109 protein-coding genes and 3 tRNA genes (2 of these 112 cut by a window edge) are annotated in these 112,777 nt (G+C 64.1%); 42 read left to right on the top strand and 70 right to left on the bottom strand.

From position 1 onward, the window contains the following. On the bottom strand, window positions 1-210 hold the 5' portion of the coding sequence (locus GVL61_RS00965; RefSeq protein WP_159975929.1) for a YHYH domain-containing protein. The gene continues 6 nt to the left of window position 1, outside the view; 210 of the gene's 216 nt are visible here — the first part of the coding sequence; the start codon lies at window positions 208-210; its stop codon lies off the left edge, out of view. Window positions 211-788: 578 nt separating this feature from the next. On the opposite strand from GVL61_RS00965, the gene GVL61_RS00970 reads away from it, so the two are divergent. Next, window positions 789-953 (top strand): hypothetical protein, encoded by a 165-nt coding sequence (locus tag GVL61_RS00970; protein WP_159975931.1) that lies wholly within the window; start codon window positions 789-791, stop codon window positions 951-953. Between the two features lie 396 nt (window positions 954-1,349). Here the strand turns inward: GVL61_RS00970 and GVL61_RS00975 are convergent, their stop codons facing one another. Then, complete coding sequence (locus GVL61_RS00975; protein WP_159975933.1) at window positions 1,350-1,655, bottom strand: hypothetical protein; 306 nt, start codon at window positions 1,653-1,655, stop codon at window positions 1,350-1,352. A gap of 359 nt (window positions 1,656-2,014) precedes the next feature. Between GVL61_RS00975 and GVL61_RS00980 the strand changes: the two genes are divergently transcribed. Continuing rightward, window positions 2,015-4,471 carry an ATPase gene (locus tag GVL61_RS00980; protein WP_235037479.1) on the top strand — a complete coding sequence of 819 codons (2,457 nt, stop codon included), beginning with the start codon at window positions 2,015-2,017 and terminating at the stop codon, window positions 4,469-4,471. 384 nt (window positions 4,472-4,855) lie between these two features. Continuing rightward, on the top strand, window positions 4,856-5,368 hold the full coding sequence (locus GVL61_RS00985; RefSeq protein ID WP_159975937.1) for a TonB family protein: 513 nt from the start codon (window positions 4,856-4,858) through the stop codon (window positions 5,366-5,368). Between the two features lie 94 nt (window positions 5,369-5,462). Here the strand turns inward: GVL61_RS00985 and GVL61_RS00990 are convergent, their stop codons facing one another. Genes GVL61_RS00990 through GVL61_RS01085 form a run of 20 tightly spaced genes read right to left on the bottom strand, consistent with a single transcriptional unit; the run spans window position 5,463 to window position 23,931 of the window. Continuing rightward, window positions 5,463-5,753, bottom strand: a complete 291-nt coding sequence (locus GVL61_RS00990) for a DUF1467 family protein (RefSeq protein WP_159976606.1) — start codon at window positions 5,751-5,753, stop codon at window positions 5,463-5,465. A 12-nt stretch (window positions 5,754-5,765) separates the two neighbouring features. Beyond that, the gene (locus GVL61_RS00995; RefSeq protein ID WP_159975939.1) at window positions 5,766-7,391 is read right to left on the bottom strand and encodes a ribonuclease J; all 1,626 of its coding nucleotides are present in this window, start codon (window positions 7,389-7,391) and stop codon (window positions 5,766-5,768) included. Beyond that, complete coding sequence (locus GVL61_RS01000) at window positions 7,388-8,167, bottom strand: type III pantothenate kinase (protein WP_159975941.1); 780 nt, start codon at window positions 8,165-8,167, stop codon at window positions 7,388-7,390. The genes GVL61_RS00995 and GVL61_RS01000 overlap by 4 nt, the downstream gene beginning before the upstream one ends. Window positions 8,168-8,189: 22 nt before the next feature. After that, window positions 8,190-8,906, bottom strand: a complete 717-nt coding sequence (locus tag GVL61_RS01005; RefSeq protein WP_159975943.1) for a biotin--[acetyl-CoA-carboxylase] ligase — start codon at window positions 8,904-8,906, stop codon at window positions 8,190-8,192. After that, window positions 8,903-10,366, bottom strand: coding sequence for an NADH-quinone oxidoreductase subunit NuoN (nuoN, locus tag GVL61_RS01010; RefSeq protein WP_159975945.1), 1,464 nt, complete (start codon window positions 10,364-10,366; stop codon window positions 8,903-8,905). The genes GVL61_RS01005 and nuoN overlap by 4 nt, the downstream gene beginning before the upstream one ends. Then, window positions 10,366-11,901 carry an NADH-quinone oxidoreductase subunit M gene (locus GVL61_RS01015; protein WP_159975947.1) on the bottom strand — a complete coding sequence of 512 codons (1,536 nt, stop codon included), beginning with the start codon at window positions 11,899-11,901 and terminating at the stop codon, window positions 10,366-10,368. The genes nuoN and GVL61_RS01015 overlap by 1 nt, the downstream gene beginning before the upstream one ends. Window positions 11,902-11,905: 4 nt before the next feature. Beyond that, window positions 11,906-14,008, bottom strand: a complete 2,103-nt coding sequence (gene nuoL / locus GVL61_RS01020) for an NADH-quinone oxidoreductase subunit L (protein ID WP_159975949.1) — start codon at window positions 14,006-14,008, stop codon at window positions 11,906-11,908. Between the two features lie 4 nt (window positions 14,009-14,012). Continuing rightward, entirely contained in the window at window positions 14,013-14,318 is a 306-nt protein-coding gene (gene nuoK, locus GVL61_RS01025) for an NADH-quinone oxidoreductase subunit NuoK (RefSeq protein ID WP_043975203.1), read from the bottom strand. Next, window positions 14,315-14,932 carry an NADH-quinone oxidoreductase subunit J gene (locus tag GVL61_RS01030; protein WP_159975951.1) on the bottom strand — a complete coding sequence of 206 codons (618 nt, stop codon included), beginning with the start codon at window positions 14,930-14,932 and terminating at the stop codon, window positions 14,315-14,317. The genes nuoK and GVL61_RS01030 overlap by 4 nt, the downstream gene beginning before the upstream one ends. A 27-nt stretch (window positions 14,933-14,959) precedes the next feature. Then, entirely contained in the window at window positions 14,960-15,445 is a 486-nt protein-coding gene (nuoI, locus tag GVL61_RS01035; protein ID WP_043975206.1) for an NADH-quinone oxidoreductase subunit NuoI, read from the bottom strand. Beyond that, window positions 15,442-16,488 (bottom strand): NADH-quinone oxidoreductase subunit NuoH, encoded by a 1,047-nt coding sequence (gene nuoH / locus GVL61_RS01040; protein ID WP_159975953.1) that lies wholly within the window; start codon window positions 16,486-16,488, stop codon window positions 15,442-15,444. The genes nuoI and nuoH overlap by 4 nt, the downstream gene beginning before the upstream one ends. Next, window positions 16,485-18,503 carry an NADH-quinone oxidoreductase subunit NuoG gene (gene nuoG / locus GVL61_RS01045; RefSeq protein WP_159975955.1) on the bottom strand — a complete coding sequence of 673 codons (2,019 nt, stop codon included), beginning with the start codon at window positions 18,501-18,503 and terminating at the stop codon, window positions 16,485-16,487. Before nuoG ends, nuoH begins: the two co-directional genes overlap by 4 nt. Continuing rightward, the gene (gene nuoF / locus GVL61_RS01050) at window positions 18,503-19,813 is read right to left on the bottom strand and encodes an NADH-quinone oxidoreductase subunit NuoF (protein WP_159975957.1); all 1,311 of its coding nucleotides are present in this window, start codon (window positions 19,811-19,813) and stop codon (window positions 18,503-18,505) included. Before nuoF ends, nuoG begins: the two co-directional genes overlap by 1 nt. Beyond that, window positions 19,813-20,481: an NAD(P)H-dependent oxidoreductase subunit E gene (locus tag GVL61_RS01055; protein WP_159975959.1), complete on the bottom strand. Its 669-nt coding sequence runs from the start codon at window positions 20,479-20,481 to the stop codon at window positions 19,813-19,815. The genes nuoF and GVL61_RS01055 overlap by 1 nt, the downstream gene beginning before the upstream one ends. Further along, a complete protein-coding gene (locus GVL61_RS01060) occupies window positions 20,474-20,677 on the bottom strand; it encodes a hypothetical protein (protein WP_159975961.1) in 204 nt (67 codons plus the stop codon). Before GVL61_RS01060 ends, GVL61_RS01055 begins: the two co-directional genes overlap by 8 nt. A 13-nt stretch (window positions 20,678-20,690) precedes the next feature. Then, window positions 20,691-21,041, bottom strand: a complete 351-nt coding sequence (locus GVL61_RS01065) for a nuclear transport factor 2 family protein (RefSeq protein ID WP_159975963.1) — start codon at window positions 21,039-21,041, stop codon at window positions 20,691-20,693. Next, window positions 21,038-22,249: an NADH-quinone oxidoreductase subunit D gene (locus GVL61_RS01070; protein WP_159975965.1), complete on the bottom strand. Its 1,212-nt coding sequence runs from the start codon at window positions 22,247-22,249 to the stop codon at window positions 21,038-21,040. The genes GVL61_RS01065 and GVL61_RS01070 overlap by 4 nt, the downstream gene beginning before the upstream one ends. Beyond that, on the bottom strand, window positions 22,246-22,983 hold the full coding sequence (locus GVL61_RS01075) for an NADH-quinone oxidoreductase subunit C (RefSeq protein ID WP_159975967.1): 738 nt from the start codon (window positions 22,981-22,983) through the stop codon (window positions 22,246-22,248). The genes GVL61_RS01070 and GVL61_RS01075 overlap by 4 nt, the downstream gene beginning before the upstream one ends. Before the next feature lie 7 nt (window positions 22,984-22,990). Further along, entirely contained in the window at window positions 22,991-23,560 is a 570-nt protein-coding gene (locus GVL61_RS01080) for an NADH-quinone oxidoreductase subunit B family protein (RefSeq protein ID WP_043975218.1), read from the bottom strand. Continuing rightward, window positions 23,557-23,931 (bottom strand): NADH-quinone oxidoreductase subunit A, encoded by a 375-nt coding sequence (locus GVL61_RS01085; RefSeq protein WP_159975969.1) that lies wholly within the window; start codon window positions 23,929-23,931, stop codon window positions 23,557-23,559. The genes GVL61_RS01080 and GVL61_RS01085 overlap by 4 nt, the downstream gene beginning before the upstream one ends. Before the next feature lie 454 nt (window positions 23,932-24,385). Here GVL61_RS01085 and GVL61_RS01090 point away from each other — a divergent pair, with 454 nt between their 5' ends. Next, on the top strand, window positions 24,386-25,579 hold the full coding sequence (locus tag GVL61_RS01090; RefSeq protein WP_159975971.1) for an acetyl-CoA C-acyltransferase: 1,194 nt from the start codon (window positions 24,386-24,388) through the stop codon (window positions 25,577-25,579). 172 nt (window positions 25,580-25,751) lie between these two features. Here GVL61_RS01090 and GVL61_RS01095 read toward each other — a convergent pair whose 3' ends face one another. Continuing rightward, complete coding sequence (locus GVL61_RS01095; protein WP_159975973.1) at window positions 25,752-26,228, bottom strand: SH3 domain-containing protein; 477 nt, start codon at window positions 26,226-26,228, stop codon at window positions 25,752-25,754. Between the two features lie 82 nt (window positions 26,229-26,310). Here GVL61_RS01095 and GVL61_RS01100 point away from each other — a divergent pair, with 82 nt between their 5' ends. The 3 genes from GVL61_RS01100 (at window position 26,311) to GVL61_RS01110 (ending at window position 29,348) form a co-directional block, all read left to right on the top strand. Then, entirely contained in the window at window positions 26,311-27,336 is a 1,026-nt protein-coding gene (locus GVL61_RS01100; RefSeq protein ID WP_159975975.1) for a D-glycerate dehydrogenase, read from the top strand. 133 nt (window positions 27,337-27,469) lie between these two features. Then, window positions 27,470-28,786 carry an ammonium transporter gene (locus tag GVL61_RS01105; RefSeq protein ID WP_159975977.1) on the top strand — a complete coding sequence of 439 codons (1,317 nt, stop codon included), beginning with the start codon at window positions 27,470-27,472 and terminating at the stop codon, window positions 28,784-28,786. 31 nt (window positions 28,787-28,817) lie between these two features. Next, a complete protein-coding gene (locus tag GVL61_RS01110) occupies window positions 28,818-29,348 on the top strand; it encodes a DUF805 domain-containing protein (RefSeq protein ID WP_159975979.1) in 531 nt (176 codons plus the stop codon). 22 nt (window positions 29,349-29,370) lie between these two features. Here the strand turns inward: GVL61_RS01110 and GVL61_RS01115 are convergent, their stop codons facing one another. The 7 genes from GVL61_RS01115 to GVL61_RS01145 all read right to left on the bottom strand — a co-directional run bounded on the left by GVL61_RS01115 (window position 29,371) and on the right by GVL61_RS01145 (window position 36,846). Next, entirely contained in the window at window positions 29,371-30,777 is a 1,407-nt protein-coding gene (locus tag GVL61_RS01115) for a nitronate monooxygenase family protein (RefSeq protein ID WP_159975981.1), read from the bottom strand. A gap of 30 nt (window positions 30,778-30,807) precedes the next feature. Beyond that, window positions 30,808-31,563, bottom strand: a complete 756-nt coding sequence (locus GVL61_RS01120; RefSeq protein ID WP_159975983.1) for a class I SAM-dependent methyltransferase — start codon at window positions 31,561-31,563, stop codon at window positions 30,808-30,810. Window positions 31,564-31,668: 105 nt separating this feature from the next. Beyond that, entirely contained in the window at window positions 31,669-32,796 is a 1,128-nt protein-coding gene (gene prfB / locus GVL61_RS01125) for a peptide chain release factor 2 (RefSeq protein ID WP_059150036.1), read from the bottom strand. Between the two features lie 209 nt (window positions 32,797-33,005). After that, a complete protein-coding gene (locus tag GVL61_RS01130; RefSeq protein ID WP_159976608.1) occupies window positions 33,006-33,548 on the bottom strand; it encodes a peroxiredoxin in 543 nt (180 codons plus the stop codon). A 50-nt stretch (window positions 33,549-33,598) separates the two neighbouring features. Beyond that, on the bottom strand, window positions 33,599-33,829 hold the full coding sequence (locus GVL61_RS01135) for a biotin/lipoyl-containing protein (RefSeq protein ID WP_159975985.1): 231 nt from the start codon (window positions 33,827-33,829) through the stop codon (window positions 33,599-33,601). 234 nt (window positions 33,830-34,063) lie between these two features. Continuing rightward, entirely contained in the window at window positions 34,064-35,500 is a 1,437-nt protein-coding gene (locus tag GVL61_RS01140) for an acyl-CoA reductase (RefSeq protein WP_159975987.1), read from the bottom strand. Further along, complete coding sequence (locus GVL61_RS01145; RefSeq protein WP_159975989.1) at window positions 35,497-36,846, bottom strand: hypothetical protein; 1,350 nt, start codon at window positions 36,844-36,846, stop codon at window positions 35,497-35,499. The genes GVL61_RS01140 and GVL61_RS01145 overlap by 4 nt, the downstream gene beginning before the upstream one ends. An 80-nt stretch (window positions 36,847-36,926) precedes the next feature. Here GVL61_RS01145 and GVL61_RS01150 point away from each other — a divergent pair, with 80 nt between their 5' ends. The 3 genes from GVL61_RS01150 (at window position 36,927) to GVL61_RS01160 (ending at window position 39,766) form a co-directional block, all read left to right on the top strand. Further along, window positions 36,927-37,625 carry a TetR/AcrR family transcriptional regulator gene (locus tag GVL61_RS01150; protein ID WP_235037480.1) on the top strand — a complete coding sequence of 233 codons (699 nt, stop codon included), beginning with the start codon at window positions 36,927-36,929 and terminating at the stop codon, window positions 37,623-37,625. 65 nt (window positions 37,626-37,690) lie between these two features. Continuing rightward, a complete protein-coding gene (locus GVL61_RS01155) occupies window positions 37,691-38,578 on the top strand; it encodes an SDR family NAD(P)-dependent oxidoreductase (RefSeq protein ID WP_159975991.1) in 888 nt (295 codons plus the stop codon). A gap of 315 nt (window positions 38,579-38,893) precedes the next feature. Then, entirely contained in the window at window positions 38,894-39,766 is an 873-nt protein-coding gene (locus tag GVL61_RS01160; RefSeq protein ID WP_159975993.1) for a CoA ester lyase, read from the top strand. Between the two features lie 64 nt (window positions 39,767-39,830). Here GVL61_RS01160 and GVL61_RS01165 read toward each other — a convergent pair whose 3' ends face one another. Next, window positions 39,831-41,210, bottom strand: coding sequence for a M28 family peptidase (locus tag GVL61_RS01165; RefSeq protein WP_159975995.1), 1,380 nt, complete (start codon window positions 41,208-41,210; stop codon window positions 39,831-39,833). 123 nt (window positions 41,211-41,333) lie between these two features. On the opposite strand from GVL61_RS01165, the gene GVL61_RS01170 reads away from it, so the two are divergent. The 5 genes from GVL61_RS01170 to GVL61_RS01190 all read left to right on the top strand — a co-directional run bounded on the left by GVL61_RS01170 (window position 41,334) and on the right by GVL61_RS01190 (window position 48,026). Then, a complete protein-coding gene (locus tag GVL61_RS01170; RefSeq protein WP_159975997.1) occupies window positions 41,334-42,365 on the top strand; it encodes a hypothetical protein in 1,032 nt (343 codons plus the stop codon). Between the two features lie 106 nt (window positions 42,366-42,471). Continuing rightward, window positions 42,472-44,151, top strand: a complete 1,680-nt coding sequence (gene ettA, locus GVL61_RS01175; protein ID WP_159975999.1) for an energy-dependent translational throttle protein EttA — start codon at window positions 42,472-42,474, stop codon at window positions 44,149-44,151. 209 nt (window positions 44,152-44,360) lie between these two features. Further along, a complete protein-coding gene (locus tag GVL61_RS01180) occupies window positions 44,361-45,338 on the top strand; it encodes an RcnB family protein (RefSeq protein WP_235037481.1) in 978 nt (325 codons plus the stop codon). 151 nt (window positions 45,339-45,489) lie between these two features. Beyond that, entirely contained in the window at window positions 45,490-46,149 is a 660-nt protein-coding gene (locus tag GVL61_RS01185) for a 2OG-Fe(II) oxygenase (protein ID WP_235037482.1), read from the top strand. Next, window positions 46,149-48,026 (top strand): DUF885 family protein, encoded by a 1,878-nt coding sequence (locus tag GVL61_RS01190; RefSeq protein ID WP_235037483.1) that lies wholly within the window; start codon window positions 46,149-46,151, stop codon window positions 48,024-48,026. Before GVL61_RS01185 ends, GVL61_RS01190 begins: the two co-directional genes overlap by 1 nt. On the opposite strand, the gene GVL61_RS01195 is transcribed toward GVL61_RS01190, so the two are convergent. From GVL61_RS01195 to GVL61_RS01210, 4 genes are all read right to left on the bottom strand, one after another. Continuing rightward, a complete protein-coding gene (locus GVL61_RS01195; RefSeq protein ID WP_159976005.1) occupies window positions 47,969-48,499 on the bottom strand; it encodes a DUF1003 domain-containing protein in 531 nt (176 codons plus the stop codon). The two genes, GVL61_RS01190 and GVL61_RS01195, sit on opposite strands and share 58 nt — an antisense overlap. Before the next feature lie 29 nt (window positions 48,500-48,528). Then, a complete protein-coding gene (locus GVL61_RS01200) occupies window positions 48,529-50,139 on the bottom strand; it encodes a lysine--tRNA ligase (protein ID WP_159976007.1) in 1,611 nt (536 codons plus the stop codon). Between the two features lie 83 nt (window positions 50,140-50,222). Further along, a complete protein-coding gene (locus GVL61_RS01205; protein WP_159976009.1) occupies window positions 50,223-50,516 on the bottom strand; it encodes a DUF2218 domain-containing protein in 294 nt (97 codons plus the stop codon). Then, entirely contained in the window at window positions 50,513-51,313 is an 801-nt protein-coding gene (locus GVL61_RS01210) for a PadR family transcriptional regulator (protein ID WP_235037484.1), read from the bottom strand. The genes GVL61_RS01205 and GVL61_RS01210 overlap by 4 nt, the downstream gene beginning before the upstream one ends. Window positions 51,314-51,460: 147 nt before the next feature. Here GVL61_RS01210 and GVL61_RS01215 point away from each other — a divergent pair, with 147 nt between their 5' ends. Beyond that, window positions 51,461-54,178: an ATP-dependent DNA helicase gene (locus GVL61_RS01215; RefSeq protein WP_159976011.1), complete on the top strand. Its 2,718-nt coding sequence runs from the start codon at window positions 51,461-51,463 to the stop codon at window positions 54,176-54,178. Window positions 54,179-54,208: 30 nt separating this feature from the next. Beyond that, window positions 54,209-54,766: a histidine phosphatase family protein gene (locus GVL61_RS01220; protein WP_159976013.1), complete on the top strand. Its 558-nt coding sequence runs from the start codon at window positions 54,209-54,211 to the stop codon at window positions 54,764-54,766. Between the two features lie 11 nt (window positions 54,767-54,777). On the opposite strand, the gene GVL61_RS24715 is transcribed toward GVL61_RS01220, so the two are convergent. The 7 genes from GVL61_RS24715 to rpmF all read right to left on the bottom strand — a co-directional run bounded on the left by GVL61_RS24715 (window position 54,778) and on the right by rpmF (window position 59,265). Beyond that, window positions 54,778-54,933 (bottom strand): hypothetical protein, encoded by a 156-nt coding sequence (locus tag GVL61_RS24715; protein WP_200844728.1) that lies wholly within the window; start codon window positions 54,931-54,933, stop codon window positions 54,778-54,780. Window positions 54,934-54,936: 3 nt separating this feature from the next. After that, on the bottom strand, window positions 54,937-55,959 hold the full coding sequence (gene rsgA / locus GVL61_RS01225) for a ribosome small subunit-dependent GTPase A (RefSeq protein WP_159976015.1): 1,023 nt from the start codon (window positions 55,957-55,959) through the stop codon (window positions 54,937-54,939). Between the two features lie 194 nt (window positions 55,960-56,153). After that, window positions 56,154-56,591 (bottom strand): MerR family transcriptional regulator, encoded by a 438-nt coding sequence (locus tag GVL61_RS01230; protein ID WP_159976017.1) that lies wholly within the window; start codon window positions 56,589-56,591, stop codon window positions 56,154-56,156. Window positions 56,592-56,619: 28 nt separating this feature from the next. Beyond that, window positions 56,620-56,916 carry an integration host factor subunit alpha gene (locus tag GVL61_RS01235; protein ID WP_159976019.1) on the bottom strand — a complete coding sequence of 99 codons (297 nt, stop codon included), beginning with the start codon at window positions 56,914-56,916 and terminating at the stop codon, window positions 56,620-56,622. A 107-nt stretch (window positions 56,917-57,023) separates the two neighbouring features. After that, on the bottom strand, window positions 57,024-57,995 hold the full coding sequence (locus GVL61_RS01240; protein ID WP_200844727.1) for a beta-ketoacyl-ACP synthase III: 972 nt from the start codon (window positions 57,993-57,995) through the stop codon (window positions 57,024-57,026). Beyond that, window positions 57,995-59,056, bottom strand: a complete 1,062-nt coding sequence (plsX, locus tag GVL61_RS01245; RefSeq protein WP_159976021.1) for a phosphate acyltransferase PlsX — start codon at window positions 59,054-59,056, stop codon at window positions 57,995-57,997. Before plsX ends, GVL61_RS01240 begins: the two co-directional genes overlap by 1 nt. Window positions 59,057-59,085: 29 nt before the next feature. Continuing rightward, window positions 59,086-59,265: a 50S ribosomal protein L32 gene (gene rpmF, locus GVL61_RS01250; protein WP_082057670.1), complete on the bottom strand. Its 180-nt coding sequence runs from the start codon at window positions 59,263-59,265 to the stop codon at window positions 59,086-59,088. A 184-nt stretch (window positions 59,266-59,449) separates the two neighbouring features. Here rpmF and GVL61_RS01255 point away from each other — a divergent pair, with 184 nt between their 5' ends. Beyond that, window positions 59,450-59,842, top strand: coding sequence for an MAPEG family protein (locus GVL61_RS01255; protein ID WP_159976024.1), 393 nt, complete (start codon window positions 59,450-59,452; stop codon window positions 59,840-59,842). A 60-nt stretch (window positions 59,843-59,902) separates the two neighbouring features. On the opposite strand, the gene GVL61_RS01260 is transcribed toward GVL61_RS01255, so the two are convergent. Further along, window positions 59,903-60,625, bottom strand: coding sequence for an MBL fold metallo-hydrolase (locus GVL61_RS01260; protein ID WP_304621347.1), 723 nt, complete (start codon window positions 60,623-60,625; stop codon window positions 59,903-59,905). Between the two features lie 41 nt (window positions 60,626-60,666). Next, window positions 60,667-61,317: a S24 family peptidase gene (locus GVL61_RS01265; protein WP_159976026.1), complete on the bottom strand. Its 651-nt coding sequence runs from the start codon at window positions 61,315-61,317 to the stop codon at window positions 60,667-60,669. A 99-nt stretch (window positions 61,318-61,416) separates the two neighbouring features. Here GVL61_RS01265 and GVL61_RS01270 point away from each other — a divergent pair, with 99 nt between their 5' ends. Next, a complete protein-coding gene (locus tag GVL61_RS01270; protein WP_159976029.1) occupies window positions 61,417-61,617 on the top strand; it encodes a hypothetical protein in 201 nt (66 codons plus the stop codon). Continuing rightward, on the top strand, window positions 61,607-62,002 hold the full coding sequence (locus GVL61_RS01275; protein ID WP_235037485.1) for a hypothetical protein: 396 nt from the start codon (window positions 61,607-61,609) through the stop codon (window positions 62,000-62,002). The genes GVL61_RS01270 and GVL61_RS01275 overlap by 11 nt, the downstream gene beginning before the upstream one ends. Before the next feature lie 108 nt (window positions 62,003-62,110). Here the strand turns inward: GVL61_RS01275 and GVL61_RS01280 are convergent, their stop codons facing one another. The 6 genes from GVL61_RS01280 to GVL61_RS01305 form a co-directional block, all read right to left on the bottom strand. Next, window positions 62,111-63,784: an acetolactate synthase large subunit gene (locus GVL61_RS01280; RefSeq protein WP_159976031.1), complete on the bottom strand. Its 1,674-nt coding sequence runs from the start codon at window positions 63,782-63,784 to the stop codon at window positions 62,111-62,113. 178 nt (window positions 63,785-63,962) lie between these two features. Further along, the gene (locus tag GVL61_RS01285; RefSeq protein WP_159976034.1) at window positions 63,963-64,901 is read right to left on the bottom strand and encodes a D-2-hydroxyacid dehydrogenase; all 939 of its coding nucleotides are present in this window, start codon (window positions 64,899-64,901) and stop codon (window positions 63,963-63,965) included. A gap of 110 nt (window positions 64,902-65,011) precedes the next feature. Further along, entirely contained in the window at window positions 65,012-66,463 is a 1,452-nt protein-coding gene (cysS, locus tag GVL61_RS01290) for a cysteine--tRNA ligase (RefSeq protein ID WP_159976037.1), read from the bottom strand. 50 nt (window positions 66,464-66,513) lie between these two features. Then, the gene (cobT, locus tag GVL61_RS01295; RefSeq protein ID WP_159976040.1) at window positions 66,514-68,328 is read right to left on the bottom strand and encodes a cobaltochelatase subunit CobT; all 1,815 of its coding nucleotides are present in this window, start codon (window positions 68,326-68,328) and stop codon (window positions 66,514-66,516) included. A 169-nt stretch (window positions 68,329-68,497) separates the two neighbouring features. Continuing rightward, a complete protein-coding gene (gene fsa, locus GVL61_RS01300) occupies window positions 68,498-69,148 on the bottom strand; it encodes a fructose-6-phosphate aldolase (protein WP_043975260.1) in 651 nt (216 codons plus the stop codon). A gap of 86 nt (window positions 69,149-69,234) precedes the next feature. Next, complete coding sequence (locus GVL61_RS01305; RefSeq protein WP_235037486.1) at window positions 69,235-69,984, bottom strand: DUF4197 domain-containing protein; 750 nt, start codon at window positions 69,982-69,984, stop codon at window positions 69,235-69,237. A 48-nt stretch (window positions 69,985-70,032) separates the two neighbouring features. On the opposite strand from GVL61_RS01305, the gene GVL61_RS01310 reads away from it, so the two are divergent. Beyond that, window positions 70,033-72,198 (top strand): primosomal protein N', encoded by a 2,166-nt coding sequence (locus GVL61_RS01310; RefSeq protein WP_159976042.1) that lies wholly within the window; start codon window positions 70,033-70,035, stop codon window positions 72,196-72,198. Here the strand turns inward: GVL61_RS01310 and GVL61_RS01315 are convergent. The 3 genes from GVL61_RS01315 to GVL61_RS01325 are packed head-to-tail and all read right to left on the bottom strand — an operon-like array spanning window position 72,195 to window position 74,625. After that, the gene (locus tag GVL61_RS01315; RefSeq protein WP_159976045.1) at window positions 72,195-73,097 is read right to left on the bottom strand and encodes a CPBP family intramembrane glutamic endopeptidase; all 903 of its coding nucleotides are present in this window, start codon (window positions 73,095-73,097) and stop codon (window positions 72,195-72,197) included. The genes GVL61_RS01310 and GVL61_RS01315 overlap by 4 nt on opposite strands. Beyond that, window positions 73,094-74,149, bottom strand: a complete 1,056-nt coding sequence (locus GVL61_RS01320; protein ID WP_235037487.1) for a bifunctional transcriptional activator/DNA repair enzyme AdaA — start codon at window positions 74,147-74,149, stop codon at window positions 73,094-73,096. Before GVL61_RS01320 ends, GVL61_RS01315 begins: the two co-directional genes overlap by 4 nt. Next, window positions 74,146-74,625, bottom strand: coding sequence for a DUF1203 domain-containing protein (locus GVL61_RS01325; RefSeq protein ID WP_159976051.1), 480 nt, complete (start codon window positions 74,623-74,625; stop codon window positions 74,146-74,148). Before GVL61_RS01325 ends, GVL61_RS01320 begins: the two co-directional genes overlap by 4 nt. Before the next feature lie 230 nt (window positions 74,626-74,855). On the opposite strand from GVL61_RS01325, the gene GVL61_RS01330 reads away from it, so the two are divergent. The 9 genes from GVL61_RS01330 (at window position 74,856) to GVL61_RS01370 (ending at window position 84,803) form a co-directional block, all read left to right on the top strand. Continuing rightward, window positions 74,856-75,410, top strand: a complete 555-nt coding sequence (locus GVL61_RS01330; RefSeq protein WP_159976054.1) for a F0F1 ATP synthase subunit delta — start codon at window positions 74,856-74,858, stop codon at window positions 75,408-75,410. Between the two features lie 13 nt (window positions 75,411-75,423). Then, window positions 75,424-76,953, top strand: a complete 1,530-nt coding sequence (atpA, locus tag GVL61_RS01335) for a F0F1 ATP synthase subunit alpha (RefSeq protein ID WP_043975266.1) — start codon at window positions 75,424-75,426, stop codon at window positions 76,951-76,953. A 62-nt stretch (window positions 76,954-77,015) separates the two neighbouring features. After that, window positions 77,016-77,903: a F0F1 ATP synthase subunit gamma gene (locus tag GVL61_RS01340; RefSeq protein WP_159976057.1), complete on the top strand. Its 888-nt coding sequence runs from the start codon at window positions 77,016-77,018 to the stop codon at window positions 77,901-77,903. Between the two features lie 24 nt (window positions 77,904-77,927). Further along, window positions 77,928-79,385 carry a F0F1 ATP synthase subunit beta gene (atpD, locus tag GVL61_RS01345; RefSeq protein ID WP_159976060.1) on the top strand — a complete coding sequence of 486 codons (1,458 nt, stop codon included), beginning with the start codon at window positions 77,928-77,930 and terminating at the stop codon, window positions 79,383-79,385. A 4-nt stretch (window positions 79,386-79,389) separates the two neighbouring features. Then, the gene (locus GVL61_RS01350; RefSeq protein ID WP_159976063.1) at window positions 79,390-79,647 is read left to right on the top strand and encodes an ATP synthase F1 subunit epsilon; all 258 of its coding nucleotides are present in this window, start codon (window positions 79,390-79,392) and stop codon (window positions 79,645-79,647) included. A 116-nt stretch (window positions 79,648-79,763) separates the two neighbouring features. Then, window positions 79,764-81,287 carry a hypothetical protein gene (locus GVL61_RS01355; RefSeq protein WP_235037488.1) on the top strand — a complete coding sequence of 508 codons (1,524 nt, stop codon included), beginning with the start codon at window positions 79,764-79,766 and terminating at the stop codon, window positions 81,285-81,287. 56 nt (window positions 81,288-81,343) lie between these two features. Further along, window positions 81,344-81,661, top strand: coding sequence for an I78 family peptidase inhibitor (locus GVL61_RS01360; RefSeq protein ID WP_159976066.1), 318 nt, complete (start codon window positions 81,344-81,346; stop codon window positions 81,659-81,661). A 201-nt stretch (window positions 81,662-81,862) separates the two neighbouring features. Beyond that, a complete protein-coding gene (leuA, locus tag GVL61_RS01365) occupies window positions 81,863-83,530 on the top strand; it encodes a 2-isopropylmalate synthase (RefSeq protein ID WP_159976069.1) in 1,668 nt (555 codons plus the stop codon). Window positions 83,531-83,789: 259 nt separating this feature from the next. Then, window positions 83,790-84,803 (top strand): phosphatase PAP2 family protein, encoded by a 1,014-nt coding sequence (locus GVL61_RS01370; RefSeq protein WP_159976072.1) that lies wholly within the window; start codon window positions 83,790-83,792, stop codon window positions 84,801-84,803. A gap of 67 nt (window positions 84,804-84,870) precedes the next feature. Here the strand turns inward: GVL61_RS01370 and GVL61_RS01375 are convergent, their stop codons facing one another. Further along, a complete protein-coding gene (locus GVL61_RS01375) occupies window positions 84,871-86,046 on the bottom strand; it encodes a MaoC family dehydratase N-terminal domain-containing protein (RefSeq protein WP_200844865.1) in 1,176 nt (391 codons plus the stop codon). Window positions 86,047-86,252: 206 nt separating this feature from the next. On the opposite strand from GVL61_RS01375, the gene GVL61_RS01380 reads away from it, so the two are divergent. After that, window positions 86,253-87,215, top strand: a complete 963-nt coding sequence (locus tag GVL61_RS01380) for a nitronate monooxygenase family protein (protein WP_159976075.1) — start codon at window positions 86,253-86,255, stop codon at window positions 87,213-87,215. Here the strand turns inward: GVL61_RS01380 and GVL61_RS01385 are convergent. From GVL61_RS01385 to GVL61_RS01395, 3 genes are read right to left on the bottom strand one after another with little or no spacing between them, the layout of a single operon-like run. Further along, window positions 87,158-87,742, bottom strand: a complete 585-nt coding sequence (locus tag GVL61_RS01385) for an AHH domain-containing protein (protein ID WP_159976626.1) — start codon at window positions 87,740-87,742, stop codon at window positions 87,158-87,160. The two genes, GVL61_RS01380 and GVL61_RS01385, sit on opposite strands and share 58 nt — an antisense overlap. Window positions 87,743-87,760: 18 nt before the next feature. After that, the gene (locus GVL61_RS01390) at window positions 87,761-88,624 is read right to left on the bottom strand and encodes a hypothetical protein (protein ID WP_235037490.1); all 864 of its coding nucleotides are present in this window, start codon (window positions 88,622-88,624) and stop codon (window positions 87,761-87,763) included. Between the two features lie 13 nt (window positions 88,625-88,637). After that, window positions 88,638-89,066, bottom strand: a complete 429-nt coding sequence (locus tag GVL61_RS01395; protein ID WP_159976630.1) for an NAD(P)H-dependent oxidoreductase — start codon at window positions 89,064-89,066, stop codon at window positions 88,638-88,640. A gap of 204 nt (window positions 89,067-89,270) precedes the next feature. Here GVL61_RS01395 and recJ point away from each other — a divergent pair, with 204 nt between their 5' ends. From recJ to GVL61_RS01415, 4 genes are all read left to right on the top strand, one after another. After that, window positions 89,271-91,058, top strand: a complete 1,788-nt coding sequence (recJ, locus tag GVL61_RS01400; protein ID WP_159976078.1) for a single-stranded-DNA-specific exonuclease RecJ — start codon at window positions 89,271-89,273, stop codon at window positions 91,056-91,058. Between the two features lie 92 nt (window positions 91,059-91,150). Beyond that, window positions 91,151-91,225, top strand: a tRNA-Glu gene (locus tag GVL61_RS01405). 38 nt (window positions 91,226-91,263) lie between these two features. Next, a tRNA-Glu gene (locus GVL61_RS01410) sits at window positions 91,264-91,338 on the top strand. Between the two features lie 493 nt (window positions 91,339-91,831). Beyond that, window positions 91,832-94,384 (top strand): TonB-dependent receptor, encoded by a 2,553-nt coding sequence (locus GVL61_RS01415; protein WP_159976081.1) that lies wholly within the window; start codon window positions 91,832-91,834, stop codon window positions 94,382-94,384. 403 nt (window positions 94,385-94,787) lie between these two features. Here GVL61_RS01415 and GVL61_RS01420 read toward each other — a convergent pair whose 3' ends face one another. The 3 genes from GVL61_RS01420 to GVL61_RS01430 all read right to left on the bottom strand — a co-directional run bounded on the left by GVL61_RS01420 (window position 94,788) and on the right by GVL61_RS01430 (window position 97,460). Beyond that, window positions 94,788-95,522: an extensin family protein gene (locus GVL61_RS01420; protein ID WP_159976084.1), complete on the bottom strand. Its 735-nt coding sequence runs from the start codon at window positions 95,520-95,522 to the stop codon at window positions 94,788-94,790. 31 nt (window positions 95,523-95,553) lie between these two features. After that, the gene (locus GVL61_RS01425) at window positions 95,554-95,754 is read right to left on the bottom strand and encodes a hypothetical protein (RefSeq protein ID WP_159976087.1); all 201 of its coding nucleotides are present in this window, start codon (window positions 95,752-95,754) and stop codon (window positions 95,554-95,556) included. Between the two features lie 197 nt (window positions 95,755-95,951). Then, window positions 95,952-97,460 (bottom strand): amino acid permease, encoded by a 1,509-nt coding sequence (locus tag GVL61_RS01430; protein WP_159976090.1) that lies wholly within the window; start codon window positions 97,458-97,460, stop codon window positions 95,952-95,954. 168 nt (window positions 97,461-97,628) lie between these two features. Here GVL61_RS01430 and panB point away from each other — a divergent pair, with 168 nt between their 5' ends. Then, entirely contained in the window at window positions 97,629-98,498 is an 870-nt protein-coding gene (gene panB / locus GVL61_RS01435) for a 3-methyl-2-oxobutanoate hydroxymethyltransferase (protein WP_159976093.1), read from the top strand. Between the two features lie 44 nt (window positions 98,499-98,542). On the opposite strand, the gene GVL61_RS01440 is transcribed toward panB, so the two are convergent. The 5 genes from GVL61_RS01440 to GVL61_RS01460 form a co-directional block, all read right to left on the bottom strand. Then, window positions 98,543-100,390 carry a tetratricopeptide repeat protein gene (locus GVL61_RS01440; protein WP_159976096.1) on the bottom strand — a complete coding sequence of 616 codons (1,848 nt, stop codon included), beginning with the start codon at window positions 100,388-100,390 and terminating at the stop codon, window positions 98,543-98,545. Beyond that, complete coding sequence (gene prsR / locus GVL61_RS01445) at window positions 100,356-101,732, bottom strand: PEP-CTERM-box response regulator transcription factor (RefSeq protein WP_159976099.1); 1,377 nt, start codon at window positions 101,730-101,732, stop codon at window positions 100,356-100,358. The genes GVL61_RS01440 and prsR overlap by 35 nt, the downstream gene beginning before the upstream one ends. After that, on the bottom strand, window positions 101,732-103,873 hold the full coding sequence (gene prsK, locus GVL61_RS01450; RefSeq protein WP_159976102.1) for an XrtA/PEP-CTERM system histidine kinase PrsK: 2,142 nt from the start codon (window positions 103,871-103,873) through the stop codon (window positions 101,732-101,734). Before prsK ends, prsR begins: the two co-directional genes overlap by 1 nt. After that, window positions 103,873-105,258, bottom strand: a complete 1,386-nt coding sequence (locus GVL61_RS01455) for a TIGR03013 family XrtA/PEP-CTERM system glycosyltransferase (RefSeq protein WP_159976106.1) — start codon at window positions 105,256-105,258, stop codon at window positions 103,873-103,875. Before GVL61_RS01455 ends, prsK begins: the two co-directional genes overlap by 1 nt. 196 nt (window positions 105,259-105,454) lie before the next feature. Next, entirely contained in the window at window positions 105,455-106,771 is a 1,317-nt protein-coding gene (locus GVL61_RS01460; RefSeq protein ID WP_159976109.1) for an amidohydrolase, read from the bottom strand. 273 nt (window positions 106,772-107,044) lie between these two features. Between GVL61_RS01460 and GVL61_RS01465 the strand changes: the two genes are divergently transcribed. From GVL61_RS01465 to GVL61_RS01475, 3 genes are all read left to right on the top strand, one after another. Continuing rightward, complete coding sequence (locus GVL61_RS01465) at window positions 107,045-107,212, top strand: hypothetical protein (protein WP_159976112.1); 168 nt, start codon at window positions 107,045-107,047, stop codon at window positions 107,210-107,212. Between the two features lie 74 nt (window positions 107,213-107,286). Continuing rightward, the gene (locus GVL61_RS01470) at window positions 107,287-107,985 is read left to right on the top strand and encodes a glutamine amidotransferase (RefSeq protein WP_159976115.1); all 699 of its coding nucleotides are present in this window, start codon (window positions 107,287-107,289) and stop codon (window positions 107,983-107,985) included. 147 nt (window positions 107,986-108,132) lie between these two features. Continuing rightward, the gene (locus GVL61_RS01475; protein WP_159976118.1) at window positions 108,133-108,441 is read left to right on the top strand and encodes a hypothetical protein; all 309 of its coding nucleotides are present in this window, start codon (window positions 108,133-108,135) and stop codon (window positions 108,439-108,441) included. Between the two features lie 12 nt (window positions 108,442-108,453). Here the strand turns inward: GVL61_RS01475 and GVL61_RS01480 are convergent. The 5 genes from GVL61_RS01480 to efp form a co-directional block, all read right to left on the bottom strand. Continuing rightward, a tRNA-Leu gene (locus GVL61_RS01480) sits at window positions 108,454-108,537 on the bottom strand. A 56-nt stretch (window positions 108,538-108,593) separates the two neighbouring features. Further along, entirely contained in the window at window positions 108,594-108,929 is a 336-nt protein-coding gene (locus GVL61_RS01485; RefSeq protein ID WP_235037491.1) for a hypothetical protein, read from the bottom strand. 195 nt (window positions 108,930-109,124) lie between these two features. Beyond that, window positions 109,125-109,943 carry an inositol monophosphatase family protein gene (locus GVL61_RS01490; RefSeq protein WP_159976121.1) on the bottom strand — a complete coding sequence of 273 codons (819 nt, stop codon included), beginning with the start codon at window positions 109,941-109,943 and terminating at the stop codon, window positions 109,125-109,127. An 81-nt stretch (window positions 109,944-110,024) separates the two neighbouring features. Beyond that, window positions 110,025-110,435: a hypothetical protein gene (locus tag GVL61_RS01495; protein ID WP_159976124.1), complete on the bottom strand. Its 411-nt coding sequence runs from the start codon at window positions 110,433-110,435 to the stop codon at window positions 110,025-110,027. Further along, on the bottom strand, window positions 110,435-110,998 hold the full coding sequence (efp, locus tag GVL61_RS01500; RefSeq protein WP_159976127.1) for an elongation factor P: 564 nt from the start codon (window positions 110,996-110,998) through the stop codon (window positions 110,435-110,437). Before efp ends, GVL61_RS01495 begins: the two co-directional genes overlap by 1 nt. 140 nt (window positions 110,999-111,138) lie before the next feature. Here efp and GVL61_RS01505 point away from each other — a divergent pair, with 140 nt between their 5' ends. The 3 genes from GVL61_RS01505 to GVL61_RS01515 all read left to right on the top strand — a co-directional run. Further along, complete coding sequence (locus tag GVL61_RS01505) at window positions 111,139-111,549, top strand: hypothetical protein (protein ID WP_159976130.1); 411 nt, start codon at window positions 111,139-111,141, stop codon at window positions 111,547-111,549. A gap of 80 nt (window positions 111,550-111,629) precedes the next feature. Beyond that, window positions 111,630-112,442, top strand: a complete 813-nt coding sequence (locus tag GVL61_RS01510; RefSeq protein WP_159976132.1) for an SDR family NAD(P)-dependent oxidoreductase — start codon at window positions 111,630-111,632, stop codon at window positions 112,440-112,442. Window positions 112,443-112,464: 22 nt separating this feature from the next. Next, window positions 112,465-112,777: the 5' portion of a nuclear transport factor 2 family protein gene (locus GVL61_RS01515; RefSeq protein WP_159976135.1), read on the top strand. It continues 215 nt past the right edge of the window; the window shows 313 of its 528 coding nt (coding positions 1-313); the start codon lies at window positions 112,465-112,467; its stop codon lies beyond the right edge, outside the window.

The raw sequence follows: 112,777 nt of genomic DNA on the forward strand, positions 1-112,777 counted from the left end.
CGGCCTATGGCAATGGTATACGCCGGTCGAATGGTTGGTGTGGCAACCGTTGGCATCTGTACCACCGCTGTGCTGCGGCGTCTGGGGCTGTTGCGACTGCTGGCCCTGCGGCGCCGCCGGCTTGGGCTTAACCGCCTCGACAGATTCGTGAGCGATAGCCGGAACCGATCCGGCAAGAATAGCGACGGTCAAAATTGCAACGAACTTCATATTCACCCCCTGTTTGTGCGGTAAAACTGGCGACGATACATTAATTTATCCATAACCTTGCCAAATTCACGCACGGTCAGGAGCGCGAATATCCAAGCTTTTGGGACGGCAGAACCTAACCCAACTTGCGCAGTCAGGCTGAAACGCACTTGGCGAGAGGAAAAGCGATAGGCCTCAACTCCTGATGCCCGCCCCCAACCTCGGCAGCTAGATCCAGATGCGAAATGCAACGAGGTAGAACGCCACCATGCCAAGGAACACGTCGAACGGGCCAAAGCGCCTCACACGAAGGTGTCTGCCCAGCACTCGGCGCACCTGACACGCGGTGTGCAATCCGCGAGCCCGGCTAGACATGGCGGACTGCGGAAACGGGATGTGGCGAAATTGAGTAGCCAGGCAAAGATCATGCTCGGCACTTTGCCGCGCATGCCGGCTACCGCAAATTAACTGGGTGAAATTACCGAATCAGGCCGGGGGGGCAAGGAGGAGCGTGGCAAAGATGACGACGCTCCCCGATGCTCAGATCAGCGGCAAACTCGAATCTTGCGATGGTGGCGCCATTCGGTCCAGCAGCGGCGATGGTTACTGCGCCAGCGGCGATCATCACGGTGGCGGGGACGTTCGTAGCGGCGGTGATCCCGGTAGTCGCGGCGATGCTCGACATGATGACGGTCGCGCGGGTGCGCCTCGGCGGTAGCCGTCATGCCAACGCCAGTGAACGCCAATGCAACGGCGAGAGATAGCTTCAGTAATTTCATCAAGACCTCCATAATCTGGGTAGAAAGGCAGGTGCGGATGAATTGCTCCTGTATCTCCTGACAAAATGAAGCGAATCCACGGCGCAACGAGTTGCCGTCTACTCCCCATCCCCCTCGGCGGGAGGCAGCGGGCTCGCGGGGGTGGCTTCATATCGGCATTCGCAGTGCGAGGGGGTAAGCCCGTATTCACCGCCGACTTCACCAGTCCCGCCGCACAGTCCGCAGAGTTGGTTACGATACCGGGCGAACGACCTGACCCTGCGCAGATGATCCCTGTCGCCAGATTTGATCGCTTCGGCTTCTGCCGTAAACCCAGCCTGCTCAGCGCTCCAAGCCGCTGCGTCACGGTCGGACTGAACGATTGCCACTTCCTGCGCTAGTTCACTCGCCATCGGGCGTCTCCTTGATTTCAAGGCCAGCGGCGGCGAGGGCCTTAAGCGCCTCCAACATCGCCTTTTGTTCCTCTCGCATCGACGGGACGTGATCGCGCCCCCGGACAGCGCGGGCGTTTGTCGCCGCATAGCAGCCTCGCAGCGCCTCCCGCAGCCTCGCTATCTCAGCGGCCTGGCTCTCGATGAGGTCGGCAGCTTCACAGAATATCCGGCTTCCCATGATACGCTGCTGGCTGTTTTGATCCGCATCACGCAACCGCTCCACCAGTCCGGCCTTCGTCGGAGTTGGGGTCATCGAGCGGCCTCTCCGGCTGCGAAACGGTTTTCCGCGCTGCACCTAACGTATTGGCAACATTCGTCCCGGTTTTCCGTTCGTTTTACCGCTATGCCCCGGAAAACTGCCAATCGCGATGAAGGTGGGGTTTATTGCGGCTCGCCACGTGATATCCTGCCCCGATGGTTGGGGAAAACAGGATCTTCGCACTAGGTGCAGGCAGCGGCAAGAATTCCGGAGGCGAGAATCCGGGAGCCGATACCGACAGGCCCGTCGACGCCGCATCCGGAACTTTACCGCAGGAAAACTGGGATGACGCCTGGGTTGCAGCCGAGGAAGAGGACGTTTTGCCGCCACCTCCCACATCGCGCATACCCGTCATGCCAGCCCTGGCAGGCGCAGTCGTTGTGGCGTGGACCGTGTTGTTCTTCGCCGCGCTGCTACCGGCGTTCAGAGCCGGGCTACCCCTCGCCCAGGTTCCGGCGCTCGTAACCCAATGGTGCGCGCCGGTCCTGCTGGTCGGCCTCGTCTGGCTGCTAGTCATGCGTCATAGCACCCGCGAAGGCCGCCGCTTCGGCGACATCGCCCGCACCCTGTCGAGCGAGTCCGCGCTGCTCGAACGGCGCCTGACCACGGTCAATCGCGAGCTTAGCCTCGCGCGCGAATTTATCGCATCGCAGTCGCGCGATCTCGAATCGCTGGGTCGCGTCGCCGCCGAGCGGCTCTCTCACAATGCAGAGCGACTGCAGGAACTGGTGCGCGAAAACGGCCTGCGCGTCGATTCGATCAGCACCGTGAGCAACGCCGCGCTGGAGAACATGGAGAAGCTGCGCGGCCAGCTCCCGGTCATCGCCAGCTCCGCCAAAGACGTCACCAACAACATCGCGAATGCCGGCCGTACCGCTCACGCCCAGCTTGAGGACATGGTGTCCGGCTTCAATCGCCTAAACGAATTCGGCTCGGCCAGCACCCGGCAGGTCGCGATGCTCCGAGAGCAGGTAGGCGAAACGCTGGACGGATTCACCCGCCAGTGCGAGCAAATCGACCTCGTGGCCTCCGCCCGCTTCGCAGAACTGGCCGAGCGCAGCGAAGACTTCCGCACCCGCCTCGACGGCCATGAAGTGGAAGCGCTGGCCGCGATTCGCACCCGTGCCAAAGCACTTGCGGACGAAATCGACGCGACCGGCAACCAACTGGACCGCCACGAGGCGGAGAGCCTGACCTCACTGCGCGCCCGCCTTGTTGCTTTGCGCGACGAAAGCGATGTTGTCAGCCGCGCCCTGCGCGAGGCCGAGGACCGTGCCGGCGAAGCGCTTCGCACCGCACTGGCGGGGCTTTCCCAGGAACAGGCGGCTACCACCCAGGCCATTTCGACGGCCCAGCAGACCGCTATCGACGCCCTCGCCGCCCGCATCGCGGCGATCGCGGCAGAAGCACGCCAGGTCGACGAATCGATCGGCCTGCGGGCCGAGCGTCTGTCGATGGAGGCCGAGGACCGCCAGTCTCGCCAGATCGAGCAGGAACGCCATGCCATCGCCCGCATCGACCACATGCTGGGTGAACTCGACGGCACCATCGCCGAGCGCCTCGAACGTCACCGCATCCAGGCCTCGACGCTTGCCGAGCGCGCATCTGCCGTAACTGGCGAGCTGTCGCAGTTCGAAGCCCGGCTTGAGGCTATCGCCCACCATACCGGCGAAGCGGAAAGCCGCCTGACCGCCAGCCTGGGCACCCTGACCCAGCGCCTTACCGCCGCACGCGCCACCCTGACAGCCACTGACGGCGACGTCGAAAAGCTGACAGGCGACAGTGTGCGCCTCTTGGAACTGATCCAGTCGAGCGCCAGCCAGACGCACAGCGCCCTACCCGAAGCGCTCGCCGTGTCCGAAGACCGTCTCACACGTCTGCGGGAAGGGCTTGGCGCCGTGATCACGCAGCTCCACCTGTCCGCACAGGGCGGCGAAAACGTGGCATCCGGGATCGACGCTTCGGGCCGCAACCTCGACATGTTGATGACCGGGCTATCGCAGGCGCAGGCAGATATCTCGGCACATGCTGCCGACCATGCGATACTCTTCACCGGCCTGCGCACCACCGTTGCCGAGATCGACCAGGCCACCCAGACCGCTGCCGACAAGGCGGGCGGCGTGCTCAGTGAGGCAATCGCCGCACTCGACAACAGCCTGATCGAAGCCGTCGCCGCGATCGAAGACGACAGCACCAACCGCATCGCTCACGTCGCGCAGGCCCTGGCCACGGAAAGCGCCTCGGCCATCGACAAAGCCATGCGCAACAAGGTGGCTGAGATTTCCGGCCAGCTGGAACAGGCGGTCGCCCACTCTGCCGGGGTCACCCGTGAAGCGACGGGGCAACTGCGCGAGCAGGTCGCCAAGGTCGACGAACTCGTCGGCAATCTCGAAGGCCGCATTACCGAAGCGCGCCGCCGCGCCGAGGAACAGGTCGATAACGACTTCTCCCGCCGCGTCGCGGTCATCACAGAGTCGCTCAATTCGAACGCGATCGACATCGCCTCGGTTCTGTCCAGCGACATCGCCGACACTGCCTGGGCAGCCTACCTGCGCGGCGACCGCGGCATCTTCACCCGCCGCGCAGTCAGCCTGCTCGACGCAGGCGAGGCCAAGGCGATCCAGCAAGTCTTCGAACGCGACGAGGCTTTCCGCGCCAACGTCAGCCGCTACATTCACGACTTCGAGGCGATTCTGCGACAGGTCCTCTCCACCCGCGATGGCAATGCGCTGGGTGTGACATTGCTGTCCTCGGATATGGGCAAGCTATATGTGGCGCTGGCCCAGGGTATCGAGCGTCTGCGCAGCTGAGACGTTGAACGGAGGGTGCGAGGGCAATGCCCTCGCGCTCCCGCGCCTTTATCCGGCTACCGATAGAGCGTTTTTGCTATGCTTTAGCATTCGTCGGCCGAGCACGGGCTTCATGAATAGCTGAAAGTCAGAGCCCGCTTTGCTTGTGCAGTCCCTAGCCCTGCAAGATGTCAAAAAACATCGGCGCAGTTTCATCGCGTTGCTTAATTAACGACCCACAGTTGTTTTGAAGATGTAGACTCTTTTTGTCAGCAGGTCCAATCAGCAGCGCGGTCGCCAACGACTCCAACAACAAGAGTCGACCATACTATTGACACTAACAGTCATGGTAACTGCGCCATTCCTCGAAGTTTGCCAATGGCGCTACTTTGGGAGGTCACTGAAATGCAACGTCAAATTATTCTGGCCGTCTCGGCATTGAGTATGCTGTCATCTGGCCCCGCTTTTGCTTCCACCGAGCCAACGCACGGCAATGCCATTGTCGTCGTCTCGCCCTCACTGGAAGCGTGGTCGTCGAAAGTATTCAAGAGTTTGAACCAAAAGCTGCGATATCCGTCGAGCATCAGCGGGATGCCCGACCATACCGGAGTGGTGGCTGTGAAGTTCAACTGCGGCGAAACAGGTGCGCCGGAGGGGATCGAAATTCAGAAATCATCTGGCCATAACGACCTCGATTACGCAACGATGCGGGCGGTGAAACGCATTGCCACGCTTTATCCGCTGCCAACTGGCCTCTCGAACAATCAAAAGTTCATTGTTCGTGTGCTCTTCGCCGATTCTATTGACGAACTGCAGCGGAAGAGCGCCGAAATGCGCGCCGAAGCTGCGCGCAATAACGCATGGTTCACCAGAGGCGGGAACGTCGCCGTGCTGGAACTCGCGCCAATGGGGAGTTGAAATATTGGGTTTAGAACGTGACGACGAGGGGCCGCTGGCATCGGCCCCTCGCATTTCATAGCGGGCCACCGCCGGGGTGGCCCGCGCCGGCGGGTCAGTACCCCAGATCGTCCACCGGCGGCTTGCCGAAGAAGTTGAGGTCGTCTGTCGTGATCCACTGCTCGGCGTAATTCACGTAGTAGGCGCCGAACAGGACGAGCGCCAACACCGTAGCGCGCATCGCGATCAGCTTGGGCCGAAAGTTCACCGGCGCGCTGGTCGCATGTCCTTTCTGGACCTCGTGGCCCTCCACTTCGTCCGGCGTGCGCAGGCCAAAGGGCATGACCAGGAACGCACTGAGCACCCAGAACAGGGTGTAGATCGCGATCATCGAGGTCCAGTTCATCGCCATTTCGCGTCAATCCTCCAGCAGCAGGATCTGGACCTGCGGCTTCTTGCCCGACCAACGCGTAGCGGCGCGGCGAGCAGCTAGGCGCGCAGCTTCGACTCGTACCGCCCGATCAGCCTTCTTGGCGCGGCCCAAAGCGTCAGCGATGTCCTTTTTGGCTTCCGCTACGAACTGGTCGTAGTCTTCGTCCAGCGGCAGACCCAGTGCCGATACTTCGACATGGCCCTTGCGGTCAGCCGCCACCGACACGACGCCGTTGGAGGCAATACGCCGGCGCATGACGATGGCCTCTCCGTTGGCCGGCGAAATAATGTCACCGTCAAGCAGCAGGCGTCCTGCATGAACTTCCCCGAACTTGCCGGGACGGTTGGGCGCTAGACGCACGAGATCGCCGTTCTTCTGGAAGATCGCCTTGGGAATCCCGACGGCAATGCCGAGGCGCGCCTGCTCCTTCATGTGGCGAATTTCGCCGTGTACAGGCATCAGGATCTGCGGACGTAGCCAGGAATAGAGCGCCTCCAGTTCCGGGCGGCCCGGGTGGCCGGAAACATGGATCGGGCTCTGCCGGTCGGTGACGACGACGATGCCCAAGTCCGCGAGGCGGTTCTGGATGCGGCCGATCTGGATTTCGTTACCCGGAATCTGACGGCTGGAGAACAGCACCACGTCGCCCTTTTCGAGCTTGATCGGGTGATTACCGTCGGCAATGCGGGCCAGCGCCGCACGCGGCTCCCCCTGCCCGCCGGTGGCGACGATCAAGACTTCACCGTTGGGCAGGCCCATCGCCGTATCCACGTCGATCAGTTCCGGCAGGTCCTTGAGATACCCGCAGGACTTGCCCACCGCAATGATACGGTCCAGCGAACGGCCGGCGACGCAAAGCTGACGTCCCGTCTTCTTCGCGACGTCGCCCAGCGTTTGCAGGCGCGCGACGTTCGAGGCGAAAGTCGTCACCACTACGCGGCGCCCCTTGTGGCGCTTCACTTCGGCCAGCAGCCCGCGATAGACTTCGCCTTCGGAACCCGAAGCTTCAGGGTTGAAGACGTTGGTGGAATCGCAGACCAGCGCGAGCACGCCTTCGTCGCCGATGGCGGTCAGTTCCGCCTGCGTCGCCGGGGTCCCTACCTGAGGCTCGTCGTCGAGCTTCCAGTCGCCGGTGTGGAAAATGCGGCCATAAGGCGTCTCGATTACCAGCGCATTGCCCTCAGCGATCGAGTGCGCCAGCGGAACGTAGCGTATGCCGAACGGGCCAAGGTCGAAATTTTCGAGGTCGTCGACTACATTCAGCTCGATTTCGTCGAGGATGCCCGCCTCTTCCAGCTTGGCCGCGACCAGCTTGGCGGTGAACGGGGTCGCATAGAGCGGAACTCCCAGTTCCTGCGCAAAATAGGGGACCGCGCCGATGTGGTCCTCATGCGCGTGGGTCAGGACGATGCCGAGCAGGTTCTCGCGCTCGTTCTCGATAAATTCGAGGTCGGCGAAAACGAGGTCGACGCCGGGGTATTCGTTGCCCGAGAAGGTCATGCCGAGATCGACCATAAGCCACTTGCCCTGGCAGCCGTAGAGATTGACGTTCATGCCGATCTCGCCCGAGCCGCCGAGCGCACAGAACAGCAGTTCATTACCTGGAATCACTTAGATGCGGCCCTTTGCGCGAGGATGGCGAGGCCATCGATTGTGAGGTCGGGATCGACCGCGTCAAATATGGTGGTTGCTTCGTCAAACAGAACGGCGAGCCCGCCGGTGGCGATGACTTTGGCCGGACGACCGATTTCAGCGCGGATGCGGGCGATCAGGCCCTCCATCATCGCGACATAACCCCAGAATACCCCAATGAGCATCTGGTCTTCGGTGTTGCGGCCAACGACGCTGTCGGTCTTGGGCACCTCGATCGCGATGCGCGGCAGCTTGGCGGTATTCCCCACCAGCGCGTCGAGCGAGAGGTTGATGCCGGGGGCGATAATGCCGCCCTTGTAGGCGCCGTTGAAGTCGATCACGTCGAATGTCGTGGCGGTGCCGAAATCGACGACGATCAGGTCGCCCGCGTGCTTGGCATGGGCGGCAATCGCATTCACCGCGCGGTCAGCGCCCAGCGAACGAGGCTCGTCCACATCGATATCGATGGCGTAATCTGCCTTACCCTGCCCTGCCAGTAGCGGCTCGACATCGAAGTAGTGGCGCGCGAGAATCTCCAGATTGTGAAGCGCGCGCGGCACCACGGTAGAGATGATGATCTTGTCGATCGCCTTGGCCTCGACGCCGCGAATGGCGAGGAGCTGCATCAGCCATACCGCATATTCGTCGCCAGTGCGGCGCGGATCGGTGGCGATGCGCCAGCGTCCCCGGATGGCGCGGCCATCGAGCAGGGCGAAGACGACATTGGTATTGCCGGCGTCAATTGCGAGCAGCATGAGACGTATCGTTCCTCAACACTCAGGTCTGCGCGAGCAGGACATCGCCGGCGTGGATCGTGCGGACCGAACCATCCGCCAGGGCGAGACGGAGGTTTCCGTCATCGGCCAGCCCAGCGAAAGTGCCATGTACCGCGTCCTCTCCGGGCGGCAGCACCGTCAGCGGCGTTCCCTTGGGATGCGCGGCACTCTGCCAGCGACGCAGGAGCGGGGCAAGGCCGACCGAGCGCCAACGCTGCAGTTCGATGTTGAAAGCAGAGGCCAGCGCCCCGGCGAAATCATCGCGGGACGGCGCAGGACCGTATTCGGTAAGTTTTGCGACCTGGCGGCCCTGGATTGCCGGAGCGTTGGCCAGGTTCACGCCAATGCCGACGATGACGACCCCGCCGGTCATTTCCAGCAGGATGCCGGCAACCTTGCCGCCGCCCAGCAGGAGGTCGTTGGGCCACTTCAGCAGAAGGTCCCTGCCCTCAGGCACAAATACGGACAGCGCCTCGTGAACTGCGAGGCCTGTCAGCAGAGCCAAGCTGGCCGGCGAGGGATCGCCGGGTGCGAGACGCACCGCAGTCGACCCCATGAAATTGCCGGAGCCATCGTTCCATGCGCGACCGAGGCGGCCCTTACCTGCAGTCTGTCGATCAGCGATCAGCCAATCGCCTTCGGGCAGGTAGTCCCCGCCCGAAATCCGGGCCACCAGATCTGCGTTGGTGGACCCGGTTTCCGCGACGGTATGGATCAAGACGCGAAGAACAGTGCCGTCGCTGCGGTCGCGGCCAGCGCGCTCAGCCACTTGGTCAGAAGGTAGCCGAGCGGCGAGATGAACAGGCAGGAAACCACAAGGATCGCCTTGTGCCAAACATCGCTCTCACCCTTCACCACATCGACCGGTTCGTCGAAGTACATGACCTTGACGACCTTTAGGTAGTAGAAGGCGCCGATCACCGAAGCTGCGAAACCGATGGCGGCCAGCGGCATCATGCCAGCATCAACAGCAGCCTGGAAGACAAGGAACTTGCCCCAGAAGCCGAAGAGCGGCGGAATACCGGCAAGGCTGAACATGATGATCGCCAGGCCGAGCGCCAGCCCCGGACGGGTGCGCGACAGACCGGCGAGGCTCGCGATTTCCTCAACCGTGTTGCCGTCTTCGTCCTTGAGCATCAGGATGGCCGCGAAGCCGCCCAGCGTCATGGCGACGTAGATCGTCAGGTAGAACAGCATGGCGGCAGCGCCCTGCTGGTTCGCGGCGGCAAGCCCGACCAGCATGAAGCCGACGTTGTTGATCGACGAATAGGCCATCAGGCGCTTGATGTTCTTCTGACCGATGGCACCCACTGCGCCAACAACGATGGAAGCCAGCGCAAGGAAGACGACGATCTGCTGCCAGGCCTGCGCCTGCTCACCAAAAGCGTCGAGCAGCACCCGCATGGTCAGGCCCAGCGCCGCGACCTTGGGAGCCGAGGCGAAGAACATCGTCACCGGAGCCGGTGCACCTTCATAAACGTCGGGCGTCCACATGTGGAACGGCACGGCGCTGATCTTGAAGGCCAGACCTGCCAGCATGAAGATGATGCCAAACAGGGCGCCATGCGACAGACCGCCCGCAACTGCGGCGTTGATACCACTGAACGAGGTGGTGCCGGTAAAGCCATACGTCAGGCTCATACCGAACAGCAGAATGCCCGAGGCCAGCGCGCCCAGTACGAAGTACTTGAGGCCTGCTTCAGCCGAACGCCCATCGGTACGCAGGAATGCCGCGAGGACATAAGCTGCCAGCGAGTTCATCTCGAGGCCGATGTAGAGCGTGATCAGATCGGTGGCCGAGACCATTAGCCCCATGCCCAGCGCCGCGAAGATTACAAGCACTGGGAATTCGGCCCGCATGGCGCCGAGGCGTTCAAAGAAAGCCGGCGCGATCACCAGAGTAGCGGCCGCAGAGAGATAGATCAGGATCTTGGCGTAGCTAGAGAAAGCATCGGCGTGATACTGGCCGAAAAAGGCCGAAGTATCGGGCCCCATCGCACTGCTGCAAAGAGCAGGTGCGACGAGCGCCATGGCCCCGACCAGCACCGTGACGGCGAGAATCGAGATCAGGCGACTTGCCTTGTCACCGCCCCAGGCAGCGATCAGGAGCAGGACGAGGCCTGCAATGCTTAGCGTTTCTTCCGGCGCGATCAGGCGCAGCGACTGCGACCAGTCCATCAGTGTGACCCCCCGTGCGCAGCGGATTCTTCGTGCGCAGGCTTAGCTTTTCCAATTGTCGGCGCGCTGTCCCCTGCCGGCTTCGCACGGGCGAGGCGGGCATCGAGCGCGGCGATGTCGGCGCGCATCGGAGCGAGGAAGCTCTCAGGGTATACACCCATCCACAGGACCGCGAGGCCCAGCGGAACCACCATCAGCAGTTCACGCAGGTCGAGGTCCGGCATAGCAGCGGCATCGGCGTTTTTCTGATCACCGAAGGCGACCCGGCGATAAAGGTAGAGCATGTAGGCAGCACCCAAGATGATACCGGTGGTGCAGATCAGCGCCGCCCACGTCGATACCTGGTAGATGCCACCAAGGCTCAGGAATTCGCCGACGAAACCGCTGGTGCCCGGAAGACCTATCGAGGCCATCGTGAAAAGCATGAAGAACAGCGCGTAACGCGGCATGTTGATGGCAAGACCGCCGTAACGGCTGATCTCGCGCGTGTGGAGCCGGTCGTAGATGACGCCGACGCAGAGGAACAGCGCACCGGCAACGAGGCCGTGGCTGAGCATGACCATCATCGAGCCTTCGAGGCCCTGCTTGTTGAAGGCGAACAGGCCGATCGTCACGATCGCCATGTGAGCGACCGAGGAATAGGCGATCAGCTTCTTCATATCGCTCTGCACGAGCGCGATCAGCGAAGTGATGACCACCGCGGCCATCGACAGGCCCCAGATCAACGGCGCAAAGTACGCCGAGGCTTCAGGGAACATCGGCAGCGAAAAGCGGATGAAGCCGTAACCACCCATCTTCAGCAGGACGCCGGCCAGGATGACCGAGCCGCCCGTCGGCGCCTGAACGTGCGCCGCCGGAAGCCAAGTGTGGACCGGCCACATCGGCATCTTCACCGCGAAGCTGGCGAAGAATGCGAGCCACAACCAGGTCTGCACCTGCGGGTCGAAGTCATAGGCCATCAGTGTAGGTACGTCAGTGGTGCCGGCGGTGTGGACCATCCACAGCATGGCGACCAGCATCAGCACCGAGCCGAGCAGCGTGTAGAGGAAGAACTTGTAGCTGGCGTAGATCCTGTCGGCGCCGCCCCAGATACCAATGATCAGATACATCGGGATCAGGCCGGCTTCGAAGAACATGTAGAACAGGAAGATGTCCTGGGCCGCGAAAACGCCGATCATCAGCGTTTCGACGAGCAGGAACGCAGCCATGTATTCGCCGACCCGCTTCTCGATCGAATTCCAGCTCGCGCCGATGCAGATCGGCATGAGGAAGACCGAGAGCATGATCAGCAGCAGTGCGATGCCGTCTATGCCCAGGGCCCAGGAGAAGCCCGAGAAGATTTCGAGACGCTCCGTGAACTGCCACTGGGCACCGCCCACGTCGAAGTTCATCCAGAGGACGACGCCGAGGGCGAAGTCCACCAGGGTTGCGATCAACGCGACGCTGCGCGCCGCTTTCGCTTCGAGGAAGAGGCAGGCCAGTGCGCCGATTAGCGGCACGGCCAGCATCAGGCTGAGGATGGGAAAACCACTCATCATCTTATCCCGCGATCACCCAGCTGATGGCGCCGACAAGGCCCAGCAGCATCACAAGAGCATAGCTGTACAGATAGCCCGACTGGACCTTCTGCGCGTAAGTCGACCCCTTGGACACTACCCAAGCGGCGCCGTCAGGACCGAAGCGGTCGATGACGCCAATGTCGAGAACCTTCCAGAACACCTGTCCGAGCCAGAAGGCGGGACGGACGAAGATGGCGTTGTACAATTCGTCGAACATCCACTTGCGGTACACGAAGGTGTAGACCGGTCCGAGCTGTGCGGCGACTGCCTTGGGGAACGAGAGGTTCTTGATGTAGCCGTACCAGGCGATCACGAAACCGATGGCCATAGCCGTGAACGGCGTCCACTTCACCCAGGTTGGCACGCCGTGCATGGCGTGGATCAGGTGTTCGTGGAACACCAGAGCCCCCTTCCAGAACTCGCCCTCACCTTCGGAAACGAAGGCATGGTTGAAGACGAACCCGGCAGCAACTGCACCCACGGCGAGGATCAGCAGCGGAACCAGCATTACCAGCGGGCTTTCGTGCGGGTGGTAGCCACCCGTGCCGTCGCCGTGTGCAGCGTAGTCCGGGCCGCGCGAACCGATGTCTGCCGGTGCGTGGGCGTCGTCGTCATGCGCATGGTTATCATGAGCGTTCGCGTCGTGAGCATGATCATCATGCCCATGGCCGTGCGCGTCATGAACCGCGTGCTGGATGTGTTCTGACTGAATCCAGCGCGGCTTGCCAAAGAAGGTCAGGAAAACCAGGCGCCAGGAGTAGAAGCTGGTCATCAGCGCGGCGAAGATGCCCATCCAGAAGGCGAACGAGCCGACCGGAGTGCCCGAACCGAATGCTGCCTCGAGGATCGCATCCTTCGAGTAGAAGCCCGCGAAGCCCGCGACCCCGGCAATGCCGACGCCGGTGATGGCCAGCGTTCCCGCCGTCATCGTCCAAAAGGTAATCGGGATATGCTTACGCAGGTTGCCGTAGAAGCGCATGTCCTGTTCGTGGTGCATCGAGTGGATGACCGAACCGGCGCCGAGGAACAGCAGCGCCTTGAAGAAAGCGTGCGTGAACAGGTGGAACATAGCTGCGCCATAAGCGCCGACGCCGGCGGCGAAGAACATGTAGCCGAGCTGCGAGCAGGTCGAATAGGCGATGACGCGCTTGATGTCCCACTGCGTGCAGCCAACGGTGGCGGCAAAGAAGCAGGTGCAGGCACCGATCACGGCGATGACATGCATCGCGGTCTCGCTCTGCTCGAACATCGGCGAAAGACGGCAAACCATGAAGACGCCGGCGGTGACCATGGTCGCCGCGTGGATCAGCGCCGAAACAGGCGTCGGGCCTTCCATCGCGTCCGGCAGCCAGGTGTGCAGGCCGAGCTGGGCGGACTTGCCCATCGCGCCGATGAACAGCAGCAGGCAGATGACCGTCATCGTTTCGAAGCGCATGCCCAGGAAGCCGATCGTCGAACCCGCCATGGAAGGCGCCGCTTCGAGGATCGCCGGGATCGAAACGGTTCCGAACACCAGGAACGTCGCGAAGATACCGAGCATGAAGCCGAGGTCGCCCACGCGGTTGACCACGAAGGCCTTGATCGCGGCGGCGCCTGCCGAAGGCTTGCGGAACCAGAAACCGATCAGAAGGTACGAGGCAAGGCCCACGCCTTCCCAACCGAAGAACATCTGCACCAGGTTGTCCGCCGTCACCAGCATGAGCATGGCGAAAGTGAACAGCGACAGATACGCGAAGAAGCGCGGCTGATCCGCTTCCTCGCTCATGTAGCCCCACGAATAGAGGTGCACGAGCGCGGAAACCGAGGTGATGACGACGAGCATTACTGCCGTCAGCGTGTCCACCCGCAGCGCCCAGTCGAAGGTCATCGAGCCCGATGCCACCCACTTGAGAACGGGGACGACAGTGGCCTCGGCGTTACCGCTGAGGAAGCTGATGAAGATCGGCCAAGACAGGCCGCAGGCGATGAACAGCGCGCCGGTGGTCAGAACCTTGGGCAGGCCGAAACCGAACGACTTGTTCGCGAACCCGGCCAGGATCGACGCCAGAAGCGGCAGGAAGACGATGATGAGAATCGACTGCAAGGCCTTATCCCTTCATCCGGTTGACGTCGTCGACGGCAATGGTGCCGCGGCCACGGAAATAGATCACGAGGATAGCAAGCCCCACTGCGGCCTCGCCGGCAGCCACCGTCAGCACGAACATGGCGAAGATCTGGCCAGTAAGGTCGTGCAGGAAGGCGCTGAACGCGACGAGATTGATGTTCACCGCAAGCAGGATCAATTCGATCGACATCAGGATGACGATGACGTTCTTGCGGTTGATGAAAATGCCGAGCACGCCGAGCACGAAGAGGATCGAACTCACCACGACATAGTGTTCTACGCCGATCACAGCTGGACCCCCTTGCCCACTTCAGGCTTGACGTTGAAGGTCGCCTCTTCGGGACGGCGACGGTTCTGCTTGTCGACGTTCTGGCCGCGCGTTCCGCCGCGCTGACGGTGCGTCAGGACGATGGCGCCGATCATTGCGACGAGCAGGATGATGCCCGCTGCTTCGAAAAGGAACAGATAGCGGCTGTAGAGCAGCGCGCCGATCGCCTCGATGTTCGAAGCGCCCGCGGGCGTTGCGGCGGTGCCATTCGGCGTGCCGAGGGTCAGCGAACCGGCACGGTAAGCGCCGATGCCCAAAACCATTTCGGCCAGCAGCACGATGGCGACCAGCGCGCCGAACGGGAAATAGCGCACGAAGCCGGCCCGCAGTTCGGCGAAGTCGATGTCGAGCATCATGACGACGAACAGGAACAGCACCGCGACAGCGCCCACATAGACGATGACGAGGAGCATCGCGATGAACTCGGCACCCACGAGGATCATAAGGCCAGCGGCGTTGAAGAACGCCAGGATCAGCCAGAGAACCGAGTGCACCGGGTTACGCGACAGAATGGTGATCGCGCCGGAAGCGACGGTCATCACCGCGAAGAGATAGAAGGCGATTACGTGTATCATGGAAGCCCGTTTCCTTGCGCGTGCCGGTTAACGGTACGGCGCATCGGCTTCAAGGTTCGCGGCGATAGCCCGCTCCCACTTGTCCCCGTTCGCCAGCAGCTTGGCCTTGTCGTAGAGCAGTTCTTCGCGCGTTTCAGTCGCGTATTCGAAGTTCGGCCCCTCGACGATCGCGTCCACCGGACAGGCCTCTTGGCAGAAACCGCAGTAGATGCACTTCGTCATGTCGATGTCGTAGCGCGTGGTACGGCGCGAACCGTCGACGCGGGGAGCCGCCTCGATGGTGATGGCCTGCGCCGGACAGATCGCCTCGCAAAGCTTGCAGGCGATGCAGCGTTCCTCGCCGTTGGGATAACGGCGCAGGGCGTGCTCACCGCGGAAGCGGGGCGAAAGCGGGTTCTTCTCGAACGGATAGTTGATGGTCGCCTTGGGCCTGAAGAAATACTTCAGGGTCAGCCAGTGCGCCTTCACGAACTCCCAGAGCGTGAAGCTCTTGATGAGATGTGCGACGGTCATGCGAAGTGTCCGGTTGCCATGAGGTAGCCGCTGACGATGACAACGAACAGCAGCGATACGGGCAGGAAGACCTTCCAGCCCAGGCGCATCAGTTGGTCATAGCGGTAACGGGGAACCGTCGCCTTGACCCAGCTGAACACGAAGAAGAAGAACAGCACCTTGAGCAGGAACCAGATGAAGCCCGGCACGAGGTACAGAACGGGGATGTCGAGCGGCGGCAGCCAGCCACCCCAGAACAATGTTGCGTTAAGTGCGCACATCAGCAGCACGTTGGCATATTCGCCCAGCCAGTAGGCGGCGAAAGCCATCGACGAATACTCGGTCTGGTAACCGGCGACGAGTTCGGATTCCGCTTCGGTAAGGTCGAACGGCGCGCGCTGCGTTTCCGCAAGGCTCGAAATCAGGAACATCACCCACATCGGGAACAGCAGCGGGTTCGCGACGAAGCCGTTGATGATGCCGAAGACGTGGCCCTTCTGCGCCAGGACGATGCCGTTCATATTGAACGTACCCGACCACAGGACGACGCAGATCAGGATGAAGCCGATCGAGACTTCATAGGAGATCATCTGCGCCGAAGCACGCATCGCCGAGAAGAACGGGTACTTCGAATTCGAAGCCCAGCCCGCCATGATCGTGCCGTATACGCCCAGCGAACTGATCGCGAGAACGTAGAGCAGACCGATGTTGATGTCCGCGAGGATCGCGCCGCCGTTGAAGGGGATCACCGCCCAGGCCAGCAGCGCGAGACTGAAGGTCAGCACCGGCGCGATCAGGAACAGGCCCTTGTTCGCAGCCGAAGGAACGATGGTTTCCTGCAGGAAAACCTTGAGGCCGTCCGCGAAGGACTGCAGCAGACCAAAGGGGCCGACGACGTTGGGACCACGGCGCAGCGCCATGGCAGCCCAAATCTTCCGATCGGCGTAGATGATCATCGCAACGCTGAGCATCAGCGGCAGCGCGATCAGCAGGATACCGCAGATCGTCGAAACGAACCACGCCCAGTCATGGGTCATCCCGAGGGACTGGAAGAACGAAGTCATTCCGCCGCCTCCGCGAAGTCCACGCCGTGCAGCAGTTCAGCCGAACAGCGCTGCATCGTCTCGCTGGCGCGAGCGACGGGGTTGGTCATGTAGAAGTCCTTGATCGGATAGGCGATTGCGCCGACCGGAGAACCGCCGCCCGCAGGCAGGGCGCTTCCGTAGTCCGCGAGGCCCTCGGTGCCAAGTGCAGGAACCGCAGCGACCATTGCACCGCGCAGTGCATCGAAGCTGTCGAACCCGACCGAGACGCCGAAAGCGTCGGCCAGCGCACGCAGGATCGTCCAGTCTTCACGCGCATCGCCCGGAGCGAAGACCGCCTTGTCGGCGAACTGCACACGGCCTTCAGTGTTGACGTAAGTGCCGGCCTTTTCGGTATAGGCCGAGGCGGGCAGCACGACGTCGGCAGAGTGAGCCGCCTTGTCACCGTGGTGACCGATGTAGACGATCATCGAACCTGCAAACTTCGCATAGTCGACTTCGTCGGCGCCGAGCGAGATGAGCACCTTGGGCTTGGCGGCGACGAGGTCGGCGATGCCGCCCTTCTGCGCGTAGCCGAGCATGAGGCCGCCCATGCGCGATGCCGCCATATGCAGGACGTTGAAGCCGTTCCAGGCCGAACCGTCCTCGAGCGTGCGCACGAGGTTAAACTGGGCCGAAAGGGCCAGAGCCGCTTCGAGACCGCCGCGTCCCAGCGCCGCGCCGCCCAGGATCACCGCCGGACGCTTGGCGCCCGAGAGTGCATCCGCGACGTGCTGCGGCAAGTTGCCGAGCGCCGAAAGATCATCACCGAGGAATTCGCCGCCGAAGGTGGTTTCCCACTCCGGGCCTACCAAGAACACCTTGGCGCCGCGCTTGACCGCCTTGCGCAGGCGGACGTTGACGGTGGGTGCTTCCCAGCGGACCATCGAGCCGACGATCAGGATCGCGTCGGCGGTCTCGATGCCGTTCAGCGTGGTGTTGAAGTTGACGGCCGCGAGGCTGGACGTGTCGTAGTCCATGCCGGTCTGGCGACCTTCGAGGAGCGTCGAGCCAAGCGCACCGACGAGCGCCCTGGCGGCAAACATCGTCTCGCAATCGACCATGTCGCCGGCGATGGCAGCGATCGAATTACCCGGGTTAAGCGTGGCGATCGCGGCAAACGCCTCGTTCCATGTGGCCTGGACGAGCTTGCCGTCGCGGCGCAGGTACGGCTTGTCGAGGCGGCGCTTCGTCAGGCCGTCGACCTGATAGCGCGCCTTGTCGCTGATCCATTCCTCGTTGACGTCGTCGTTGTTGCGCGGAAGTGCGCGCAGCACTTCGCGGCCACGGCTGTCGATGCGGATGTTGGCGCCGGTCGCGTCCGAAACGTCGATGCCGAGCGTCTTCTTCAGTTCCCAGGGACGCGCCTCGAACGCGTAAGGACGGCTGGTGAGCGCGCCGACCGGGCAGAGGTCGATCACGTTGGCGCTCATCTCATGGTGAGCAGCCTTCTCCAGATACGTCGTGATCTGCATCGATTCGCCGCGATAAAGCGCGCCGATCTCGTCCACGCCGGCGACTTCTTCGGAGAAGCGCACGCAGCGGGTGCAGTGGATGCAGCGCGTCATCGTGGTCTTGATGAGCGGGCCCATGTACTTCTCGGTCACCGCGCGCTTGTGCTCGTGGTAGCGCGAGCCGCCGCGACCATAGGCCACCGACTGGTCCTGCAGGTCGCATTCGCCGCCCTGATCGCAGATCGGGCAGTCGAGCGGGTGGTTGATGAGGAGGAACTCCATCACCCCTTCCCGCGCCTTCTTAACCATCTCGGAATCGGTGCGGATTTCCTGGCCTTCGGCTGCCGGAAGCGCGCACGAAGCCTGGGGTTTGGGCGGTCCGGGCTTCACTTCGACCAGGCACATGCGGCAGTTGCCGGCGATGCTCAGCCGCTCGTGATAGCAGAAGCGCGGGATTTCCTTGCCGGCCAACTCGCAGGCCTGCAGCACGGTCGCGCCGGCAGGTACTTCGAGTTCGACGCCGTCTACTTTTACCTTCGGCATTATTCGGCAGCCTCTTGCAGCGAGCCTGAGCGCGCTTCGATGCGGCGCTCGATCTCGGGGCGGAAGTGCTTGATGAGGCCCTGGATCGGCCACGCCGCAGCGTCGCCCAGAGCGCAGATGGTGTGGCCTTCGACCTGCTTGGTCACCTGCTGGAGCATGTCGATTTCATCGACATGAGCGTCGCCGGTACGCAGGCGCTCCATCACGCGCCACATCCAGCCCGTGCCTTCACGGCACGGCGTGCACTGGCCGCAGCTCTCATGCTTGTAGAAGTACGAGATCCGGCTGATGGCGCGCACGATGTCGGTGGACTTGTCCATGACGATGACCGCAGCGGTGCCGAGGCCCGACCCGACAGCCTTAAGGCCGTCGAAGTCCATAGGGGCGTCCCATATATCGGACGCCGGAACCAGCGGGACCGACGAACCGCCGGGGATCACCGCCAGCAGGTTGTCCTTGCCGCCGCGAATACCGCCGCAGTGACGCTCGATCAGCTCGCTGAACGGGATCGACATCTCTTCCTCGACCACGCAGGGACGGTTCACGTGCCCGCTGATCTGGAAGAGCTTGGTGCCCTTGTTGTTCTCGCGCCCGAAGGACGAGAACCACGCCGCGCCGCGGCGCAGGATGGTCGGGGCGACCGCGATCGATTCCACGTTGTTCACCGTGGTCGGGCAGCCATAGAGGCCCGCGCCGGCCGGGAACGGAGGCTTGAGACGGGGCTGGCCCTTCTTGCCTTCCAGGCTCTCGATCATTGCGGTTTCTTCGCCGCAGATGTAGGCGCCCGCGCCGCGGTGGACGAAGACGTCGAAATCGTACCCTGAACCGCAGGCATTCTTGCCCAGCAGACCGGCGGCGTAAGCCTCGTCACGCGCGGCGAAGAGGGTCTCTGCCTCGCGGATGTATTCGCCGCGAATGTAGATGTAGGCCGCGCGCGCACCCATCGCGAAGCCCGCGACCAGCGCGCCTTCGAGCAGGAGGTGCGGATCGTGGCGCATGATCTCGCGATCCTTGCACGAACCAGGCTCGGATTCGTCGGCATTGATGACAAGGAAGCTGGGCTTCGGATTGCCATTCTGGTCGAGCGGAGGCTGCTTGGGCATGAAGGACCACTTCATGCCGGTTGGGAAACCCGCGCCGCCGCGCCCACGCAGGCCCGAAGCCTTCATCTCGTCGATGATGGCCGCGTTGCCGCGCTCGATCAGGGCTTTGGTGTTGTCCCAGGCGCCGCGCGCCTGCGCTTCCTTCAGATTCCACGGCTGATAGCCATAGAGGTTCGTGAAGATGCGGTCCTTATCCGCGAGAGCCATTACCACTCACTCCGGTAGTCATGGTTTGCCGTGACCATCGCCGCCAGGTTGGTCGGCTCGCCCACGGGTTCGACGGTGTGGCGCGCCGGGTCCTGCGTGCCGGCCTTGGGGCTTTCGCCGCGAGCCAGCGCATCAAGCACGGCGTCCATGCGCTCTGCCGTCAGGTCCTCGTAGTTGTCGTCGTTGATCTGGACCATCGGCGCCGATGCGCAGTTGCCCATGCACTCAACCTCGGTGAACGACCACATGCCGTCGCCGGTGATGTGGCCTTTCTTCATCCCGCGCGACTTGCACGCCGCGATGATGTCGTCCGAACCGCGCAGCATGCACGGCGTGGTGCCGCAGACCTGCACGTGGAACCGGCCGATCGGCGCGATGTTGTACATCGTGTAGAATGAGGCGACCTCGACCACGCGAATGACCGGCATCGACAGATATTCGGCGAGGAATTCCATCACCGGGATCGGCAGCCAGCCTTGCGTGTTTAGTTCTGCACCCACCTGGCGCTGGGCCAGGTCGAGGAGCGGCATCACCGCAGAGCGCTGACGCCCTTCGGGGTAACGTGCGACAACTTCCTTCGCCTTGGCCGCATTGGCCTCGGTCCAGGTGAAATTGCCCCAACGGGCCCGCAGTTCGGGCGTATCGGGTTCGATATAGCGGTCAGCCATGCTTACCTCTGCGCTTCAGCCACTGATCCTGGCCGAAAAAGAAAATTTCAAAGCCGCCGATGGCGGTGGCCAACATCGCGATCATCGGCGAGGGTTCGATCCCCGCCCACAGCACCGCGAAGTAGAGACAGACGAGAAACACGCCCGTCAGGCTCGCCCAGATGCGGATCATCTCGACTGTGTTGAACTTCACCATCGGTCCCGCTCCTTTAGCGAATGAACTCGACGCGGGCGCACTTGTCGCCCTCGAACGTGTAGACGGCGACGACGTCGAACGGCTCGACCAGTTCCGAACCATCGGTTGCAGGGCCGCGCGTCACATGTTCGCGCATCAGCACATAGCTGCCGATCTGCGAAGCCTCGACGATCTGAGCGTTGTTTTCGGGCCAGCGCACGAATGCGGCGGCAAGCCCCGAACGCGTGCCTTCCTTGCCCTCGCGAGCTACTGCCCCGCGGTAGTTCGCTTCGCAGGCGTCGTCGGTCATGAACGACACGTAGAGATCGACGTCCTGGGCATTGTAGGCGGCAATCATGGCCTTGGCGGTATCAAGATTGCTCAACGGTCGCACTCCCCGAACACGATATCCATGGCGCCCAGGATCGCGGTGGCGTCAGGCAGCATGTGCCCCTTGGACATGAAGTCCATCGCCTGAAGATGGCTGAACGCGGTCGGGCGGATCTTGCAGCGGTACGGCTTGTTGGAGCCGTCCGACACCAGATAGACGCCGAATTCGCCCTTGGGGCTTTCTGTGGCGACGTAAACTTCGCCGGCCGGAACGTGGAAGCCTTCGGTGTAGAGCTTGAAGTGATGGATCAGCGATTCCATCGAGCTTTTCATCTCGGCGCGCTTGGGCGGCGAGACCTTGCGGTCGGTGGAAGCCACCGGACCTTCAGGCATGTCGCGCAGGCACTGCTTCATGATCTTGATCGACTGACGCACTTCCTCGGCGCGGACCATGAAGCGGTCGTAGCAGTCCGAGTTGGTGCCGACCGGGATCTCGAAGTCCATACGGTCATAGACGTCGTAAGGCTGGCTCTTGCGGATGTCCCAGGGGATGCCCGCAGCGCGGATCATCGGACCGGAGAAGCCCCATGCCAGCGCGTCTTCCTTGGAAACGACCGCGATGTCGACATTGCGCTGCTTGAAAATGCGGTTGTCGACCACCAGGCTGAGCGCATCGCCAAACAGTTCGGGCAGACGCGTATCGAGCCAGTCGGCGATGTCGGTCAGCAGCTTGAGCGGCACATCCTGGTGGACGCCGCCGGGGCGGAACCAGGCCGAGTGCATGCGCGCGCCGGAAGCGCGCTCGAAGAAGTTGAGGCAATCCTCGCGCACTTCGAACAGCCACAGGTTCGGCGTCATCGCGCCGATGTCCATGATGTGCGAACCCATGTTCATCATGTGGTTGCAGATGCGGGTCAGCTCGGCGAACAGCACGCGCAGATACTGGCCGCGCAAGGGCACTTCCAGATTGAGCAGCTTCTCGATCGCGAGAACGTAGGAATGCTCCATGCCCAGCGGCGAGCAGTAATCCAGACGGTCGAAATACGGGAGCGCCTGGAGGTAGGTCTTGTGCTCGATCAGCTTTTCGGTGCCACGGTGAAGCAGGCCGACGTGCGGATCGATCCGCTCGATGATCTCGCCGTCCAGCTCCATGACCATACGCAGAACGCCGTGCGCTGCAGGGTGCTGGGGGCCGAAGTTGATCGTGTAGTTGGTGATGACCTCGTCGCCGGTGGTGGGCGACGTCTCAAGCTGCATGCTCATTTGGCGTCTCCCTTCTCGGACTTCTCGGCAGCCTTCTCGTTCGCCTTGTCCCCAGCGCCGGTATCGGCCTTGGTTTCAGTAGCCTTGGGCGTGGCAACGGGCGGCGGCGCAGGTGTTTCGGCGGCCTTCTCGTCACCCGGAAGGATGTAGTCGGCGCCTTCCCACGGGCTCATGAAGTCAAAGCTGCGCAGGTCCTGAGCCAGCTTTACCGGCTCGTAGACGACGCGCTTGTCCTCTTCCGAGTAACGCAGTTCGACATAGCCGGTCAGCGGGAAGTCCTTGCGGAACGGGTGCCCCTCAAAGCCATAGTCGGTGAGGATGCGGCGCAGGTCCGGGTTGCCGGCGAAAATCACGCCGTACATGTCGAACACTTCGCGTTCCAGCCAGCCGGCGTTGGGCCACAGCGTGGTCACGGTCGGCACCGGGGTGTTTTCGGCGGCGTTGACCTTCACCATCAGGCGATGGTTCTTCGTCACCGAGAGCAACATGTAGACGACATCGAAGCGCTCGGCGCGCGAGGGGTAGTCTACCCCTGCCATCTCCATGAGCTGCTGGTAGCCGTGCTCGTCGCGCAGCGCGCGCAGGGCGTTCTCGATCTCGGAGCGTGCGACGGTGAGTACGATCTCGCCGTACTCCTCCTTCGAGGCCACGACCATCGAGCCAAGAGCGGCGACAAGAGCGTCGAGGACGCCCTCGTTGGACGCGATCTTCGGAGCGGAATGCAGAACGGGCATCTTGTCCTTACCTCTCGACAGTGCCCACGCGGCGGATCTTACGCTGAAGCTGCATCACACCATAGAGCAGCGCTTCCGCTGTCGGCGGGCAACCCGGCACGTAGATGTCCACCGGCACGATCCGGTCGCAGCCGCGCACGACCGAGTAACTGTAGTGATAGTAGCCGCCGCCATTGGCACAGCTACCCATCGAGATGACGTACTTGGGTTCCGACATCTGGTCGTAGACCTTGCGGAGCGCCGGAGCCATCTTGTTGCACAGCGTACCGGCCACGATCATCACGTCCGACTGGCGCGGGGAAGCGCGCGGCGCGGCGCCGAAGCGCTCCATGTCGTAGCGAGGCATGTTGACGTGGATCATCTCGACCGCGCAGCACGCGAGACCGAAGGTCATCCACCACAGCGAGCCGGTGCGGGCCCACTGGAACAGTTCCTCGGTGCTGGTGACGAGGAAGCCCTTGTCGGACACTTCCTGGTTGAGGTCCTTGAAGAACGACTGGTCGGGCGCCGTGATGGCGCCGCCGACCGGCGAAGTCGGGGCCAGAGGCTGACCCGCGCTGTTTACGAGCGTGCTCATTCCCAGTCCAGAGCTCCCTTCTTCCATGCATAGGCGAGGCCGATGGCCAGTTCCGCCAGGAACACCATCATCGTCAGCCAGCCGGCCCAGCCGGTGAACTTGAGCGAGACAGCCCAGGGGAACAGGAACGCGGCTTCCAGATCGAATACGATGAACAGGATCGCGACCAGATAGAAGCGGACGTCGAACTGGCTGCGCGGATCCTCGAAGGCGGGGAAGCCACACTCGTATTCGCTGTTCTTGTCAGCGCTGGGCTGATGCGTGCCGGTCAGGCGGGCGACGCCCATCGGCAGGAACACGATAACGGATGACAGTCCCACCGCGATCACGATGAATATCAGGATCGGCAGGTATTGTGACAGATCGGTCAATGGTCTCTTGCCTCATTACCGGATGCGACGCTGACGGACTCGGCAAAAGGTCATGGGCCGAGCCATCAAGTTGGCGCGCTCTTAGGCCAGCCCTACCCCGCAGGCAAGGTGTCCGGTTGCATAAATCCGCCCATTTGCATTGCATTGCAACACGGGAAGGCCCTCACCCGCGGGATTTCGCAGATAAAGCAGCGACCCTGCCGGTTTGCGCAATCGCCTGTCGATTTACGCAATCAAGCACGTTAATTATTGCGAAACGTTCGCGATATCTCTTGGCAATACGCAGCCCGCTCCCATGTTGGTTCGATGGCGGTGCAGATAGCCGCTATAAACGCGGCGGGGCGATGAAGACTGCCGCGACGTTGTCACGAATGCGTCGCATCATTGCAATTGACGCATCGCAACATTATCCGAGCGTCAATCGCTTTCAGATTCCAGTGCGAAAGGCATATCAATGGCCCAGATTTCCGCATCCGATCCCATCGTCATCCTGAGTTACGCACGCACCCCGATGGGCGGCCTGCAAGGCGTTTTCGCCGACGTTTCGGCGACGGACCTCGGCGCCACTGCCGTCAAGGCCGCAGTTGAGCGCGCCGGAGTCGCCGGTGAGGACATCGAGCGCATTTATATGGGCTGCGTCCTGCCGGCAGGCCTGGGCCAGGCCCCTGCCCGCCAGGCTGCGATCAAGGCCGGGCTGCCCAAGTCGGTCCAGGCGACGACGGTCAACAAGGTCTGCGGCTCTGGCATGCAGACGGTCATCATGGGCGCCGAGGCTTTGGCGTCGGGCTCGCTCGATGTCGTCATCGCCGGCGGCATGGAATCGATGACCAACGCGCCGTACCTGTCGAAGAAGCACCGCTCGGGCGCCCGCGCCGGCCATGATACGATCTACGATCACATGTTCCTCGACGGTCTGGAAGATGCCTATGAAGGCGGCTCGATGGGCTCCTTCGCCCAGGTCACCGCCGACGAGTACCAGCTGACCCGCGAAGGTCAGGACGAATACTCTATCGAGTCGCTCCGCCGCGCGCAGGAAGCCGTCGCCAGCGGCGCCTTCAAGAACGAAGTCGTCCCCGTGACGGTCAAGACCCGCAAGGGCGAAGTGATCGTCGATACCGACGAGCAGCCGGGCAAGGGCAACCCCGATAAGATCAAAACGCTGCGCGCCGCCTTCGCCAAGGACGGCACCATCACCGCCGCCAGTTCCAGCTCGATCTCGGACGGCGCAGCAGCGGTCGTGCTGACCCGCAAGAGCGTGGCCGAAGCCAAGGGCCTGACCCCGCTTGCCACGGTCGTCGGCGTCTCGGCCCATGCACAGGAGCCCGCCAAGTTCACTACCGCTCCCGTCGGCGCGATCACCAAGCTGATGGACAAGGTGGGCTGGCAGCTCTCCGACGTCGACCTGTTCGAAGTGAACGAGGCTTTCGCCTGCGTCGCGATGTTCGCGATGCACGATCTCGGCATCCCGCACGATAAGGTGAACATCCACGGCGGCGCCACCGCGCTGGGTCACCCGATCGGCGCCTCGGGCACACGCATCATCGTGACGCTCATCAACGCGCTGAAGGACAAGGGCCTGAAGAAGGGCGTCGCGTCGCTCTGCATCGGCGGCGGCGAAGCGACTGCGGTGGCGGTCGAACTGGTCTGATCGGTCGTCCGAGCCGGACAATGCGAAACCCCCGCCCTTGCCGGCGGGGGTTTTCGTTTGGGCGCGGGACTTGCGCTAGACCCTCAGCCGCCTCGTTTGGAGATAGCTGTCCCAGCCTTCGCCGGGATGACGATAGGGGCAGCGGCCTGCAGAGGGCTGCCCGTGTGGCGCCTCAGGGCGCACCGGTGCCCCACACCGCTTCCTCGCGCACGAAGCCCTTGTGACCGTCGGTATCGAAGCCGCACCAACCGTCCTTGCATGCACCCAGCTTACCGACCACGCCCGGCTCGATGCGCCAGAGCATCGGCGAGGTGCTACTGCCTTCTGCGTGCATCTCGATCAGGCCGCCGTCCTTGACCAGCCCGGCGCGCTGGCGGGAGAGCAGCAGATCGCGCATCCAGCCCTTTGCGCCGTCCGGGTCCTCGATCAGGCGCCATGGCCCTTCCCGGCGCAGGACTTTCACCGGCAGGTGCGGGCGGCGGTAGACCCAGTCGATCCGGTACGAATCGCCCGGGCCCACCCGCAGGTTGGCGATATCGGTATCGACCGAAGCCCAGTATGGCACCTTGTCGTCGTCCGCAGCGCGAGCGGGAATGGCTACGGCAATGCCCAGGGCGAGCAGCGGCAGGAGGAGTTTGCAGGCGTTCATCACACCAGCTCATACCGCGCGGCGCGACGCCCCATCAAGGCTTCTTGACCCCGACCCTGTGGAAGGCATAGCCCCCTTGTCCATGACCCAGCACAGCGAAACCTTCCGTCCGATCCCGTCGCGCCCCCGGGTGATCGTCACGCGCCGGCTCCTGCCGTCCGTCGAGGCGCGGATGGCCGAGCTTTTCGACGTGGTGCTGAACGCCCAGGACATCCCGATGACCCGTGCCGAGCTGGAAGCGGCGATGCGCGATTGCGACGTGCTGGTGCCCACCGTGACCGACACCATCGATGCGGCGATGATCGCAGGCGCCACCGGGGAGCCGGGCGCCCGCCTTGGCATGATCGCCAGCTTCGGCGCCGGCACCGAGCATATCGACGTAGCCGCGGCCCGCTCCCACCGCATCATGGTGACCAATACCCCCGGCGTCTTCACCGACGATACCGCCGACCTGACGCTGGCGCTCATCATTCTCGTCTCGCGCCGCTTCAGCGAAAATGCGGAGATCCTGCGTGAGGGCAAGTGGACCGGCTGGGGGCCCGCCGTCATGCTGGGTCATGCGCTGGGCGGCAAGACGCTGGGGATCGTCGGTATGGGCCGCATCGGTCAGGCCGTGGCCCACCGCGCCCGCGCCTTCGGCATGGATATCCGCTACCACAACCGCCACCGTCTGCCCGGTGCGATCGAGAACATGTTTGCCGCCCGCCATGTGCCGGACCTCGACACCCTGATCGCCGAGGCCGACATCCTCACCTTCCACTGCCCGGCCGGACCGGAAACCGTGCACCTGATGAATGCGCGCCGGATCGCCCTCATGAAACCGGGCGCCTGCCTCGTGAACACCGGACGCGGCCAGCTGATCGACGAGGAGGCTCTGATCGCAGCCCTGGCGGAGGAAAGGATCGCAGGCGCCGGACTGGACGTCTTCGCCCGCGAGCCGCAAGTGGACCCACGCCTGTTCGAGCTGCCCGGCCTCGTTGCCCTGCCCCACCTCGGCAGCGCCACTTACGAAGGGCGCGGGGCGGCGGGCGAACGGCTTATCGCCAACATCCGCTTCTGGGTCGACGGCCACCGCCCGCATGACATGGTGCTGCCCGAATTACCATGAACGCTAACGCCCATGCGCAAATTCCGGCCGAAGCGCCGCGGCAAATGCTTGTCTCGGTTTAATTTCCCAATCTAACCGAGCGTAAAGTAATTCACAGGTATTCGCCGCAGTACCTCAGGGGGATAAAATACCGATGATCCAGCAGCGCCTGCTGCCATTCACCGCCATTACTGCCGCCCTGCTGCCCGCTTCCGCGCTGGCGCAGGATGGCAGGATCGACGTGGCCGAAGCCGGAGACACCGCATGGCTGCTGGGCGCCTGCGTGCTGGCTCTGCTGGCGCTGCCGGGCCTGGCGTTGTTTTACAGCGGGCGGGTGCGCCGCAAGAATGTCGTCTCGGTGCTGACCCAGATCGGCGCGATCTTCGCGCTGGTGTCGACCCTGTGGATCATCGTCGGCTACACCCTCGGCTTCGGCGACGTGGGCAGCGGATGGCTCGGCACGGGCAATGCCTGGATGCTGATCAACCTGGGCAATGTCCGCATCGGAACCGGTGTGCCCGAAAGCGCCTTCGCTCTGTTCCAGATGGCTTTCGCGGCGCTTGCCCCCGCTCTCATGGCAGGTGCCTGGGCCGAGCGGGCACGATTTGGCTGGGCGCTCGTTTTTGCGGGCCTGTGGAGTCTCGTCGTCTACGCACCGATCGCGCACTGGATATGGGGCGGCGGATGGCTGGCGCAGGGCGTCGGCACACTCGACTGGGCGGGAGGCATCGTCATCCACACCAGCGCGGGCGTCTCGGCGCTGGTCGTCGCGATCATGCTGGGACGGCGCAAAGGGGCGTTGACGGGAGCGTCGGCAGGCCGCGCGGCCGCACATAGCCCTGCACTGACGATCGGCGGCGCGGCATTGCTGTGGATCGCCTCGCTGGCGCTGAGCGGCGGTTCGGCGCTGACCGCCAGCGACGACGCTGCCGCCGCGATCATCACCGCGCACATCGCCGCCGCATCCGCTGCCCTCAGCTGGCTGCTGGTCGAGCGTATCGCGCTAGGCAAACCCAGCGGCACCGGCTTTGCCATCGGCGCCGTCGCCGGTATCGCCGCGGTGAGCCCGGCAGCCGGCTTCATTTCTCCCGGCGCGGCGATCCTGTTCGGGATCGTTGGTGCCGGCGCCGCGTATTTCGCGATGCAGTTCGTCCGGCGAACGCTCAAGATCGACGATTCGCTGGGCATTTTTGCGGTCCACGGCGTTTGCGGAATGCTGGGATCGCTGCTGCTTGCCGTCTTCCTGTCGCAGCGTCTCGGCGGTGTCGGCTACGGGGAGGACATGAACCCGATCGCGCAAGTGGTGGCCCAGGGCATCGGGCTTGCCGTGGTGATCGTATGGTCGGTTGTGGGCACCGTGATTCTCGCCCTCATGACATCGCTCGCCTTCCCGATGCGCGTCTCCGAAGATGCCGAGCGAGAGGGTCTCGACGCTTCCACACACGGCGAGCGGGCCTGGGATTTCGATTGACACTCAGTTACTTCACACAAGATATGGGAATATGAAGGGCTATTTCCGGCAAGCTGGCCGCACCGCACTGCGCACGCTCGATTTCCGCAGCCGCGCCTCCCGCAGCGAGTTTCTGGTTTACCTGGTGCTCTCGCAATTGCCTCTCGTGGTGGCCCACTGGAGCTCAAGCTGGTTTGCACCCCCGGCGATTGCCGATGCGATCATGTTGGCCGCAGTGTGCTTGATTTCGGCCACGCTATTCGCGCTCAGTGTGCGGCGCCTTCACGATTTCGGGCATAGCGGCTGGTGGAGCCTGCCGCTGCTGATCCTGATCGGTCGCACCCTGCTGCTCGACCTCATTGGCCTGACCGCAGGCTGGCCCCTGCGCAGCGCCATCGAAAGCGGGCTCAGCTATATCGACTGGCTGGCGACGATTCCCGCCGTCGCCGTATTCGCCGCTATGCTGGCATGGCCTGGCAACAGGGGCCCGAACCGTTTCGGCCCGGCCCCGGAGGAAGTGCCCGCCTCCGCGCCCGCACAAACAAAAACGGCCAGCACGGAAAAATCCGCGCCGGCCGCCTGAAACCTTTTCCTGATGCTGGCGATCAGTCGCCGGTCAGGATGCGGTCGACCAGTTCCTTCACCGTCGGCGTGAAACCGTTGGAATAGAAGGGGTCCTGCTTGAACTTGTAGGCCGCGTGGCCTGCGAACATCAGGTTCTCGTCAATGGCGCCATCGTGGGCGATGTCCTGCAGGGTCTTCTGAATGCAGAAGCTGCGCGGATCGGCGAGGCGGCCGGTGGTGTAGTCGTCATGGTCCTTCCACGACGAGAAACCGCAGTGCGAAAGGCAGCCCATGCAGTCTGCCTGGTCCTTGCGGATCACGTCGCGCTCTTGCGGGCTGACGAAGATAATGGTGTCGTCAGGCGTACGCAGGCCGTCCGTGTGGCCCTGCGCCGACCATGCGCGAGCGCGGTCGAGGTCCTTCGGGGCGACCCAGAAGTTCTTGCCCTTCACCCCGACGTCGAGACGTACGGTATGCACACCAGCTTCGACCTTGGAGTAGGGAATCTGGCGCTCCGAACGCGCTTCGAGATTGCGCAGGAACGGGTTGCGCACGGCCGAGGAGTAGAATCCCGTCGGCGAGAAGCGGTGCAGCAGAACGTCACCCGGCTCCAGTTCGCGCAGAGCATCCTTCCACTGCATAGGAATGGGGCTTTCGTGCGTCAGCAGCGGGCGAGTGCCGTACTGGAACGCGATCGAGCCCAATTCCGGGTTGTCGATCCAGTTCTCCCAGTCACGCAGGAACCACACACCGCCGGCCATGACGATCGGCACGCTGTCCGGCACGCCCTCGGTGCGCATGGTGTCGCGCAGCGCCTTGACGCGGGGATACGGATCTTCCGGCTTGAGCGGATCTTCAGCGTTCGACAGGCCATTATGCCCGCCGGCGAGCCAGGGGTCTTCATAGACCACCGCACCCAGCAAATGAGCGACCTTGTGATAGGCACGCTTCCACAGCGCGCGGAAGGCGCGAGCGGAACTGACGATCGGCAGATAGTTGACGTCGTAGCGTGCCGCGATCTCGGACAGCTTGTAGGGCATGCCCGCGCCGCAGGTGACGCCGGTGACCATGCCGCGGGTCTGCTCAAGCACACCTTCGAGGATCGGCTGCGCGCCGCCCATTTCCCACAGCACGTTGATGTTGATCGCACCATTGCCGCCCGAAATCTCGTAGGCGCGGCGCACCTGCTCGACCGCGCCATCGATGGCATAGTCGATCAGTTCCTTGTGGCGATCCTTGCGCGTGAGCGCATTGTAGATCTGGGGCACGATCTTGCCCTCGGCATCGTAGCTGTCCGCATTAACCGCGCTGACTGTGCCGATGCCGCCTGCCGCCGCCCAGGCGCCGGAACTCATGTGATTGCTGGCGGAAACGCCCTTGCCACCTTCGACCAGTGGCCACACTTCGCGACCGCCGTACAGAATCGGCTTTAGACCCTTGAAACCCATCTTCTCTTTCGTCTTTCCCGAGCGTGGCGCTCAGCCCTGCGATCCGTCAGTTTTCGGCGGCGCCTCGCCCGCTATGCGGCAAGGTTTGATGTTGGCCGGTTTGGGCCGTGTGCCCACGGCCTCGAACTGCGCGTAATATCCTTGCAGTTCCGGCTTACGAACAAATTCCGTCAAACGAAAGCCCACCGAGGCGAATTCACAGAACAGCAGCGACGGCGCGATGCCGTGCGTGTCGGTGGGCTTGTCGACGTCGACCACGATGATCCGTCCGCCCGGACGCAGCGCCGGGCGCATCCGCCACAGGAACGCGTAGGGCTCGGAAACCTCGTGGTACATGTGGACCAGTAATATACGATCGAAACTGCCGCGCGGCAAACTCGGATCGTCCGGTTTGCCCAGCTTGATCGATACGTTGTCGATCCCTTCGCGCATGACGCGCGCGGCCAGCCGCTCATTGGCGGCCGGGCTGATATCCTCGGCCAGCACCCGCCCGTGCCGGCCTACGCGCTGGGCCATGCGGACAGTGTAATAACCCTCACCCGCGCCGAGATCGGCCACGCTCATGCCCGGTGCGATGCCCGACAGGTCCATGACGGTGTCCGCCTCATTCACGCTGTCGCGCTGGGCTTCGGATGCGAAAGTATTGGCCCCGACCCTGGAAACCGGACGGTCGGCCACTGGAAATGCGCGCGCGCTCTCGGCCCGGCCGTCGTTGACGGCAGGCTGCTGGCAGGCGGCAAGCGCCAGGGCCAGAATAGCGGGAACGAAGGGACGGGCGCGAAACATGCGGCCCCTTAGCGACTCGAGGTCACGTTGGCAAAACCCTTGAGGCAGCATGAACCGGACGCCCCGTCTCGCGGCGGGACGCCCAAATGGTTCAGAATGGCTGGATCAGTCTACGTCCTCGACGTCGACCTTCTCACCGGTGACCCGCTGCGAGAGCGCAGCGGCCATGAACGGATCGAGTTCGCCGTCGAGCACATCGTCCGGCGCGGTCGAGACATAGCCCGTGCGCAGGTCCTTCACCTGCTGATAGGGCTGCAGCACGTAGGAGCGGATCTGGTGGCCCCAGCCGATGTCGCTCTTGCTGGCATGCTCGGCGCTAGCGGCTTCCTCGCGGCGGCGCATCTCGGCCTCGAACATGCGCGCCTTGAGCATGCCCATGGCGATTTCGCGGTTCTTGTGCTGAGAACGGTCGATCTGGCTGGCGACGATGATGCCGGACGGCTGGTGGGTGATACGCACCGCCGAATCGGTGGTGTTGACGTGCTGCCCGCCCGCTCCCGAAGCGCGGTACGTATCGATCTTCAGGTCCGACGGGTTGATGTCGATCTCGAAAGTATCGTCGATCACCGGGTAGACCCACACCGACGAGAAGCTGGTGTGGCGCCGCGCCGCGCTGTCATACGGGCTGATGCGGACCAGGCGGTGGACACCGCTTTCGGTCTTGGCATAGCCATAGGCATTCTCGCCCTTGATGAGCAGCGTGCAGCTCTTGATGCCGGCGGATTCGCCTGAATGGTAGTCGACCAGTTCGACCTTGTAGCCCCGGCGTTCCGCCCAGCGGGTGTACATGCGCTGGAGGATTTCGGCCCAGTCCTGGCTTTCCGTACCGCCCGCGCCCGCATGGACTTCGAGGTAGGTATCGTTGCTGTCCGCTTCGCCGCCGAGCAGCGCCTGAATCTTGTCGGCATCGGCGCGGTCGGCCAGCGCAGAAAGCGTGGCGAGGCCTTCCTTGATGGTGTCCTCGTCGCCTTCCATCTCGCCAAGTTCGACGAATTCGGCGGCGTCGGCCATCTCGGCGCTGATCTCGTTGACGGTCCCGATCGAGGCCTCCAACCGGCGGCGCTCCTTCATGACCGCCTCGGCCTCCTTGGGCTTGTCCCAGAGAGTCGGATCCTCGACGCGTGCGTTCAGCTCGTCGAACCGGCGCAGGGCGCGGTCCCAGTCGAGGAACTTGCGGACCAGCGCGAGGGCCTTCTCGATACGCGCTATGTGGGCCTGCCCTTCGGCACGCATGGGGAATTCTCCAACGAAACTGCTACGCCGTGCGCATAACGCGGAAGCGGCGTATGTAAAGCGCGCGGAGATATCCGCGCGCTGGAAGGCGGCGCTATTACCCGGTGATGGGGGTGATGTTCAAGCGCGCAAGTGAGCGGGAACGATTACGCCGTCCCCGACGCCCCGGTCTGCGCCATGGCAAACATATCCGGGGCGGGAGAAGCTTGTTACTTCCTGAGCTTTTGTACCGCTTCGAGTGTAAGCTTGACGTGATCGCGGTAGTCGAGTTCGGAATGGACCATGGTGATCCGCCCGTCCCGGGCGATGACGTAGCTGGTGCGGTCGGTCATCCCGGCCGGAGCACCGTCGCGCTTGAGGGCGACGTCGTAGTCCTTGATGATTTTGGGCGTCGCGATGGCAACCGCGAACTTGTCGCGGCAGGCCTCGGTCGAGAATTTCTGAAGGGTCGGCAGATCATCCGCCGACATGCCCACGACCGACGCACCGGCCTTGGCGAAATCGTCCGAAGCCTCGGCGAAGGCGTGAGCCTCCAGCGTGCAGCCCTGCGTAAATGCCTTCGGGTAGAAATAGAGCACGACCGGCCCGCGCTTGAGCGCCTGCTTCAGGTCGAAGCCCATGACCTTGCCGCCCTTCGCCCCCTTGGTGACGAATTCCGGGGCCTTCGCGCCAACCGGCAGACTGGCACTGGCGATACCGGGCGCGAGCATGAGAGTCGCAGCGGCGAGCGGGGCAAGGAAGGTCTTGAGCATTTGCGCAATCTGGCTGGACAGCGCGGCGCTGTCCAGCCGAATGAGCAGGATCACTCGATGTAACCGAGCACCGTGCCGACTTCGTAAGTTTCGCCGACCTGGCCGACGATCTTGAGCGTGCCCGTTGCAGGCGCCTCTACCTCGTTGGTCGACTTGTCTGCTTCGAGGGAGAACAGCGGCTGCCCCTCGCTCACCGAGTCGCCGTCCTTGGCGAGCCATTCGGCGACCTGGCCCTCCTGCATGGAGAAACCGATTTTCGGGAGCAGGATTTCAACGGCCATGGTACTGGTGATCCTCCGGGATATTTCTCAAACGGCCCGCACGTTCTGTTCCGCACGCGACCGGGCATTTGCACGATGGGTAGCGCACTGGCCGGGGCAGGCAAGCACCCCGCCTGCCCGTGGATCGACAATCCGTGTCGGCGATGTTGGCATGGCCGGTATGAAGCTTCGGCAGGCCCGGCCGGATCGGAGGGGCGCCCCCTCCCCCGGTCATGCTGAGGCTGCCGAAGGCCCTCACGCCTGAGCCATTGAAGTATCCCCTCGTCCGTCCTCATGCGCCATCCAGTGGACGAAGCGGTGCAGCGGGTACATCGCATCGTGGGGATTGCCGATGGTCGATGGCCCCGCCTCGCCGATATGGACGATGCGCTGGGCGCCGCCCGCTGCCAGCCGGTCGCGGTAGTCCGCCATGCGATCAAAGGGATAGAAGCCCACCGTCTGGGTCGCCACGTTGATCCACTTCACCGCATCGTCGAGGTTATCAACCCGCACCACGTTGGCGGTCTTGTTGATCGGATGGAAGTCCACCGGCTCGTCGGAGCGTACCACGAGGCCCTTGCCATCGGTCTTGCCCCAGACGCCGAATTCGTCATCCATCATGCTCATCATCTCGACCGCCTCGCGCATGTCGATGTCGAGCGGGCGGACATCGCCGCTCTCGGCCGCGCGGCGGGCGATGTGGTACTGCAGGCGCTCGCAGAAGCGGTCGACCTGGGCCTCGTCGCCTTCCACGAACTGGAAGCGACTGGCCACGCAGGCTTCCTGGTTGAGGGTCATCACGTCGGCCGAGCACAAGTCCGCCACGCGCTCGATGGTTGCCTCATCGACCAGCGCCTCGCGGCCGATCATCGAGATCGAGGTCTTGGGATCGAACGAGACCAACTGGAAACCGGGGCCTAGGTACTTGATGACGTTGTTGATCGCATCGCCGCCGCCCCATGCGACGATCTTGTCGAAATACTGCGGGCGGTAGAGCACCCGCTCGGTCGCATCATCGCCGCCGCGCCAGTAGACCGCCGACATCGAGCGCACGATCGGGTGGTTCGGGTCCATATCTGCCATGGTGCGCAGGATGGCGACCATGGTGAAGGGATCGGCGCTGCTCATCTTGAACAGATTGACTGCCTTCACCATCGCCCCTTGCGCCACGGACTTCACCGCGACGCCGGGCGAGTTACCGGGCAGGACGTGGATAAGGCGCGGCGCGAAGGCGCGCACGAAGCTGCGACGGCCGGTGAAGTCCTCCTTGGGCACCCATTCGTCGAGCGCGCGGGGATCGGGGAAGTTCTGCGCCACCTCGGCCATGAGCACGCGCTTGTCGAGATAGGCTGCCGCGTGGCGGGCGGTATTCTCGACGACGGCGCGGGGCAGGATGTGGGTGCGGCACATCCGCTCGATGCATTCCTGCATATGGTCGTTGTCAGGGGCGACCAGCCGCTGACCGGTCTCGACGAGAAAGTCGATGATCTCGGCAAGCGGCACGTTGAGCAGCGGCGGCACTTCGGTGCGCGGCGGCACCGCTCGGTCGAAGGGTATCCTCGGCGTGGCGAAGGTCACACCAAGGTCGCGCGAGGTCTGTATGATGTCGGTGCCGTGCAGCACCTCGCCGCGGAGGAAGAACGGAGCCGAGACTAGGTCATCGGCGGGCTTCGCCTGGGTGATTTCGTTCATGCCACACCTCGTACATAAGCGTCGACAGTGCCCGCACAGCCGATCTTGTCGTCGCCTTCCAGGTCCGCATAGCGGGCGATGTTATCGCGGATCGAAGGTCCATGGTTGCCGCAGGCGCAAGGACCGTAATCGAGGCTGATCCTGTCGCCGGTAATCACCCCGCCCCAGCGTCCGTCGAGCGAGAGATCGAAAAACGCAGCGCGGCCTTCCATCTCGCCGGCGGTGTGATCCAGCGCCGCATCGCCGGACTTGTCGAGCAGGATCGGCACGATCCACGGCGGCACGTGATAGCGCCCGCCCTCACGGCACTTGGGCATGCCGGAGTTCAGTTCCTGCATCGAATAGTTCTGGAAATGCCGGTCCGCCGGAATGTTGAACGTGTCGAACACGTAATCCTGATAATCGGCGGGAAGCTGGGCCCGCTTGAGCCCGCCCCCGACATAGATGGAGTTGTCGGGATCGAAATCCTCGCGCCCGTACCCGGCATCGCGCACTGCCTTGGCCACAGCCCACAAGCCGCTCCACAGGCCCGAAAGCTGGAGCTTGCGGTGACGGTTCTCGATGATGAACTGCGCGGTCGCGGGGATCGCGTCCGCGACAGCCTTACCGCGCTGCGCCGAGGTTTCCTCGAAAGCGGCGATCTCGTCCGGCCGGGCAGTACCTTCGGCGATCTTCTTGCGCATGACCACCATCGAGGTCAGCGAGCCGACCGTGATCGGCGGCACCGGGTAGTTCCAGCGCGGCCACTCGGGATTGGCGAAAGCGTCGTACTGCGCTTTTGCGATCGTCGCATTCTTGGGCACCGTGGCGACCGGCGCGCAGCCGACGATCAGACGGTCCCGCGCAGCCGCCACGCCCGAACCCCAGGAGAACACGTTGACGGTGTCGATCTTCGACCAGTCCATGTCCTTCTGCGAGGCGATCAGCATGGCGGACTTGCCCGTCGTCCCGCTGGAGCACGAGATGAAATAGCCTTTTTCAGCCAGCCGCGCGATCCAGTCGTCGATACCCTCTATCCCCTCGAGCGACACGCCCTCTATCGGATGGGGCGAGACCGTGCCCAGCCACTTGGTCAGGCGGTCCCAGCGCTCATCCATGAGGTAGCTTTCGGGGTAGGACTTGTAGGCGGTGTGCGGGAACAGGATCGACACCATGTCGGCGATCTTTGCGATTTTCTCCAGTCCGGCATCCCTGGCGCGCAGGCCAAGCAGCTTGATGCTGCCGCGGCGTTCCTGAAACCGCTCGTCCAGTGCAGCCACCTGCGTCTCGCGCAGTTCGTCGGCAGAGAACGAGAAACGTTCGGGATCGGCCACCAGGGCCATGAGTTTTTCGGCAGCAGCGCCCATCGGCTCGTATCCTCTCCAGGAGGCCGCGTTCGCCTGCCAGTCTACTGGACAGTTCGGCGCGACTCGATTAATAACACCTTATGCGTATCATTATTCACGAGAGGCTTGGCGGCGCAAGCCAAATCGTTTCCACTGGGGCGATGCTCGACGAATCTCCCATCCGTGCCGGACGGCCCACCCGCCAGCAGGCACAGGCCCGTCAGGTCGCCCTGCTCGAAACCGCACTCGAACACTTTCTGGACAAGGGATACGAAGGCGCCACCATCGAGGCCATCGCCGCCGACGTGAACATGACCAAGCGCACCGTCTACGCGCGCTTTCCCGACAAGACCGCCCTTTTCCGCGCAGCCATCCGCCACGGCACCGAAGCCCGCGCCGTAACGCCGGAAGTGATCGCGGCAACGCGCGGGGACAATCTGGAAGAAACGCTGGTCGCCATAGCGATGCTGCGCATAGGCCTTGTGGCCGAGACCTCCGGCGCGAAGCTGCAGCGGATCATCAACACCGAATCCTACCGCTTCCCAGACATCTTCCAGACTTATTACGACATCGCCGCCCTGCCGACGGTGCGTTTCCTGTCGGAAATACTTGTCGAGGAGACGCGCGCGGGACGCCTTGCCATCGACGACCCGCTACTTGCGGCCAACGTGTTCATGAGCATGGTGGTCAGCGGCCCGGTACGCTTCATCCTCTCCGGCAATTCGCTCGGACGCGAGGATATCGACCGGCGGGTGCGCTTTGCGATAGACCTGTTCCTGAAGGGCGCCGAGCCAAGATAACTCGCCATCGGGCGCGATCCGGCAAACGGACGCGCGAATACACTGACAACCGGAGGATATCTGAAATGACTGCTCCCGATTCGCATTCCCCCGTCCAGCGCTGCGTCGTCGTCACCGGCGCCAGTTCCGGCATCGGCAAGGCCAGCGCCGAGGCATTCGCCCGCATGGGTTGGCACGTCATCGGCACCGGACGCGATCCCGAACGGAGCGCGGCCGCCGAAGCCTCCCTGCGCGCCCTCGCCCCTCCCGGCGGACGCGTCGACTTCCTGCGCGGCGATTTTGCCGAGATGGCCGACGTGCGCCGCGTCGCCGCAGAGATCGCCCAACTGACGGACCGGGTTCACGTCCTCGTCAACAACGCAGGCGGCTTGCGCGATGGCCTTTATACTTCGTCCGAGGGGCTGGAGTGGACTTTTGCCGCCAACCACCTCGCACCGTTCCTGCTCACGCGCGAACTCATGCCGTTGCTGGAACGGGCGAGCGAGACTTCCGCGCCGGGCACAGTGCGCGTGATCGCCGTTTCATCCCTCGGGCACATGCAGTGTTCCGCAATGCACTGGGATGATCTGATGATGCGCGATGACTTCGCCGCCGGCCCGGCCTATTGCCAGGCCAAGCTGGCCAACCTGCTGTTCACGCGAGAACTCAACCGCAGGGTGGAAGGGCGCGGGATCGTTGCCCAGGCGATGCATCCGGGCAAAGTCGGGTCCAATTTCTCCAGCCACGGCGAAGCCTCGCTGCAGGCCTACATGGCAACGCAGAACCTCATCACGCCCGAGCAGCCCGCCCGCACGATCGTGTGGCTGGCAACCGCACCCGATGCGGGGAAACACGGTGGGCGCTATTTCTACGACCTCGCGGAAGAAGAAGCCGCCCCGCAGGCGCTGGACGACGAGGCCGCGGCACGGCTCTGGCGCGAAAGCGAACGGATGCTTGAAAGCGTCGACGCCTGAGTAAACTTCGCCCCGCGCCCGTTCCTTGACGGAGCGGGTCACGGGGCGACAGGTGCGACCCACGAAGGGCTATTGCCGCAAGTCTGCGCGAGAAAAGCGAGGGAAACCTCTCCGCGCCGTGACCGCTATACGCGGCGATCACTTGCGACAGCGGGAAAATAGGTTGCGTTAAATCGATTGCAATTAGACTTTAGGATTAGAGGAAACCCCGGAGAGCACCGGCAGGCCGAGATCAACCGAGCCGCTTGCGCTTGACCGGCCGCCCTGGCAGCCGCACGGAAGCGGCGACATTCTTGATCTTGGGAACCTGCCTGCATGACCCCAGCCGACCGTCCCCGCCGCAGCGCGCTCTATCTGCCTGCCTCCAACGCCAAGGCCATTGCCAAGGCCCGCACCCTGCCCTGCGACGTGGTGATCCTCGACCTTGAGGACGCGGTTGCACCCGAATCCAAGGCAGAGGCGCGCGCCGCCGCCGTCGCTGCAATCGAAGAAGGCGGCTTCGGCCACCGCGAGGTCGCTATCCGCGCCAATGGCATCGACACGGAATGGGGCGCCGCAGACCTTGCCGCCATCGCTGGCTCGAAAGCCGACGCGGTGCTGGTGCCCAAGGTCAACAGCCCGCAGGACATCGCCCGTTACGAAGTGGCGCTATCCGCAGCGCCTTCCTCGATGCAGCTCTGGGCGATGATCGAGACCTGCGCGAGCGTGTTCGCGCTGGAGCCGATCGCGGCGATGGCCCATTCCAGCCGCCTGTCGCTGTGGATCATGGGGACCAACGACCTCGCCAAGGAAATGCGCGCTCAGTTGACACCGGAGCGCACGCCGTTCCTGCCGTTGCTGTCGATGGCGGTTGCTGCCGCGCGGGCCCACGGCATCGCGGTGCTCGACGGTGTTTGCAACGAGTTCCGCGATCTGGATCTCTTCTCCGCCGAAGCGCGGCAGGGGCTGCTGTTCGGCTTCGACGGCAAGAGCCTGATCCACCCGGCGCAGGTCGATCCGTGCAACACGATATTCTCGCCCGGAGAGGACGACCTCGCCTGGGCGCAGACCGTGATCGAGGCGTTCACCCTGCCCGAGAACCAGGGCAAGGGCGCGATCCGCGTCGATGGCAAGATGACCGAGCTGCTGCACCTCGAGCAGGCGAAGCGGCTTGTTTCCGTGGCGCAGAGGATCGCGGCGGCCGGTTAGAAATGAAGCGGGGGGCCTCCACTGCACGGCCCTCCGCTTCCTTCAAATCAGACGAAACGCCCGCCTATTCCGCTTTCGCCGTAACCTTGCCGATCGGCCCTGCCTCGTTCGCCACTACCTTAAGCACTGCCGCCCAGGCATCGACGTTCTGCTGAAGCGCCAATGGATCGACCTTGTCGAGCGTATCATCGGGCGTGTGATGCAGGTCGAAGTAATGCATCCCGTCCTGCCCAAGGTCGATCACCGCGAGGTTTTGCGCTTTGATGATCGCGGAGACGTCCTCGCCGCCGTCGGCAGCGCCTTCATGGGGCACGATGCCCATCGGCCACAGTGCGGCCTTCACCTTGTCTGCCAGTGCCTTGTCGCCGGGCGCGGTGTTGAACTTCACCTGCCACACCTTGTCGGCGCCGAAGTCGCTTTCCATCGCCATCGCGTGGGGCTCGCCCCCGTGCAGCCTGACGTAATGCTCGCCGCCGCCGCCGGAGAGGCCCATCTCCTCGTTGCCGGACCATAGCACGCGGATCGTGCGCAAGGCCTGCCCGTCCTTGCTGGCCGCCAGCGCCGCTGCGGTCACGATCGCACAGCCCGAGGCATCGTCCACCGCGCCGGTGCCAAGGTCCCAGGAATCAAGGTGGCAGGCGACGACGATGATCGGCAGCGAAGGATCGCGGCCCGGTAGTTCGGCCACCACGTTGCCCGAAGTCGCATCGGGAAAGGGCTTGCCCATCAGCGTCAGGTCGATCGCCATCGGCTTGCCGCGCGCAGCCGTTCGGGCGATGAGGTCGGCATCGGGGTTGGAGACCGCGCCCGAAGGGATCGGCGTTACGTCCTTGGCGAATGTCGTAACCCCAGTATGCGGATTGCGGTGGCTGTCGGTGCCCGCCGAACGGATGACGACCCCGGCCGCTCCCTTGCGCGAGGCGATGGTCGGCCCCTGCCTGCGCACGTTGCCATAAGGGCCATATCCCGAGCCATCCTGCGCCGCCCGCATGGCATGGTCGATGAAGGCGACCTTGCCCTTGAGCGAGCCATCAGGCGCGCTCTCCAGCGCGGCGAGCGTGGGGAAATAGACCAACTCCGCCTTCAGCCCGCCCTTGGGGGTGGGCACCGAAAAGCCCAGCGCCGTGATCGCAAGGGGCTGGGCATAAGGCGCGGTCAGGGCCGCGCTCTCGGGCCCGCGTGTCCAGGCGAGCGTCTTGAATTCCTCGACCGCGACCTTCTGGAAGCCGAGCGCCCTGAGCTTTTCCGCGCCCCAGTCCCGCGCCCGGTCCTCGGCAGAGGAACCGGCGGGACGCGGGCCGATCTCGGTGGTCAGCCCCTCAACGATGTCCCAGGCGACACCGGAGCCTTGAACGGGCGTGGCAAAAGCCGGGACGGCAATCGAAAGCGCGGCGGCGGCGAGGCCGAAAGCGACGGGCGGGCGGGGCTTGGTGACAATGCTCATGTTGCAGGTGCTAACCGAGCAGCAAGGTCCTGCCAAGCAGCGGTTAAATGCCTCACGCGTCGGTGTGGAAAAGCGGTCGGTGGGCCACTTGCAGCTGGCCGTCCAAGCGAACACAACCGCGCCATGTTTGCCTCGCTCACCCGCCTCCAGGCCCTTTTCGTTTTTGTCGGGCTGGTGGTGCTGGCGGCGCTGTCCCTGACGATCCGCGCCGAGCCAGGCGGCGCTGCGATCACCGGCACCGGGACGTACTCCGACGTGAAGCTCTACGTCGACATCGCTCAGGCAGTGAGCGGCGGCGAGGACTATTACCACGCCGCTACCCGCCTGCACCGCCTCCACGGCTTTCCGACCAGCCCTTTCGTGACCGTCCGCCTCCCGACCCTCGCCTGGATCGAGGCCGCGCTGGGGCTGAAGACGGCGCACCTGCTGCTGGGTGCGCTGCTGACGATCACCTCCCTCGCCTGGTTCGCGATGCTGCGCCCATTGGTCAACGCTGCCGAGCGGGTGGGCGCAACACTGCTGGTCCTTATCGGCGGCGCCATGGTGGCCAGCGCAAACCTGGTGGTGACCCATGAATTGTGGGCCGGCGTCCTCGTCGCGCTGGCGACGGCACTTCTGGCGCGCGGCCTGTGGGTCCCCGCGCTTCTCGCCATCGCCTCCGCGCTGGCGATCCGCGAACTGGCTCTGCCCTTCGTACCCATCGCCGCATTCTGGGCCTTGCGGGATGGCAGGAGGCGCGAGGCCGCGGCTTGGCTCGCCCTGCTCGCTGCCTATGCCCTGGCGCTCTATCTGCATAAACTTGCCGTCACCCCGCTCTCACTGCCGGGTGATGCACTCTCGCAAGGGTGGGGCGGGATGCGTGGCCCTGCGGCGCCTTTGCGCGACATCGTGGACGTCACGCTCATCAACCTCCTGCCGCCGCCGCTGTCCTACCTTGTCGCCTTCCTTGCTCTGGCGGGCTTCCTCGGTGCGCCTGCCCCGCTGGCGCGGATCGCCCTGCCCTGGCTTGGCGCTATCGTGGTCCTGCTTGCCGGGTTTGCGCGGCCGGTGAATTTCTACTGGGCGATCCTTTGCGTGCCCATGGTGACCGCCGGGCTGGCCTTCCTGCCTCGCCTTGTCCGCCAACTGGTCGAAGCCCTGCGCCGTCGCGGCTGAACCGGGGCCTGCTCGATGCCCGCCCATCTTGCGGGCGCATGTCCGGGCCTGTAAGGGCCGTTGCCAAGAACTCCCTTACCCGTATTCTTCCATCCAAAGGACGCCCATGGCCGCCCAATACGCATACGTCATGAAGGGCATGACCAAGACCTTCACCGGCGCTCCCAAGCCGGTACTCAGCGACATCTCGCTGCAGTTCTACCAGGGTGCCAAGATCGGCATCGTCGGCCCCAACGGCGCGGGTAAATCCACGCTTATCAAGATCATGGCCGGCATCGACACCGACTTCACCGGCGAAGCCTGGGCCGGTGAGAACATCACCGTCGGCTATCTGGAGCAGGAACCAGAGCTGGACCCGACCAAGTCGGTGCTGGAAAACGTCAAGGACGGCGCGCGCGAAACCGCCGACCTCGTCGACCGTTTCAACGAGATCTCCAACATCATGGGCGATCCGCCGGAAGACGTCGATTTCGACGCGCTGATGGAGGAAATGGGCGACCTGCAAGGCAAGATCGACGCCGTCGACGGCTGGACGCTGGACAACCAACTCGAAATCGCGATGGAAGCGCTGCGCTGCCCGCCGGGCGACTGGCCGGTGGAAAGCCTCTCCGGCGGTGAAAAGCGCCGCGTTGCGCTGACCCGGCTGCTGATCCAGAAGCCCTCGATCCTGCTGCTCGACGAACCGACCAACCACCTCGACGCCGAATCCGTCGAATGGCTGGAAAACCACCTCAAGGAATACGCGGGCGCGGTGCTGATGATCACCCACGATCGCTACTTCCTCGACAACGTGGTGGGCTGGATCCTGGAACTCGATCGCGGAAAGTACTTCCCTTACGAGGGCAACTACTCGACCTACCTCGAGAAGAAGTCCAAGCGCATGGACCAGGAAGACCGCGAGGAATCCGGCCGCGCCAAGGCGCTCAAGGAAGAACTCGAGTGGATTCGCCAGACCCCGGCCGCGCGCCAGACCAAGTCCAAGGCGCGTATCCGCAAGTTCGAGCAGCTTCAGGATGCCCAGGCCGGTCGCAAGCCCGGCAAGGCCCAGATCGTCATCCAGGTGCCCGAGCGCCTCGGCGGCAAGGTCATCGAGGTCAAGGACGTGTCCAAGGCTTACGGCGACAAGCTGTTGTTCGAGAACCTCTCGTTCATCCTGCCGCCGGGCGGCATCGTCGGTGTGATCGGCCCGAACGGCGCGGGTAAATCCACGCTGTTCAAGCTGATTACCGGCAAGGAAACCCCGGACTCCGGCTCGATCGAGATGGGCTCGACCGTCCACCTCGGCTTCGTAGACCAGAGCCGCGACCACCTCGATCCCAAGAAGAACGTCTGGGAGGAAGTGTCCGAGGGCGCCGACTACATGACCGTGAACAAGCACGAGATGTCGACGCGCGCTTATGTGGGCGCGTTCAACTTCAAGGGCGCCGACCAGCAGAAGAACGTCGGCAAGCTCTCGGGCGGTGAACGCAACCGCGTCCACATGGCCAAGATGCTCAAGCTGGGCGGCAACGTCCTGCTGCTCGACGAACCGACCAACGATCTCGACGTCGAAACGCTGGGCGCGCTGGAAGAAGCCATCGAGAACTTCGCGGGCTGCGCCGTGGTTATCAGCCACGATCGCTTCTTCCTCGATCGTCTCGCCACCCACATCCTCGCCTTCGAGGGCAACAGCCACGTCGAATGGTTCGAAGGCAACTTCGCCGCCTACGAGGAAGACAAGCGCCGCCGTCTGGGTGACGCTGCCGACCGTCCGACCGCGCTGGCCTACAAGAAGCTGACGCGCTGACCGGAAGCGCGGCTCACCCCGCGCTTTCCGCCACATGAAACAGGCCGCCGTTCCGGAACCGGGACGGCGGCCTGTTCATTTCGACCTCAATGAAAATGAACGGCGAGCAACATAGCGGTTAACGTTCGCGACAGCGGTGATACGTTACCAGTTAGTCCACGATGAGCCGCGATCGCCGTCCGGCGAATTCGGTTTTGGAGACCGGAACAATGGCAAGAACTATAAAGATAAAAGCAGGTGTACTGTTCACGGCCGGCGCCATGGCGCTGGCTGTCACGGGGATGTCGACACCAGGTTTCGCCAAGCCCGACGACGGCGAGCGCGGTGAACGCTCCCAGCGCGCCGCACCGGCGCAGCAGCAGCAGCAGCAAGCACCGCGCATGAACCAGAACGCTCAGATGCGCGCGCAGCGCGAAGCTGCGCGTTCCCAGCCCCAGCCTCAGGGCCAACCTCAGGCACGTGGAAACGACGGCCAGCGTGGCAACTGGCGCGGTAACGAAGGCCGCCCCCAGCCGCAGCAGCAGGTGGAACGCCAGCAGCAGCGACCGCAGGGCCAGCAGGCAAGCCCCAACGAAATCCGCCGCAACCTCCCCGGTTGGGCTGGCGGCACCCGTAACGGCGAGCCGGTGAGCCGAAACAACCCGCCGCAAGGCAATGTCCGCGTGGATCGCGGCGGCGACCGTAACAACGGCCGCGGCGACAACCGCGACCGCGGTTCCTCGTGGCAGGGTAACAATGACCGCCGCGATGACAATCGTGACCGTGGCTCGTCGTGGCAGGGCAACAACAACAACCGCGGCTCGGGCTGGCAGGGCAATAACGACCGACGCGCTGACAACGACCGGTGGCGCGGCAATGGCAACAACCAGAACCGTAACTGGGACCGCAACAGCTGGCGGCGCGACAACCGCTATGACTGGCAGAGCTATCGCAGCCGCAATCGCTCAACCTACCAGATCGGCCGCTACTACTCGCCTTACCAGAACTACTCGTACCGGCGCGTGGGCATCGGCTTCTCGCTGGGGTCGATGTTCTATGGCAACCGCTACTGGGTGAACGACCCGTGGCAGTACCGCCTGCCGGAAGTCTACGGTCCCTATCGCTGGGTCCGCTATTACGACGACGTGCTGCTGGTGGACATCTACAGCGGCGAAGTGGTCGACGTGATCTACGACTTCTTCTGGTAAAACGCCTGGAAAAACCGAAGACCAAAACCCTCAGGTTCGATGAACCTGGGGGTTTTCTCTAGAAAACCTCCGCAGAATACTTTTCACCAGCTGCGGCAGGGCTGGCAATTGATCTGCAGGGTATGGCAGGTAGTCTGCCCGGCAGATGACGATGCCTGCCCATCCCGACCGCAAGGCCCTCGCCCGGATAGGCGCCAGCGTTCGCGAACGGCTCGCCGGTGAACCCTGCGTGCGCCGCCTTCCGGACGAACGCGCGGAAATCTACGCAATCGACGATTTCCTGCCGGTCCTTGCCTGCATCCACCTGATGGCCGCGATCGATGCCGTGGCCTGCCCCTCCAGCCTCATTGACGGTGCCGACTGGCCCGACTACCGGACCAGCTTCTCAGGCGACCTCGACGCCATGGACACCTGTGTGCAGGACCTGGAGGTGCGCATTTCCATCTTGACCGGCATCGCTTCCGCCTGCGGGGAATCCCCTCAGGGGCAGCGCTATCAACGCGGGCAGTACTTCCGCGAGCATTGCGACTGGTTCGACACCGGCTCGCACTACTGGCCACGCGAAAAGCTTTGCGGCGGGCAGCGCAGCTGGACCGCCATGGTCTATCTCAACGCCGTCGACGAAGGCGGCCTGACCGACTTCCCCCGCATGGAACTAAACATCCCCCCGCGCGCAGGCACGCTGCTGCTGTGGAACAACGCCCAGCCCTGCGGCGCGCCCAACCCCTGGACCCTGCACGCCGCCAGGCCGGTGGTGCGGGGCGTGAAATACGTCGTCACCAAGTGGTTCCGGGCCCGCACCTGGCAATGATGGGGCGGACAGGTCCGGAGATCGCGAAACTGGCCCTCGCCAGCGCGGCTGCGGCGCTAATGGCAACGGGTGCGCTCGCGATTGCCCCTCAGGTCGCCGCAGAGGCCCCTGCCAGCGCCGAGAGCCAGGCCAGCCGCCTGCGAGACCTCTTCGTCGATGATGCCGCCAGGGAAGACACGCTCGACCCTCTGGCCGCCCTCTATCGCGGCGATAACGAGGACATCGCCGACCTTGCCCGCATCTACACCGATGCCCTCGCACGCGACCAGCTGACCTCCGCACGCCGCAGCCGGGACACACTGGCGACGATCCACCGCTCCGACCTGCCGGCCGACCTGCAGATTTCCTATGACGTCTTCGCCGCCCTCAAGGACGAGGAACTGACCGCGCTGCGGCCCGAAGTGCGCGCGCTGACGGATGTGCGTCCGTTCAACCACTTCGGCGGCCTCCATGTCGAGTTTCCCTCGCTCATCGCCCCCGGGGGCGTCATCGCCTATGCCGATGAGGACGACTACGCGCGTGCCCTCGCGCTTTACCGCGTATTTCCGCAAATGCTGGACAATGCGATCCAGCGTTTTCGCGAAGGGCTGGCCAGCCAGGTTATCGAACCGCGCCTGACGGTAGAGAACATGATCGCCCAGATCGACGCGATCCTTGCCCGCAGCGGCACAGACTCGCCGTTTCTGCAGCCGCTGAACCAGTTCCCGGAGACGGTGTCCGAAAGCCGGCGCGATGCCCTGCGCACCGCGTTCACAGCCGCCCTGCACGATCAGGTGCTGCCCGCATACCGCCGCCTGCGCACGTTCCTTGCGGAAGAATACCTGCCTGCCGCACCCGGCAGCGTGGGCCTGTCTCAGATGAAGGGCGGCGCGCAGCTCTACCGCGTGCTGATCCACCGCGAAACGACGCTTCCGCTTGACCCGGGAGAAGTGCACAGGCTCGGCCTCTCCGAAGTCGCGCGCATCCGCCGCGAGATGGAAGGGGTGCAGCGCGAACTGGGCGGCACCGGCGATCTTGGCGCCTTCTTCGACCGGCTGCGAAGCGATCCCCGCTTTCATCCGAAGTCCGCCGAGCAACTGGCCCAGGGCTTCGCGCGCATCGGCCGCGAAGTGGACGCCGCCCTGCCGCGCTACTTCGCGCAAGGTCCCGCCGCCCCGCTGCTGATCGAGCCCTACCCCGTCTACCGCGGCCGCTACGAGGCCGGCGGCTCCTATGCCGAAGGCTCACCCGAGCGCGGCCGCCCCGGCGTGTTCTTCTTCAACACTTACGACCTGCCGCACCGCTTTCTCAGCGGCATGACCACGCTCTACCTTCACGAAGCCGTGCCCGGCCATCACCTCCAGATCACCCTGGCACGCGCCAATGCCGACCTGCCGCCATTCCAGCGTTACGGCGACAACAGCGCCTTCGTCGAAGGCTGGGCGCTCTATGCCGAGACTCTGGGATATCCGATGGGCCTCTACGCCGACCCGCTGCAGCACTGGGGCACGCTCGACGACGAGATGCTGCGAGCGATGCGTCTGGTGGTTGATACCGGCATCCATGCGCAGGGTTGGTCGCGCTCCGAGGCAATCGACTACATGCTGGCCAATTCAGGCATGGGCCGCAGCGATGCCCAGACCGAAGTCGATCGCTATATCGCGATGCCGGCGCAGGCACTGTCGTACAAGATCGGCGCCCTCACCATCCAGCGCCTGCAGGCCAAGGCGCGGGCGATGCTGGGGGACCGCTTCGACATTCGCGGCTTCCATGCCGCCGTGCTGGGATATGGTTCCCTGCCCCTGCCGGTTCTGGAAACGGTGGTCGACCTCTGGATCGCTCAGGTTTCGTCGCCGCCCTTGGCCGAGGAGCGCGCGGCGAGAAGTTCGAACAGGTGATCCATACGCTTGTGCAGCCGGATGATCTCCAGCTGGGTACGCAAGTTGACCTCGTAATCGTGGCGGGCGGCGATGCGATCCTTGTCCGACGCGCGGTTCTGGCTCATCATGATGACGGGAGCCTGGATTGCGGCCAGCGTCGACAGCATCAGGTTGAGGAAGATGTAGGGGTAGGCATCGAAGGGATGCAGGCCGAACATCTCAAAAGCGCTGCTGTTGACCAGCATCCAGCCGAACAGCACCACGCCAAAAGCGATGATGAAGCCCCACGAGCCGCCGACGGCCGCCACGCGGTCAGCCAGCTTGTCGGCGAAAGTGGCGTGAAGCGCCGCTTCCTCCTGCGCGTCCGGGCCCATCAGGATGCCTGACGCAATCCGTTCCAGAACCCGCCGCTCCTCGTGGTCCACATCCGCCAGCGTGCGGCCGAGCAGTTCCTCGCAGAGTTCTTCGGGTGTCCGGGACGTCTTGTGCATCGGGCCTCGCCAGATCCGTACCTGACCGCTTATGCCGCCAGCGCCTCGGCGATCAGCTTGCGCGTTTCGGGCACGCCGTAAAGGGCAATAAAGCTGCCCATACGCGGCCCCTGCGACGAACCGAGCAGGGTTTCGTAAAGCGCTTTGAACCAGTCGCGCAGGGTCTCGAAGCCGTAAGCCTCGTTCTTGCCGATTTCGTATACGGCGTTCTGCAGGTCTTCGGCGGTGACATCGGCCCCGGCCGCCGCAAGCTGCGCGTCGAGAGCCTTCAGCGCCTCAGCCTCGTTCGCGGACGGAGCGCGGCGCTTAAGGGTCGGCGCGATGAAGTCGCGGTTGGTCGCGAGCGCGGCGCGCACCATGTCCGCCAGCGCGGGGTGCGCCTCGGGATTGGCGTCGGCTACGTAATTGCCGAGATACGACCACACCTGCTCCGCCGTCGCGTCCGCGCCCAGCACGCCCACGAGGTTGAGCAGAAGCGCGAATGTAACCGGCAGGGTATCGCCCGCACCCGGCTTGTCGCCATTGGTCCGCAGCAGGTGCCAGACCGGGTTGCCCAGCTGCTTGTCGAGCGCCTGCCCTGCCAGGTTGCCCCTAAACTGCCAGTATTCGTCGACAGCCTTGGGGATCACGCCCACATGGAGCTGCTTGGCGCTCTTGGGTTCGCGGAACAGGTAGAAGCCGAGGGAATCCTCGGTGCCATAGGTCAGCCACTGGTCGATGGTCAGGCCGTTGCCCTTGGACTTGGATATCTTCTCGCCGTTCTCATCGAGGAACAGTTCGTAGATCAGGCCTTCCGGCCGCTTGCCGCCAAGGATCTGGACGATCTTGCCCGACTGGGTGACCGAATCGGTCAGATCCTTGCCGCACATCTCGTAATCGACGCCGAGCGCGTACCAGCGCATCGCCCAGTCGACCTTCCACTGCAGCTTGGCCTGACCGCCGAACGCGGTCTGCTCGATGACAGTGCCGTTCTCGTCGGTAAAGCGGATCATGCCGGTGGCGGCGTCGAGCACCTCGACCGGAACCTGAAGGACCACGCCGCTGGTGGGCGAGACCGGCAGGACCGGCGAATAGGTCTTGCGGCGCTCTTCGCGCAGGGTCGGCAGCATGACGCCCATGATGCCTTTGTAATGGGCCAGAACGTTGCTCATCGCGGCATCGAAGCCGCCCGAATTGTAACGGTCGCTGGCCGAGACGAATTCATAGTCGAAGCCAAAACGGTCTAGGAAGTCGCGCAGCATTGCATTGTTGTGATGCGCAAAGCTCTCGTGCGTGCCGAACGGATCGGGGATGCGGCTGAGCGGCTTGCCAAGGTTGGCGCGCAGCAGATCGCCGTTGGGGAGGTTATCGGGAACCTTGCGTAGCCCGTCCATGTCGTCCGAGAAGGCGACAAGGCGCGTCGGCGCGCCGCCGGTCAGCGCCTCATAGGCGCGGCGCACCAGCGTGGTGCGCAGAACTTCCTGGAAAGTGCCGATATGCGGCAGGCCCGATGGGCCGTAGCCGGTCTCGAACAGCACGGGCACAAGGTTGCCCTGCTCGTCGCGCTTACCCTGAGGATAACGCTTGAGCAGCTTCTGCGCCTCCTGGAAGGGCCAGGCCTTGGATACGCGTGCGGCTTCGATCAGGGCATTTTCAGTCATGGCCGCGCTCATTGGCGAAATGCGCGATTTTCGCAAGGGTGGAGTGCATTCCTCCCCGAGCTGGCCGGGGAGGAACTGCGGCCTTAGCCCTCGCGCCAGGACCACTCATACGTGAGCGGCGCTTCGCGGAAGGCGAAGCGGTCGATGTGGTTGGCCACAACGCCGGTCAGTTTCTCCACCTCGTCACTGTCCGCGCCGGTGATGGCAATGGCGATGCCGCTATCGTCCGCTGCCATGGTGGCGACGGCGGTAGGGAAAGTGACCGTTCCGGTATCCCCCTCCACCTGCGTCTCCAGCTTGTGACTCCAGTGGTTGCACAGCTGCTTGACGTACTTGCCGCCGCTGGCCGTCTTCACGTTCGCTTCGATAGTGTTCATCCCTCGATCCTTTCGATCTTGCGGGTGGCCTCGTCGATGGCATCGGCCACCTTGAGGACCAGTTCGCGGTCCGCGCCGTCCTGCGAGAGGCGGTCGAACATCGCGGTCTTGAGCGCATGCATGGCGCGGCGCACCGGGGCAGGGTCAACCTTGTCCCGCTGGGCGGCAAGTGCGGTGAGGCGCTCCTTGAGTTCGGCCGCCTTGGCGCTGTCCGCCTCGACCTTGACGCGGCCTTCATCGGTAACCTCGAAAGCCTTGCGCGAAGTGCCGTCCGCGACCGGCGCGATCAGGCCCGATTCCTCCATATAAGTCAGCGCGGGGTAGACCACGCCGGGGCTGGGCGCATAGTCGCCGCCCGAAAGCGCCTCGATCTCACGGATCAGGTCGTAGCCGTGACGCGGGCTTTCCGCGATCAGCGCAAGGAGCAGGGTCTGCAGCTCGGCCTGGTCGAACAGGCGCTTGCGCCGCCCACCACCGGGGCCACCACGACCGCCGCCATCGCGGCCACCACCCGGACCACCCGGCCCCATGCCCCAACCGCCGCGCCCGCCGGGGAAGCCTTCCCCGAACCCGCCGCGTCCGCCGAAAGCACCGGCGCCCATCAGGCCGCGCACCATGGCATGCTTGCCGCGCCGGCCCAGCACCGCGCGGACTTCGTCCACGCCGTCCTCCGCCCTGGCCATCATAGCCGCCATCACCGCTTCACGGTCGAATCCGTGTCCACGCCCATGACCGAAGCCGCGGCCCCTGCGACCACGTCCGTGACCGCGCTCCTGTGTGTTGTCTTCGTTTCTCATCTTGCGTTCCATATTCTTCATGATGGCTCTAAGATATATCTAGAATGATCTCATACAAGGGCCAAAAATGTATCCCCCTGTAATTTTTGCGTGAGCATCCCCGGACCCGCCGTTTCCAACCTGCCTCGTCGTCCCTAAGACGGGGCCATGGCCGCGCTGTCCCTCCCTGCCCTTCATGCCAGTCACAGCGGTTGCTGGCGGCGCGATGGCGAATCTACGCGCACGATCTCCAAGGGCGAGGCAGTGACGGTGGCGGCCGATACGCCGCAGCTCATCCTCAACGCCCCGCTGCTGGCGACGCGGCTGGGCTATCCCGACCTCGCCGGGCTGGACCTGCTGGAACTTTACGCCTTCATCCACCCGGCGCGCTTCGTGGTGCCCACGCCCAAGGGCCTCGCCCACGCGCTGGGCCTGACCGAGCCGACCGGAGACCCCGACGTGCCCCGCCTGCTGCAGGAAGCAGCCGGAGCCCTGCTCGAAATGTGCGAAAGCGATGCGTGGCCCGAGCGCGAGGGCGCATGGACCGCACTGCAATCGCTCACCAAGATGCGCTGGCCGTGGTCCACCCTGCTCTCCCCCCGCGTCCGCCGCCCGGAACGCGCCGAGCGCTGGCTGTTCACCCGTCTGCCCGAATGGGAGGAAAGCCCCGAACCCGCGCAGCCCCGCCAGATCGTGCTGGAGGACGAGGCCGTGCTGGCCCGGCTGGCGCAGTTGACCGGATCGAGCGCCGAACAGCGCCCCGGCCAGCGCGCCTACGCCGCCGAGGCCGCCCACGCCTTCGCCCCGCGCGAACGGTCTGGCCGCCCGCATGTCCTGCTGGCGCAGGCCGGCACCGGCATCGGCAAGACGCTGGGCTACCTCGCCCCCACCTCGCTGTGGACCGAGCAGTCCGGCGGCACGGTATGGGTTTCCACTTATACCAAGGCGCTGCAACGCCAGCTTCGGCAGGAAAGCCGCCGGGCCTGGCCGGAACGCCGCGCCGACGGCACCCGCCCGGTCGTGGTGCGCAAGGGCCGCGAGAATTACCTGTGCCTGCTCAATCTGGAGGATGCGCTGCAAGGCGGCTATCAGGGCCGCGCAGCGATCCTGGCGCAGCTGGTAGCGCGCTGGGCCGCCTATAGCCGCGACGGCGACATGATCGGCGGCGACCTGCCGGGCTGGCTGGGCACGCTGTTTCGCCAGCGCGGCATCGCCTCGCTCACCGACCAGCGCGGCGAATGCGTCTATGCTGGCTGTCCGCACTACCGCAAATGCTTCATCGAGCGCGCCACCCGCGCCAGCATCGGCGCCGACCTGGTGATCGGCAATCACGCGCTGGTCATGGTCAATGCCGCGCGCGGCCGCGATCCCGCATCACGCCCCACCCGCATCGTCTTCGACGAGGGCCACCACGTCTTCGACGCCGCCGATTCGACCTTTGCCGCTGCCCTCACCGGGGCCGAGGCGATCGAACTGCGGCGCTGGGTGATCGGCCCGGAAAAGAACGCACGCGGCCGCCGCCGGGGCCTAGCCGCGCGCCTCGCCGACATCGCCAGCTATGACGAGGTCGGCGGCAAGGCCATCACCGATGCCCGCGCCGCCGCAGAAGCCCTTCCCGGCGACGGCTGGATGCAGCGTCTGGCCGAAAACGCCGCCTCCGGCCCGCTGGAGGAACTGCTCTCGGCCGTGCGCGCCACCGTCTACGCCCGCGACGAAAGCGGCGGGCAGGACGCTGGCTATGCGCTGGAAACCGAGGCGGCCGGGCTGGAGGGCGCTTTCGTCGAAGTGTCGCAGGCCGCGCGCATGGCGCTGGTGGAACTGCGCCAACCGCTGATCCGCCTCGGCATGAGGCTGGAAGCCCTGCTGGAAGAACCGCCAGACTGGCTCGACGGCCCCGGCCGCGCGCGGCTGGAAGGTGCCCGTCATTCGCTGACATGGCGCGTCGACACCCTCGCCGCGTGGGAATCGCTGCTCAACCGGCTGGGCGGCGCGGCCGATCCCGAATTCGTCGACTGGCTGGCGGTGGACCGCTCCGAGGCGCGGGAATACGACATCGGCATCCATCGCCGCTGGCTCGACCCAATGAAGCCTTTCGCCAAAGTGGTACTCGAACCCGCCCACGGCGTGATGCTGACGTCGGCCACGCTGCGCGACGGGCAGAACTGGGACAAGGCAGTGGCCAAATCGGGCGCTGCGCAGATCGACGTGGCGCCGCGCCTGTCCGCGCACCAAAGCCCGTTCGACTATGCCGCGCAGGCCGAAGTGCTGATCGTAACCGATGTGCCCAAGGGCGATATCCCTGCGTTAGCGGGGGCTTATGGCCGCCTTATCGAGGCTTCGCAGGGCGGCGCACTGGGCCTGTTCACCGCGATCCGCCGCCTGCGGGCAGTACACGGCCGCATCGCCGACCGCCTCGCGCGTGGCGGACTGCCGCTTTACGCCCAGCATGTCGACCCGATCGACACCGGCACGCTGGTTGACATTTTCCGCGACGATCCCGCCGCATCGCTGCTGGGCACCGACGCCCTGCGCGACGGGGTGGACGTGCCCGGCCATTCGCTGCGGCTCGTCGTGATGGAACAGGTGCCCTGGCCGCGCCCCTCGATCCTCCACCGCGCACGGCGGCTGGCGAACGGGGGCAGTGCCTACGACGATTCGCTCATCCGCGCGAAGCTGGCGCAGGCCTTCGGGCGCCTGATCCGCAGCCGCGAGGATCATGGCCATTTCGTGGTGCTCTCGCCCGCGTTTCCCTCGCGCCTGCTCTCCGCGTTCCCGCAAGGAACCCCGATCCGGCGGATTTCGCTGGAGGAGGCTTTACATCGCGTGGCCGCCCATGCTTCAGGGGCACCGGCCGTCCCGGCCGAAGATACCTCGCCGCTGTTCTGACCCCCCCGCTGCAGGAACTGGTTCGCAATCATGAAGACCCTGGGCATTTTCCGCCACGCCAAATCGGACTGGAACGACGCGCGCTTGCGTGACTTCGACCGTCCGCTGAACAAGCGTGGCCGGGTCGGCGCGGGCGTCATGGGCAAGCACATCCGCGATTATGGGCGGGAGAATCTGGTCGGCTGGAAGCGTATCCTCGCATCCCCCGCCGTGCGCGTAACCCAGACCATCGAGCTGGCCGGGGAGGCCGCAGGCGAAACCCCGCCAATCACCTGGGACCGGCGCATCTACCTAGCCAATTCGGCAACGCTGATGGACGTGCTGCGCGAGCAGGATGAAAATCCGCGCTCGATCCTGCTGGTGGGGCACAACCCGGGGCTGGAAGACCTGATCTTCGACCTCGTGCCCGACGACGGCTCAAGCCCGATGCGCGACGTGGTGGAGGACAAGTTTCCCACCGCGGCCTACGCCGTGGTCCAGCTCGATATCGAGAACTGGGCCGATCTGGGCGAAAACTGCGGGCGGCTCGTCCATCTTATCCGCCCGCGCGATCTCGACCCTTCGCTCGGGCCTAACCTGAACGACTGAACAGGCGGGGTTCAACCCGCCTTCTTGGCCTTGTGCTCGGCCAGCAGCTTGTCCAGTTCCTCGATCCTGAGCCGCTCGGGCGTGCCCTTGGCAAGGCCCTTCAGGCGGCAGGCGGCCCAGAGACTCTTGCGCTCGGATTGCAGCGCCTTCAAATATAGATCAGCCATACGTTATTTCCTTTTTCCGGTGCCCCGCGTGCGGCTGCGCCGCTCCGCCAGGCTGTCGGTATTGACGATGTCCTCGGCAGACAGCTTGCGCCATCGCTCGAGGCGGGTGACTGTCAGCGTGCCCTGCGCCAGGGCCGCCTGAATGGCGCATCCCGGCTCGGCCTCGTGGCTGCAGTTGGTGAAGCGGCATTCCAGCGTCAGGGCGACGATGTCGTCGAACACTTCGGCAATCCCGGAGGTCGCGTCCGAGATCTGGAATTCGCGCATGCCGGGGGTGTCCATCAGCCAGCCCCCCTGATTTAGCCGATGCATCTCGCGCACGGTGGTCGTGTGCCGACCCTTGCCGTCGATTTCGCGTACTTCCTGGGTCAGAATACTGTCAGAACCGCGCAGCGTGTTGACCAGCGTGGACTTACCCACACCCGACGAACCCAGCAGCGCAACCGTCTCGCCAAGCCCGCAGCGACCGGCAAGGCGGGCCACGCTCGCGGGATCGCGCGCATTGACCAGCTCGACCTGAAGACCAGGCTGCAATTCGCGCGCAGCCTCGCGAAACGCCTCGGGCTCATCGGTAAGGTCAATCTTGGTGAGCACCACGACCGGCGTCACCCCGACTTCGCGCGCCAGAACCAGATAACGCTCCAGCCTCGGAACACTGAAATCCTGGTTGCAGGAGGCGACGATGAAAAGCGTATCGACGTTGGCGGCGATGAGCTGAATGCTGCGGCCGTGACCCGGCGCGGGACGCTTGAACAGGTTCACGCGGGTAAGGATACGCATCACTTCCCGGCTCTCCCGGTCGATGAGCAGCCAGTCGCCGACCGTGGGGCGATCTTCCTCGCCCTGAGAATCGGAAATGCGGGGGGGAATCATGGCCTCCAGTTCCTCGCCCGCAACCGCGATCATGCCGCGGTACACGGCCATGACACGAACCGGCTGGCATTGCTGGTCTTCCTCGGCCGAAACCTGCGCGCTGAAAACCGGCTTCCAGCCAAGATCGGCGAGAGTGGGTACATTCACTTCCATGAGACTTCGGCAGCGACCTTCTGGTTCGGCCCCGGCCAGCGGGGAAAGGAGCGACAGGTGGTCAGGCAGATCCGGCGCGCTACCGCACGCCGGGCCACCCGCCATCCAAGGCGTCCATGGCGCATACAGATCAACGGGTCAGTTGGATATGGCTGCATTCACTTGCCCGCATCGCAGGCCGGCAACCGAGCCGTTTAGGCTACGGCCAGCCCCGCAGCGAGTTCGGCGCGAATCGCAGCAAGTTTCCCAAAGAACTCTTCGTCGACCGACTTGGTAGCAACTTCGGGAACGGCTTGCGGAATACTTGCATCTGACTGCAATAACTTGTCCGCGATGACTTTCTCAGCGCCGCGTAGTGTATAGCCCTCGCGGTGGACGAGATGGTCGATCTGGGCGATCAGCGCCACGTCCTCGGGCCGGTAATACCGGCGCGAACCGCTGCGCTTGATCGGGCTGAGGGCGGAAAACTGTTCTTCCCAGTAGCGCAGAACATGGGGGCGAATTCCCAGAGCCTTGCCGACCTCACCAATGGTGCGCAGCGCTCCGGGGTCCTTGCCGTCGTCGAATATCGGCACAACACCGCGGCCCGTGTCGCTGGAAACCTGGTCTGCCTGGGTGTCTGAAACGCTCATACCTGCCTTATCCCGAAGGGTTTTCCCTTCAATCCTGGGCGATACGGTCCTTCAACATCTGGCTGGCCCGGAAGGTCATCACGCGCCTTGGCGTGATCGGCACTTCCACGCCGGTCTTGGGATTACGGCCGACCCGTTCGCCCTTGTCGCGAAGCAGGAAGGTCCCGAAGCCCGAGATCTTGACGTTCTCGCCATTGCTGAGAGCCGAGCACATCTGCTGGAGGATCGACTCCACCATGGCAAGCGACTCCGCCCTGGATATGCCCAGTTTCTTGTGAATGGCTTCGGCGATCTCTGCCCTGGTCAAAGTATCTGTTGAGCGCATCAAGCCCGCATCCCCTTCGTGCGCTGATGCAGTGATAATATGAAAAACCGCGAAGAAAGCAATGCTGCGTCCAATATTGAACGCAACTGGACCAATTCAGGCAACCATTAGACCCGAATCAGGCTTGCACCCCACGTAAATCCGCCACCCATGGCCTCAAGCATGACCAAATCACCGACCTTGATGCGCCCGTCGCGGACCGCCTGGTCCAGAGCGAGGGGGACCGAAGCGGCCGAGGTGTTGGCGTGCTGACCGACCGTCATGACCACCTTCTCGGCAGGCATGTTGAGCTTCCTCGCGGTCGCATCGAGAATGCGCGCATTGGCCTGGTGGGGTACCAGCCAGTCGATGTCGTTGGTGGAAAGTCCAACTTCATCAAGGACTTCGCGTAGAACCTCGGCGAGATTGACGACAGCGTGGCGAAAAACCTCGCGGCCTTTCATACGCAGCTTGCCGACCGTTCCGGTGGTCGAAGGACCACCGTCGACGAAGAGTAACTGGTTGTGCGCGCCGTCAGCGTGAAGACGGGTGGCTAGGATACCCCGGGGGTTTTCACCCTCCTGTTCCTGCGCTTCAAGAACAATAGCGCCGGCGCCATCGCCGAAAAGGACGCAAGTCGTGCGATCTTCCCAGTCGAGGATGCGGCTGAAGGTTTCCGAACCGATTACGAGCGCGCGCCTGGCCATGCCTGTGCGCAGCATCGAATCGGCGACGCCCATGGCATAGAGAAAGCCCGAGCATACAGCGGCAACATCGAAGGCGATGCCGCCCGCGCGGCAACCCAGGTTGCGCTGGACGATCGTGGCGCTGGCCGGGAAGGTCTGATCGGGCGTCGCGGTGGCGAGCACGATGAGATCGATCGACGCCGCATCGATTCCCGCGGCCTCGATCGCCTTGCGGCCTGCCTCGGTGGCAAGGCTGGACGTGGTTTCGTCCGGCGCGGCGATGTAGCGGTTGGTGATGCCGGTACGCTCGACGATCCACTCATCGGTGGTGTCGACCCGCGTTGCGAGTTCGGCGTTGCTGACAGCCTGGCGCGGAAGCGCCGAGCCGGTTCCGATCAGGACCGAACGTAGCATCAGGCGCTTTCTTCCTGGACACGTGGCATACGCAAGGTCGACCCTCCCAGGCGGGCAAGGTCGGCGGTGATGCGCTCTGTCACGTTTTCCTCCAGGAGCCGCGCGGTGACCGCCACGGCATTGGCCACTCCGGCAGCGTTGGCGCTACCGTGGCTCTTCACGACAATGCCGTTGAGGCCAAGGAAGACCGCGCCATTGTGATTGTTGGGATCGAGATGATACTTGAGCAGCTCGGTCGCCGGTTTCGAGATCAGGAAGCCGATCTTCGAACGCAGCGAACTGGAGAAGCCACGCTTCAACAGGTCGGCCACGAATCGCGCCGTGCCCTCGACCGCCTTCAGGGCGACATTGCCGGAGAAACCATCGGTCACGACGACATCGACCTCACCGCGGCAGATCTTGTCCGCCTCGGTGAAGCCGTCGAACGACATCGACAGGTCGCCGGCCGCACGCCTGAGAATGGCGGCGGCATCGCGCACCTCGTCGGTGCCCTTGATTTCTTCGCTGCCGATGTTGAGCAGCCGCACGCGCGGCTGTTCACGCCCGGTCGCAATACGGGAATAGGCAGCGCCCATCACCGCGAACTGGACCAGGTTACGGCTGTCGCACTCGGTGTTCGCACCAAGGTCGAGCATGACGACATCACTGTCGCCCAGCGACGGCAGCAAGGCTGCTAGCGCGGGACGATCGATACCAGGCATCGTACGCAGCGAGAGCTTTGCGATGGCCATCAACGCGCCGGTATTGCCGGCACTTACGGCCGCGCCGGCATTGCCGAGCTTGACCGCTTCGATGGCCTTGCCCATCGACGTACCCTTGGCACGCCGCAAGGCCTGGCTCGGCTTGTCCTCGCCGCTGATGACGCCTTCGGTATGAAGGATCTCGGAGCTGGCCCGCAAGTTGGGATGCGATTCGAGCGCGGCTTTAATCCGCGTCTCATCACCCACAAGCAGGAACTTGAAACGGTCGTGCCGGCGGCGCGCGAGTGCGGCGCCGTCGATCATGACACGCACGCCCTCGTCACCGCCCATCGCGTCAATGGCGATACGCGGCAAACTCATGGGCTCTCTCCGAAATTCGTCAGGTGTCTTTAAACTTCGACCGCGACGATTTCACGACCGTTGTAGTGACCGCAAGCACCGCACAGGTTGTGCGGACGCTTCAGTTCGCCGCAGTTCGAGCACTCATGGAATGCTGCGACCGTAAGCGCGTCATGGCTACGACGCATACCGCGGCGGGAAGGGGAAACTTTTCTTTTAGGGACAGCCATTTCGGCACCTGTTCCTGGAACTGCTGTTCTGTAAAAAACGCCGCCAATGGCCGAAGTCGGACATGGCGGCTTGCGAAGGCGCGCCTATACCTCATTTCAGGCGAGTTGCAACCCGTTACTCCCTCGCTCATGACAACCACGAACGAGCCCAAGCCGACATTCGGCCTACCCGGAGCACCATTAGATGATTCTGCAGACCACCCTGAGCCTTGCGGCAGCGGCAGCCGTGCTAAACTTCTGGCTCGCGGTCCGCACCGGCAAGGTCCGCTTTGGCAGTAAAGTATGGCACGGCGATGGCGGCAACCCGATTCTTTTGCAGCGCATGCGCGCTCATTCGAACTACGTAGAGAATACGCCTTTCGTACTGATTCTCATCGCTGCGATCGAAATGACCGGCAAGGGCGGCACCTGGCTCGCGGTCGTCGGCTCGCTCTACATGTTGGCACGCATCGCCCATGCCTTCGGGATGGACAAGGCCGAGCAGTCGCCGCTGCGCGCAATCGGGTTCATCACCACCGTGCTGGTACTGCTGGGCCTGTCGGCGATGGCCATACTGATCGCGCTGGGGCGCTTCTGAAGGATTATAAGCGTCATCCCGGCCCCTACACCAAAGGCCGGAAGTCCGGGATGACGCATCTTATCCGTAAAGGCCCTGCCCCGGCCGACGCCCATCGAGTGCATCGTCGCTGACATAAGGATTCGTCCGGCGTTCCTGTCCGAATGTACTGACGGGCCCATGCCCAGGCACGAAGGTCACATCGTCGCCCAGCGGCCAGAGCTTCTGCGTGATCGAATCGACAAGATCATCGAGGTTCCCGCGCGGGAAGTCCCAGCGGCCGATACCGCCCTGGAACAAAACGTCGCCGACCATCGCAAAACGGCTCGGCCCGTGGTGGAATACAACGTGCCCCGGCGTGTGCCCGGGACAGTGGACGACGTCGAGCTCCAGTTCGCCGACGGTCACCTTGTCGCCATCCTCCAGCCAGCGGTCGGGCTCGAAGGTAAAGGCCTCCATGTTCCAGCGCGGACCGTCGTCGCTAAGCTGTGCGATCCAGAAGCGGTCCTCCTCGTGCGGTCCTTCGATCGGAACGCCGAGTTCCTTGGCAAGCACACCCGCCTGGCCACAGTGATCGAGATGGCCATGAGTAACGAGAATCTTCTCGATCGTGACGCCGGTCTTCTCGATCGCCTGCTTCAGCTTTGGCAGGTCGCCGCCCGGATCGACAAGCGCGCCGCGCATCGTGGCCGTGCACCACAGGAGCGAGCAGTTCTGCTGCAGCGGGGTCACGGGGATGATGCCCACCCGCATCGCTTGCCGGGCGGGGGCCTGCTTGACGGCAGTGTCGGTGTTTTCGGTCATGCTCGCAAAAATGGCCGCACTACCGCCCGATTGCAACCGGCCTAGATTCGTCCGCCCTTCCACACCACCCGGCCGATGATTTCCACGTCCTGCGGCACACATTCGACCGGCGGGTAGGCAGCGTTATCGCTGATCAGCACGATAACCCCGGAACGAGCGGTATCGAGCCGCTTGACCAGCAGGCCGTCGCCCAGCCGCACGACATGGATTCCGTCGCGGCGGGGCCGCAGCGTCCGATCGACCAGAATTTCGTCGCCGTCACGCAAAGTCGGCTCCATCGAATCGCCGCTCACGACGATGGTCGACAGGTTGCCGGGCTGCAGCCCCATCGTGCGCAGCCAGCGATTCGAAAACCGGATGGTATCGAACACCGTCTCGCCATCCGCGAGGGAGCCCGGCCCAGCCGAGGCGCCGATGGCCAGACGCGGAACGTCGGCCCATTCGGATTTCTTCGGCACAGCCGCAACGGCGTAGGAATTTTCCTTCACCCTGCCCAGCTCATCTTCACCGACTCCGAAGAAACGCGCGAGCATTCCCCGGTCCTGCTCTTCCAACCGGCGGGGGCTACCTTTCCGTACAAATTGCTGAAGATAGCTCGGATTTTTCCCCAGCATTTGCGAAAGCCGCGTCAAGCTGACCCGGCGTTCGTCAGCCAGTTCCAGCAAGCGGCGGCGGGCAGGATCAATTTCCATCTTGTAACTATAATCGTAGGAAATTTCCTAGACAAGTAGGATTTCAGCTGGAACATAATGTGAACATAGAGTCGAATCCTACAGAAAGGACCTGCCAGGATGCTCCTGCGCAAGATCGAGCGCTTCCTGCGCAAGACACAAATGCCTTGGACCAAATTCGGGCGCCTTGCCGCCCAAGACCCGCGGTTCGTGGCAGATCTGCGCAATGGCCGGCTGCCCCGCGAACAGACCGCCGCGCGCGTCGAGCAGTTCATGAACACCTATCACACCGGATCGATCGAGGACCGCCATGCCCTGTAATACCCTTCGCACCCCCTCCCCCCACGACCTGCGCCAGGACGACGAATCGCCCGTTGCACCGGCACGCCCCCAGCGCGGCCCATGGCTGCGCCTGCTCGCGGAAATGCTGCAGCTGGCCGGCGGCTCAGCGCAGTTCCTGCTGCACACCGAAAAGGCGTGGTCGAGCGCGACGTTCACCGGATCGCGGCACGTTATCGTTCTGGAATTTAATGGTGTGGAAGGAATCTTGCACGGCGAGGCATACGTTGCCGCCCTGCCCGAGCACGAGTTCACCATCGTCGGCCAGCTCGTAGCGGACGCTGCGGTGATCGCGGTGGAACACCACCTCGCCCCGCATCCGCGCATGACCGTAGAGGCGCAGCTGCTACTCCTCGAAGACTGCTGAAAAGGCCGCACGATCAGGCGCAGCGGCGTCAGGCCCGAAGCACGAAAAAAAGGCCCGTCATCCCTTCACGGGATGACGAGCCTTGTTGTTGCAGCCGATCCCGTAGCCTCAGAGGGCCCGCGACATTTCCTTGATCTCGGTGTTGAGGATGCTGTCGTTCTCGGAATAATCGACCGGGCAGTCGATGATGTGCACGCCCGGCGTATCCCGGCAATGGGCGAGCAGTTCCTTCAAGTGCCCCGAGCTTTCCACGCGGTAACCGTTGGCGCCATAAGCCTCAGCATACTTGACGAAATCAGGATTGCCGTAAGACAAGCCAAAATCGGCAAAGCCCATGTTCGCCTGCTTCCAGCGGATCATGCCGTAGGCATTGTCGTTCAGGATCAGCACCGTCAGGTCGAGACCGAGGCGCACCGCCGTCTCCACTTCCTGGCTGTTCATCATGAAGCCGCCGTCTCCGCAGACCGCCAGCACCTTGCGCCCCGGATAGACCATCGCGCTCGCCATGGCGGAGGGCAGCCCTGCTCCCATCGTCGCCAGCGCATTGTCGAGCAGGACCGTGTTACGGCCCCGCGCCGAGTAGCCGCGCGCGAACCAGATCTTGTAGATCCCGTTGTCGAGACAGATGATCGCATCGTCGGGCAGCGCGCCGCGCACTTGCTCGACCGCGTGGGGCGGGAAGATCGGAAAACGCTCGTCAGCGGCCAGCTTCGCGGTGTGCTCCACCTCGGCCTGGCGATAGCGCAGCATCGCATCGAAATTCCATTTTTCCGACGGGGTGATGGCTTCCTTGAGCTGCCACATGGCGTTGGCGATATCGCCGATCACCTCGATATGCGGGAAGTACACCGGATCGACCTCAGCCGTCTTGGTCGAGACGTGGATGACGGTGCGGTCATCCCTCGACCCGTCGTTGGTCATGAAGAACGGCGGCTTTTCGATCACGTCGTGTCCGATGTTGACGATGCAGTCGGCATCTTCGATCGCGCGGTGCACGAAATCGCCCGAGGACAGCGCCGCGCAGCCGAGGAACCTGGGGTGACGTTCGTCGATCACGCCCTTGCCCAGCTGCGTGGTGAGGAACGGGATGCCGGTCTTCTCGACGAATTCGCCCAGCATCTTGCTGGTCATCTTGCGGTTGGCACCCGCACCGATCACTAGCACCGGCCGCTTCGCCTTCTGCAGCGCATCGACCGCCTGCACGATCGACTTCACGTCCGCCGTGGGGCGACGCACAATCGAGCGCGGCACCGGACGCGAATCGGTGTGCTCGTCGGCGATATCCTCCGGCAGTTCGATGTGGGTGGCGCCGGGCTTTTCTTCCTCGGCAATGCGGAACGCCTCACGCACGCGGCTCGGGATGTTGTCAGACGACGCCATCTGGTGCGCATACTTCGTGATCGGCTGCATCATCGAAACCACGTCGAGGATCTGGAAGCGGCCCTGCTTGGACTTCTTGATCGGCTTCTGGCCGGTGATCATCAACATCGGCATGCCGCCCAGCGTCGCATAGGCGGCCGCCGTCACGAAGTTCGTCGCGCCCGGCCCCAGGGTCGAGAGGCAGACGCCCGCCTTGCCGGTGTGCCGTCCATACGTCGCCGCCATGAAACCGGCGCCCTGCTCGTGCCGGGTCAGGATCAGCTTGATCTGCTTGGAGCGCGAAAGCGAATCGAGAAAATCGAGGTTTTCCTCGCCCGGAACACCGAAGATGTATTCGACACCTTCCTGCTCCAGACATTCGATAAACAAGTCCGATGCCTTGCGCTTGTCGCTCTCAGCCATGATCCGCTTTCCCCACATTTCGTTGCCGGCCTATACAGTGCGGCCGGTTGCTCCCGAGGCTGATACGCGATTTGCCCCGGGCCTCTCCCTGATGAATTCGATAGCCTCCTGACAAAACTAATAGGAACAGGCGCGCGCGTACACCCGAAGAATGCCCCCCGGGATCAGTATTGCTGCCTCAGTAGCCTTGCGAAAGGTCGACCTGATGTTCGAGCGCCTCACCACGACAATAGCGCTCGAGATTGCCAAGGAACCGCGCTGTCCCCCGCGCCAGCAGTGCATCCTGCGAGCGGCCCGACAGGTGCATCGAGATGTGCACGTTCTCACGCCTCCACAGCGGATGGTCGGACGGAAGCGGCTCGGGCGTTGTGACGTCGAGGAATGCGCCGCCCAGATGCCCCGAATCGATCGCCGCCAGCAGCGCATCCTGATCGAGGACCGTGCCGCGTGCGAAGTTGAGCAGGCTCGCCCCCGGCTTCATCGCGGCGAACTGGCCTGCGCCGAACATGCCGGTGGTCTCTGGCGTGGAGGGCACGATCAGGATCACCCAGTCGAACCGACCCAGCGCGCCCTGCCATTCGTCCTGGCCAAGGTCAGCCGGACCGGGCCGCCGCCGCGCACTCGTAACCTTGGCCCCGAACACACGAAGCATCTCGGCGATGCGCGAGCCGATCTCGCCCGCGCCGATCACCAGCACTTCGGCATCCAGCAGTTCGCGCTTGCCGGGAGGCTCCATCAGCCATTCATGCCGGTCCTGCGCCCGCACGACTTCACGCCAGCCCTTGGCCATCGTCAGCATGCCCATGACCGCATATTCGGAAACCGTCTGGGCGTGAATGCCCGCACCATTGGTGAGCGCCGTCCCGCGCTCACGGAAGATCGCCAGCGGCAGCCAATCCACGCCGGAGGACATGGCGTTGTACCACTTCAGGCCATCCATAAGAGCAATCGCCTCGGCAGCGACGGGCGGTTTTATCATGTCGAGCCACGCCACTTCCGCGCGCGGCGCCAGAGCCATGAGTTCATCGGTATCGTTGAACCACAAAGGCTCGACACCCTCAGGCAGCTTGCCCTCGAGTAAGGGGCGCGAAAGGGCGTTGAGAACGGCGACGGTCATGGGCAGCTCCGCTGAACGGCAAAGGCCCAAACTTGGCGTGGTAACCGGCTGTTACAAGAGCGTCTTTCGCATCAAGCCTGCCGTCCCGCGCATCGCCGCGCCGGGGATCTTTAGCCCAGCTTCCACTCCCAGCCGAGCGGATCGCCGTCCATGGCATCGACGCCCCTGGCAGCAAGTTCGTCGCGCAGAACATCGGAGGTCGCGAAATCTTTCTCGGCGCGGGCCTGCTTGCGGCGCGCCAGCACGTCCTCGATCTCTGCTTCGGTGATCTCAGCCGTGTTGGGACGCAGGCGCAGGTCGGCGCGCGAAGTGCCGAACAGGTCGAGGCCCAGCACCGCGTCCATCGCCTCGACTGCGGCGCGCTTGGCCGACGGATCGACCTTCTTGGCGGCAAGCACTTCCTCCAGCGCGGTGAGCGCGATGGCAGTGTTCAGGTCCTCGCCAATCGCCTTCTCGAAAGTTTCGAGCATCGGCGCAAGCTTCGGATGAGCAGCATCGCCAGCTTCCACGCCCGCAAGACGCTCGGCCACGATGATCATGCGCTTGAGCCGCACGAGCGCGGCGGCAAGGCCTTCCCAGCTGAATTCCAGCTCGCTGCGGTAATGCGCCTGAAGGCACATCATGCGGTAGCCGAGGGGGTGATAACCCTCGTCGATCAACAGCTGCAATCGCAGGAATTCGCCCGACGACTTGCTCATCTTACCTGAGCGTTCGACAAGAAAATTGTTGTGCATCCACACCTTGGCTCCCGAATTTGCGGGAACGTCGAGGCCATTGGTGCAGCAGAACGCCTGGTTCTGGGCGATCTCGTTGGGGTGGTGGATTTCGCGGTGATCGATGCCGCCGGTGTGGATATCGAATGGGAAGCCAAGCAGGTCGCCGCTCATCACCGAGCATTCGAGGTGCCAACCGGGAGCGCCGGGGCCCCAGGGCGAATCCCACTCCATCTGGCGCTTCTCACCCGCAGGGGTCTTGCGCCAGATCGCGAAGTCGGCTGCGTTGCGCTTGCCGTCGACAGCCTCGATGCGACCCTCGCCCTCGTCCGTCACCGCGCGCGCAAGGCGGCCGTAGTCGGCGACGGTCGAGACGTCGAAGTAAAGACCACTTTCTATTTCATAACAGTGGCTTGGCGCGATCTTCTCGGCGAACTCGATCATTTGAGGTACGTAATCGGTGGCGATCGACCACTTCGCAGGCTGCCGGATATTGAGCGCGGCGATGTCGGCCCAGTAGGCCTGCGTGTAGTGCGCGGCGATATCCCAGATCGACTCCGCAGCCACGCGCGCCATTTTCTCCATCTTGTCCTCGCCGGCATCGGCGTCGTCGGTCAGGTGGCCGACGTCGGTGATGTTGATGACGTGGGTTAGCTTGTAGCCCTTGTGGCTCAGCGTCCGCCCCAGCACGTCGGCAAAGACGTAGGCGCGCATGTTCCCGATGTGGGGATAGTTGTAGACCGTTGGCCCGCAGGTGTAGACGCGCGCCTCGCCCTGATGGACGGGCTTGAACGGCTCAAGCTGGCGGGTCAGGCTGTTGAACAGCGTCAGGTTGGATGCGTCGGTCATAGGCGTTGGCGCATAAGCGGCGAAGCGGCGCAGTCAAGCCGCGCCGCCGCTCACTCCTCCTCGAACAGTCCGGCCAGCTGTTCGATCATCGTACCGCCGAGCTGTTCGGCATCCATGATCGTCACGGCGCGGCGGTAGTAGCGGGTCACGTCGTGGCCGATGCCGATGGCCACCAGTTGCACCGGCGACTTCGATTCGATCCATTCGATCACCCGGCGCAGGTGCGCTTCAAGGTAGCCGGCGGAGTTCACCGAGAGGGTGGAATCGTCCACCGGCGCACCGTCGGAGATGACCATCAGGATGCGGCGGTCCTCATGCCGGGCAAGCATCCGGCTATGCGCCCACAGCAGCGCTTCGCCGTCGATGTTTTCCTTCAGCAGGCCTTCGCGCATCATCAGGCCAAGGTTCTTCTTGGCCCGGCGCCACGGCTCGTCGGCCTTCTTGTAGATGATGTGGCGAAGGTCGTTGAGGCGGCCCGGATGCGCGGGCTTGCCGCTGGCCAGCCACGCTTCGCGGCCCTGTCCGCCCTTCCAGGCGCGGGTGGTAAAGCCGAGGATCTCTACCTTGACGCCGCAGCGCTCCAGCGTGCGCGCGAGTACATCGGCGCTGATCGCGGCAATCGAGATCGGACGCCCGCGCATCGAGCCGGAATTGTCGAGCAGCAGGGTGACGACGGTGTCCTTGAACTCGACGTCGCGCTCGACCTTGTAGGACAGCGACTGCCCCGGCGAGACGACCACGCGGGCCAGCCTTGCCGCGTCGATCAGGCCTTCCTCCTGATCGAAGTCCCACGAGCGGTTCTGCTGCGCCATCAGGCGGCGCTGCAGGCGGTTCGCAAGGCGCGTCACCACGCCCTGCAGGCCCTTGAGCTGCGCATCGAGATAGGCGCGCAGGCGCGTCAGTTCTTCCTCGTCGCACAGGTCGGAAGCGCCGACGACTTCGTCGAATGCCTCGGTGAAGACCTTGTAGTCGAAGCTGTCGGGGATGTCGGTCCAGGGACGGTTGGGACGCACGGGGAGCATCCCCTCGTCGCCTTCCTGGCCCTCGTCGCCTTCGTCCATGTCGTCGGACGTCTCGCCTTCCGATTCGCTTTCGCCTTCATCCTCGCCGGAGGAGGGTTCGGCGGCCATTTCGGCGGGGTTCTGGTCCTGACCCTGCTCGCCGCCGTCTTCCTGTTCCTCGGTCTCCTCGTCGCCGTCCATGTCGTCGGCATCGTTGGGTTCCTGCGGAACTTCCTCGGAACGGGTCAGTTCGAGGTGCTGGAGCATGTCGAGCGAGAGCGACTGGAACGCCTTCTGGTCCTCCAGCGAATTGGCCAGCGCATCGAAGTCCTTGCCGGCCTTCTGCTCTATCCACTTACGGACCATGTCCACGCCGGGGACGGCGACCTCGGGGATCGGTTGGCCGGTCAGCTTTTCGCGGAGCAGCAGCGCCAGCGCGGCCGGGATCGGCACCGCGTCAGGCGTATCGGCGCGGGAAATCGGGTCCGATGCGATGCGCGCCATCAGCGCGGCGTCGAGGTTATCGGCCATGCCCGCGTAGGCATTGGCGCCAAGCGCCTCGTAGCGCACGGCCTCGACCGCGTCGTAGGCAGCGCGGGCCGAAGGCTCGGACGGGGCCTTGCGCATGTGCAGCTTGTCGTCGTGGTGACGCAGTTTCAGCGCGAAGCTGTCAGCATAGCCGCGGGCCTGCATGGCGGCGGCGCGGGGCAGGCTGCGGCCCGGCATCGGCACGCGAAAGGTGGTGCCGGTGGAACTGGGCGCGTCGGCCGTCCAGTTGACCTCTACCTCCGTATCCTGCGCAATGGCGCGGGAGGCGCCGGTGAGGACGGACTTGAAGCGGTCTGCGGGAGATTCGTCGGACATGCACCCCAGCTAGCGCATGACGGCGCGCGGCTCAAATGAGCGATGTGTCAGGGCCGCGGTAATTCGCCGGGGACCGTGCACAATCTGGCACTCACCCGTCACCCAGAAACAAGTTCGGGGTGACGGGGCGCTATGGTGCCGGATAGGTTGAATATCCGGCGTATCAGGATCAGATCGACTGGCCGGTCTTGGCCCAGTCGGCCATGAAGCCTTCGATGCCCTTGTCGGTCAGGATGTGCTTGAACAAACCCTTGATGACGGCCGGCGGCGCAGTCATCACGTCGGCACCGATCTTGGCGCACTGCAGGACGTGAACGCCGTGGCGGATCGAGGCGGCCAGGATCTGCGTCTCGTAGGCGTAGTTGTCGTAGATCAGGCGGATGTCGCTGATCAGATCGATGCCGTCGAAGCCGTTGTCGTCGTGGCGGCCGATAAAGGGCGAGATGAACGTCGCGCCGGCCTTGGCGGCGAGCAGCGCCTGGTTGGCCGAAAAGCACAGCGTCACGTTGACCATGGTGCCTTCGCCGGTGAGCGCCTTGCAGGTCTTGAGGCCGTCGATGGTGAGCGGCACCTTGATGCAGACGTTGTCGGCGATCTTGCGCAGCACTTCGGCCTCGCGCATCATACCGGCATGGTCGAGCGCGACGACTTCGGCGCTGACCGGGCCATCGACGATGCCGCAGATTTCGCGCGTCACTTCCATGAAGTCACGGCCCGACTTGGCGATGATCGAGGGGTTGGTGGTCACGCCGTCGAGCAGGCCGGTGTCGGCAAGCTCCTTAATGTCGGCGATATCGGCGGTGTCGACGAAGAACTTCATGGTGCGTTGTCCTATAGGGGCAGCGATTCTGGCCGCCCCTATAGGGAAAGGCTGGCGCCGGGGCCAGTGCCGTCGCGCCGGGGCGCCTACAGCAGCCTTAGCGCCGCGATCAGCACCGGATCGTTGGTTGCAGCCGGGTTGGCGCGGATTTCACCTTCCTGCGCGCCGATCTCGTACCAGATGGCATTGTCCGCCCCGAGCGCGAGAGCATGGGCGGCGTCCGTGATGTTCACCCCGGTGAGCGCCGTAAGTGCCTGAGAAAGAATCGGATCGTCCGCCACGCTCATCACCCGGCCCAGCTCGGGGATCATCGCATTGACCAGCGAAGGGCCCATGGACTGGCGCAGATAAGTGGTCGCCGCGGTACTGCCGCCGCGCAGCAGCGCCAGCGCATCGCTGACGGTCAGCCTGCGCACCGCATCGTTGACCAGCGGCGCGGCGATGCGGGCGCCGTCCTCGGCGATGTTGTTCAGTTCATGCTGCAACTTCTCACGGAACAGCGGCGATTTCAGAATTTTCGCGGCCACCGAACCTGAGCGTCCGAACAGCACCGGCATGTCGATTCGGGCCACGGCGCTGTCCCAGAAACCGTCGGGCTGGGTCAGCCGCGCAAAGGCGCGCTGGCTGGAAAGCGTGAGCAAACGCTGGATAACGTCCGTGGTGCTGGGCCTGCCCATCGTTGCGCAGCCCGGCAGCGCCAGCAGCGCACCCGTTGCCAGAATACCCGCAACCACGGACCGGCGGCTTACGCCCTGCGCCATGCCGGCGGGGGTCATCAGAATCTCGATAAAATCGTCTTCCGGCATTCCATCCACGCCCGATCCCCAATTGCGCATCTTCCACTCCTTCACGAGCCAATCCGCCAGTGCCTATATGAGCACCAGATGAAACGTGTCCGACTCCTTGTCTTCAACGCCGCTCTCGGTGTCCTCGACTATCGCGTACCGGAAGGGATGACGATAGAATTCGGATCGATCGTCGTCGCGCCGCTCGGACCGCGGCAGGTGCTGGGCATCGTCTGGGAGCCTGAACGCCTCAGCGGCAAGGAAGTGCCTGAATCGAAACTGCGACCTTTGCTGGAGGTCATGCCCGCCCCGCCCATCCCCGACCGGCTGCGGCGGTTGATTGAGTGGACGGCGGACTATTACTGCGCACCGCTGTCCTCGGTCGCCCGCATGGCGCTCGGCAGCATGGCGGCGCTGCGCGGCGGCGGAACCACGACCGAATACCGGCTGACGGGCACCGAACCGGCACGCCTCACGCCCCAGCGGGCCGCCGCGCTCGACGCCCTGCAGCATGAGCAGGCCTCGATCCGCGAACTGGCGGAACTGGCCAGCGTGTCCGAAGGCGTGCTGCGCGGGATGGTCGGCGCGGGGCTGCTGGAGCCGGTGGTGGTGGACCTCGACCGGCCTTACCCCGCTGCCCGCCCGGAATTCGCGGTGCCCCAGCTCAACGATGAACAGCGCGCGGCCGCCGACATTTTCGTCAGCGCCGTCACGGCGCGTAAATTCGCCCCCTTCCTGCTCGACGGAGTCACCGGATCGGGCAAGACCGAATGCTATTTCGAAGGTGTGGCCGAGGCGATCCGCGAAGGCCGCCAAGTGCTGGTGCTGCTGCCCGAGATCGCGCTGACCGAAAATTTCCTGCGCCGGTTCGAACACCGATTCGGCGTGCAGCCGGTGCTCTGGCACTCCTCGCTCAAGTCCAGCGAACGGCGACGCGCGTGGCGCGCGGTCGTCCAGGGTAGCGCTCAGGTCGTTGTAGGTGCGCGCTCGGCGCTGTTCCTGCCTTATGCGAACCTGGGCCTGATCGTGGTCGACGAGGCCCACGAAATCTCGTTCAAGCAGGACGACGGGGTGCGCTACAACGCCCGCGATGTAGCGGTGATGCGCGCAAAGTTCGAGAAGATTCCGGTCGTCCTCGCCAGCGCCACCCCCGCGCTCGAATCGATGCAGCTGGCCGAGGCGGGGGTGTACCGCAAGATCGACCTTGCCGGGCGCTACGGCGGCGCGCAGCTGCCGGACATCCAGATTCTCGACCTGCGCGCCGAAGTGCCCGAACGCGGCCGCTGGCTCGCGCCCCGGCTGGTCGAGGCGATGAAGGACCGGCTGGCCAAGGGCGAACAGTCGCTGCTGTTCCTCAACCGGCGCGGCTATGCTCCGCTGACGCTGTGCCGCCACTGCGGCTTCCGCTTCCAGTGCCCCAACTGCACGGCCTGGCTGGTGGAGCATCGCTTTTCCAAGCGGCTGGCCTGCCACCACTGCGGCCATGAAGTGCCCGTGCCTGAGGCCTGCCCCGAATGCAGCACCGGTGACTGCCTCGTCGCCTGTGGTCCCGGCGTGGAGCGCATCGCCGACGAAGTGGCGGAAATCCTGCCCGAGGCGCGCACCGCGCTGGTGACCTCGGACACGATGAACACGCCCGAGGCGATCGGCGATTTCGTTGCCATGGCGGAAGGGCGCGCGATCGACATCATCATCGGCACCCAGCTCGTCACCAAGGGCTACCACTTTCCCGAACTGACGCTGGTGGGCGTGGTCGACGCCGATCTCGGCCTCGAAGGCGGGGATTTGCGGGCGGCGGAGCGCACCTATCAGCAGGTCGCGCAGGTTGCCGGGCGTGCCGGGCGCGGGGCGAAACCGGGCGAAGTGCTGATCCAGACCCGCCACCCCGAAGCCTCGGTGATACAAGCCCTCGCCAATGGCGACCGCGATGCCTTCTACGCCGCCGAGACCGAGGCCCGCCGCGATGCAGGCGCGCCGCCGTTCGGGCGCTGGGCGGCGATCATCGTCAGCAGTGAGGATCAGTCCGAAGCGCTCTCCGCAGCCCGAGCCATCGGAGGCACTGCGCCCAACCTGCCGGACATGCTGGTGCTGGGCCCGGCGCCCGCCCCCCTGTCGCTGCTGCGCGGACGCCACCGCTTCCGCCTGCTCATCAACGCGCGGCGCTCGGCAGAATTGCAGAAGACATTGCGCGAATGGCTCGAGCCGCTCGAATTCCCGCGCGGGGTGCGGGTGAATATCGACATCGACCCTTATTCGTTCGTCTAGGCCGGGGTTCTCTTCCAGCGCGACGGCAGAAACCGGCCCTGGCGATAGGCGTGGATCAACAGAACGACGCCCGCGCTGCTCGCCACGACCAGCGCCACGGCCGAAGCCTCCAGCCCGAAGGCGCCGCCGGTGAGCCATTCCGGCCCGGTAAGCCGAGTTTCCAGCAGGCCGACGGGAGGCTTTCCGCCAGATACGGGGATCGAAAAAACCCATCCCTGGGTGAAATTCCAGGCCATATGGAGGCCGATCGGCGCCCATAACCTGCGCGTCACCAGATAGGCTGAGCCCAGCAGGATGCCCGCCTCGCAGGCGATGGCGAACGCGGCGAACAGGCTCGCGCCCGGATTCGTCAGATGCGCCAGACCGAAGAACGCCGAAGTCGCCGCAAGGGCCGCCCATGTCCCGAACATCGCTTCGATCTGGCGCTGAATGACACCGCGAAACAACGCTTCCTCGACCATCCCGCTAAAGAACGCGATCCCGAGCCAGGCCCACAGATCACCGATACCGCGCAGCCCCGTCACCGAAAACCCGCCGAGCAGGGCCACTATGCCGGTTATCAGGGCGAACAGGGCTGCCCCTCCCAAAGCTCCGACAGCCATTTCGCGCACCGCGCGCCCAGGCCGTGCAGGCTCGCGCGGCACCCGCTCCACCCAGCGGCGAAAAGCAAAGTAGGCGAGAAGGCTGCAAGCGCCGGTCACAAGGCCGCTCAGTGCCGCAAATATGGATGCACCGCCCGGCAAAAGAAGCTTGAGTACAATGGCAGGCAGAGTTGCCCCCACGGCCACGATGAAGACGCCAAGCGGCAACAGCGCCAAGGGATGCGCCATGAACCGGCGCAGGCGTCCCGGCGGCGCTTTATCCGCGGCGTCCAGTAGGCTGGCCTCGGTTGTCGTCATTCCCCTGCCTGTTCGCGCCGCAGCAATTCGCGTTTGATCGCCTCGCCGTATGCATAACCGCCGACTGTGCCGTCGGAACGGACGACCCGGTGGCAGGGGATCAGCACCGCCACGTTGTTCGCCCCGTTGGCCGAACCTGCCGCGCGCACCGCGCCGGGCTTGCCGATGGCGGCAGCGATCTGGGCGTAAGTGCGCGTTTCGCCCAGGGGGATGTGCTGCAATTCGCGCCACACCGCTTCCTGAAAAGCCGTGCCCTGCACATCGAGCGGGATGATCCGGGAATCGCCCGGCTTCTCCACCGCGCCGACAACATCCGCCAGCAGGGCCGCGAAACCATCGCCTCCCTCGATCAATTCTGCCTTGGGGAAGCGCGCGGCCAGATCCTCGCGCCCTTCCGCGAAGGACAGACGGCATACGCCTTTGTCGGTAGCAGCGACCAGCATTTCGCCAAGGCTTGTGGGCACCACCGACCAGCGGATCACTGCACCGCTGCCGCCGTCACGCCATGCGGACGGCGTCATGCCCATCCTCACCCGGCTCGCCTCGTAGAAACGCGAAGGCGCGCCGTAGCCTGCTTCATAGATTGCCTCGGTAACGCTAATGCCTTCACTAAGCGCCTCCCCTGCCCGCTCGGCCCGGCGCGCGCGCAGGTATTCGGCCGGAGAAAGCCCAACGGCGCGTTTGAACACGCGCTGAAAATGGGTGGGACTATAGCCTACCTCGTCCGCCAACTGCGCCAGCGACGGCGCCTGTCCGACATCGGCCAGAGCGCCAAGCGCCCGCGCCACCGCTTCCTCGTCCCGCGCAAGATCGCCGGGCCGGCAGCGCAGACAGGCACGCAAACCTGCCCCTTCCGCCTGCTCCGGGTCATGAAAGAAGCGCACGTTCTCCCGCCGGGGATGCCGGGCCGAACAGGACGGGCGGCAATATATACCTGTCGACAGCACGCCGGTGACGAAGCGGCCGTCGAAAGCGCGGTCGCGGGCGAGCACGGCCTGCCACGCCCGCTCGTCGCTTACGCTTTCGCCAACCTCGATACGTTCGGGCTTCACAGTCCGTCTCCATGGCGCTCGATGCGCGCCGCGAAGCATCCATAGGCCGCATTGTGGGCATGGATGCAAGCGACCTCGGGTATCGCCAGCAAGGCACGGATGGCATCGTCCGCCTGCTCCGGTTCGGCAAGACTCGCCGCATGCAGCATGCCCTCCGCATCGAACCCGCGCAGCGACAATGGCCTTTCCGCGAAGACCGGCGGCAGGCAATCGACGAAAGCCGGCGCCTGCTCCGCGTTCTCCCGGATATATATCGCATAGGCGCTGCGGCACGGATTGGTGACGTCGTGACTGATGAAGTTCAGCAGGATCAGGCCCTCCCCCTCCTTTGCATCGTCCAGACTGACGCGGCAGGGAAAGCCGCGATCCGCGTCGGCAAAAACCCGTTTCGCACCCATGCGCCCAAGTTCTTCTGCGGTCTTGCCGTAATACTGCGCGAAGGCGCCGCGCGGCAGGCCGGCGATTCGATAGGCCATTGGAAAATCTCCTCTACGAATTCACGACGCTCATTGCACCGCCCGGATTCCAGAGGCTTCCCGCCTGTTGCTTTTAAACCGGAGACCTGTCGTTTGTCCCCAGCGACCAAGGGGCACCTTGCATCATGACAGTATCGTCGCTATGCGCGCCCCGTCTGCGGGCTGGGGGAGCACGCTGTTGCTATGCGCCCCCAAGTGGCCCGCCCACTCGATGTAAGGATAGGACGCGCGTGGAGAATTCCGGGGGCATCAAAGCCAGCTTGCAAGGTCGCTACGCTTCGGCGCTGTTTGATCTTGCTAGCGAAAACGGCACCATCTCGGCGGTTGAGAACGACCTCGAGGCGATCGGCCAGGCGATCAAGGAAAGCTCGGACTTCGCGGGCCTGATTCGCAATCCGCAGATCAGCCGTACCGCAGCCGCTGCTGCGATGGACAGCGTGGCCGGCGTGCTCGGCCTGTCGCCGCTGACGAAAAACTTCGTGGGCGTGCTGGCCAACAACCGCCGCCTCTCGGCCCTGCCCGAAATTATCCGCGCCTTCGCTGCGATCGCCGCTGCACAGCGCGGTGAGGCGACCGCTGAAGTCACTTCCGCCCATGCGCTCTCCGACGAACAGGTCGAACAGCTGCGCAAGAAGCTGGAAGTGCGCGAAGGCCGCTCCGTCAAGATCAGGACCAGCGTCGATCCGGAACTCCTCGGTGGCCTCGTCGTCACCATCGGGTCCAAGCGCATCGACAGCTCGATCCGCACCCGTCTCAATTCGCTCGCCCAGGCCATGAAGGGCTAAGAAAGGCAGAACAATGGATATCCGCGCAGCAGAAATCTCGAAGGTCATCAAGGACCAGATCGCCAGCTTCGGCACCGAGGCTCAGGTTTCGGAAGTTGGTTCGGTTCTGTCGGTCGGCGATGGCATCGCCCGCATTCACGGCCTCGACAACGTCCAGGCCGGCGAAATGGTCGAATTCTCGAACGGCGTTCAGGGCATGGCCCTCAACCTCGAGGCCGACAACGTCGGCGTCGTGATCTTCGGCTCGGACGCCGAGATCAAGGAAGGTGACGTCGTCAAGCGCACCGGCACCATCGTCGACGTTCCCGTCGGCAAGGGCCTGCTGGGCCGCGTCGTCGACGCGCTGGGCAACCCGATCGACGGCAAGGGCCCGATCGTTGCTGAAAAGCGTGCCCGCGTCGAAGCCAAGGCTCCCGGCATCATCCCGCGCAAGTCGGTGCATGAGCCCGTGCAGACCGGCCTCAAGGCCATCGACGCGCTCGTTCCCGTCGGCCGCGGCCAGCGCGAACTCATCATCGGTGACCGCCAGACCGGCAAGACCGCCGTCGCCATCGACACCTTCATCAACCAGAAGGAAGCGAACGCCGGCACGGACGAGAGCAAGAAGCTCTACTGCATCTACGTTGCCGTCGGCCAGAAGCGCTCGACCGTTGCGCAGATCGTTCGTCAGCTGGAAGAGAACGGCGCGATGGAATACTCCATCGTCATCGCCGCAACCGCTTCGGAGCCCGCTCCGCTGCAGTACCTCGCTCCCTACACCGGCGCCGCGATGGGCGAGTTCTTCCGCGACAACGCCATGCACGCAGTCATCGTGTACGACGACCTTTCCAAGCAGGCCGTCGCCTACCGCCAGATGTCGCTGCTGCTGCGTCGTCCTCCGGGCCGCGAAGCCTACCCCGGTGACGTGTTCTATCTCCACAGCCGCCTGCTCGAGCGCGCTGCGAAGATGAACGACGAACAGGGCGCCGGTTCGCTGACCGCCCTGCCGATCATCGAAACCCAGGCGGGCGACGTTTCGGCCTACATCCCGACCAACGTGATCTCGATCACCGACGGCCAGATCTTCCTTGAAACCGGCCTGTTCTACCAGGGCATCCGTCCGGCCATCAACGTCGGTCTGTCGGTGTCGCGCGTCGGCGGTGCAGCCCAGACCAAGGCGATGAAGAAGGTCGCCGGCTCGATCAAGCTGGAGCTGGCCCAGTACCGCGAAATGGCTGCCTTCGCGCAATTCGGTTCGGACCTCGACGCCTCGACCCAGAAGCTGCTCAACCGCGGCGCGCGCCTGACCGAGCTTCTCAAGCAGAAGCAGTTCTCGCCGCTCGCCTTCGAAGAGCAGACGCTATCGATCTTCGCCGGCACCAACGGCTACCTCGACGCGCTTCCGGTGGACAAGGTCACGACCTACGAAGCCGAGATGCTCACCTACATGCACAGCGAGCATGCTGACGTCCTGGCGCTGATCCGCACCACCAAGGACTTCGGTGACGAAGCAAAGAGCAAGGCCAAGGCCGCGCTTGACGCCTTCGCCAAGCAGTTCGCGTAAGTAAATAACCATACCCCGGCCTGTTCGACAGGACGGCCGGGGCGGTAATCGGGGAACAACGAGTGGCTTCGCTCAAGGAACTCAAGGGCCGCATCAACTCGGTCAAGTCGACCCAGAAGATCACCAAGGCCAAGCAGATGGTCGCCGCGGCCAAGCTGCGCAAGGCACAGGCTGCCGCCGAGGACGCGCGCCCTTATGCGACGCGTCTGGCGCAGGTGATGGCCTCGCTCGCCTCGAAGATCACGGTCTCCGAGAACAGCCCCAAGTTGCTCGCCGGAACCGGCAGCGACAAGGTGCACCTGCTCGTCGTCGCCAACTCCGACAAGGGCCTGTGCGGCGCGTTCAATGCCAACATCGTCAAGGCAGCCCGCGTCAAGGCGCAGGAACTGGAAGCACAGGGCAAGACCGTCCTGTTCTACCTCGTCGGCCGCAAGGGTCGCCCGGTGATCCGGCGCGAATACCCCGACCAGATCGCCCACATGTTCGACACCTCGGACGTGCGCTACCCCGGCTTCAACGAAGCCGAGCGCGTCGCCGACGAACTGGTCGCGATGTACGAAGCCGGCAAGTTCGACGTAGCGCACCTGTTCTACGCGAAGTTCCGCTCGGCCCTCGTGCAGGAACCCACGGATCAGCAGATCATCCCGGTGCCCGCTCCCAAGGCGTCAATGGACTCCGGCTCTCTGACGTCTGATGCCGTCACCGAATACGAGCCCGACGAGGAGGAAATCCTCGCCGCGCTGCTGCCGCGCTACCTGAAGACCCAGCTCTTCGGCGCGCTGCTGGAGAACGCGGCATCCGAACAGGGTGCATCGATGACGGCCATGGACAACGCCACTCGCAACGCGGGTGACCTTATCAAGAAGCTGACCATCGTATACAACCGCACCCGCCAGGCTGCGATCACCACAGAACTCGTCGAAATCATCGCGGGCGCGGAAGCGCTCTAAGAAACCGCAGGCAAGGACATCAAAATGGCCACCGCACCCGTGCTCAACCTCACCACTACCGGCAAGATCAGCCAGGTCATCGGCGCTGTCGTCGACGTGACCTTCGAAGGCGAACTGCCCGCCATTCTCTCGGCTCTCGAGACCGAGAACAACGGCCAGAAGCTGGTCCTCGAAGTCGCCCAGCACCTGGGCGAGAACACCGTCCGCACCATCGCCATGGACGGCACCGACGGCCTGACGCGCGGCCACGCCGTGCGCAGCACCGGCAAGCAGATCTCGGTGCCGGTCGGCCCCAAGACGCTTGGCCGCATCATGAACGTCGTGGGCGATCCCATCGACGAGCGTGGCCCGATCGGTTCGGACATGTTCGCCCCGATCCACGCCGAGGCTCCTCCTTTCATCGAGCAGTCGACCGAAGCGGCGATCCTGGTCACCGGCATCAAGGTCATCGACCTTCTCGCCCCTTACGCCAAGGGCGGCAAGATCGGCCTGTTCGGCGGCGCTGGCGTGGGCAAGACGGTTCTCATTCAGGAACTGATCAACAACATCGCCAAGGGCCACGGCGGCGTTTCGGTCTTCGCAGGCGTGGGTGAGCGTACCCGCGAGGGCAACGACCTTTACCACGAGTTCCTCGACGCTGGCGTTATCGCCAAGGACGCCGAAGGCAACGCCACCTCGGAAGGTTCCAAGGTTGCGCTGGTATTCGGCCAGATGAACGAGCCCCCGGGCGCCCGCGCACGCGTTGCTCTGTCGGGTCTGACCATGGCCGAGTACTTCCGCGACCAGGAAGGCCAGGACGTCCTGTTCTTCGTCGACAACATCTTCCGCTTCACCCAGGCCGGTGCCGAAGTGTCGGCTCTGCTGGGCCGTATTCCTTCGGCAGTGGGCTATCAGCCGACCCTGTCGACCGACATGGGCCAGCTGCAGGAGCGCATCACCTCGACCACCAAGGGTTCGATCACCTCGGTTCAGGCGATCTACGTTCCCGCGGACGATCTTACCGACCCTGCGCCTGCCGCTTCGTTCGCTCACCTTGACGCAACGACCACGCTGAACCGCGCAATCTCGGAGCTGGGCATCTACCCGGCAGTCGACCCGCTCGACTCGACCTCGCGCGTTCTGGAACCGCGCGTCGTCGGCGACGTGCACTACCAGACCGCCCGCCGCGTCCAGGAAACCCTGCAGAAGTACAAGTCGCTTCAGGACATCATCGCGATCCTGGGCATGGACGAGCTTTCTGAAGAAGATAAGCTCACCGTCGCCCGCGCCCGCAAGATCCAGAAGTTCCTTTCGCAGCCGTTCCATGTCGCGGAAGTCTTCACCGGCATCTCGGGCAAGTTCGTGCAGCTGGAAGACACCGTGAAGTCGTTCAAGGCCGTCGTCGACGGTGAGTACGACCACCTCCCGGAAGCAGCCTTCTACATGGTTGGCGGCATCGACGAAGCCGTTGCCAAGGCCAAGAAGCTGGCTGAGGACGCCTGATCTGATGCCCCTGCACTTCGAACTCGTCACGCCTGCGAAGCTGGTTCGTTCCGAGGAGGTCCACATGGTGGTCGTCCCCGGTACGGAAGGCGAGTTCGGCGTGCTCGCGGGCCATGCGCCCTTCATGTCGACGATCAAGGACGGCGCTCTCAAGATCTACAAGACCGAGAACGGCGCGCCTGAAGAGATCCGCATCACCGGCGGTTTCGCCGAAGTGGGCGATGCAGGCCTGACCGTGCTTGCAGAGCACGTCGACGGTTAAATCGACCTCTCGATATTAAAAAAGGGCGTCTCCGGAAAACCGGTGGCGCCCTTTTTGCTTTCCGGTTTATTAACCGTACCTTGGCTAAGACCCGACGCGGAAACGCGAGGGCCAAGATGACGACAGCGACGATGACGCGGGAAACCGGTCCGGCATTCTGGCCGAATGCCTGGGCCCGATTCTTGCGTAAGCTCGATGCCAGCCGTCTCGTGCAGTTCGCCTGCCTGCTCACCTTCGCCGTCCTGATCCGCTGCCCGGCTTACGGCGAGTGGAATTTCGGCGTGGACGATCAGTTCTACGCGCTCGTCGGCGAGCGGATGCTTCACGGCGACCTGCTTTACGTTGATATCTGGGACCGCAAGGGGCCGCTGCTCTACCTGATCTTTACGGTGATCGCCTTGGTCTCACCGACCATGCTCGCCTATCAACTGGTGGCCACGCTGTCTGCCGCGCTGGGGGCTTACGGCGTCAACCGCCTCGCTCACCTGATCGCGCCGCCGGGCAGCGCCATGCTTTCGGGCATCGCCTACCTCGCGCTGCTCAGCCGTTTCGAGGGCGACAATCTGGAAGCAGGCGTCTTTTTCAACAGCCTCCTCATTGCTGCTGTGTGGCTGCTGGTTTCGCGATTTGCCCTTCTGGCGCGCGGCAGGATCGATGCCGGGCTGGTCCTGGGCTTCTTCTGCGCGGGGCTCGCCATCGCCATCAAGCAGGCGGTGGTCTTCGAGGGCACGCTGTTCGGCCTGACTGTGATCGTGCTGCTCGCCCGCGCCGGATGCACGCCGCTATCCATCGCATGGAAGGCGGGCATTCTGGCACTGGCCGGCGCCTTGCCGATGCTGGCTACCGGCCTGTTCTACTGGGCCAACGGCCACTTCCCCGATCTGTGGAACGCGATGGTCACATCCAATTTCCAGCGCGGTTATGCCGACCAGATAATCCGCGTGAAGTCGATGTTCGTCATGGCCGGGATGCTCGGCATTCCGCTCTTCTTCGCCGGTATAGGCATGCACGCCCTGCGCGGCGCGGCGCCGGAACGACGGGCGATCGTGCGCCTGATCGCGCTCTGGGGACTAGTGGCGCTGGCGCTGATCTTCACGTTCCCAAACCTCTACGTTCATTATGCACAGTCCGCGCTGGCGCCGCTGGCGATCCTTTGCGCGGGCTATTTCGCGCATCGCAGACCCGTCTGGCCGGGGCTGATGGCCATCGTCGGGTTGAGCCTGGTGCTGGCCGGCACGTTCCGCATCGAGGACCGCTGGCACGCCCGCCCCGCCGCAAATGCGCTGGTCGACTACCTGAGCGCAGTCACGCCCCACAAGCGCCTTCTGGTATGGGGGGGATCGAACTATCTCTACTCCAAGATCGGCGCCGATCCGCTCAGCCCGCTCGCCTTTTCGCCGCACCTATTCGAAGGCCGCGAATGGACCGGGCTTGACGAGGGGAAGCAGATGCACCGCATTCTCGCCGCGCGGCCGGAGACGGTGGTGGCGCAGATCCCGCTCGTTTCGCGGCCCCTGAACGAGGCCAACGTCGCCATGGTCGAAGAGTACCTGAAGCATTGCCGCCAATCCTGGCGCTTTCCCCTCTACGATCACAACGGCAGGCAGATGCACACGGTATTCAGCGGCTGCGGGCAATAGCGCGCCCAGCCTGGGTTCAGCTTCCCTAGGCTAAGTGCAGCAGCTAGGAGAGTGCCATGTCCCGAACCAAGATTTTCGCCCTGCCCGCCGTCGTCGCCGCCGCGCTTGGCGCCTGTTCCGCGCAAACCCCTCCGCCTGAGGCATCTGCGCCCCCCGCCACCGAAATGGAGCCAGGTTGCGGCGCGGACCAGCTTGCCGGTTACGTAGGGCGAAAGGCCAGCGACGACGTCATTGCGTCGATCACCGCATGGCGCGGCGACAAGCCGATCCGCGTTCTGAAGCCGGATTCGGCAATGACGATGGATTACCGCCCGGATCGCCTGAATATCGCCGTCGACGCAAAAGGCATCATCACTGGCCTGAGCTGCACCTGAGCGCGTCTGGCCCTAAACCCCCTTTACATCGCCGCAGCATGTGCCCATAGGCTGCGGCATGACTCTCCGTCTCGGCCTTACCCTGCGACTTATCCGCCCTTGGGCGTGAGGTGACGCGTCGACCTGCGACGCGCTCGGCGCTCAAGGGACCTGACGACCTCACCAGGAATTGCAGACGAATTATCCGAGCGAGTTAAATTCATGACTATGCTGAAAGACCCTTCGGTCAAGTACCGCCCTTTCCCGCAGATCCAGCTGGAAAACCGCCAGTGGCCTTCGCAGGTCATCACGAAAGCCCCGCGCTGGCTCTCGACCGATCTGCGCGACGGCAACCAGGCCCTGATCGATCCGATGGGCGCAGAGAAGAAGACCCGCTTCTTCGACCTGCTGGTCAATGTCGGCCTCAAGGAAATCGAAGTCGGTTTCCCCAGCGCCGGCGCGACCGAATTCGATTTCATCCGCGGCCTCGTCGACAATAACCGCATCCCCGAGGACGTGCTGGTCCAGGTGCTGACCCAGTCGCGCGCCGATCTGATCGAGCGCACGTTCGAGAGCCTGGCCGGTGTCCACGCCGCGATCGTCCATCTCTACAACGCAGTTTCGCCGCTGTGGCGCACCGTCGTATTCGGCATGGAAAAGCACGAAATCCGCGCGATCGCGGAAAACGGCGCCAAGGCCTTGCGCGATCAGGCGGCCAAGTACCCGCAGACCAGGTGGCACTTCGAGTATAGCCCTGAGACTTTCTCGACCGCCGAACTCGATTTCTCGATCGAGTGCTGCGAGGCGGTGATGAACATTCTCCAGCCCACGCCGGAGAACCCGATCATCCTCAACCTGCCGGCGACGGTCGAAGCGGCGACGCCCAACATCTACGCCGACCAGATCGAATATTTCTGCCGCAACCTGCCCAACCGCGAGAGCGCGGTGATTTCGCTGCACACCCACAACGACCGGGGCACCGGCGTGGCGGCAGCGGAGCTGGGCCTGATGGCCGGCGCCGACCGCGTCGAAGGCTGCCTGTTCGGCAACGGCGAGCGGACGGGCAACTGCTGCCTCGTCACCGTGGCGCTGAACATGTACACTCAGGGCGTCGATCCCGAGCTGGACTTCTCGAATATCGACGAAGTCATCCAGACTGTAGAATACTGCAACCAGCTCAAGGTCGCAGAGCGTCATCCCTATGGCGGCGAACTGGTCTTCACCGCGTTTTCCGGCTCGCATCAGGACGCGATCAAGAAGGGCTTCGCCGCGCAGGAAACGCGCAACGACGAAATGTGGGCCGTGCCTTACCTGCCCATCGACCCGGCAGACCTGGGCCGTGACTACGAGGCGGTGATCCGCGTCAACTCGCAGTCGGGCAAGGGCGGTTTCGCCTGGGTGATCGAGCAGGACCAGGGCCTGAAGCTGCCCAAGCGGATGCAGGCCCACTTCTCCAAGCATGTGCAGGAACTGGCCGACGAACTGGGCCGCGAACTGCAGGCCGCCGATATCTGGAACGTGTTCCAGAAGGCCTACCGCCTCGAGGACGGACAGCGCTTCCAGCTGAACGACTGGGATGAAGGCCGCGCTGCCGACGGCGCCCGTGTCTTCGCCGGCAAGATCGGTGTCGACGGCAAGGAGCAGTCGGTTTCGGGCAAGGGCAACGGCCTGATCTCGTCCGTCACGGCGACGATTGCCGAGAGCTTCGGCGTGCGCCTCGATGTGCGTGACTATGCCGAGCACTCGATGGGCAAGAGCACCGATGCGCGGGCTGCAGCTTACGTCGAATGCGTGTTGCCGGACGGCCGCACAGTATGGGGCGTGGGCATCGACGAGGACGTCGCCACCGCCAGCGTCCGCGCCGTGCTGAGCGCCGCCAACGCGGCCTGACGCTTTTAAGAAAATCTTCTAGAAACAAGGGTTCAGCCTGCAAAGGCTGGACCCTTTATCGCACTCAAGCGGGTAGCAACGGTCAGCTTCGGATCACGGCTGCGATCCCGATTACATGTCCATCCATGGCACACGTGGAATGCGTGACAAGACACCCCGCCTCCCGCTATCGCGTTCATCCGAGCTTAACCGGGATTCGGGCTCTACGTCGTCTTTCCTGCCGCATCGGCCTCCAACACACCCTTCTGGATATCACGCAATGCCATCGATGCGGCCGTCCTGGGCCACGACAGCCACGGCAGTGGTTGCCGGACAGGCGAATCACCCCGAAATCCTGACTCCCGCGCTGGTTGCCGTACGTCAGTCAGGCCCCGTGATCCGGCGCCACCTGCTGATCGCCCTGCTGCTAAGCCTCGGGCTGCTGTCCACGCTGCTCCATCTGGCCCAGTTGCACATCGATCCGCTGGGACAGGGCAACGTGCCTTACTACGCAGCCGGGCTGATCGCCATTGCGCTGCGATTTGGTTTACCGCGCGCGACATGGCGCCACGCCGTACCAGTGGCCCATTTCAGCGAATACGTCGCGATCTTCACAACCGTCACGCTGATAGGCGCATCTGCAAGCTACCCCGTTGCCGCCCTGACGCACGGCTATGCGGACGTTACCCTGCAGGCCATCGACGAGGCCATGGGATTCGACTGGGTCCATTGGTATCGCATCGTCGCCGAATATCCGGTGCTGCAGGCGCTGGGGACCATTGCCTACCGCAGCATATACCTGACTCCGGTGCTGCTCTTGTGGTCCGCCGCCCGGTCCGGGCAGCATGAGCGTGCCTACAGGTTCATCGCCGGATTCTGGGTGGCATCGATCATCACGCTGGCCGCCTTTACCCTGATGCCGGCGGTCGGACCCTTTTCGCATCTCTGGCATGAGCAGATCCACTACATGCCCGAAAGCGAGCTTTGGCAGTCCGGCCTGCTCCCGGCGCTGCGGGCGCATAGCGTCCATATCGTCGATCTGGGGCAGTTGCGCGGCATCGTGTCCGCGCCCAGCTTCCACACGGCGGCGGCCGTGCTTTACATCGTGGCGGGCTGGCGCTGTCCTTCCTTGCGCTGGCCGGTCACACTGATGAACGCAGCAATGCTGCTCTCCACCCCGGTCGAAGGCACGCATTACCTGATCGACATGATTCTGGGCGTGATGGTGGCCCTGACTGCGCTGGCGCTGGTGCGCCTATACGAGCGCAAGGTGATCGCTCCTCACCACGCCTGACGGGCAATCGCATAAAAAAGGGGCGCCTCGCAGCGCCCCTTTTCCTTTCATGCCGCCTGTGCCGCAATCACCCCGGCTTTTTGGGCAACTCGATCTCGGCAAGACCCAGGCACATTTTCACGCCCTTCTGGTTCTGCATGAGGTGCTTGACCTGGATGATGTGACGCCCTTCATCATCGACCATCTTGTCGACGACTTCGGCGGTCTGGATCGTTACGTCGCCCGAAAGTGCAGGCCCGCGGTAGTTGGCGGTGGAGTGAACCACCATGCCCCACTCGCCCGCCCAGCCGGCAAGGTAATCGGTAACCCAAGCGCCCATGGAGGCGCCGTAACCATAAGCGCGCGGCATGCCGATCTTGCGGGCATACTTGGGGAACAGATGCCCGCGCGAAGGGCCGTAATAAGCGCCATCGGTGATGGCCGGATTGATCCGCTCCATCACCGGATCGTTCTCATGCCCCGCCATTTCCTTGGTAAAGCCAAGCGCTTCCAGATCGATCTGGCGCCGGTCGAGCGTGCCCCAGACGGTGAAGAGATACGAGCGCCATTCGGTGGCGAAGCTGGCAACGGTATGCGGCCCGAACACGCGCTCCGGCAGTTGGTCTCCTACATTGACCTCGTCCCACCAGCGCTCTCCGTGGCCCAGATCGTGCAGCATCTGCACCCAGGCGAACTTGCGTTCCTCCAGCTGTGCCAGTTCGGCATCCGTCCACTCAGGCTCTTCGAACTCGGCGGTGTTGACGGTATCGCCACCCGCGGCCGCACGGTAGCGGATCGCAGTCGAGCGCTGCTTGGCGATCAGTTCGCCGTTCTGGTTGCGGTAGTAGTTATCGCCGCGCTGGAAGCAGGTAGGACCAAAGCCGGTCTGCTTGACGGTATAGTCGTAAGGGATGCGCTCGTTGCTGATCACATCGCCGCCGAATACGCGCGGGCCATAGTGCCAGAACTCGTCCCCGCCGAAAAGCAGATGCGATTCGGCGATGCGGCCCATGCACGAGGACGACGTGCCGTGGCTGTCGTCCATCACGATCGGGAAGCTCTGCGGCGCGACCAGCTTGCCCCAGCGGCTTGCGGCGGCATAGGCCGGGTCGAAATGCGCAAGGTTGGGGTAGTGCATCGCCTGTACCCAGCGGCGGATATCGTTGTTGCCGAGCGGCTCGCGGATCGGGGAACTGTCGATGACTTTACCGAGGTACTGGTCGATGTCCGAGCAATCGAACTCCTGCTGCGCCACTTCCGACATTGTGGGTGATCCTCTTTCCGATACGGTGCCGCATCGGTGCGGCCACCACTAATAGACAGCGGTGTCTATTTCAGCCCTCCGGTGAGGTCACGCCGATTTGCGCAGCCAGCCAACGTCAACGCCGTGGCGGTATGCCGGCTTTCTCTCGACAGGCGCCGCCCACGCGATTATGCCCCAATTTAATCGAACGATTAAACGGAGACGAGATGCCCCTGCCCGCGCTGTTCCAGTCGTTGCGCCTTCCCGTGATCGCGGCCCCCATGTTCATCGTCTCGAACCCGGATCTGGTGATCGCGCAGGTACGCGCCGGCGTGGTCGGCAGCTTCCCCGCGCTCAACGCCCGGCCGGCAAGCCAGCTCGACGAATGGCTGCACCAGATCACCGAGGCAACGCAGGGATGCGGCGTCCCCTTCGCCGTGAACCTCATCGTCCACCGCACCAACAATCGGCTTGAGGAAGACCTCGCCCTGCTGGAAAAGTGGAAGGTGCCGCTGGTAATCACCTCGCTGGGCGCGCGCGAGGATGTGAACGCTGCCGTGCACGGCTGGGGCGGCAAGGTGCTCCATGACGTCATCGACGATACGTTTGCCCGCAAGGCCGTCGCCAAGGGCGCTGATGGCCTCATCGCCGTCGCCGCCGGAGCCGGCGGGCATGCCGGGTCGCAATCGCCTTTCGCGCTGATGCAGGAAATCCGTGCCTGGTTCGACGGGCCAGTGGCGCTGTCCGGCGCAATCGCCTGCGGCCGGTCAATCCTGGCGGCGCAGGCGATGGGGGCGGACTTCGCCTATATCGGCACGCCCTGGATCGCCACGCCCGAAGCCAATGCCGTCGATGGCTACAAGCAGGCCATCGTCGCGGGAGGCGCAGCCGACATCGTCAATTCCAACCTATTCACCGGGGTCCACGGCAATTACCTGCGCCCCTCGATCGTCGCAGCCGGCATGGACCCGGACAACCTGCCCGATGGCGACAAGAGCCAGATGAGCTTCGCGTCCGGCGGCAACATGGACGCCAAGGCCTGGAAAGACATCTGGGGCGCCGGACAAGGCATTGCCGCCGTTCACGCCGTAGAGCCGGTGGCAGACCGGGTGGCGACACTGGCGGCGCAGTATCAGTCGGCAAAGGACGAACTGCGCGCCCGCACCGGCATGAGCGCCGCCGTGGGCTGAACCAGAGCAACGCGCGGCGTGGTCACCACACGGGTCGAACCCCAAAGGGCATCGGCCATCGCATCGAGTTCAGTGAAATCGACACCCGCGCCCAGCGGGTCGCACCGGTTGAGCCGCAACCGGCGGCGCCGCCCGTCGAGCAGATATCGCCGTAGAGCGCGCTGAAGCAGGTCGAGCCGCATATGTGCCTGCAGCGCCGCACCCGACGGATCGGCGGCGCGCATCGCCGACCACGCCGCCTCGATCTGGCCCACCCGCTCGATCACCAACTGGCTGTAAAGCCGATGCGGCCCCCGATGCAGCGGCAGGCCCATGCGAAGCGCCGCCGGCTCGTCACAGGGGAGCAGAAGGCCATTCTCGCGAAAATCCTCGAAACGATATCGCTCACCACCGATGCTCGCGAACATGCGCGCAAAAGCGCCATTGCCGAGCAATTGGCGTGGCAGCAGGTGATGCCGTTGCAATCCCGGGTCGTAGCCCGGCCGGTCGTTGCGATTGACAGCGCGAAAGGAAAGGCGGGATCTCAGGCCCCAGGTCCCGGAAAGCTACAGCGCCTCTCTCCAGACCAACACCAGATTGCCGACTTGCGATGGCTCGGCCAGCAGCGCGCCGGGCCCGGTCCCGATCCGCAGCGGCTCTGCGATACGTCCCTGCCGCACGAGATGGTCCACCACCCGAATCGCGAGCTTGACGGTATCGGCGGGGCTTTCCCCTGCCCTGCCCTCCATCTGCATCTCCTGGCCGGTGAAATGAGCGAGGCCCTGGCTGGCAATGCTTCCGTCAGCCCCGCGTACCAGCGTGGTCAGACCCAGCGCGGGAAATGCGCCGCCCGACAGCCAGCCCAGCACCATGCGCGAGAAGTAACGCGGCTCCATAAGCGTCTGTGCGGGCGCCCACGCAACCCCCGCCACCGGCAAGTTGAGAGCAAGGTCGGCCGCCAGCCCCATCAATGTCCGCAGCACCGGCTGTAGCGTACCCCCTGCGGCGATATGGCCCGAAGGCAGGAGTTCGACGGCCTCGCATAGGCCGTCCATACCGTCCTCGCCCTCAAAGCCGTACATGTATCCAGGCGTGGTGATTGGCACTGGCGCCGCCGGGGCAAGCCCCCGCATGTCGAACGTCAGGCCGCTCGCCAGCAGTTCCAGCCAGCCCTCCTCCGGTGCGGGCATATGGCTGACCCGCGCCAACAACCCCGCCGCGTGCGAGGATTCGATGAGCCGCGCGATATCCTGCGCGCCGGGCCTTGTCCCGGGCCGGAACAACAGGGACAGGCCAGCGCCTCCGACATCGGCCAGCTGCCGGGTACCGCTCTGCTGAAAGGAATGGGCCAACACCTTGTGCTCCAGCTTGAGTGTCTCGCGCAGACGACTAGGCACCATTCGCGGCGCAGCGTCGAGTCCGTTTAGCACTGAGCATCTCCCTTCAGAATATGCCGAGCGCAAGGCCCTCTGCCAGCGCCGCACCGATGTCCATGCAGTCCTGCAGCTGTTCCTGCGGGACGTGTTTTTGCGCCAGTATCGCCTCAGGCTCCTGCGCGCCCAGATTGACGATCAGCGGCTCCGCCACGCGCCGCAGACGCCAGCCGGTGACGATACGGTCGATCTGTGCCTGCGCGCCGCGCCCGTCCGATCCCGCCGCAATGGCCGTTGCATAAGGACGCCCCTCGATCCGGCCGAGCAGCGGATAATAACACCGGTCGAACATCTCTTTCATCATGCCGGTCATCGAGCCCAGGTTTTCCGGGCAGACGAAGACATACCCCCCAGCCGCCAGCAGGTCATTGGACACGGCGGCGCCTGCCGCGATCAACCGCGCATGATCGCCCGCTCCGGCGTAGATTGCCTCGGCCATGGCGCGGGCGGCGCCGGTACGGCTGTGCCAGAGAATTACGAGCAAAGAATCAGCAGTCCTTGTTGCCTGTACTCCTCATGCCACCAATACCTTCCGGCATGCCACCGTGGCCGACAAGAATTTGGCTCTAAATCGGCGGCGAAATGCGGGGAGCGGCCCGGTGCCAGCCCTTCACGCGGGGGACCACCTGGAGTAACGCGGGCCATGGAATCACGATCTGCTTCCGTTTTCGGAATCGATCGCTCGCTGACAGGCAAGGCCTGGCGCTGGCGCGGTGGCAACATGGACCTGAGCGACGGTCCCGGCGGGTTGGAGGACGATATCGTCACCCAGCTCCTGCTTTCGCGCGGCGTCGCGCGTGACGACCTGGCACGCCATCGCAATCCATCCCTGCGCGAATTTCTGCCCAACCCGTCCGCTTTCCGCGACATGGACGCCGCCGCCGACCGGCTCACCCAGGCGGTGATGGCCGGCGAGACGGTCACCGTCTACGGCGACTACGACGTCGACGGGGCGACCAGCGCGGCGTTGCTCCTGCTGCTGCTGCGCGATCTGGGGCAGGAGGGACGCTACTACATCCCCGACCGCCTCCTCGAAGGCTACGGCCCCTCCGGCGAGGCGCTGGTGCGCATCGCCGGCGAGGGTTCAAGCCTCATCGTCACCGTAGACTGCGGCGCGATGGCGTTCGAGGCGCTGGAGATGGCGCACCAGGCCGGCGTCGACGTGATTGTGGTCGACCATCACAAGTGCTCCCCCCAACTCCCCCGCGCCGCCGCGCTGGTCAATCCCAACCGTCTCGACGAGGACGAACTGGCCGCATCCCATGGCCACCTCGCGGCGGTCGGCGTCGCCTTCCTTCTCGCGGTGGCGACCGTGCGCACCCTGCGCGGGCGCGGCTTCTTCGCAAACCGCCGCGAGCCGGACCTGTTCGCCCTGCTCGACCTCGTGGCGCTGGGCACGGTGGCAGATGTCGCCGCGCTGCACGGTCTCAACCGCGCGTTCGTGGCGCAGGGCCTCAAGGTGATGGCCAAGCGCGACAACATAGGAATGTCGGCCCTGATCGACGCCAGCCGGCTGGGCCGTGCGCCTTCGTGCAGCGATCTCGGCTTTGCGCTGGGACCGCGCATCAATGCGGGCGGGCGCGTGGGCGAATCGACGCTCGGCGTGCGCCTGCTGACCTCCACCGACGCCGACGAGGCCAAGGACATCGCCGCCCAGCTCTCCCGCCTCAATGACGAGCGCCGGGGCATCGAGCAGGCGGTGCAGGAAATGGCCGAGATGCAGCTGGACCGCCAGCACAACCGCTCGGTGATCGTCGTGGCCGGCGAAGGCTGGCATCCGGGCGTGATCGGCATCGTCGCGGGCCGCATCAAGGAAAAAACCGGGAAGCCCACTCTCGTCATCGCGATGGGCGCGGACGACGCCGGCAACGGCAAGGGATCGGGCCGCTCGATCTCGGGCGTGGACCTGGGCGCCGCGATCATCGCCGCGCGCGAAATGGACCTGCTGGTGGCCGGCGGCGGCCACGCCATGGCCGCCGGCCTGACGATCGCACCCGGAAAGCTCGATGCCCTGTCGGATTGGCTGGACGAGCGGCTTGCCGCGGATGTCTCACGCGCGAGTACCAGCCAGTCGATGCTGCTCGACCTTGCCCTCAATCCCGGCGGCCTCACGCCATCCCTGATAGAGACGCTGGAGAGCGCCGGTCCCTACGGCATGGGCTGGCCCGGCCCGCGCGTCGCCGTTGGCCCCGTACGTATCATCAAGGCCGACGTGGTGGGCGCGGACCACTTGCGCCTGATCGTCTCCGGTCCGGACGGCGGCCGTTTCAAGGCAATGGCGTTCCGCTCGGCCGAAAGCGAAATGGGACAGGCGCTCCTCCATGCCTCGCAGGGGCGCCGGCTTTGGCTGGCAGGACGCGCGAAGATCGATGATTGGGGTAGCCGTCCGCAGGCGGAGCTGCACCTCGATGACGCCGCTTTCTGCGATTGAAAAGGCGATATGAATTTTTTCTCAAACTAGGGATTGACCACTCTACCGACCCCCGGTAGAGGGCCGGTCCTGCCTCCGGCGCAACCCGGTATGGCCCCTTCGTCTAGCGGTTAGGACGCGGCCCTTTCACGGCTGAAACACGGGTTCGATTCCCGTAGGGGTCACCATTCTTCAGGATGGTGTGGTAAACCGAAAATGGCTTCATGGCCCCTTCGTCTAGCGGTTAGGACGCGGCCCTCTCACGGCTGAAACACGAGTTCGATTCTCGTAGGGGTCACCATTTTTTCAAGCACTGTGATGCTTACCGGCAGAGAATGCCAAACAACCCCTGAATACCCGGATGTGCGTTGACCAGGATGCCGAAGTGCTTCTCTGGACGCGAATCAACCTCCCCTTATTTTTCACTGCCTCAAGCCATCGATTACCGACGGCAGAGAGACGGCGGCGCGGCGCGATGCCCATGCTGTGGCAAGGCCAATCAGCCATTTACTGAAGCAGCAGGACTGAGCGACGCATCGTACATCCGTGCTCGCCGCCGGATATCCCTCCGACGATATCGTGTTTCCCACCAGAAACACTATTTCGCGACGCCATCATCCTTAAAATATCGCGATATTTCGCCATTCTCTTCATCTGGCAGTTCCTCAGCGCCGCATGCACTGCGCGAACAGCAAAGCATTGCGAGCCATGCTAATTCATATCAACATGCGGAAAACGGCGTTTCAGATCCGAAGCTAACGACGACGGCGCCGCTTTTGAGGGAGAGAGAGACGATGAAATCCGTCCAGCTACGCATAGTTCTGCTTGCGACGAGTTCACTAGCTTGCGCCGCGCCCGCTTTTGCACAGGATGCTTCCCGCGATACCGCCAGGGCCAGTATCGGCAGCAACGACATCATCGTCACCGCACGTCGCAGCGAGGAACGCCTCCAGGACGTGCCGATCTCGATCACCGTCTTCAATCAGGAGCAACTGTCCGCCCGCAACGTGGTGAACGCCGGCGACCTGGCGACGTATACGCCGTCGCTGTCCTCGAACAGCAACTTCGGCTCGGAGAACACCACCTTCGCCATCCGCGGCTTCGCACAGGACATTGGCACGCTGCCGTCGGTGGGAACCTACTTCGCCGAAGTCGTGACCCCGCGCGGGGCCTCCAACGGCCTCCCCACAGGTGACGGCGTGCTGCCGGGCGCGTTCTTCGACCTGCAGAACGTTCAGGTGCTCAAAGGTCCACAGGGGACGCTGTTCGGCCGCAACACCACCGGCGGCGCTGTGTTGCTCGTCCCTCAAAAACCGACAAGCGTGCTGGAAGGCTACGTCGAAGGCACGATCGGCAACTACGACACGCGCCGTGTCCAGGGCGCGATCAACATCCCGCTGGCGGATACTTTCAAGGTCCGCCTCTCGGGCGATCGCATGGTCCGCGACGGCTACCTCAAGAACCAGAGCGGCATCGGCCCGAAGGACTTCAACGATGTAGATTACTACGCGTTGCGCCTCAGCGTGGTTGCTGACCTGACACCCGATATCGAGAACTACCTGATCGCCTCTTACGTCCACTCCGACACCCACGGACCGATCACGAAACTGGTTGCGGTGGACCCGACCGAGGGACTGGGGGGCCTCTTTGCGAGCCAGATCGCGCGGCAGGGCACGGGTTTCTATAACGTCATCAATCCGCTCGCGAACTCGTATTCCAAGATCGATCAGTGGCAGGTGATCAACAACACCACCTGGCACGCCTCCGACAACGTGACCGTCAAGAACATCGCAAGCTACGCCGAGTACAAGCAAACGATGAACGCGCCCCAGTTCGGGGTCGACGCGATCATCGACTTCGGCGCGCTCACCGGCGGGGCGCTGCCGATCGGCACCTACCACGTTCCCTTTACGCAGATTTCGCCCCCGCCCGGTCTCAAGACGGCCAACCAGTACACTTTCACCGACGAACTGCAGATTCAGGGCAAGGCGATGGACAATCGCCTAAACTGGCAGGTCGGCGCCTATGCCGAGATCAGCAATCCGCTGGGGTCTGCAGGCAGCCAATCGCCCTTCCTCGCCTCGTGCACAGACCAGGGGGCGAACTTCCAGTGCAATGACCCGATCGGTTTCCTCACCTATCTGGGCGCGGTGCAACAGGCCATCGCGACGGGCGGAAATCCGGCGCTGGTACCGCCGATCCACGTCGGCTCGGTCAACTACACGGTAGGCAAGACCTTCTTCCAGGATTACGGCCTCTACGCACAGGCAACTTATTCACTGACCAGCCAGCTCAAGCTGACCGGCGGCCTCCGCTACACCTGGGACAAGCAGCGCAATTCCAGTCTGCGCCAGACCTATACGCTGAACTATCCGCCCGCGTACGGCCTTTTCCCCGCGCTGCCCGGCGCACCCAACCCGCGGTGTACCGACCCAACGGCGATCGCGAACGGCTGCGTAACAACGCTGCGCCAGAAGTCGAGCAAGCCGACCTGGCTCATCGACCTGGACTACAACCTGACGCCAGACGCGATGGTCTACGCCAAGTACGCCCGGGGCTACCGCGCCGCCACCATCGCGGCAAACGTCGCCGCGCCGCTGAATCTGGTCGCACCGGAAAAGGTCGACAGCTTCGAACTGGGCTTCAAAAGCAGCTTCTACGGCGCGGTCAACGGCACTTTCAACTTGGCCGCGTTCTATAACGACTTCGCCCACCAACAGCTTCAGGTCGGCTTCAATGCCGTCCCGGGCAGCGGCCAGGCATCGACGGCGGCGCCGGTCAACTCCGGCAAGTCCGAAATCTACGGACTCGAGGCAGAGGCAACGATCAATCCGTTCGAGGGCCTCGCGCTCTCGGGCAGCTACACATACCTCCATACCGAGATCAAATCAGTCCCGGAGGCTCTTTACACTTACACCGATCCGAACTTCACCCTCGCCGCCCCGTTCGAAGTGGGCGATCCTGAAGTCCTCTCGCCCAAGCACAAGTTCACCGTCTCGGCGAACTACACCCTGCCTCTGAACGAAAGCATAGGCCGGATCTCCTTCGGCGTGGCGTACACCTACCGCACCAAGATGCTGGTCAACTATATCGACCGCGAGAACCCCAACCCGGCCCTCGCCGCTTTCAGCACCCTGCCCTCGCTCGGACTGCTGAACCTGAACTTCGGATGGGATTCGATCGCCGGCGCACCGATCGACCTTTCCCTGTTCGCGACAAACGTGACCAAGAAAAAGTATTACAGCTTCGCAGCTGGCCTCGGCTCACCGGAAGTCGGGTTTGAAACCGCATCGGTGGGTGAGCCACGCATGTACGGCCTGCGCCTAAAGTACCACTTCGGCACCTGACGAGCGGATACGGGGGGATAGTAACGAGAACTACTCCTCGCCGTAATGCAGCGGGACCGGAGGCATCTGCATGGCTCTGAGCCGAAGAGGAAAGCACGTCCCGGCCAAGCGATCGACCGCCTTCTGAGAGAGCCAAAATATCAGTGATTTTGGATCTCTCAGAAGGTTCGATCAACGCCAACGAAGGCGTTCCGGAAACCTTGTCCGTACAGTTTTGGTTTCGGCACCAGCCTTCGCCGAACCTTCCTCTATCAAACCATCAAATATGTGCTCAAATTCGCGCAGGCTGAGATGTGTATGGAGCCAATTTCAGGCCCTCTCGCGGCTGGAACACGGGTTCGATTGTCTTAGAGGTCAGCATTTGCACCAGCCTTAGGCGGGCACAATTTCATCGATATAAAAGTCACCTGCAGGCACTCCAGCCTTGGGTGCGACTTGCCTGATCCAGATGCAGGTGATCCGCGTGGGCTGCGTTGTAGTCGGGCGACAGGACCGTCGAGAAGCTCGTACAGGCGCTGTCGCGCACCATGTGGAGGAAAGCGGATGCCTCCTCGTCAGAGGTTCCCGAGGCCTTCCAGTCCCGCAGTACGGTGACCCGCCGCCCATCGGCGAAAACAAAGGCCGCGATGTCGATCGCATTACCGCGCGCATGTTCGCTCCAGTTGCCTTGCTCGCCGCCGCCGATCCGGCGGCAGTTGGCCGTGCCCAGATGCTCGATCCGCACTACCGCCTGTCCGAAGGTCTCCTCCGCGGCAGGCTGGACACCGTGGCGCAGCCACCAGGCCAGCCCTGCATCGACCCCGCAGGTCGCCTGGGCGCCCGCTGGCCGCAATATGACATCAAGGTGGGCCGGAGCAGCAAGAGTCTTGCGGTCAGCCCTGTGGCACGCCCCCTCGCCCTCCGGCGGGAGCGCCGTGACATCGATCCCGCTGCGCGCCAGGAAAGCGCGGCACTGCGCCTTGTCGCTGCGTAGTGCCGCCAGCTTGTGCTCGGTCGCCCAGCCCGGTGGGTCGTCGAGCGCGAGCGGCGCCCAGGGATCGTATTCCGGATGGTCGCGCAGCCATGCCCGACCAGCGATGAACAGGCACCCGGCCAGAAAAATGGTAAGGACGATGCGGTCGAGCGGAGGAAAAGCCATGCACGAACAAGCCGCGCGACAGTAAATCGTTTCAGGAGTCCAGCATCGCAAAGATCGCCCAGGCCAACCCGGTTGCCGCCAGGAACAGCGACCAGGACCAGTAAAACCCGTGCCCCTGCAAGCTGACATGCTCGATCGCCAGCATTCCGCCGTGCGATCCGTTCGAACCCAATATGCCCGAGACGATCCAGGTCAGCAGCGCTCCCGGTATCAGGGCCTTCACGAAAGCCATGGCATTGCACCTCGGTAGACTTCCCAGTTCCACTTCGAGTGTCTCACCCTGCGGTTAAGCGGGCGTTAGCGCCGTGTCATGTTGCTCGCGGTGATGATGGCGAACCGCCAAGCCTGTGGATAATTCCGGCATATCCTGCGGACAAAAAAAGGGGAGCGCTTGGCGCCCCCCTTCGTTTTCTTGACGTCTCGGCGGCGTCAGACGACCGGCGGGGGGGCGTCGGCGTCGACCTCATGCACCTCGACGAGGCCGCGCCCGACATGGCTGCGGCTACGGCTGTAGGCATAGTAGACGATAAGACCGAGGATCGCCCAGCCCACGAACAGCGCGATCGTGTGGAGCGAAAGGCTGAAGAACAGGTAGATACAGCCTAAGATCGCCAGCGGCGCCGTGAACATAACCGCAGGCGTGCGGAACGGACGCTTGCGGGTGGGATCGGTGCGGCGCAGCACCATCACCGCGATCGACACGGCGGCGAAAGCGAACAGCGTGCCCGAATTGGACACGTCGGCCAGCAGGCCCACCGGGAAGAATGCGGCGAAAATCGCGACGAACACACCCGTCAGCAGAGTGATGACGTGCGGCGTGTGATAGCGAGGGTGAACCCTGGAGAAGAACTCCGGCAGCAGCCCGTCGCGGCTCATCACGAAGAAGATGCGGGTCTGGCCGAACATCATCATCAGGATGACCGAAGGCAGCGCGATGATCGCCGCCGCACCGACCAGCCAGCCGACGAACGGGTAGTTCACCTGACGCAGCGTCCAGGCCAGGGCTTCCTTGGAACACACCACAGCGTTGTCGTGGATGGCCGAGCAGGCCTGGGCCAGAGCCGGGGTTCCGGGCGAGAGCACCTCGCCGCCGGGGCCGAAGACCGGCTGCGCGCCGACGGTGCCGATCACGCCGGCCGCCACCAGCATGTAGAAGACCGTGCAGATCGCAAGGCTGCCGATCAGGCCGATCGGCATGTTGCGCTGCGGGTTCTTGGTTTCTTCGGCAGCGGTCGAAACCGCGTCGAAACCAACGTAGGCGAAGAAAATGGAGGCCGCCGCACCAGAGATGCCGGCAAACCCGAGCGGTGCGAACGGCGTGAACTGGCCGCTCTTGATCACCGGGATCGTCAGGAAGACGAAGAAGGTGAGCGCAAGGATCTTGATGCCCACCAGGACCGCGTTAACGGTGGCGCTTTCCTTGGTGCCCTTGATCAGCAGTGCGGTGACGCAGGCCGCGATCATCATCGCCGGCAGGTTGATGATGCCGCCGTCGAAGGGGCCGCGCACCAGTTCCAGCGGGATGTCGATGTTGAAACTGGTGTTGAGCCAGCCGATGAAATAGCCCGACCACCCGACCGAAACCGCGCCTGCGGCAATGGCGTACTCCAGGATCAGCGCCCAGCCGACCATCCAAGCCACCATTTCCCCCATGACGGCGTAGCTGTAGGTATAGGCAGAGCCGGAAACGGGCACCATCGCCGCCATCTCGGCGTAACAGAGTGCTGCCACAGCGCATACGACGCCGGCGATGACGAAGGACAGCATCATGCCTGGCCCCGCCTTCTGCGCGGCCTCGGCGGTAAGAACGAAGATGCCGGTGCCGATAACGGCCCCGATGCCCAGCATGGTCAACTGGAAGGCGCCCAGGGACCGGTGAAGTGATTTCTTTTCAGCCGTCGCCAAAATGGCGTCGAGCGGCTTAACGCGTCCGAACATTCGTGGACCCCCGAATTTGCGAGTGCCGGAAGCTAACGACTAGCAGGCTCTTGGCAAGGGCCAACCGCCGCAGCTTCCCCAGCTTCGCAACGATATTACCCCCTTTTGGCCAGAATGTTCCCCTTCAAAGGGGTTTGCCGGCGCGCAGGCCGACGCTACAAGCCGGGCATGTCCACGACCTTCCAACTCGACACCGCGACCAGCCGCGCCAATCCCACGCCCGCGCCGATGAAGCGCCTGACGGTTCCGGCCATTCGCCGGCGCAAGAAGGACGGCGTCACCGCGGAGCCCATCGTCATGCTCACGGCCTATACGGCGCGGCAGGCACAGCTCCTCGACGAACACTGCGACCTGCTGCTGGTGGGCGATAGCCTGGGCCAGGTGATCTACGGGCTGCCCTCCAGCGTGCCGGTCACGCTGGAAATGATGATCGCCCACGGCGCTGCCGTGGTGCGCGGCAGCTATCACGCGGCGGTGATCGTCGACATGCCGTTTGGCTCGTATGAGCAATCGCCGCAGCAGGCATTCGAGAACGCCGCCCGGCTGCTCAAGGAAACCGGCTGCGCGGGCGTAAAACTCGAAGGCGGTGTAGCGATGGCGGAAACCGTGCGATTCCTGGGCGAGCGCGGCATTCCGGTTATGGGCCATATCGGCCTCACCCCCCAGGCGGTGAACGTTCTGGGCGGCTACAATGCGCGGGGCCGCAGCGATGCCGAGGCTGCGAAGATCGTCGCCGATGCCAAGGCGCTCGACGATGCGGGCGCGTTCTCCATCGTCATCGAGGGCGTGGTCGAGCCCATCGCCATCGCGGCCACGCAGGCCATTTCCTGCCCCACCATCGGCATCGGTGGTTCAGCGCAGTGCGACGGGCAGGTGCTGGTTACCGAAGACATGCTCGGCATGTTCGAGCGCGTACCCCGCTTCGTGAAGCGCTATGCCGACATGGCCTCCCTCGTTTCGGAAGCAGCGGCGCACTATGCCGCCGAAGTGCGCGACCGCAGCTTCCCCGGTATCGAGCAGACCTACCAGCCGAAATAAGTGCTGCGGTCCCGGACCTGATCCGGGACCGCTGGCAGGGCCGGTCAGCTCTTCACTCGCAACCGCTTGCGTGCGTCCGCGATCAAGGGGGTATCGCCGGCAATCGCCTGCGCCTTGTCCAGCAAAGCGCGCGCCTCATCGGGCTGGCTGTCCAGCATGGCATAGCTATATCCCAGCGCCTGGGTCGCCAAGGGGCTGGCGCGTTGCAGCCGGTAGGCGGCCAGCGCACTGTCGCGCGCGGCTTCAAGGTCTCCGGTCCCTGCCTGCGCCATCGCAAGGTCAGACAGCAACTCTACGTCGCCCTCGCCGCCATTGTCGCGCAGCCATGAAAGGATAGCGCGGGCGCGGCCAAGATCGCCCTCACCGATCGACAACTGCGCGGCAGCGCGTAGCGCAGGCCGGCTGGTGGGGTTCTGCCGCAAGTATCCTTCGACAAGATCGCGCCCGCCGCGCAAGTCGCGTGCCATGGCATAGGCAGCGAAGCGGCGCTGGAACAGGCTGTCGGACATGCGGATCTCGGTCGCAAGAACATAGCGTGCCTGAGCCTCTGCGCCGCGCCCCAGCGCCAGCTGAACATCGCCCGCAAGCGCCTGTGCGTCGTAAAAGCCGGGGTCCGATTTGCGCGCCGCTTCCGCCGCGCCCTGCGCCGCCCCGTTCTGGCCAAGCTCCAATAGCTCACCGATCCGCCCCGCATCTCCAAGGATGCGCAGTGCCGCCACAGACGGGCGCGCAGCATGGTCGAGCAGTTCGCCCGCGCGCTGGCGATCGCCAAGGACCTCCCAGGCCCGTGCGACCATCGTCAGGACGTAAGGCGACGCCTCGTCGCTGGCGATATCCTCGGCAAACCGCAAAGTGGCATAGCGATACTGGTGGCCCATGCCGATGGCGCGCGCAAGCAGATCACGGGCCCGCCGATTGTCAGGCCTTGCGCGCAGCACAGCCTCAAGCGCCTCGGATGCGGCGGCAGGGTTGCCCGCCGCGATTTCCACCACGCCGCGCAGCATCTGCACGCCGGGCTGGCCGTCCAGCTTGCCCCTGGTGCGCGCCAGCAGACGGCGGGCGAGATTGTAATTCCCAGCGCGCGCCGCCAGCGCGGCCTGCAGATAATAGGCCCGCGGGTTCTTCGGGCTGAGTTGCAGGACCCTGCGCGTCACCGTCAGGCATTCGGTGGCATGGCCCAGTTCACCCAGTGTCGCGGCGTATTCCAGCAGGACCGACACATCTTTGGGGTCGCGTATTATGGCCTGTTCGAACCACGGAATCGCGGCCAGCAGGCCATAGCGGTCACGCACCAGCTGCCCGCGAAATTCCAGCGCACGCACGGAGCCGGGATCGAGCACGAGGGCGTGTTCCGCCGCATCGATGGCAAGGCGGTGCTCTCCGCCCGCATACCGCAGATGCCCGATCTCGACCCAGAGCGAGGCGTCCTTCGGAATGATCGCCAGCGCCCTGTCATAGGCGCGGCCAGACGCGGGCAGATTGCCGTCCAGCCGCTCCAGCAGGCCCAGCGTGCGCCACCCGATGGCAGCCGTGGCTGGCGAGAAACGGCCCGGCACCAGCCATGGCCGCGCGCGGTCGCGCCGGCCTTGCGCCATCAGCGCCTGCCCCATCATCGCGCTGATGTCAGGGCCGGTCGCCCCGCGTACCAGCGCGGCCTTCAGTTTTGCCTCGGCGTCGATACCGTCGCCGCGTGCAAGGGCTTTCGCCGCCTGCTCAACCAGCACTTCGCGCTGCGGCCGCTCACCATGCGCGGGCTGTGCGTTGAGGCCGGTGAACAGGGCGACGAGGCACAGCAACGGGACGAGCGCCGAAACGCCCAGCCATCCGGCTCCCCTGCGCTTCCCGCGCCCGGCAGGGTCAGGACTGGAGATCGTACTGCTTGAGCAGGTCATAGAGCGTGGGGCGGCTGATCCCGAGCATCTTGGCCGTGCTGGAGATATTCCCCTCGCTACGGGCCAGGGCATGGCGAATAACCTTGCGGTCCGACTGCTCGCGGGCGGTCTTGAGGTTGAGCGCGTTGACCACCTGTTCGTCGGGCTCGGCAAGGTCGAGATCGGCGGCGCTGACCAGTTTCTCGTCGGCCATGATGACCGCGCGCTTCACCCGGTTTTCCAGTTCGCGCACATTGCCCGGCCAGCCCCAGGCATCGATCGCGGCAAGCCCATCGGCAGCGAAGCCGCGTACGCGCGGGTTCATTTCCTTGGCGTATCGGTTGAGGAAAGCCTTCGCGAGCAGCGTGGGATCGCCCGGCCGCTCGGCAAGGCTGGGAATACGCACGACGATCTCGGCAAGGCGGTAATAGAGATCCTCGCGGAACCGCCCTTCGGCGATCATCGCCTCAAGATCCTGGTGCGTGGCGCAGACGATGCGGGTGTCGACGGGGATCGATTCGCGGCTGCCGACACGCTCGATCACGCGCTCCTGCAGGAAGCGCAGCAACTTGACCTGTAGCTGAAGCGGAATGTCGCCCACTTCGTCGAGGAACAGGGTGCCCCCTGCGGCCTGCTCGATCTTGCCATGCGTCGTCTTCACAGCGCCGGTAAAAGCGCCCTTCTCGTGCCCGAACAGCTCGCTTTCGAGCAGGTTCTCGGGAATCGCGGCGCAGTTGATGGCGACGAACTCCCGCTTGGCGCGGCCGCTGGCGTCATGCAGGCCGCGCGCCAGCAGTTCCTTGCCGGTGCCGCTGGCGCCCAGCAGCATGACCGAGACATTGGTATTGGCCACCCGCTCGATCGTGCGTGCCACGCGGACCATCTCGGGCGCGGCGGTAATCATCCGGCCCAGGACTTTCTCGTCCTTCTCGACCTTTCCGGCGAGGCGGCGGTTTTCCTCCTCCAGCCGGTGGAGTTGCAACGCCCGGCGCACGATGAGGCCCAGCGTGTCGATGTCGACAGGCTTCTGGTAGAAGTCGTATGCGCCGTGGGCGATGGCCTGCAACGCGCTTTCCCGCGCGCCGTGGCCGGATGCGACGACGACCTTGGTATCAGGCTTGAGCGCCATGATCTCGTCAAGGACGGCGAAACCCTCGGTGGTGCCGTCCGGGTCTGGCGGCAGGCCAAGGTCGAGCGTCACTACGTCGGGCATTTCCGAACGCAGCAGGGCAATGGCGCTGGCACGGTCACCGGCGACAAAGACCTCGAAATCCTCGTAGGCCCACTTGAGCTGCGCCTGAAGGCCCGCATCGTCCTCGACGATAAGCAGCTTGGGCAGACGGACGGCGGCGGTATCGGTCATCACGCTACCTTCTGGTCGTGGGAGGCGAGGGTCTGGTAAATATCGCTGGCGGCGGCGAGCGGCAGGCGCACCACGAAGCGCGAGCCAAGCCCTTCGCGCGATTCGACGTCGAGCCGTCCGCGCATCCCCCGCACCAGCTCACGGGCCTCGAAAGCCCCGATGCCGAAGCCGCCGGTCTTGGTCGAGACGAAGGGTTTGAACAGGCGGTTGCGGACGAAGTCGGCGCTCATGCCGCTGCCGGAATCGAGCACTTCGAAACGCGCATTGAGCCCGTCTATCGAAAGCGAGACGAAGACCGGACTTTCCGGCCCACTGGCGTCGATAGCGTTCTGGACCAGATGCATCAGCACCTGTTCCAGCGAATGGCGGTTGGCGGTGATGACGGCAACGCGCGTTTCGGCCAGCACCACCTGCGGAGTGGCGCGGAAACGCTCCATCACCACCGAAAGCACTTCGGCCGCCGGCACCGGCTCCAGCTTGTCGACGCCGCCGGAACCATAGCGCGAAAGGCGGGCCAGAAGGGCGTTGAGCTTGTCCGACGAATTGCGCAGCGTCACCAGCATGTCGGCGCGGAAAGCCGGCTTTTCAGCATGGAGTTCAGCATTGCGGGCGAGCAGGCTGAACTGGCTGGCAAGGTTCTTGATGTCGTGCATCACGAAGGCGATGCGGCGGTGAAAGTCCTCGAAACGCGCGGATTCGGCAAGGGCAAGCTGGCTCGAATTCTCCGCGAGGTAGCTGGCCACCTGCTGGCCTATGACGCGCAGGAGGTCGAAATCCTCCCAGTCGAACTTGCGGGCCAGCTGCGGGCGGGCCAGCACCACCATGCCGACAAGGCGCTCATAGTGGACCAGCGGGATCATCGCCCAGGCACGCGGATGCTCGATCAGCCAGCGCGGGACGTCGTTTTCCCACTCGCTGCCGAGGTTGTCGGCTGCGGCGCTGCCGCGCACTTCGTCCAGGTCGCAAATGTAGCCGGTACGCTCGAAATGGCCGAGGCCGCGCAGCGGGATGGCGACCGAAGGAACCTCAATCTCCGCCCAGTTCCAGCGCGCGGCGAGGGTCAGTTCGCCCTGGTCGCCGGGTGTCAGAAGCAGGCCTGCGGGACTTTCGAACACGTCGGCGATGGACTGCACCACGCGCTCGCCCAGCGGGAGCGATTCCTCGCCGCCACTGCCGATGGTGCGGGTGAAGCGCAGCCACTCCTCGCGGTAGTCGTAGCGGTGCTGGAAGAAGTGCTTGGCAAGCATGACCTTGAGCCAGGCGCGCACCCGGCGCGAGGGCAACACCACAAGCGCCAGCGCGCTCGCCATTGTCAGGAACGTCAGCTCGATCAGACGTGCGAAGTTGCCGCCCGCATAGGAAAGCCACTGCCCCACCGCGACCATGCCGACGAGGTAGACGCCGATCACAAGCAGGGAGAAAGTCTGGAACGTCACCGCGCGCGAGGGTCGAAGGCGCAGGTCGTTCCGGTTTCCAGCCGCCGCGATGGCGATGCAGGCCGCCAACGCAGCTGTGGCAATACCGCGCAGCGCGGCGATCTCATAAGGCCAACTGCCCGCAAGGTAGGCGATCGTGTAAAGGTTGAGGTCAAAGGCCCAGAGCGCGGCAAGCCCGACCGCCGGCCAGCGCAGTGCCGCCCGCGATTCGCGCGGTGCACCTGCGTAGAGGTTGTGGACCAGCACCAGCCCGCCGACCGTCACCAGCAGGCGGAACATCACGTTGAACTCGAACGCAACGCGCAGGACATCGCGGTCCACCGTCAGGCGCGAAAGGCCATAGTCGACGCCCAGATGTAGCAGCTCGACGAAGGCGAGCACGAAGATCACAGGGCGGATCGGGGCCAGGCTGGCATGGCGCCCGTCGCTGGCGAAGAGGCGGTAGGTAACCACCAGCCAGCCCAGATTGCGCGCGCTCTCAGCCAGTGAAGGCGCGAAGATGGCTGCGGGCGAGGCGGTCGCCGCGGCGCCGGCAAGGCTCCACAAGGCTGTAAGCAAAAGTGCGATGACCACCGCCGTCCCCGCGCGACCGAAACGGTCGCGGCGGGTGGCCAACCAGATCGCCACGCTCGCCAGCGCGATCGCTCCGGTCAGATCGAAAGCGACTCCGATGGTCGTCCACACGGCTTCGGGCCCTGCGATCATCAGCGCGCGCCTTCGCTCCACAGCACGACGCGCAGCGTCTGCAGGATGATGAGCAGGTCGAGGAACGGCGTGTAGTTCTTGGCGTAGTAAAGATCGTATTCGAGCTTGTGCCGCGAATCCTCGATCGAGGCGCCGTAGGGATAGTTGATCTGCGCCCAGCCGGTGATGCCCGGCTTCACCATGTGCCGCTCCGCATAGTAGCGAAGCTGTTCTTCAAGGTCGGCGACAAATTCGGGACGCTCGGGACGCGGGCCGACGAAGCTCATCTCGCCCTTGAGGACGGTCCAGGCCTGCGGCAGTTCGTCGATGCGCACCTTGCGGATAAATTTGCCGATGCGGGTCACGCGCGGGTCGTCCTTGGAGGCCCACTGCGCGCCCGCCACTTCGGCATCGGTGCGCATGGAGCGCAGCTTGACGACGTCGAAGCATTCACCAAACAGGCCGACGCGCGGCTGGCGGTAGAAAGCGGGGCCCTTGCTATCGATCTTCACCAGCAGCGCGAAAAGCACGATGACCGGCGCGGTGACGATCAGCAGCAGCGCGCTGACGGCAATGTCGAACACGCGCTTGGATGCGCTGGAAATCGCTCGGCCGGACGAGAATCCGTCGGAGAAGATCAGCCAGCTGGGATTGACGGTGTCGAGATCGACGCGGCCGGTCTCGCGCTCGAGGAAGCTGGAGAATTCGTTGACGTGCACGCCTGCGGTCTTGATCCGCAGCAGGTCCTTGAGCGGCAGCGCGTTGCGGCGCTCTTCCAGTGCAAGCACAACTTCGCTGACGCCGAGGTTCTCGACATACCGGGTGAGGTTGTGGATCGCCCCGCGCGATATCGCTTCTTCGACCACCGGCTGGCTCTCGCTCATGGTGACGTAACCGACGATAGCAAACCCGCTCTCGGGACGTTCGCCCAGCACCCGCAGGCGCTGCGCCCGCTCACCCGCGCCAAGCACGAGGACACGGCGACGGAACGAACTGGTTCCAAGAAAAGCTCCAAGAATCAGACGGTTCAGGATCAGCAGCACAATCGCGAAGGCCATCGAATAGGCCAGTGTCGAGCGCCAGAAGTTCTGCCCGCCGACAAGGAAATCCGCAAAGGACAGCGCGATCACACCCAGCGAAATGGCAACCAGCAGGCGCGCGGCGGCGAACCGCTTGGAGCGCAGCGCCTCGCCCCCGTAAACGCCGACCGAGATCATCGAGAGCGAGATCACTGCCGCAAAAGCGGCGTGAGCGCCAAGCCGGTCGACGATCGCGCCGGCGTCGATGCCGATCTGCTCCGAGCGCAGACGCCACGATGTCTCGTTGGCAATCGCCAGAAGCAGCACGTCGACCAGCCAGAGCAGGACGACCGCGTGCGGAATGTAATGTTTGAACAGACGAATCATCGTCGCTGGTGCCATCCTTCGCAGCCGAATACCGGCCTTGCATGACGGCCTAGTGCAAAGGCTTTAACTGTCGGTTACCTTAACAGCGCAATAGCACACATGCGGAAAGCCGGCCCCGTTTCGACAGGGCGTTCAAGGGCAGCGATGTCGGCGCGCCTTACACTCGCCCTCTTGCGTTCGCTCTCATAGCCGGCGCTTACTTCGGCATGAGCCGCAGCGCCGTCAGTGTAAGTGCCTGCGAGGCCGAGCCGATCACCTTGTCTGCCTCCGGCGCCCAGAATGGGCTGTGGAGCGAAGGCATCGGAGGTCCTCCCGCCTTAGCCGCCGCCAGCTTTGCCGGGTCCGCACCGCCAACCCACAGAATCAGCGATTTGATATGCTCTTCGTCCGCGCGGCGGAATTCGCCGAAATCCTCGCCGCCCATGACCGATGGCGTGAACACGACCTTATCCGCACCTAACCGTGCCTTTAGATCCGCTACCGCCTCGTCGGTGAACTCGGGCGTGTTCCAGGTGGCGCGGGTATGGGGTTCCTTGACGGTGACCACCGGCATCTGGTCTTCGGCGATGCCGGAGGCGATCGCCTCGCCGCGCGCGATCCGGCGGATGCCTTCCAGCAGCCGCTCACGCGTCTCATCCGAGTAACTGCGCACGGTGAGTTGCAGCCGCGCCTCGTCGGAGATGATGTTGTGCCGGGTGCCGGAATGGAACGAGCCCACTGTCACCACCACCGGATCGACCGGGTTCGTCTCACGACTGACCAGCGTCTGCAGCTTCATGACGATAGCGCTGGCCAGCACGATGGGATCGCGCGTGGTATGCGGATAGGCGCCGTGCCCGCCCACGCCCTTCACCACGATATCGACGCTGTCGACGTTGGCGAGCGCCCAGCCCTTCGCCGCGCCGACGACGCCCGCAGGCAGTTCCGGCGTATCGTGAAAGGCCAGCGTGTAGTCGGGCTTGGGAAAGCGGGTGTAGAGACCGTCCTCAAGCATCGCCAGCGCGCCAGAGCCCGCTTCCTCGGCAGGCTGGCCGATCATCACGAGCGTGCCGGACCACTCACCCTTGCGCGCTGCCAGCAGGCGGGCGGTCTCGATCCAACTGGTCATGTGCGTATCGTGGCCACAGGCGTGCATGATCCCGCTTTCAACCCCGGCGAGCGATATGCCGCGCTTGGTCGAGGCGAAAGGCAGGCCGGTCTGTTCGGTCACCGGCAAGCCGTCCATGTCGGCGCGGATCAGGACCGTTGGCCCTGCCCCGTTCTTCAGCACCGCGACGATGCCGGTCTTGCCCACTTTCTCGGTCACCGTGAAACCAGCCTTGCGTGCAGCATCGGCCATGATCTTTGGGCTACGCACTTCCTGAAAGCTGAGTTCCGGATTGGCGTGGAAATCGCGGTAGATCTCCATCAGCCCCGGCATATCGCGCGAAACGCTGTCTGCGACAGTCTGCGCCTGAACGGAGAGTGGAAGGCCGATCACGGCGCTGGCGAGAGTGAGCAATGGGACACGCATGACCGCAGGCTACGTCAAGCATCCCGGTCCGGCAATCGCCGAAGGTGGGTAAGGCGGGCTGCCGGGGAAGTGGCCAAGTTTTTCTCGCAGGGGCGATAGAAAGCCCTGAATGGACATTCTCAACCGATTGCATAGATTGGTTCTCGAACGAAGGGTCCGCCTTTCGCTTCCGCGGCATTTGATCCTGTCAGCTTGCTCCGCGTCATCAACCGCTAAAGCGCACGAAACCAAGGCGACAACGCCGGCTTCGTGCCTCCCGTTAGGAGATACGAAATGCTCGATGCCCTTCCTCCCACTACTTCAGCCGTGCTGCGTGCAAGGCCCGCGGCGAGCCTGCGCTCCACACACCCTTCCTGGCGCGCCAGTTTCGAGCCGACACCCGGCAGTGCCGGCGCTGCGATCCGCAGTGCCGGCGACTTCTGGTTGCGGCTCGGCCTGTAACGCCTCAGGGCGACATCGGAAGTCTCAGGTTCGATGTCGCCCGTTCAGAAAACTTGTGTAAGACTGGCCTTTACGTGAAGACAGCTCTCATCATCCGCCACGTTCCCCACGAAGGGGTCGCCGGTTACCGCCAGCCCATCGAGGACGCGGGATATGCAGTATCGCGCATTGACGTGAACGACCCGGAATTCGCAACGCTCGACCTGCGCGAGCCGGACCTGCTCATCATGATGGGTGGGCCGATGGGCGTCTACGAACAGGATCGTCACCCCTGGATCACCTGCCAGCTGCGCCGCCTCGTCCTGCGGCTGGAGGCGGACCGGCCGACACTGGGTGTCTGTTTCGGTGCCCAGATGATGGCAAGCGCCCTGGGCGCACAGGTTTATCCGGGCCCGGCCAAGGAAGTTGGTTTCCATCCGGTCGAGGTGCATGGACACGCTGCCGACGGCCCTCTGCGCCATGTCCGCGAGGTCCCCGTACTGCATTGGCACGGCGACACTTTCACCCGGCCCGAGGGCGTGGACCTGCTGGCCTCCAGCACGCTCTACGAGCATCAGGCATTCCGGCGCGGCGCGAACCTGCTGGCGCTCCAGTTCCACGCTGAGATGGGCGAGGACCCCCGCTTCGACGCCTGGATGGACCAGTGGCCGGAAGCCGTGGTGGAAGCGGGCGGCTGCCCGAACGCGCTGCGCGATGCCCATGACGAACTCGGCCCCGGCGCCGTGGCGGCTGGACGCGCGATGATCGCGGATTGGCTTTCCGGACTGAACTGAAAGAGCGCCCCAGCTTCCGCCAAACGCATCGTCGCCCGGCGCCTCCTACTTCAGCAGGCCCTGCTCCAAAGCCGCTTCGGCGGCAGCGACTGGCCTTTCCCGCAAGTCAGACCTAGCCTGCCAATCGTTCGATAACGCGAGGCGGAAATGGCTGAAGGATATTCGACAAAGCTACCGAATCGCACCGCCAGATTCTCGCTGGCAGCAGCCATTCGAGGCCTGCGCACCGCGCTGACCAGCTTCTTTCCCGTCGCCGTATTCGCTATGGTGCTGGTCGGGGCGATCTCCGCCTGGGGCTTCATCGCGGGAATAATGCCGGGGAGCGTTCTCGCTGGCGTGGTTGCATGGGCGCTGGTCAGGACCATCGCCGCCTACCCGGCCGCGCAGTGGCTTGCCGCCACCGCCGTAGGAACCGTGCTGGTCCTTTTCGTCGTCTCGATCTTCCAGACGCCTTAGTCGGCGAAAGATTGGTGCCCCTGGCCCGACTCGAACGGGCACGCCTTTCGACAAACGATTTTGAGTCGTTCGCGTCTACCATTCCGCCACAGGGGCACGGACAAGCCGGGGACGCTTAGACGTGCCTTCGATGCGGTTCAAGCCCGTCCGCGTCAAAAAGACCAATCCATCGCAACATGGACCAAACGAGACTTCATGACGCCCTTGCGCGAGCCCAAAGTACCGATCTCGAAGCGCGGCCCTTCTTCGCCGGGTTGATAGGTCAGCCGCAGCTTCACTTTCTCGCGCATGATCGGGATGGAATCGGTGCCCAAAGCCTGTGAGCGAATCACTCGCCGAGCCGCCGGTAAAGCGCGTCCGGCCACCGCACGAAGATCGAAACCATCTTCCATGGGAGCCTCGGCCATGGCGGGCACCGGCACCGCAGCGCAGGCCAGCACCAGGGCGCATCGACGGGGGGCATGGTGACGAAGGTCAGGGCGTTCCATGGCCCAACGTCATAACACCACTTGCGGAAACTACCGCGTCAGTTGCGTTTCAGTTCAGAGACTGACGTTCTCGCTGCGACGAAGCGAATGAAACCTGCGGCGAATCAAAAACGCCGCCCCGGACTTGATCCGGGACGGCGTTTTTTGAAATTGGACCTCTCCGCCCGGGTTCATGCCCGAACGGCGCAGGGCCTATTACTTGAGAGCGTTCGCCACCAGCTTGTGCAGGCGCGAGTGCAGTGCGTCGTTGCCGGCGAGGATCTCAGTGTCGTGGTAAGGTCCGGTGCGGCCCTTCCAGTCGGATACGAAACCGCCGGCCTCACGCACGAGGAGGCAGCCTGCAGCCGTGTCCCAGGGCTTGAGATCAGCTTCCCAGAAACCTTCGTAGCGGCCCGAGGCCACCCATGCGAGGTCCAGTGCGGCCGAGCCGAAGCGGCGGATGCCGGCTACCTGCGGGGCGAGCGCGTGGTAGATCTTGGTCCACTGGCCCGGGTCGCCGTGACCGGCAAAGGGAATGCCGGTGGCGATCACGCTCTCGTCGAGGTGACGGCGCGAGGAGACGCGCAGGCGGCGATCCTGCAACCAGGCGCCGCGTGCCTTCTCGGCCCAGTAGCTCTCGTCGGTGACCGGGTTGTAGATCAGACCCGCCGTTACTTCGCCCCAGCCGTTGCCGTCGAGGCGCGGCTCCTGCACCGCGATCGAAATCGCGAAGTGCGGGATGCCGTGGAGGAAGTTGGTGGTACCGTCGAGCGGATCGACGATGAAACGCGGCATGCGCGGATCGCCCTCGATCTCGCCGGCTTCCTCGAACAGGTAGCCCCAGTCGGGCCGCGCGGCGCGCAGCTCGTCCCAGATCGTGCGCTCGGAAGCCTGATCGGCCTTCGAGACGAAATCTGCAGGACCCTTGCGGCTGACCTGCAGATGCTCGATTTCACCGAAATCGCGGCGCAGACGGCTGCCGGCCTTGCGGGCGGCCTTCTCGATGACGCGGATTAGACCGGAAATGGCGGCCATGATCTTACTTTCGCTCCTGTATCCGGCCCGATGTCCGGCCCGGTGTCCGGTGACCCGTACCGGCCCCGAATAATGCTGAAATTATCGACCGTTGGTCGGGTTGGCCGGCGGCGGCTGGGTGGGATCACCCTTGTAACCGCAGACCGCCGCGAGAACCGCGAAGACCTCTGCCGGCTTGTCGCGCTGAACCTTGTCGGCGTTTTCGGCGATGACCTTGTCCATGCCTTCGCTGATCTTGCCCAGCGAGTTCTCGTAAAGGCAGCCGACAAGCGCGGACTTCGCCTCTTCCTTGACCTGGTCGGACTGCAGCGCGCTGATCAGTACCTTGAGGTAAAGGACAGCGTGCTCGGACTGGGTAGCCTGCGCGCCCGCAGCCGGAGCCATAGCAGCGGCCTTGTTCGCGGGAGCGGCTTTCTTGGCAGGTGCGGCCAGGGCCGGAACACCGCCAGCGACCAGTCCGGTCGCGGCGAGGGCAAGGAAAAGTGCGCGCATCAGTCAGCCTTCTTTACATAGGACTTCTCGTAGACGTCGACGATGATGCGCGTCCCGCTGCCGATATGCGGCGGCACCATCACCCGAACGCCATTGTCGAGAATCGCGGGCTTGAAGCTGGAAGAGGCGGTCTGGCCCTTCACCACGGCGTCGGCTTCGACGATGGTGGCCTCGACCTGCTCGGGCAGCTGCACCGAGATCGGGCGCTCTTCCCACATTTCGAGATTTACCTGCATGCCGTCCTGGAGGAACGCGGCGGCCTCACCCAGAAGGTCTGCAGGGAGCGAGATCTGCTCGTAGGTTTCGGTGTCCATGAACACGAGGTCCTCGCCCTCTGCATAGAGGAACTGGAAGTCCTTGGTGTCGAGGCGCACGCGCTCGACCGTGTCGGCGCTGCGGAAGCGCACGTTGGTCTTGCGGCCGTCGATGAGGTTCTTCATCTCGACCTGCATGAAGGCACCGCCCTTGCCGGGCTGGGTGTGCTGCGTCTTTGCGACCTTCCAGATGCCCTTTTCGTATTCAAGGATATTGCCGGGACGGATATCGACGCCGCTGATCTTCATGTTTCGTGCCTTCGATGCGAAAGAGCTTGAGGGACGGGCCGCTGCCGTTCACGACGACGATACGTCCCTTGGAAAGCCTGCGCCCTTAGACGAGGCAGCGAAGCATGGCAATTGCTTCGCGCCGATGCTAGCCAATCGCCATGATCCGCATCGCCAGCCGAACTCCGCTCGCCCTTCCCTCAGGCCTCGTCGCCGCAGTTCTGCTGCTTGCGAGTAGTGGATGCGCCGCCGATGCGTCGCCCCCCCCGCCGGTTCCGGGCGGCCCGATCTCGACCCTACCGATCGGCACTTATACCTGCGAACTGCCGGGCGACGCCGGAGGCGCTCCGGGCAAGCTGGTGCCCGAGTATGAATTCCGCATCGTCAATTCGTCCAGCTACAAGGCCGGGGGCATTCGCGGCAGCTACCTCTTGGTGGGAGACCGGGTGACGATGACCGGCGGCAAGCACAAGGGCCTGAAGCTGCACCGCATTTCCTCCAACTTCCTGCGCCAGGTGAAGGCCGACGGCAGCGACGGCGAAATGCGCTGCGTCCTCTCCGCGCACAACTGACGCGCTGATCGCGGGGGCGGTTTGCCCCCGCACACGCCCTGACATAGCTCCACGGCAGGACAAAAAGCCGGGAGCAGGCCATGGATCTTCAACTGGGCGGCAAAGTCGCCATAGTCACTGGCGCAACCGCCAATATCGGCCGCGCCGTAGCGTTAGACCTTGCGGCAGAAGGCGCGATCCTGGTCCTCGTCGGGCGTGACGTCCAGGCAGGCGCCAGGCTGGTCGACGATTGCCGGGCGCGCGGCGCCACCGATGCCGTGTTCGTCGCCGCCGACCTGCTCGACCCTGCATCGCCCGCGAAAGTGCTGGAGGCCGCCGATCGGCTCGGCCCCCTTGCAGTGCTGGTGAACAACGTCGGCGGCAATGTCGACCAGGGGCTGTTCGTCGATTCCGATCCGGCCAAGTGGATGGCCGACATCGACCTCAACTTCGGCACCGTGCTGCGCATGACCCATGCCGCCCTGCCCGGCATGATCGCGCAGAGGGCCGGCGCGATCGTCAACGTCGGCTCCACGGCCGCGCTTGTGGGCGATTACATGCTGCCGGTCTATTCCGCCGCCAAGGGCGCGGTGCACAGCTTCACCGTGGTGCTGGCCAAGGAGGTCGGCCGCCACGGCATCCGCGTGAACGCCATCGCCCCCTACGCAACGATCCCTACCGACCCCGCGAGCGTGAGCCAGGGCAGCCGCTTCAATCCCGAGACTGGCCTGTTCTCGAAAGGGGCGGCCAGCGTGAGCGAGGAAGACCGCGCGATCCGCCAGCGCCGGACTTTCGTCGGCAAGCCCTTCGCCTCACCGGAAGAAATGGCGGCGATGGTAGCCTTCCTGGCCTCGGGCCGGGCGAGCTTCATCACCGGACAGGTCTACCCCGTCGACGGCGGCGCGCTACTCTGATTACTGGGAAAGGATAATGACGATGGCCATCGACGAAACCGCGCTTCAGGCGCTGATAGACAAAGATGCGATCCGCGAGCTGGTACTGCTCTATTCACGCGCGATCGACCGGCAGGACATCGCCCTGCTGCGCGATCTCTACACCGAAGACGCCACCGACAGCCACGGCGACAGCTTCGACGGGCCCGCGCCGGAATACTGCGACTTCATCGAGCGCGCATTTCCGTACATGCCATACTCGGGCCACCACGTATGCAACCACCTGATCGCGGTCGATGGCGACGAAGCCAGCGGAGAGGTATATGCGCTTGCCTACCACCTGATCCCGGGCCGTG

The sequence above is a fragment of the Novosphingobium sp. 18050 genome (assembly GCF_902706195.1).
In the GTDB taxonomy this organism is placed as follows: Bacteria; Pseudomonadota; Alphaproteobacteria; order Sphingomonadales; family Sphingomonadaceae; genus Novosphingobium.

Coding starts and splice junctions, on each gene's coding strand:
- GVL61_RS00970 (WP_159975931.1), top strand. CDS start 789: ATGGTTACTGCGCCAGCGGCGATCATCACGGTGGCGGGGACGTTCGTA.
- GVL61_RS00975 (WP_159975933.1), bottom strand. CDS start 1,655: ATGACCCCAACTCCGACGAAGGCCGGACTGGTGGAGCGGTTGCGTGAT.
- GVL61_RS00980 (WP_235037479.1), top strand. CDS start 2,015: ATGCCAGCCCTGGCAGGCGCAGTCGTTGTGGCGTGGACCGTGTTGTTC.
- GVL61_RS00985 (WP_159975937.1), top strand. CDS start 4,856: ATGCAACGTCAAATTATTCTGGCCGTCTCGGCATTGAGTATGCTGTCA.
- GVL61_RS00990 (WP_159976606.1), bottom strand. CDS start 5,753: ATGAACTGGACCTCGATGATCGCGATCTACACCCTGTTCTGGGTGCTC.
- GVL61_RS01000 (WP_159975941.1), bottom strand. CDS start 8,167: ATGCTGCTCGCAATTGACGCCGGCAATACCAATGTCGTCTTCGCCCTG.
- nuoN (WP_159975945.1), bottom strand. CDS start 10,366: ATGGACTGGTCGCAGTCGCTGCGCCTGATCGCGCCGGAAGAAACGCTA.
- GVL61_RS01015 (WP_159975947.1), bottom strand. CDS start 11,901: ATGAGTGGTTTTCCCATCCTCAGCCTGATGCTGGCCGTGCCGCTAATC.
- GVL61_RS01030 (WP_159975951.1), bottom strand. CDS start 14,932: ATGATACACGTAATCGCCTTCTATCTCTTCGCGGTGATGACCGTCGCT.
- nuoI (WP_043975206.1), bottom strand. CDS start 15,445: ATGACCGTCGCACATCTCATCAAGAGCTTCACGCTCTGGGAGTTCGTG.
- nuoH (WP_159975953.1), bottom strand. CDS start 16,488: ATGACTTCGTTCTTCCAGTCCCTCGGGATGACCCATGACTGGGCGTGG.
- nuoG (WP_159975955.1), bottom strand. CDS start 18,503: ATGCCGAAGGTAAAAGTAGACGGCGTCGAACTCGAAGTACCTGCCGGC.
- nuoF (WP_159975957.1), bottom strand. CDS start 19,813: ATGGCTCTCGCGGATAAGGACCGCATCTTCACGAACCTCTATGGCTAT.
- GVL61_RS01055 (WP_159975959.1), bottom strand. CDS start 20,481: ATGGCTGACCGCTATATCGAACCCGATACGCCCGAACTGCGGGCCCGT.
- GVL61_RS01060 (WP_159975961.1), bottom strand. CDS start 20,677: ATGGTGAAGTTCAACACAGTCGAGATGATCCGCATCTGGGCGAGCCTG.
- GVL61_RS01070 (WP_159975965.1), bottom strand. CDS start 22,249: ATGAGCATGCAGCTTGAGACGTCGCCCACCACCGGCGACGAGGTCATC.
- GVL61_RS01075 (WP_159975967.1), bottom strand. CDS start 22,983: ATGCCCGTTCTGCATTCCGCTCCGAAGATCGCGTCCAACGAGGGCGTC.
- GVL61_RS01080 (WP_043975218.1), bottom strand. CDS start 23,560: ATGAGCACGCTCGTAAACAGCGCGGGTCAGCCTCTGGCCCCGACTTCG.
- GVL61_RS01090 (WP_159975971.1), top strand. CDS start 24,386: ATGGCCCAGATTTCCGCATCCGATCCCATCGTCATCCTGAGTTACGCA.
- GVL61_RS01095 (WP_159975973.1), bottom strand. CDS start 26,228: ATGAACGCCTGCAAACTCCTCCTGCCGCTGCTCGCCCTGGGCATTGCC.
- GVL61_RS01100 (WP_159975975.1), top strand. CDS start 26,311: ATGACCCAGCACAGCGAAACCTTCCGTCCGATCCCGTCGCGCCCCCGG.
- GVL61_RS01105 (WP_159975977.1), top strand. CDS start 27,470: ATGATCCAGCAGCGCCTGCTGCCATTCACCGCCATTACTGCCGCCCTG.
- GVL61_RS01110 (WP_159975979.1), top strand. CDS start 28,818: ATGAAGGGCTATTTCCGGCAAGCTGGCCGCACCGCACTGCGCACGCTC.
- GVL61_RS01115 (WP_159975981.1), bottom strand. CDS start 30,777: ATGGGTTTCAAGGGTCTAAAGCCGATTCTGTACGGCGGTCGCGAAGTG.
- GVL61_RS01120 (WP_159975983.1), bottom strand. CDS start 31,563: ATGTTTCGCGCCCGTCCCTTCGTTCCCGCTATTCTGGCCCTGGCGCTT.
- prfB (WP_059150036.1), bottom strand. CDS start 32,796: ATGCGTGCCGAAGGGCAGGCCCACATAGCGCGTATCGAGAAGGCCCTC.
- GVL61_RS01130 (WP_159976608.1), bottom strand. CDS start 33,548: ATGCTCAAGACCTTCCTTGCCCCGCTCGCCGCTGCGACTCTCATGCTC.
- GVL61_RS01135 (WP_159975985.1), bottom strand. CDS start 33,829: ATGGCCGTTGAAATCCTGCTCCCGAAAATCGGTTTCTCCATGCAGGAG.
- GVL61_RS01140 (WP_159975987.1), bottom strand. CDS start 35,500: ATGAACGAAATCACCCAGGCGAAGCCCGCCGATGACCTAGTCTCGGCT.
- GVL61_RS01145 (WP_159975989.1), bottom strand. CDS start 36,846: ATGGGCGCTGCTGCCGAAAAACTCATGGCCCTGGTGGCCGATCCCGAA.
- GVL61_RS01150 (WP_235037480.1), top strand. CDS start 36,927: ATGCGTATCATTATTCACGAGAGGCTTGGCGGCGCAAGCCAAATCGTT.
- GVL61_RS01155 (WP_159975991.1), top strand. CDS start 37,691: ATGACTGCTCCCGATTCGCATTCCCCCGTCCAGCGCTGCGTCGTCGTC.
- GVL61_RS01160 (WP_159975993.1), top strand. CDS start 38,894: ATGACCCCAGCCGACCGTCCCCGCCGCAGCGCGCTCTATCTGCCTGCC.
- GVL61_RS01165 (WP_159975995.1), bottom strand. CDS start 41,210: ATGAGCATTGTCACCAAGCCCCGCCCGCCCGTCGCTTTCGGCCTCGCC.
- GVL61_RS01170 (WP_159975997.1), top strand. CDS start 41,334: ATGTTTGCCTCGCTCACCCGCCTCCAGGCCCTTTTCGTTTTTGTCGGG.
- ettA (WP_159975999.1), top strand. CDS start 42,472: ATGGCCGCCCAATACGCATACGTCATGAAGGGCATGACCAAGACCTTC.
- GVL61_RS01180 (WP_235037481.1), top strand. CDS start 44,361: ATGGCAAGAACTATAAAGATAAAAGCAGGTGTACTGTTCACGGCCGGC.
- GVL61_RS01185 (WP_235037482.1), top strand. CDS start 45,490: ATGCCTGCCCATCCCGACCGCAAGGCCCTCGCCCGGATAGGCGCCAGC.
- GVL61_RS01190 (WP_235037483.1), top strand. CDS start 46,149: ATGGGGCGGACAGGTCCGGAGATCGCGAAACTGGCCCTCGCCAGCGCG.
- GVL61_RS01195 (WP_159976005.1), bottom strand. CDS start 48,499: ATGCACAAGACGTCCCGGACACCCGAAGAACTCTGCGAGGAACTGCTC.
- GVL61_RS01200 (WP_159976007.1), bottom strand. CDS start 50,139: ATGACTGAAAATGCCCTGATCGAAGCCGCACGCGTATCCAAGGCCTGG.
- GVL61_RS01205 (WP_159976009.1), bottom strand. CDS start 50,516: ATGAACACTATCGAAGCGAACGTGAAGACGGCCAGCGGCGGCAAGTAC.
- GVL61_RS01210 (WP_235037484.1), bottom strand. CDS start 51,313: ATGAGAAACGAAGACAACACACAGGAGCGCGGTCACGGACGTGGTCGC.
- GVL61_RS01215 (WP_159976011.1), top strand. CDS start 51,461: ATGGCCGCGCTGTCCCTCCCTGCCCTTCATGCCAGTCACAGCGGTTGC.
- GVL61_RS01220 (WP_159976013.1), top strand. CDS start 54,209: ATGAAGACCCTGGGCATTTTCCGCCACGCCAAATCGGACTGGAACGAC.
- GVL61_RS24715 (WP_200844728.1), bottom strand. CDS start 54,933: ATGGCTGATCTATATTTGAAGGCGCTGCAATCCGAGCGCAAGAGTCTC.
- rsgA (WP_159976015.1), bottom strand. CDS start 55,959: ATGGAAGTGAATGTACCCACTCTCGCCGATCTTGGCTGGAAGCCGGTT.
- GVL61_RS01230 (WP_159976017.1), bottom strand. CDS start 56,591: ATGAGCGTTTCAGACACCCAGGCAGACCAGGTTTCCAGCGACACGGGC.
- GVL61_RS01235 (WP_159976019.1), bottom strand. CDS start 56,916: ATGCGCTCAACAGATACTTTGACCAGGGCAGAGATCGCCGAAGCCATT.
- GVL61_RS01240 (WP_200844727.1), bottom strand. CDS start 57,995: ATGCTACGTTCGGTCCTGATCGGAACCGGCTCGGCGCTTCCGCGCCAG.
- plsX (WP_159976021.1), bottom strand. CDS start 59,056: ATGAGTTTGCCGCGTATCGCCATTGACGCGATGGGCGGTGACGAGGGC.
- rpmF (WP_082057670.1), bottom strand. CDS start 59,265: ATGGCTGTCCCTAAAAGAAAAGTTTCCCCTTCCCGCCGCGGTATGCGT.
- GVL61_RS01255 (WP_159976024.1), top strand. CDS start 59,450: ATGATTCTGCAGACCACCCTGAGCCTTGCGGCAGCGGCAGCCGTGCTA.
- GVL61_RS01260 (WP_304621347.1), bottom strand. CDS start 60,625: ATGACCGAAAACACCGACACTGCCGTCAAGCAGGCCCCCGCCCGGCAA.
- GVL61_RS01265 (WP_159976026.1), bottom strand. CDS start 61,317: ATGGAAATTGATCCTGCCCGCCGCCGCTTGCTGGAACTGGCTGACGAA.
- GVL61_RS01270 (WP_159976029.1), top strand. CDS start 61,417: ATGCTCCTGCGCAAGATCGAGCGCTTCCTGCGCAAGACACAAATGCCT.
- GVL61_RS01275 (WP_235037485.1), top strand. CDS start 61,607: ATGCCCTGTAATACCCTTCGCACCCCCTCCCCCCACGACCTGCGCCAG.
- GVL61_RS01280 (WP_159976031.1), bottom strand. CDS start 63,784: ATGGCTGAGAGCGACAAGCGCAAGGCATCGGACTTGTTTATCGAATGT.
- GVL61_RS01285 (WP_159976034.1), bottom strand. CDS start 64,901: ATGACCGTCGCCGTTCTCAACGCCCTTTCGCGCCCCTTACTCGAGGGC.
- cysS (WP_159976037.1), bottom strand. CDS start 66,463: ATGACCGACGCATCCAACCTGACGCTGTTCAACAGCCTGACCCGCCAG.
- cobT (WP_159976040.1), bottom strand. CDS start 68,328: ATGTCCGACGAATCTCCCGCAGACCGCTTCAAGTCCGTCCTCACCGGC.
- fsa (WP_043975260.1), bottom strand. CDS start 69,148: ATGAAGTTCTTCGTCGACACCGCCGATATCGCCGACATTAAGGAGCTT.
- GVL61_RS01305 (WP_235037486.1), bottom strand. CDS start 69,984: ATGCGCAATTGGGGATCGGGCGTGGATGGAATGCCGGAAGACGATTTT.
- GVL61_RS01310 (WP_159976042.1), top strand. CDS start 70,033: ATGAAACGTGTCCGACTCCTTGTCTTCAACGCCGCTCTCGGTGTCCTC.
- GVL61_RS01315 (WP_159976045.1), bottom strand. CDS start 73,097: ATGACGACAACCGAGGCCAGCCTACTGGACGCCGCGGATAAAGCGCCG.
- GVL61_RS01325 (WP_159976051.1), bottom strand. CDS start 74,625: ATGGCCTATCGAATCGCCGGCCTGCCGCGCGGCGCCTTCGCGCAGTAT.
- atpA (WP_043975266.1), top strand. CDS start 75,424: ATGGATATCCGCGCAGCAGAAATCTCGAAGGTCATCAAGGACCAGATC.
- atpD (WP_159976060.1), top strand. CDS start 77,928: ATGGCCACCGCACCCGTGCTCAACCTCACCACTACCGGCAAGATCAGC.
- GVL61_RS01350 (WP_159976063.1), top strand. CDS start 79,390: ATGCCCCTGCACTTCGAACTCGTCACGCCTGCGAAGCTGGTTCGTTCC.
- GVL61_RS01355 (WP_235037488.1), top strand. CDS start 79,764: ATGACGACAGCGACGATGACGCGGGAAACCGGTCCGGCATTCTGGCCG.
- GVL61_RS01360 (WP_159976066.1), top strand. CDS start 81,344: ATGTCCCGAACCAAGATTTTCGCCCTGCCCGCCGTCGTCGCCGCCGCG.
- leuA (WP_159976069.1), top strand. CDS start 81,863: ATGACTATGCTGAAAGACCCTTCGGTCAAGTACCGCCCTTTCCCGCAG.
- GVL61_RS01370 (WP_159976072.1), top strand. CDS start 83,790: ATGCCATCGATGCGGCCGTCCTGGGCCACGACAGCCACGGCAGTGGTT.
- GVL61_RS01375 (WP_200844865.1), bottom strand. CDS start 86,046: ATGTCGGAAGTGGCGCAGCAGGAGTTCGATTGCTCGGACATCGACCAG.
- GVL61_RS01380 (WP_159976075.1), top strand. CDS start 86,253: ATGCCCCTGCCCGCGCTGTTCCAGTCGTTGCGCCTTCCCGTGATCGCG.
- GVL61_RS01395 (WP_159976630.1), bottom strand. CDS start 89,066: ATGGCCGAGGCAATCTACGCCGGAGCGGGCGATCATGCGCGGTTGATC.
- recJ (WP_159976078.1), top strand. CDS start 89,271: ATGGAATCACGATCTGCTTCCGTTTTCGGAATCGATCGCTCGCTGACA.
- GVL61_RS01415 (WP_159976081.1), top strand. CDS start 91,832: ATGAAATCCGTCCAGCTACGCATAGTTCTGCTTGCGACGAGTTCACTA.
- GVL61_RS01420 (WP_159976084.1), bottom strand. CDS start 95,522: ATGGCTTTTCCTCCGCTCGACCGCATCGTCCTTACCATTTTTCTGGCC.
- GVL61_RS01425 (WP_159976087.1), bottom strand. CDS start 95,754: ATGGCTTTCGTGAAGGCCCTGATACCGGGAGCGCTGCTGACCTGGATC.
- GVL61_RS01430 (WP_159976090.1), bottom strand. CDS start 97,460: ATGTTCGGACGCGTTAAGCCGCTCGACGCCATTTTGGCGACGGCTGAA.
- panB (WP_159976093.1), top strand. CDS start 97,629: ATGTCCACGACCTTCCAACTCGACACCGCGACCAGCCGCGCCAATCCC.
- GVL61_RS01440 (WP_159976096.1), bottom strand. CDS start 100,390: ATGACCTGCTCAAGCAGTACGATCTCCAGTCCTGACCCTGCCGGGCGC.
- prsR (WP_159976099.1), bottom strand. CDS start 101,732: ATGACCGATACCGCCGCCGTCCGTCTGCCCAAGCTGCTTATCGTCGAG.
- prsK (WP_159976102.1), bottom strand. CDS start 103,873: ATGATCGCAGGGCCCGAAGCCGTGTGGACGACCATCGGAGTCGCTTTC.
- GVL61_RS01455 (WP_159976106.1), bottom strand. CDS start 105,258: ATGATTCGTCTGTTCAAACATTACATTCCGCACGCGGTCGTCCTGCTC.
- GVL61_RS01460 (WP_159976109.1), bottom strand. CDS start 106,771: ATGCGTGTCCCATTGCTCACTCTCGCCAGCGCCGTGATCGGCCTTCCA.
- GVL61_RS01465 (WP_159976112.1), top strand. CDS start 107,045: ATGCTCGATGCCCTTCCTCCCACTACTTCAGCCGTGCTGCGTGCAAGG.
- GVL61_RS01475 (WP_159976118.1), top strand. CDS start 108,133: ATGGCTGAAGGATATTCGACAAAGCTACCGAATCGCACCGCCAGATTC.
- GVL61_RS01485 (WP_235037491.1), bottom strand. CDS start 108,929: ATGGAACGCCCTGACCTTCGTCACCATGCCCCCCGTCGATGCGCCCTG.
- GVL61_RS01490 (WP_159976121.1), bottom strand. CDS start 109,943: ATGGCCGCCATTTCCGGTCTAATCCGCGTCATCGAGAAGGCCGCCCGC.
- GVL61_RS01495 (WP_159976124.1), bottom strand. CDS start 110,435: ATGCGCGCACTTTTCCTTGCCCTCGCCGCGACCGGACTGGTCGCTGGC.
- efp (WP_159976127.1), bottom strand. CDS start 110,998: ATGAAGATCAGCGGCGTCGATATCCGTCCCGGCAATATCCTTGAATAC.
- GVL61_RS01505 (WP_159976130.1), top strand. CDS start 111,139: ATGATCCGCATCGCCAGCCGAACTCCGCTCGCCCTTCCCTCAGGCCTC.
- GVL61_RS01510 (WP_159976132.1), top strand. CDS start 111,630: ATGGATCTTCAACTGGGCGGCAAAGTCGCCATAGTCACTGGCGCAACC.